Annotated in this window: 82 protein-coding genes; 34 read left to right on the top strand and 48 right to left on the bottom strand. The window is 49.6% G+C overall.

Going from position 1 to position 97,164, the window contains the following annotated elements:
• Positions 1–145: 145 nt before the first annotated feature.
• Complete coding sequence (locus CBE68_RS13670) at positions 146–2,512, bottom strand: invasin domain 3-containing protein (protein ID WP_143824567.1); 2,367 nt, start codon at positions 2,510–2,512, stop codon at positions 146–148.
• Positions 2,513–2,687: 175 nt separating this feature from the next.
• Between CBE68_RS13670 and CBE68_RS13665 the strand changes: the two genes are divergently transcribed.
• Positions 2,688–3,992: a dicarboxylate/amino acid:cation symporter gene (locus CBE68_RS13665; RefSeq protein ID WP_087506656.1), complete on the top strand. Its 1,305-nt coding sequence runs from the start codon at positions 2,688–2,690 to the stop codon at positions 3,990–3,992.
• Here the strand turns inward: CBE68_RS13665 and CBE68_RS13660 are convergent.
• The 4 genes from CBE68_RS13660 to CBE68_RS13645 form a co-directional block, all read right to left on the bottom strand.
• Positions 3,981–5,048: a GGDEF domain-containing protein gene (locus CBE68_RS13660; protein WP_087506655.1), complete on the bottom strand. Its 1,068-nt coding sequence runs from the start codon at positions 5,046–5,048 to the stop codon at positions 3,981–3,983. The two genes, CBE68_RS13665 and CBE68_RS13660, sit on opposite strands and share 12 nt — an antisense overlap.
• A gap of 64 nt (positions 5,049–5,112) precedes the next feature.
• A complete protein-coding gene (sohB, locus tag CBE68_RS13655) occupies positions 5,113–6,192 on the bottom strand; it encodes a protease SohB (protein WP_087506654.1) in 1,080 nt (359 codons plus the stop codon).
• 85 nt (positions 6,193–6,277) lie between these two features.
• Positions 6,278–8,095: a M3 family metallopeptidase gene (locus CBE68_RS13650; protein ID WP_143824566.1), complete on the bottom strand. Its 1,818-nt coding sequence runs from the start codon at positions 8,093–8,095 to the stop codon at positions 6,278–6,280.
• A gap of 119 nt (positions 8,096–8,214) precedes the next feature.
• Positions 8,215–10,758: a VolA/Pla-1 family phospholipase gene (locus CBE68_RS13645; RefSeq protein ID WP_087506652.1), complete on the bottom strand. Its 2,544-nt coding sequence runs from the start codon at positions 10,756–10,758 to the stop codon at positions 8,215–8,217.
• A 215-nt stretch (positions 10,759–10,973) separates the two neighbouring features.
• Between CBE68_RS13645 and CBE68_RS13640 the strand changes: the two genes are divergently transcribed.
• Positions 10,974–11,714 carry a YciK family oxidoreductase gene (locus CBE68_RS13640; protein ID WP_087506651.1) on the top strand — a complete coding sequence of 247 codons (741 nt, stop codon included), beginning with the start codon at positions 10,974–10,976 and terminating at the stop codon, positions 11,712–11,714.
• Between the two features lie 6 nt (positions 11,715–11,720).
• Here the strand turns inward: CBE68_RS13640 and rluB are convergent, their stop codons facing one another.
• Positions 11,721–12,614: a 23S rRNA pseudouridine(2605) synthase RluB gene (gene rluB / locus CBE68_RS13635; RefSeq protein WP_087506650.1), complete on the bottom strand. Its 894-nt coding sequence runs from the start codon at positions 12,612–12,614 to the stop codon at positions 11,721–11,723.
• Positions 12,615–12,836: 222 nt separating this feature from the next.
• Here rluB and CBE68_RS13630 point away from each other — a divergent pair, with 222 nt between their 5' ends.
• Positions 12,837–13,175, top strand: coding sequence for a hypothetical protein (locus CBE68_RS13630; RefSeq protein WP_087506649.1), 339 nt, complete (start codon positions 12,837–12,839; stop codon positions 13,173–13,175).
• A 27-nt stretch (positions 13,176–13,202) separates the two neighbouring features.
• Here the strand turns inward: CBE68_RS13630 and nhaR are convergent, their stop codons facing one another.
• A complete protein-coding gene (gene nhaR / locus CBE68_RS13625) occupies positions 13,203–14,096 on the bottom strand; it encodes a transcriptional activator NhaR (protein ID WP_087506648.1) in 894 nt (297 codons plus the stop codon).
• Between the two features lie 114 nt (positions 14,097–14,210).
• On the opposite strand from nhaR, the gene CBE68_RS13620 reads away from it, so the two are divergent.
• Together CBE68_RS13620 and CBE68_RS13615 are read left to right on the top strand one after the other, a co-directional pair.
• Positions 14,211–14,558: an HPF/RaiA family ribosome-associated protein gene (locus tag CBE68_RS13620; RefSeq protein WP_087506647.1), complete on the top strand. Its 348-nt coding sequence runs from the start codon at positions 14,211–14,213 to the stop codon at positions 14,556–14,558.
• Positions 14,559–14,650: 92 nt separating this feature from the next.
• The gene (locus tag CBE68_RS13615; protein WP_087506646.1) at positions 14,651–15,403 is read left to right on the top strand and encodes a tellurite resistance TerB family protein; all 753 of its coding nucleotides are present in this window, start codon (positions 14,651–14,653) and stop codon (positions 15,401–15,403) included.
• Positions 15,404–15,417: 14 nt separating this feature from the next.
• On the opposite strand, the gene CBE68_RS13610 is transcribed toward CBE68_RS13615, so the two are convergent.
• The 5 genes from CBE68_RS13610 to CBE68_RS13590 are packed head-to-tail and all read right to left on the bottom strand — an operon-like array spanning position 15,418 to position 19,438.
• On the bottom strand, positions 15,418–16,974 hold the full coding sequence (locus tag CBE68_RS13610; RefSeq protein WP_087506645.1) for a cryptochrome/photolyase family protein: 1,557 nt from the start codon (positions 16,972–16,974) through the stop codon (positions 15,418–15,420).
• Between the two features lie 6 nt (positions 16,975–16,980).
• Positions 16,981–17,151 (bottom strand): DUF2256 domain-containing protein, encoded by a 171-nt coding sequence (locus CBE68_RS13605; protein WP_087506644.1) that lies wholly within the window; start codon positions 17,149–17,151, stop codon positions 16,981–16,983.
• Between the two features lie 5 nt (positions 17,152–17,156).
• Positions 17,157–18,503, bottom strand: coding sequence for a DASH family cryptochrome (locus CBE68_RS13600; protein ID WP_188708269.1), 1,347 nt, complete (start codon positions 18,501–18,503; stop codon positions 17,157–17,159).
• Positions 18,504–18,553: 50 nt separating this feature from the next.
• Positions 18,554–18,739: a DUF6435 family protein gene (locus CBE68_RS13595; RefSeq protein ID WP_087506643.1), complete on the bottom strand. Its 186-nt coding sequence runs from the start codon at positions 18,737–18,739 to the stop codon at positions 18,554–18,556.
• Positions 18,740–18,775: 36 nt separating this feature from the next.
• Entirely contained in the window at positions 18,776–19,438 is a 663-nt protein-coding gene (locus tag CBE68_RS13590; RefSeq protein WP_229744750.1) for an SOUL family heme-binding protein, read from the bottom strand.
• Between the two features lie 129 nt (positions 19,439–19,567).
• Here CBE68_RS13590 and CBE68_RS13585 point away from each other — a divergent pair, with 129 nt between their 5' ends.
• Entirely contained in the window at positions 19,568–19,975 is a 408-nt protein-coding gene (locus CBE68_RS13585; RefSeq protein WP_087506642.1) for a thiol-disulfide oxidoreductase DCC family protein, read from the top strand.
• Positions 19,976–19,980: 5 nt separating this feature from the next.
• On the opposite strand, the gene CBE68_RS13580 is transcribed toward CBE68_RS13585, so the two are convergent.
• From CBE68_RS13580 to CBE68_RS13570, 3 genes are read right to left on the bottom strand one after another with little or no spacing between them, the layout of a single operon-like run.
• Positions 19,981–20,439, bottom strand: coding sequence for a Fur family transcriptional regulator (locus CBE68_RS13580; RefSeq protein WP_087506641.1), 459 nt, complete (start codon positions 20,437–20,439; stop codon positions 19,981–19,983).
• Positions 20,440–20,496: 57 nt separating this feature from the next.
• A complete protein-coding gene (locus CBE68_RS13575) occupies positions 20,497–21,741 on the bottom strand; it encodes an ABC transporter permease (RefSeq protein WP_087506665.1) in 1,245 nt (414 codons plus the stop codon).
• Between the two features lie 2 nt (positions 21,742–21,743).
• Positions 21,744–22,454, bottom strand: a complete 711-nt coding sequence (locus CBE68_RS13570) for an ABC transporter ATP-binding protein (RefSeq protein ID WP_087506640.1) — start codon at positions 22,452–22,454, stop codon at positions 21,744–21,746.
• A gap of 117 nt (positions 22,455–22,571) precedes the next feature.
• Between CBE68_RS13570 and CBE68_RS13565 the strand changes: the two genes are divergently transcribed.
• The 3 genes from CBE68_RS13565 (at position 22,572) to CBE68_RS13555 (ending at position 24,344) form a co-directional block, all read left to right on the top strand.
• Complete coding sequence (locus tag CBE68_RS13565) at positions 22,572–23,141, top strand: DUF3299 domain-containing protein (protein ID WP_087506639.1); 570 nt, start codon at positions 22,572–22,574, stop codon at positions 23,139–23,141.
• 165 nt (positions 23,142–23,306) lie between these two features.
• Positions 23,307–23,690: a hypothetical protein gene (locus CBE68_RS13560; protein ID WP_158100604.1), complete on the top strand. Its 384-nt coding sequence runs from the start codon at positions 23,307–23,309 to the stop codon at positions 23,688–23,690.
• Positions 23,691–23,723: 33 nt separating this feature from the next.
• Positions 23,724–24,344, top strand: coding sequence for a ZrgA family zinc uptake protein (locus CBE68_RS13555; RefSeq protein WP_158100603.1), 621 nt, complete (start codon positions 23,724–23,726; stop codon positions 24,342–24,344).
• Between the two features lie 22 nt (positions 24,345–24,366).
• Here the strand turns inward: CBE68_RS13555 and CBE68_RS13550 are convergent, their stop codons facing one another.
• The 4 genes from CBE68_RS13550 to CBE68_RS13535 all read right to left on the bottom strand — a co-directional run bounded on the left by CBE68_RS13550 (position 24,367) and on the right by CBE68_RS13535 (position 27,631).
• Positions 24,367–25,431, bottom strand: coding sequence for a CobW family GTP-binding protein (locus CBE68_RS13550; RefSeq protein WP_087506636.1), 1,065 nt, complete (start codon positions 25,429–25,431; stop codon positions 24,367–24,369).
• 42 nt (positions 25,432–25,473) lie between these two features.
• Positions 25,474–25,854: an SgcJ/EcaC family oxidoreductase gene (locus CBE68_RS13545; RefSeq protein WP_229744751.1), complete on the bottom strand. Its 381-nt coding sequence runs from the start codon at positions 25,852–25,854 to the stop codon at positions 25,474–25,476.
• A gap of 62 nt (positions 25,855–25,916) precedes the next feature.
• Positions 25,917–27,251, bottom strand: coding sequence for a dihydroorotase (locus tag CBE68_RS13540; RefSeq protein WP_087506635.1), 1,335 nt, complete (start codon positions 27,249–27,251; stop codon positions 25,917–25,919).
• Positions 27,239–27,631, bottom strand: a complete 393-nt coding sequence (locus tag CBE68_RS13535; RefSeq protein ID WP_087506634.1) for a MerC domain-containing protein — start codon at positions 27,629–27,631, stop codon at positions 27,239–27,241. The genes CBE68_RS13540 and CBE68_RS13535 overlap by 13 nt, the downstream gene beginning before the upstream one ends.
• A 390-nt stretch (positions 27,632–28,021) precedes the next feature.
• On the opposite strand from CBE68_RS13535, the gene CBE68_RS13525 reads away from it, so the two are divergent.
• From CBE68_RS13525 to CBE68_RS13455, 16 genes are read left to right on the top strand one after another with little or no spacing between them, the layout of a single operon-like run.
• The gene (locus tag CBE68_RS13525) at positions 28,022–28,603 is read left to right on the top strand and encodes a DUF4255 domain-containing protein (protein ID WP_087506632.1); all 582 of its coding nucleotides are present in this window, start codon (positions 28,022–28,024) and stop codon (positions 28,601–28,603) included.
• Positions 28,604–28,608: 5 nt separating this feature from the next.
• Complete coding sequence (locus CBE68_RS13520) at positions 28,609–29,610, top strand: hypothetical protein (protein ID WP_087506631.1); 1,002 nt, start codon at positions 28,609–28,611, stop codon at positions 29,608–29,610.
• Positions 29,611–29,622: 12 nt separating this feature from the next.
• Positions 29,623–31,032 (top strand): phage tail sheath family protein, encoded by a 1,410-nt coding sequence (locus CBE68_RS13515; RefSeq protein ID WP_087506630.1) that lies wholly within the window; start codon positions 29,623–29,625, stop codon positions 31,030–31,032.
• Positions 31,033–31,056: 24 nt separating this feature from the next.
• Positions 31,057–31,491: a phage tail protein gene (locus CBE68_RS13510; protein ID WP_087506629.1), complete on the top strand. Its 435-nt coding sequence runs from the start codon at positions 31,057–31,059 to the stop codon at positions 31,489–31,491.
• 17 nt (positions 31,492–31,508) lie between these two features.
• On the top strand, positions 31,509–31,952 hold the full coding sequence (locus CBE68_RS13505) for a phage tail protein (protein WP_087506628.1): 444 nt from the start codon (positions 31,509–31,511) through the stop codon (positions 31,950–31,952).
• A gap of 1 nt (position 31,953) precedes the next feature.
• Complete coding sequence (locus tag CBE68_RS18855) at positions 31,954–32,115, top strand: DUF5908 family protein (RefSeq protein ID WP_188708271.1); 162 nt, start codon at positions 31,954–31,956, stop codon at positions 32,113–32,115.
• A gap of 2 nt (positions 32,116–32,117) precedes the next feature.
• Positions 32,118–32,783: a CIS tube protein gene (locus CBE68_RS13500; RefSeq protein ID WP_087506627.1), complete on the top strand. Its 666-nt coding sequence runs from the start codon at positions 32,118–32,120 to the stop codon at positions 32,781–32,783.
• On the top strand, positions 32,780–34,492 hold the full coding sequence (vgrG, locus tag CBE68_RS13495) for a type VI secretion system tip protein VgrG (protein ID WP_087506626.1): 1,713 nt from the start codon (positions 32,780–32,782) through the stop codon (positions 34,490–34,492). Before CBE68_RS13500 ends, vgrG begins: the two co-directional genes overlap by 4 nt.
• Before the next feature lie 9 nt (positions 34,493–34,501).
• Positions 34,502–34,780 (top strand): PAAR domain-containing protein, encoded by a 279-nt coding sequence (locus CBE68_RS13490; protein ID WP_087506625.1) that lies wholly within the window; start codon positions 34,502–34,504, stop codon positions 34,778–34,780.
• Positions 34,781–34,785: 5 nt separating this feature from the next.
• The gene (locus CBE68_RS13485; RefSeq protein WP_087506624.1) at positions 34,786–35,205 is read left to right on the top strand and encodes a GPW/gp25 family protein; all 420 of its coding nucleotides are present in this window, start codon (positions 34,786–34,788) and stop codon (positions 35,203–35,205) included.
• A gap of 12 nt (positions 35,206–35,217) precedes the next feature.
• Positions 35,218–38,376, top strand: a complete 3,159-nt coding sequence (locus tag CBE68_RS13480; protein ID WP_143824565.1) for a baseplate J/gp47 family protein — start codon at positions 35,218–35,220, stop codon at positions 38,374–38,376.
• Entirely contained in the window at positions 38,369–40,930 is a 2,562-nt protein-coding gene (locus CBE68_RS13475) for a YegP family protein (protein ID WP_087506622.1), read from the top strand. The genes CBE68_RS13480 and CBE68_RS13475 overlap by 8 nt, the downstream gene beginning before the upstream one ends.
• Complete coding sequence (locus CBE68_RS13470; RefSeq protein ID WP_087506621.1) at positions 40,927–43,620, top strand: hypothetical protein; 2,694 nt, start codon at positions 40,927–40,929, stop codon at positions 43,618–43,620. Before CBE68_RS13475 ends, CBE68_RS13470 begins: the two co-directional genes overlap by 4 nt.
• Positions 43,607–45,178, top strand: coding sequence for a contractile injection system tape measure protein (locus CBE68_RS13465; protein ID WP_087506620.1), 1,572 nt, complete (start codon positions 43,607–43,609; stop codon positions 45,176–45,178). The genes CBE68_RS13470 and CBE68_RS13465 overlap by 14 nt, the downstream gene beginning before the upstream one ends.
• A complete protein-coding gene (locus tag CBE68_RS13460; protein WP_087506619.1) occupies positions 45,145–46,524 on the top strand; it encodes an ATP-binding protein in 1,380 nt (459 codons plus the stop codon). Before CBE68_RS13465 ends, CBE68_RS13460 begins: the two co-directional genes overlap by 34 nt.
• A complete protein-coding gene (locus tag CBE68_RS13455; protein ID WP_087506618.1) occupies positions 46,524–49,946 on the top strand; it encodes an eCIS core domain-containing protein in 3,423 nt (1,140 codons plus the stop codon). Before CBE68_RS13460 ends, CBE68_RS13455 begins: the two co-directional genes overlap by 1 nt.
• Positions 49,947–50,039: 93 nt before the next feature.
• Here the strand turns inward: CBE68_RS13455 and CBE68_RS13450 are convergent, their stop codons facing one another.
• From CBE68_RS13450 to CBE68_RS13380, 15 genes are all read right to left on the bottom strand, one after another.
• Positions 50,040–51,470, bottom strand: coding sequence for a sigma-54-dependent transcriptional regulator (locus tag CBE68_RS13450; RefSeq protein WP_087506663.1), 1,431 nt, complete (start codon positions 51,468–51,470; stop codon positions 50,040–50,042).
• Positions 51,471–51,475: 5 nt separating this feature from the next.
• Positions 51,476–54,265 (bottom strand): PAS domain S-box protein, encoded by a 2,790-nt coding sequence (locus tag CBE68_RS13445; protein WP_087506617.1) that lies wholly within the window; start codon positions 54,263–54,265, stop codon positions 51,476–51,478.
• A 24-nt stretch (positions 54,266–54,289) separates the two neighbouring features.
• Positions 54,290–54,976, bottom strand: a complete 687-nt coding sequence (locus tag CBE68_RS13440) for a P-loop NTPase family protein (RefSeq protein ID WP_087506616.1) — start codon at positions 54,974–54,976, stop codon at positions 54,290–54,292.
• Positions 54,976–57,105: an SLBB domain-containing protein gene (locus tag CBE68_RS13435; RefSeq protein WP_087506615.1), complete on the bottom strand. Its 2,130-nt coding sequence runs from the start codon at positions 57,103–57,105 to the stop codon at positions 54,976–54,978. Before CBE68_RS13435 ends, CBE68_RS13440 begins: the two co-directional genes overlap by 1 nt.
• Positions 57,089–57,892: an OmpA family protein gene (locus CBE68_RS13430; RefSeq protein WP_087506614.1), complete on the bottom strand. Its 804-nt coding sequence runs from the start codon at positions 57,890–57,892 to the stop codon at positions 57,089–57,091. Before CBE68_RS13430 ends, CBE68_RS13435 begins: the two co-directional genes overlap by 17 nt.
• A 25-nt stretch (positions 57,893–57,917) precedes the next feature.
• A complete protein-coding gene (locus CBE68_RS13425; protein WP_087506613.1) occupies positions 57,918–58,277 on the bottom strand; it encodes an STAS domain-containing protein in 360 nt (119 codons plus the stop codon).
• Positions 58,278–58,466: 189 nt separating this feature from the next.
• Complete coding sequence (locus tag CBE68_RS13420; protein ID WP_087506612.1) at positions 58,467–59,633, bottom strand: glycosyltransferase family 2 protein; 1,167 nt, start codon at positions 59,631–59,633, stop codon at positions 58,467–58,469.
• Between the two features lie 24 nt (positions 59,634–59,657).
• The gene (locus CBE68_RS13415; RefSeq protein ID WP_087506611.1) at positions 59,658–60,749 is read right to left on the bottom strand and encodes a glycosyltransferase; all 1,092 of its coding nucleotides are present in this window, start codon (positions 60,747–60,749) and stop codon (positions 59,658–59,660) included.
• A gap of 1 nt (position 60,750) precedes the next feature.
• Complete coding sequence (locus CBE68_RS13410) at positions 60,751–62,181, bottom strand: GNVR domain-containing protein (protein WP_087506610.1); 1,431 nt, start codon at positions 62,179–62,181, stop codon at positions 60,751–60,753.
• 16 nt (positions 62,182–62,197) lie between these two features.
• Entirely contained in the window at positions 62,198–63,373 is a 1,176-nt protein-coding gene (locus tag CBE68_RS13405) for a glycosyltransferase (protein WP_087506609.1), read from the bottom strand.
• Positions 63,370–64,092, bottom strand: a complete 723-nt coding sequence (locus CBE68_RS13400) for an acyltransferase (RefSeq protein ID WP_087506662.1) — start codon at positions 64,090–64,092, stop codon at positions 63,370–63,372. The genes CBE68_RS13405 and CBE68_RS13400 overlap by 4 nt, the downstream gene beginning before the upstream one ends.
• A 197-nt stretch (positions 64,093–64,289) precedes the next feature.
• A complete protein-coding gene (locus tag CBE68_RS13395) occupies positions 64,290–65,687 on the bottom strand; it encodes a lipopolysaccharide biosynthesis protein (protein WP_087506608.1) in 1,398 nt (465 codons plus the stop codon).
• Between the two features lie 11 nt (positions 65,688–65,698).
• Positions 65,699–66,691, bottom strand: a complete 993-nt coding sequence (locus tag CBE68_RS13390; protein WP_158100602.1) for a glycosyltransferase family 2 protein — start codon at positions 66,689–66,691, stop codon at positions 65,699–65,701.
• A gap of 8 nt (positions 66,692–66,699) precedes the next feature.
• Positions 66,700–67,740 carry a glycosyltransferase family 2 protein gene (locus CBE68_RS13385; RefSeq protein WP_087506607.1) on the bottom strand — a complete coding sequence of 347 codons (1,041 nt, stop codon included), beginning with the start codon at positions 67,738–67,740 and terminating at the stop codon, positions 66,700–66,702.
• Positions 67,741–67,880: 140 nt separating this feature from the next.
• Complete coding sequence (locus tag CBE68_RS13380; RefSeq protein WP_229744752.1) at positions 67,881–69,314, bottom strand: O-antigen ligase family protein; 1,434 nt, start codon at positions 69,312–69,314, stop codon at positions 67,881–67,883.
• A gap of 63 nt (positions 69,315–69,377) precedes the next feature.
• Here CBE68_RS13380 and CBE68_RS13375 point away from each other — a divergent pair, with 63 nt between their 5' ends.
• A complete protein-coding gene (locus tag CBE68_RS13375; RefSeq protein WP_143824564.1) occupies positions 69,378–70,298 on the top strand; it encodes a glycosyltransferase family 2 protein in 921 nt (306 codons plus the stop codon).
• A 245-nt stretch (positions 70,299–70,543) separates the two neighbouring features.
• On the opposite strand, the gene CBE68_RS13370 is transcribed toward CBE68_RS13375, so the two are convergent.
• The 9 genes from CBE68_RS13370 to CBE68_RS13335 all read right to left on the bottom strand — a co-directional run bounded on the left by CBE68_RS13370 (position 70,544) and on the right by CBE68_RS13335 (position 78,246).
• On the bottom strand, positions 70,544–71,086 hold the full coding sequence (locus tag CBE68_RS13370) for a TlpA family protein disulfide reductase (protein ID WP_087506605.1): 543 nt from the start codon (positions 71,084–71,086) through the stop codon (positions 70,544–70,546).
• A gap of 79 nt (positions 71,087–71,165) precedes the next feature.
• On the bottom strand, positions 71,166–72,068 hold the full coding sequence (locus tag CBE68_RS13365) for a pepsin/retropepsin-like aspartic protease family protein (protein ID WP_087506604.1): 903 nt from the start codon (positions 72,066–72,068) through the stop codon (positions 71,166–71,168).
• Between the two features lie 40 nt (positions 72,069–72,108).
• Entirely contained in the window at positions 72,109–73,131 is a 1,023-nt protein-coding gene (locus CBE68_RS13360) for a glycosyltransferase family 4 protein (protein WP_087506603.1), read from the bottom strand.
• Positions 73,132–73,140: 9 nt separating this feature from the next.
• Positions 73,141–73,677, bottom strand: coding sequence for a hypothetical protein (locus CBE68_RS13355; protein WP_087506602.1), 537 nt, complete (start codon positions 73,675–73,677; stop codon positions 73,141–73,143).
• Between the two features lie 17 nt (positions 73,678–73,694).
• On the bottom strand, positions 73,695–75,815 hold the full coding sequence (locus CBE68_RS13350; protein WP_087506601.1) for an LruC domain-containing protein: 2,121 nt from the start codon (positions 75,813–75,815) through the stop codon (positions 73,695–73,697).
• A gap of 138 nt (positions 75,816–75,953) precedes the next feature.
• Positions 75,954–76,262: a hypothetical protein gene (locus tag CBE68_RS13345; RefSeq protein ID WP_158100601.1), complete on the bottom strand. Its 309-nt coding sequence runs from the start codon at positions 76,260–76,262 to the stop codon at positions 75,954–75,956.
• A gap of 123 nt (positions 76,263–76,385) precedes the next feature.
• Positions 76,386–76,547, bottom strand: coding sequence for a hypothetical protein (locus tag CBE68_RS18755; RefSeq protein ID WP_158100600.1), 162 nt, complete (start codon positions 76,545–76,547; stop codon positions 76,386–76,388).
• Between the two features lie 100 nt (positions 76,548–76,647).
• Positions 76,648–77,580 (bottom strand): pyridoxamine 5'-phosphate oxidase family protein, encoded by a 933-nt coding sequence (locus tag CBE68_RS13340; protein ID WP_087506599.1) that lies wholly within the window; start codon positions 77,578–77,580, stop codon positions 76,648–76,650.
• A gap of 21 nt (positions 77,581–77,601) precedes the next feature.
• Positions 77,602–78,246, bottom strand: a complete 645-nt coding sequence (locus tag CBE68_RS13335; protein ID WP_087506598.1) for a glutathione S-transferase family protein — start codon at positions 78,244–78,246, stop codon at positions 77,602–77,604.
• A gap of 155 nt (positions 78,247–78,401) precedes the next feature.
• On the opposite strand from CBE68_RS13335, the gene CBE68_RS13330 reads away from it, so the two are divergent.
• The 4 genes from CBE68_RS13330 to CBE68_RS13315 all read left to right on the top strand — a co-directional run bounded on the left by CBE68_RS13330 (position 78,402) and on the right by CBE68_RS13315 (position 83,204).
• Positions 78,402–79,307 carry a LysR family transcriptional regulator gene (locus CBE68_RS13330; protein ID WP_087506597.1) on the top strand — a complete coding sequence of 302 codons (906 nt, stop codon included), beginning with the start codon at positions 78,402–78,404 and terminating at the stop codon, positions 79,305–79,307.
• A gap of 186 nt (positions 79,308–79,493) precedes the next feature.
• Complete coding sequence (locus CBE68_RS13325) at positions 79,494–80,513, top strand: Fe(3+) ABC transporter substrate-binding protein (protein WP_087506596.1); 1,020 nt, start codon at positions 79,494–79,496, stop codon at positions 80,511–80,513.
• A 19-nt stretch (positions 80,514–80,532) separates the two neighbouring features.
• Positions 80,533–82,155 (top strand): ABC transporter permease, encoded by a 1,623-nt coding sequence (locus tag CBE68_RS13320; protein ID WP_087506595.1) that lies wholly within the window; start codon positions 80,533–80,535, stop codon positions 82,153–82,155.
• Complete coding sequence (locus CBE68_RS13315; protein WP_087506594.1) at positions 82,152–83,204, top strand: ABC transporter ATP-binding protein; 1,053 nt, start codon at positions 82,152–82,154, stop codon at positions 83,202–83,204. The genes CBE68_RS13320 and CBE68_RS13315 overlap by 4 nt, the downstream gene beginning before the upstream one ends.
• An 81-nt stretch (positions 83,205–83,285) precedes the next feature.
• Here the strand turns inward: CBE68_RS13315 and CBE68_RS13310 are convergent, their stop codons facing one another.
• The 5 genes from CBE68_RS13310 to CBE68_RS13290 all read right to left on the bottom strand — a co-directional run bounded on the left by CBE68_RS13310 (position 83,286) and on the right by CBE68_RS13290 (position 91,730).
• Positions 83,286–86,513, bottom strand: coding sequence for a S41 family peptidase (locus CBE68_RS13310; protein ID WP_087506593.1), 3,228 nt, complete (start codon positions 86,511–86,513; stop codon positions 83,286–83,288).
• Between the two features lie 238 nt (positions 86,514–86,751).
• Positions 86,752–89,259, bottom strand: coding sequence for an ABC transporter permease (locus tag CBE68_RS13305; RefSeq protein ID WP_087506592.1), 2,508 nt, complete (start codon positions 89,257–89,259; stop codon positions 86,752–86,754).
• Positions 89,260–89,273: 14 nt separating this feature from the next.
• Complete coding sequence (locus CBE68_RS13300; protein WP_087506591.1) at positions 89,274–89,954, bottom strand: ABC transporter ATP-binding protein; 681 nt, start codon at positions 89,952–89,954, stop codon at positions 89,274–89,276.
• Between the two features lie 35 nt (positions 89,955–89,989).
• Entirely contained in the window at positions 89,990–91,297 is a 1,308-nt protein-coding gene (locus CBE68_RS13295; protein WP_229744753.1) for an efflux RND transporter periplasmic adaptor subunit, read from the bottom strand.
• 19 nt (positions 91,298–91,316) lie between these two features.
• On the bottom strand, positions 91,317–91,730 hold the full coding sequence (locus CBE68_RS13290) for a hypothetical protein (RefSeq protein WP_143824562.1): 414 nt from the start codon (positions 91,728–91,730) through the stop codon (positions 91,317–91,319).
• 170 nt (positions 91,731–91,900) lie between these two features.
• Between CBE68_RS13290 and CBE68_RS13285 the strand changes: the two genes are divergently transcribed.
• The 4 genes from CBE68_RS13285 (at position 91,901) to CBE68_RS13270 (ending at position 97,002) form a co-directional block, all read left to right on the top strand.
• Positions 91,901–93,298: a sigma-54-dependent transcriptional regulator gene (locus CBE68_RS13285; protein WP_087506589.1), complete on the top strand. Its 1,398-nt coding sequence runs from the start codon at positions 91,901–91,903 to the stop codon at positions 93,296–93,298.
• On the top strand, positions 93,288–94,640 hold the full coding sequence (locus CBE68_RS13280) for a sensor histidine kinase (protein WP_087506588.1): 1,353 nt from the start codon (positions 93,288–93,290) through the stop codon (positions 94,638–94,640). The genes CBE68_RS13285 and CBE68_RS13280 overlap by 11 nt, the downstream gene beginning before the upstream one ends.
• A 230-nt stretch (positions 94,641–94,870) precedes the next feature.
• Positions 94,871–95,923 carry a purine-nucleoside phosphorylase gene (locus CBE68_RS13275; RefSeq protein WP_087506587.1) on the top strand — a complete coding sequence of 351 codons (1,053 nt, stop codon included), beginning with the start codon at positions 94,871–94,873 and terminating at the stop codon, positions 95,921–95,923.
• The gene (locus tag CBE68_RS13270) at positions 95,920–97,002 is read left to right on the top strand and encodes a nucleoside hydrolase (RefSeq protein WP_229744754.1); all 1,083 of its coding nucleotides are present in this window, start codon (positions 95,920–95,922) and stop codon (positions 97,000–97,002) included. The genes CBE68_RS13275 and CBE68_RS13270 overlap by 4 nt, the downstream gene beginning before the upstream one ends.
• Positions 97,003–97,164 lie beyond the last annotated feature (162 nt).

Here is a 97,164-nt window from a genome sequence, read left to right as displayed (position 1 = left end):
TTCAGTTAAAGTGCTGTGGCAAGGATGGCTCAAATTACAAGCCATCCTTGAAGGGTACGAGCTAGCCAAGTCTCTTGAACTCTAAGATGTGATCAAGAGACAGCCTTAACTAGGTGGCTTTTTCGTAGGTCATTTGCTGCTAGTTTCACGGTGCCAATTCAATTGACACCGAATCAGAACTATAAACGCCTTTCGGGGTCGACATTTCAACCAACAACTCACCAGGTCCCTCCGACAAGTCCAAGATAGCCCGGTATAAACCAGCGCCACAATTGGCTCGGTTATCAATACCGAGGTAAGGATGATAAATAGCTTGATTGGTGCTGGCCTGCAAGAAGCTGGTTGTTCCTCTGAGCTTTAACGGATCAGATGGAGAAAACGAAATTTGCGTCTCGGCAGCAACGGGATTAATGGTCTCGCCATCCGACGCAGTGTCGCGAGCACAGACATAGGCGTCAGTAACCCCAACCAAGGTATCGGCGCGCTGGGTGCAATCCAAATTGGTACCGTCCCAAGCACAGAAGTAGACTTCTGGCGCATTACCCGCCATGACAATCACGCTATCGGCACTCACATCGACCAATTGTTGTGTACATGCGCCGGCATTAGCCGAATCTTCAGTACACAATTGGCCGTTGTAAATACCATCTGGGCCGTCATAGGAGCCATTCAGATCACGGTCAATGAGTTGGTCATTGTTGTTGTAAATACCATCTTCATCGTCATCGCGGTAGGCTTCACCGACATCATATTGGCCAGTGAATGAATCTTGGGTGTGCTCAAACAGGCCATTACCGTTGTTGTCGTAGAATGATTCCTCACCTTCAGCATAAGCCAAAATAGTGACCCGAGCGTTCTCCGGACGGAAGTTCTGCGAGCGCCAAAGTACAGTACAGACGCCACCTTGGGTTTCACAACTTGGCTCGATAGCGCCCCCCTCTGCGACAAAAGAGATCGAAGTGCCATCAGACACTGGATTGTTGAAGTGATCGGCAGCGCGAATCGTCACAGCCACTTCTTCACCATCATAATTCCAAGCCTCTGGGTTATGAACGTCAAAGCTCAGCGAGAAACTATCAGCATCTGGCAAGCCAACACCAATGGCCAATTCGCTAGACACCGTAGCGATGATTGGATCGCTGCCGTCAACCACAGCCTGAACACGAGCCGACCCTGGTAATGAGCCAGAGCGGACAGTCGTTGTGACCAGACCATCGTTGTCAGAAATGGCCGTCACTTGGCTGAGTTCGACTTTGTCGGCGCCACTAGCGAGATTGAAACTAACATCCTGGCCCTGTTTTGCTCGGCCGTTGGCATCAGTCACTTTGAAGCTAACCATCGACGTCGTTTGGCCACCCGTTCCTTGCAAATTGATAAAACGCGGTTCGGCAGAAACGAACTCGATGTTGCCAACCGGGGTATCGGCGATGCTGATACGCAGATTGTCGGTGTCACTGGAAGAGCCCAGCTCCACTGAAGCAGAGATAATATCTTCGGTTTCACAACCATCAGGGCGATAGGTTGCGATTGCAGTACCGCCTGTTGATTGAATACTGTCATCGAGAATCGCTTTACCTGCGGTGGTACAAGTCGAGCTAAAAGTGACTTCAACAGGCGCCAGGTAAGGTTCGCCCGAATCGGTTGTCAGTGTTGCAGTGACAGGCAGCGTCGAGCCATCCGACAACTCTTCGCCATCGCCGAGCGGACTGGAGATTTGTAAACTGATTTGCACCTCATTGATGGTGGCAAAGAGCTCATCATTGGCATCATCGAATTCAGCACCAATGGTAACGATGCCGCTATCGCTACCAGCAGCGATATCAATCATGGCGAAGCCATTGTCATCAGTCAGGACTACCCCATCGGTGCGGGACAGTTCGCCTTTGTCGCTAGCAATGGTCACTTTCTTATTTTGCGCGGGGCTGTTGTCTTCGGTTGCATTGACAACAATAACCGCAGGTGCGGCGGCGGAGAAATCAGTGATCTGCTGACAACCATCTTGCTGCGGTGGACAATCCCATAAGGTCACAGCCACAGCTTTGGTACTCACGACAGGCGTACCGAATACCTCAGCAACTAGGTCATCCGTAGCGTCGTTGAAGGTCGCATTCAAGGTTGCAACGCCGGTATCTTGACCGGCACTAATGGTCAGGAACGCTTGACCACTGGCATTAGTCAAAGCCGAGCCATCGGTTTGCGACAACTGGCCTTTATCGGTTGTAACAACAATTTTTTGACCACTAGCGGGACTATCACCGCTTGTCGCTTCAACTAATATTACGGTCGGTGGAGCTGTATTGATTTCATTGGTTTCATTACAACCTGTGATATCAGGAGCTGATAAATCAAATGAGTCGCAAGCCCATAACGAAATGGATACTGTGTCTGCTGCGGGTGTTGGGGGGGGCGTGCCACCGCCACCGTCATCATCTTCTAAAGAGCTGCCGCCTCCGCAGCCAACTAACGCGGTCAGTACCGGTAGCCATATCCAGCGAACCCATTTTGACATCATCAACATCTCCGTGCTTGAACTGGGTTTAATACATCCGCCGTCACTATAACGAACTTTTAACCCGACTAGTAATTGGCAATTTCAACTAATTGAATCAAAAAGCGAGCAAATGCGGCCTTTATCGCATTTAATACAGTTGTTAAGGTATGCCGGTCTCAAATTGATAGGACAAATAATGCTCCAAACAAACAAGTTATCGCTGACCCAACGGATCGTGTTGGGCATGATCGCTGGAATAGTTACCGGCGTATTTTTGCGCCAGCTCTTTCCTGACAACATTTTTGTCGACACCTATCTGACCCAGGGATTGTTCCTAGTGGTTGGTAAGATCTTTGTCGCCAGCTTACAAATGCTGGTTGTGCCCTTGGTCTTTGTTTCGTTAGTCGTCGGCACTTGCCAGCTTAAAGATGCCTCGACGCTTGGCCGATTGGGCGGTAAGTCGATTCTGCTTTACTTACTCACCACGGCCATTGCCATCGCTTTGGCGATGACCGCTGCGACCTTGATTGCGCCCGGTCATGGTTTGGATATGGACACCTCAGCAACATTTGATGCCGCACAAGCTCCAGCGCTTTCACAAGTCTTTATCGACATGTTCCCGCGCAACCCAATTGAGGCAATGGCAAAAGGCAATATGCTACAAATTATTGTCTTTGCATTGCTGTTTGGCTTTGCCATGGCCATTTCTGGCAAACCAGGAGAACGTCTAGCGGCGGTATTTGAAGACCTCAGCAGTGTCATCATGAGTTTGGTCAGCATTCTGATGAATTTGGCACCCTACGGTGTGTTCTGCCTGTTGGCGAAGCTATTCACCGAAATGGGACTGGGTACTATCGCCAATTTGGCGGAATACTTCTTAGTGGTGTTTGGGGTATTAGTGCTTCATGCGGTCATGGTGTACCCCACGCTGCTATCGGTGTTTACCCGCTTAAATCCAAAACCCTTCATGAAAAAAATGCGTGATGCCGTGTTGTTTGCTTTCAGCACTGCGTCGAGCAACGCCACCATTCCGGTCACTATGGAAACAGCCACACGCAAGCTTGGCGTTCACAACAGTGTGGCGTCGTTTACCGTACCCATGGGCGCCACCATTAACATGGACGGTACGGCGATCATGCAGGGTGTAGCGACGGTGTTTATCGCTCAGGTCTATGGCATTGATTTAAGTTTCGGTGATTTTATCAGCGTCATCGTTACCGCCACGCTGGCTTCAATCGGTACCGCAGGCGTTCCAGGTGTTGGCCTCATCATGCTCGCAATGGTATTACAGCAAGTTGGCCTGCCAGTTGAGGGTATTGCTTTGATTATCGGTGTCGATCGTTTACTCGATATGACGCGCACGGCCGTCAACATTACCGGTGACACCATGGTGACCTGCGTCGTTGGAAAAAGCGAAGGCAAAATGAATACCGATGTTTACTACGATGAAAACGCTGGTATTAAAGAAGAAGAGGTGCACCTCAGCAGCTCAAAATCTTGATATTATAGGTTGTGCAGCCGGGCTACCCGGCTGCCAGCTACGACAACAATCTCGGCCAGCTGACTTAGCCTCGTACAGTGCTTTATCAGCGTGTTCGAGCCAATCATCGACACTATCACCAGCAACGTACTCTGCTAAACCAGCGCTCATTGAAACTACAACTTGATGCGGCGCACTACCCAGATCGAATCGGCTCTTAATCAACTCAATGACCTGATTCGCCTCGTCGTTATTTAAATCCGGCAGCAATAGCAAAAACTCATCGCCTCCTAAACGGAATAAACGATCATTCTTGCGACTATGGGTCATCAGTTGCCCTGCGAGCCAAACCAATACGTCATCGCCGACAGCGTGACCATGCTGATCATTGATGGGTTTGAAATGATCGACATCGAGCATCACTAAAGAAGCAGCGGTTTGATGTCGTTTAGCGGTATCAACCGCGCGCTCTAACTCATCAAACAAGGCGTTGCGATTATAAGCACCAGTGAGTGGATCAATAAACGCCAGGCGTGTTAGTTGCTGCTGTTGGCGCAACATCATTAATGCCAAACCAAAAGTAAAGCCATAACAACAGCTAAGTCCGAAGGCAATACGAAACCCTTGAGCCGCGCCATAGTGGTGCCAGCATAAATAGATCGCAGCGCCGGTATACAGTGCCAGTAATACCGATGACACCTTAATCGGCAGGACAAAAAAGGCGGCAAAGAGTAATGCCGGGATCAAGTGCGTTGCATACATATCGGGCTGGATGAGTGCCCAAAGAGAAACCGGCAATGCAGCCATTATGAATAACGCATCGAGTACCAAGTGGATTTGCATCTCTGGTGCAATACGCCCCAACACCACGGTAGCCGCCAACATAATCGCCATGACTGATAATGCAGTGGCAATCAACGAATGGCCCCAAAACATGTGGAAGATGGCAAAGGCAACAACAGTGACCAGAGCCACTAAGTGCATGAGCAAGCTAACCCGAGGGCCAGCATGACCCGCTGGAATCGTCTCAATCCAGCGATTGCGATTGTCGGTAAGAGTCGGCTTGTAGCTAGTCAATTGACTTCAGGTGGGCTTTACCCCACCTGATCAATAAAGGCAAATTTGTTTTGATTATAGCCAGTTATTGCGCCCAATAACGCATTTTGTGACTCCAGTTTGCCAATACTCTGGCAAAGCTCACAGTTACATTTTCGGCCACTTTTTCAGACAATTTTTTGCGAATGACATAGCGAACCTGATGAATATCTTTTTCATCAGTGCAATGTTTCATCAATAACTCATCAGAGGTGGCAAGCTCATCGACTAAGCCAAGCTCGAGCGCTTGAATGCCAAACCAATGCTCACCAGTGGCGACCTTGTCCAGCTCCAATGAAGGCCGATATTGCTGAACAAAGCTTTTGAACAAACCATGAACTTCATCGAGTTCAGTTTGGAATTTCTCTCGTGCCTTGTCGGTATTTTCGCCAAACATAGTCAGTGTTCGTTTGTACTCACCGGCCGTTACTTGTTCAAAATCGATATCATTTTTCTTCAGTAAGCGATGAAAATTTGGCATCTGTGCAATGACACCAATAGAACCGATGATGGCAAACGGCGCGCAGTATAGCTTATCGGCCAAACATGCCATCATGTAACCGCCACTTGCTGCGACTTTGTCGACCACTATGGTCAATGTTAATCCCGCTTTTTTAAGGCGGTCCAACTGGGATGCAGCGAGCCCATAACCGTGAACAACACCACCACCGCTTTCGAGCTTAAGCAGCACTTCGTCGTGCTCGGTGTCGGCAACTGACAAAATAGCCGAGACTTCTTCACGTAATGAATCAACTTCATGGGCATCGACACTACCATTGAAGTGCAAAACAAAAATTCGGCCGCTAGTCACGTCGTCTGAGTCTTCAACAACTTCGCCCTTTTTGACCGCTTTAGCTCTGGCTTTTGCTGCTTTCTTGTCAGCCTTTGCTTGCTTTTTTTCTTCCTGGCGAAGCTGCTTTAACTCTTCTTCTGAGAGCAATTGATGACGAATTACATCTTGGTGATCTTGCAATTGCTCAGTCAAATCGGTCAATTCAAGGTGTCCCTTGCTTTGACTTCGCCCCTTGCTTGAGTTGGCAACAATAAGGCCAATAATCGCTGCTATCGCAACAACAAAAGTGATCGTTTTCGCTAAGAAAAGTCCGTATTCGTATAAAAATTCCAAAACAATAATCTCTGCTTGGCCGACTTCTTCGACTCAGTTCCTTGTCGACGCTCGGCGGTTTTTCGAAAGTACGCCAGTATAGAGGCTAATGAAGGCGCTGGACAGAGGCAACTTGTGTCACCAAATCTTTTAACGAGCCTACCTTTGGACAAACATTTTGAACGGTGGAGAGTGCCGACTGGCGTCCTGCAGGCTGAAATAGCTTGGCGAATAACGCGCCTGGTTTTGCCCCCTCACAGCTCATCAGCCAGGCAGCAAATTGGGGATACCAAAGCCGCTGGTGATATAAAGCAGCGTCGCTAACCAACGTGGTTAACGAGTACTGCGGGGTGTATTCGTCTGGCATCGGTAGCTCAAAATAGCGTTTAAAATAGTAGTGATTGATTTGCTGCAAACTAACAAAACTGCCCTTCTCTAGCTGGTGATAGGCCAAGGCCGTCGATGCGCGAAAATACTGCTGGGTCAGTTTTTTGTAGCTGGGCGTTCGTGATTGCAACCAAGGATCTTCTGCTTTCATGATTAACGGCAACAGTGTCTTGCCTAGTCGACTAAAATCCCCTTCAATACTGGCGCCGCTCAGACCATAGTAATCTGCGCGCGCAAATAAATGCTGTATCGCCAATCCCAACTGCTGATAGAACACTAACCGCTCGCGACCTTGCCAATGAGTTGACGGCAAGCTCGTTAGCACCGCACTGGTTGCCGAGTGACGGCCACTGATACCATGTTCGATAGCACGATGACGAGCTTTCGCCGACTTCCCTGGGCGACCATGTAAATCAAGTAGTAGTGTTCCGAGCATCTGTTCATCATGGTAAACATGATAAGCCTCAACGGTTTCATGCCACCGTTGGCCAACGTCGCTTAATTGCTCAAAACGCAAACCGTAATTGCGTAACGTATTAAACACCATCGCGACAACTTGCGGAGCAACCATTGCATTGTCCGCTAGTTGCGGTCTGGTTGCAGTGACCGACCAAAGCCAGTCTTGCGTTGACTGGGATTGTGGGCGGTGTTCGCGCAAGTTTTTGAACGACTGCTGCAAATAGCGATCGACACTCGTGACATCACTAAGCATTTGGGTTTGTAGCTGCATCGCTGCCCAATGCTCAGCACCTTGTAATCTAGCCAAAACATGACGCTGCCCGAGCATCATATCCAATTGCACCATGTTATCAGGCATGCCTTTCGAACCAAGCGCGACCCACACCATTCGTCGGCATTGCTCAGGTGTTGGCAAGTTAAGATATTGAGCAACTTGGCCACCACGCAACGGCAGTTCAAACTGCGAAGTTTGTTGCCACTGCGACAACAATTTGTTTGGCACCCCCTGCATGCAGCGCTCTGGCAAGCGCAATTTTTTGTCTAACCCGTGCAACGTCTGTTGGTAACCCAGCTCCGCATAAGTCAGCATCTCAGAGGCCTTTTGTGCTCTTGCTGAGGACAGTAAATCTTTTTCCAGTAGCCACAGACTCATCAGTCGACTGCCCTGCTCAGAAAAGCGTTGTTCACTCAATCGAGCCAAAGTAACACTGACGTTGTCTAAACTGCTCCACTGAGCTTGGAGCTGGCTTAATTGCTCAACACAAGCTAATGCCGCGGCCTTGATTGACGGCGATGAACCGGCATCGACTAACACCATGGCTTTAGCAATAGTGCTGTCGATGTGTGCCAGTTTTTGATCCAACATCATTAGTGTTTGTTCATCTGGTTGGGCAGCGAATTCGGTATTGAACACCATGGAAACCGCATCGCACTGTTCGGTTAACTGGCGATGATCATCAGGCCAGTGCGTGAGTGGCACTGGCAAGTCGCGAGCGAACAACTGGTTTGACATTAGCACCAAGTAGAAAAGGACGGCAACAACTGCAGATGGCAGTGGCATATATGAAGATCGGGACACCAAATATCTTCCGATAGCGAGGAGTTAAACTCTAATGATAACGCCAGCGCACAAAAAAGCTCGGCCTAAACCGAGCTTTTGTCTGTTGCAATCTTACCACTCAGCAATAGCTATTGGCCCTACGGCACAATTACCGACTTTGCCTGCTCTGAGATTGTCAGTTGCTTACCACCACTACTTAAATACTCAGCAACCTGCTGTTGCATCGATGACGTGACCAGCGCATTTTTCATTGGATCGGGCGCAACGCCAGGTACCGCCGCTGGACTTAACAGCGAACTGTGGAAGCCATAGGTAAAGCGGATGGCACCGGAAACCCCAGAATCATCTGCCACAGAGTCGCTAATACCGTCCATACCATAGGAGCCGATCAGCGCTTCGGTACCAGCGACTGGCCAGCCTTGTGCTGCGGTTGAGTTAGGCAGTACTTGGTCGGACAGATTGTCCGCACCGTTACCGACAACCTCTTGAATAAGCACAGGAGTCTGCAACTGAGTACTAATACGCGCAAAGTTGACACCATCTGCTGAATCAAGCACCTGCTGAGCGGCAAACAAGAACTGGCTAAGCAACGATGGATAAACCGTATCGACCATCATTTGATATTGCTCAGGATTGTTTGCTTTGATTGCAGCAAGTTCATCCGCAGTCAACGAGAACACATCTATTAGCAGCGCATCAAACGTCTCTGTTGAGGTTAATCCAGCTTTCAACACGGGACCAAAGGTGCCGCTGTATGCCACACTCGCTGCATAACCACCAGTTGGAACATTGAGCACTGCGGCGTTGAAGGTAAACGGATTCGGTTGTGCGGTGCCATCAGGCAGCGTGAACGGCGCGTTCGCGACAGCAACAGCTGAGGCACCAACGACGGCACCCTGCGACATACCGAGAAAACCAACGTTGTTAGCATCTAATAGTGGTGCCTGCATCATCGCTGCATCTCGCAGTGCTGAGAAGGTTACGGCGGCTCGCAGGGTCAAAATATCGAGCGATGCTTGGCGCATTGCGTCTCTTACCGACACTAAACTCAGCAAATTTAAATGGGTCAGGACATTACCATTGACATATTGCGGGCCGAAGTCAGGCGATGTCGCGGTTAACTCGTAAACACCATCACCAGTCAAGTCAGCACTACGACCACCGTGCAAAGGCAGGTCAACTGAAATAGTCGCCATACCTTGCAGTGCCATGGTACCGGCTAAACCCAGCACCGATTCTTTGACGCTAGTAATACCGTGGGAAAACACAGTAGTTGGCCAGCCACTAATACTTGGCTGCAGGGTCATTTCTGGAGGCAAAGATTCCACCGGAATGCCAGCCAGTTGGGCACGAATCGCGTTAACTACATCAGGGTCTGGAACGGTGATTAGTACTGATGCTTGCTGAATGCCTTTGACCTGTGCCAACGGATTGTATTGGGTCAAATGTTTCTCAGGATCGACAGGAGTGCCGGAAGCATCAGGGACATTAATTTGTAATCCCACCCATTTACTTGGGTCGGCCAAATCGCCCGGCGTCAGCGATGGGTTTTGCGCAAAGGCTTGGGCAGCAAATGACTCTTGGCTCAGCGCCCCGCTTTGTAGCGCGCCGGCAATTGATACTGGGCTGTCGCCTTGTGCTTGCCAACGAGTGAACAACACATCACAGACACCTGTCGTCGCTAAATCAGCCAAATCACAGGTCTCGTTACTGGCAATATCTTGCAGCATTGGCAAGTTGACCGTCGCGGTGTAGACCTTAGCCGCACTGGCGACCAAGCCCGCTTGCCCTTCTAGCACGGTGCCCGATAACGCCAACAACTGTTGTGCGTTGAGACCCGTATCAACCAAGTTATCAATGGTGGGCTGCGTCTGCGCAACAACCAAACGCGACACCGCCATTACATCCTCAACCGACTGGGTGGTAAACGGCATGCTGTAATTAACGGTTTCAACATCAATACCGGCACCAGCTAAGCCTGCTTCGTAACTATTCACTGCCGCTTGCAATTGACGCTGCTCGTCAGTACCCAAAGGTTGCGTTTCGTAGTCGAGACGCAACAGTTCATAAGACGTTGAGGGGTAAACACTGCGACCTTCGGAATCTTCAATTAACGATGTGGTCGCTAGCAAATAGGATGTTTTCGGCTTTAGTGGCTTGATTGGCACCACGACAACATTGGTGCCATCAGAACTGGTGACAAAATCAACACCATAGCTGAGTTGACCAACAACCTTACAGAGCAAGCCAGTTGGCACCTCTTGGCAATCAGGGTCGGACGACAAGGGATTACCAAGAATCACTTCTAACAGTTCGGCGGCACCGGGCTGAGTTACCGTATCGGTGTTAATCGTGAACTCGCCAAATGAAGCAACAGGGAAAGTAATGTCAATGACAATTGGCGCAGCAGTACCCCAGCCATCTAATGCGCTGAGCGCCACTGCGGGATCTGATACGTCGGTCGGGTCGTCAACCGGGATATCTAAACTGCCATCGGTGGTCGTCAGTAACAATAGATCAGAAGGCAGGGCCACCACCCCTGCGGCTGGATCGAATTGAATTCGAGTAAAGGGCACCGCAGGCTCTTGATCTTTGGCAACGTCTTTTAACGATTCGCCGCCACCGCAACCGACCAGCACGGCTGCCAACGCTGTTAAACCAGCGTATGTTGTTATTTTCATGTTTCTCCCCAACGTTTTGATTGTTATCGCGATCGCCTTCTCCTTGGCAACTGCTGTTGTTAAATTCAAACTCGCGTTTGAATATTGCCTTAAAGCTAAACTAAGCGGAGCAATTGCACTAGTGCCAGGGTGTTAACTTGATCCCAGTTCCAATAATTTGGGTCCAACAAAGGTCTCAGGTACACTGCGCACTGAATTTTTTTGTCGAGTCCGTTATGAATTTTGAAACTGTTGCAAGCGATGCATTTGCAGACAAAGTGATTTTAGTTACTGGTGCCGGTGCCGGTATTGGCAAGCAAGCGGCCCTTTCTTTGGCTGCTCACGGTGCGACCGTGATTTTGTTGGGACGCACCGTTGCTAAGTTGGAGGCCACTTACGATGACATTATTGCCGCAGGGGGCGTTGAGCCAGCTATTGTGCCACTCGACTTGAAAGGCGCGACTGACAAACATTACCTCGATATGGCTGCCACCATTGAATCGACTTTTGGCCGACTTGATGGCGTTCTTCACAATGCTGGTGAGTTAGGGGTATTGGGCACCATCGAGCAGATGGATATGACCATGTTTGATGAGGTAATGAAGATTAATGTACGCGCCCAAATCAGCATGACGCAAGCCTTGTTGCCACTGCTAAAGCAAGCCGAAAACGGTCGACTATTGTTTACATCATCATCAGTTGGCAAAAAGGGACGCGCGTTTTGGAATGCTTACTCAATATCGAAATTTGCCACCGAAGGGCTGATGGAAATCCTCGCGGATGAACTGAGTAACACCAAGGTAAAGGTCAATTGTGTCAACCCGGGAGCAACTCAAACAGGCATGCGAGCAAAGGCTTATCCAGCAGAAGATTCGTCGGCATTGAAAACTCCTGCTGATTTAATGCCGCTTTACTTGTATCTGTTAAGCGATGCAGCAGGCATCAATGGCCAAAGCATTGATGCCCAACCCAAGTAATTAGTTTTAATTTCGACCTTGGCGACGCTTGGCGTTCGCCTTGGGCTTGCTTGATTTTGCATGGCGCTGTAGCTGTCGGGCTCTGCTCTTTTGCGCGGTCCGGCGCAAGCGATGGGTGTTCACTTTAGTATCTTTGGTGACATCCAATACAGTGCGGGTTTCTTTCGGTAACGACACCGAATCCCGCAACACATTGACATCATCCAATGGCAACTCCAACCAAGCACCATGGGGCAGCTTCTGCGATAAAATGGTGTTGCCATAACGGATGCGAATCAGTCGGCTGACTGTTACGTCCTGGCTCTCCCACAAGCGACGAACTTCACGGTGTTTTCCTTCATGAAGGGTGACATGGAACCACTTGTTAGCCCCTTCACCGCCAGCAATTTTGATCGAATCAAATGACGCCAAACCATCTTCAAGCATCACACCCTGTTGCAAACGCTTGAGCATGGCATCATCGACACTACCAAAAATCCGAACAGCGTATTCACGTTCTAATTCATATGAAGGATGCATCAGGCGCGACGCTAATTCACCATCGGTGGTGAACAATAGTAATCCTGAGGTATTCAAATCGAGGCGACCAACAGCGATCCAGCGGCCGGCAGCTAACTTAGGTAAGCGTTCGAATACGGTCGGGCGCCCTTCTGGGTCTTTGCGGCTACAGACTTCCCCTTCAGGCTTGTGGTAAGCAATAACGCGACAGACAGTGTCTTTATCGGAGCGCGTTTGAATGACGTTACCATCGACACGAACAACATCAGCGTCTTCAATGCGATCACCAAGTTTCGCGGTTGAGCCATTAACACTGACACGGCCAGCACTAATCACCTGCTCCATTTCACGGCGCGAACCAAGACCGCTGCGGGCCAATACTTTTTGCAACTTTTCACTCATAGGGGAATCCAGTTTTAAATGTCATTAGGAAGTAGCCTTCTCAGGCGGCGCGCGATTGTAACACAGAACATCCGGCATACCAGCGACAAACACTTGCAGTAAAGGTTAGCTGCAATTTCGCTGATTTATCGGTGTCATCAGCATTTCTTGGCAAAATCACTTGTTCAGCGCCGATGGATGTTTTTAAATGCCTCATCCAGCAAGCTTTGTTGACTTCCAGCTATGACGGCGAATGCCAATCAAGATCATCGTATTGAATTAACTTACCGCGTTGAACCCGGCTGCCTTGGCCCAGACGGTAAGGATCATATTGAAGGGTTTTGTCAGTTTGCCATGCGCGCCATTGCCTCACTCGACGCTAAGTTTGTCATTTGGAATATTATTCCGCGCTACGACAAATCACTGCCAGAGATGGAGTTTAAGGTACGCGGCAAGAGCCTTAGCAGAGATAAAACCAAGCTGTACTTACATGCCATGAATGCCGATCTGGATGCCTTTGAAGAGCATTTAGACGACGCGTTGGTGCGTATGATTGACGCCTACCGCAAACGCACTGGCTAGCCTCATGTGCAACAGCCCACACCTCGATCAGGCTTGCAGCCACTCCCTAGCCGCTTGCGTTATAGCAACGACTGCAGGATTAGAGATACGGCGCTGAATTGAAATGGCAAAAAACTGCTCGCGAATATCATCAGTCGCGCCGATTTGCACCACGTTAAACTGCTCAGCAACTTCCTTGGCGATCGCCGACGGCACAGCAAACACTCCGGCACCAGCCTGACCAAAGGCCTTCATCAAGGCGCTATCATCAAACTCGCCGACCACATTGGGGCGAATATGATGCTGATCGAGCCATTGTTGCAACCGAGTATGCATCACACTTTGCTGGCCAGGGATCAGCAATGGTTGCTCATCTAGGCTGACTGGAAACTCGCCCGCTAGTTGCGCCGCTAAATCAGGCGTAGCCATAAAGCTCAAACCACAGTCGCCAAGTGGATGATTAAAGCCTCGAATACCGATATCGGAAGGAATAGGAGCATCTGCGATCACTAAGTCGAGCCGATGCAATGCCAACTCTGCCAGTAACTCTTTAAGACTGTTCTCCTTGCAAACAATTCGTATCGGTTCGCCAAGACCCAAGGCAGGTTGTAGCAGTCGGTGGGCAATGGTTTTTGGCACCACATCAGCAATGCCGATTTTAAGCTGTTGTGGTCTTTGCAGTGAGCTTCGACTTAATACATCTTGCAGTTCATCACCTAACGAGAAGATCTCATCGGCATAGCTAAGCACCAGTCGACCCGTTTCAGTCAGCTCTAGTTTTCTTCCTACTTTGGTAAACAGCGCGGTACCCAACTGCTCTTCGAGCAGAGTGATTTGGCCGCTGATGGTTTGCGGTGTCAGGTGTAAATGTTCGCTGGCACGGACTATACCGCCTTGTTTTGCCGCCACCCAAAAGTACTGAAGATGCTTGTAGTTGATCATAAATAACTTCGTATTTTTCGAACTGTTTATAAATTATATTCGAATATACCTAACCTTCTAGTGCAACTAAGCTGATTAGCGTCCATCTGGATAAACCATTAAACGGAGAACATTATGCTTATCGTGTTGCAATCTGCTGGTGCACCATTAACACCATCGCTCGAAGATTACATTCGTCGCCGTATCAATTTCTCCTTGGCGCGCTTTTCCAATGAGGTCCGCAAGATCAAAGTTCGGGTATCAGATACAGCAGGCGCTGGTGGCAGTTATGTCAAACGCTGCCTGATTAAAGTCAGCCTGAAGAACAACGCCGATGTCACCATCGAGGATGTGCAAGACAAAGCTGTCCTAGCGGTCGACAGAGCCGCTCATCGAGCGAAAAAGACCTTGCTGCGCAGACTCACACAAAGACGCCGTAAAAACAGATTTCAAGGTTCTCGATTTAGCCATTCGGCCGCTTAGTTTTATCAAGTTGATGGCTATTTCTAACGATCAGACAAGCTGATAGCAGTAACAGGACAGCTCAAGCATTACCCCATTTACTGGAGAAACCTATGAGTATTAGCAAGTTACTAAATCAATTTCTTGGTGCTGACAGTCAAACAACTGGCATTGGTGGCCAAGCCACTAAAGCCAATCAAGTTGTCAGTTCACTCGCCAGCAAACTTCCATCAGGGCTCGCTGGCGGCGCCGCAGCCGGCGGCGTCATGGCACTATTAGCCGGCAACAAATCGTCACGAAAATTCGCTGGCAAAGCAGCCCGCTACGGCGGCGCAGCCTTACTCGGCGGTTTAGCGTTTAGCGCCTATCGCAAATGGCAAACGCAACATCAAACTGCGCCCGTCAGCAACAATAGCGACCAACAGAGCACTGCCGCAGCCAAGCCCGACGCTTATGCTTATCAAGCGATAGAGAAAAGCTTTAAATCAGAGTCGGTGTACACGGAAAACTTTCAGTTAACGCTGGTGCAAGCCATGATCAGTGCCGCTAAAGCTGACGGTCACATTGATGACAAGGAGCAAACGCGGATATTCAATGCAGTCGAACAAATGGACCTGAGCCACGAGGCGAAAGGGGTTATTTTCGATCTAATGAGACAGCCTATCTCGGTGACGGATATTGCCAATGGGGTTCACTGCATTGAACAAAAGTCAGGCGTGTATTTAGCCTCATGTCTTGCCGTTGACGTTAATGGTCACATAGAGCAGGAGTACTTGAGCCGGTTAGCCACCGCACTCGAGTTGCCAGTGGAGTTAGCACAACAGTTGCAAGACCAGGCCGACAAAGCATTCCAAACGGCGGCCTGATTTGGCTTTGCCGGTTATAACGTATCAAGGTTTGCCAAGCAGAACTCAGCGCGAGCTGTGATCTGTTGTTGCTGCTCAGCACTTTGCCTATCCCAGTTTCGGTAAATCATACCGATTCTGGGGTTAGTACTAAGTTGCTGTCGGTGACGCACCATAAAATGCCAGTAAAGGCTATTTAACGGGCAGCTTTGTTCGCCGGTTTTACTTTTGTGGTCATAGTGGCAGCTGCTACAGTAATCGCTCATCTTATGGACATAATTGGCACTCGCCGCATACGGTTTACTGGCAAGCACGCCGCCGTCGGCAAATTGGCTCATGCCGCGGGTATTGGGCAATTCGACCCACTCAATAGCATCGATATAAATACCCAGATACCAGGCATCAACTTGGTCCGGATCGATGCCAGCCAATAGACAAAAATTACCTGTGATCATCAAACGCTGAATATGATGCGCATAAGCATAATCTAGACTCTGGCCGACAGCTTTTGCCATGCAATTCATTTTCGTCTGACCATGCCAAAAGAATTCCGGCAGCTGGTTGCTGGCGTCGAAGTAATTGAGTTGACCGTACTGCGGCATACGGCGCCAATATATACCGCGAACAAACTCGCGCCAGCCGATAATCTGACGAACGAAGCCCTCGATTTGTGGCAACGAAATGAGCTCTGGGTTCTCTTGATAGTGATGCAATGCGCTATCAACAACTTGCTTAGGACTGAGCATTTTGCTGTTTAAGGCGAAAGATAAGCGGCTGTGATACAGGGTCCATTGCTGTTCGCCGTGTTCTGTCATGGCGTCTTGAAACAAACCAAATCGAGGGAGGCAGTGTTGGCAAAAGTGCGCCAATAATTGCAATGACTGCTGGCGATTGACCGGCCATAGCAACTGACTGGTCGCCACCCCGATGGTTTCAACCTGATGGCGCTCAAGCCGTTCGATTATTTCGCTGACATCATTGCTAAAGAGCAATGGTTCCGGCACTTCTGCAATGTCGGCAGGTTTGAGTTTGGCGCGATTATCAACATCATAATTCCATTTACCGCCGACCGGTCTATCGCCTTCCATCAAGATATCAAATCGCTGCCGTATCTTACGGTAAAAGGTCTCCATCCGCTGATTCTTGTCGGTTGGGAAATATAGCGCCAAGTCGTCATAATCAACCATAAAATGCTCAGTATCCCATTGCCGCTTGGTCACACCATTGGCAAGTTGCAGCTGTTGCAACTGCTCTTTCAGTCGGTACTCATCAGGGCGCTGATAGTCGAAGTTGGCGATGTTATAATCGCGGGCATATTGAGCAATGAGGTGTGGTAACGACTCAAACCGCGCGGTGTCATCTAAGGTCAAATAGTTGACCCGGTGACCTGCTTTTTTCAGCGCCTCGGCGAAGCCTTTCATTGCCGCGAAAAATGCACACACTTTCTGATTGTGATGCCTGACATAGCCGGTTTCTTGATGTAATTCTGCAATTAAGTACAACACACCGTCATCGCGACGCTCGAACCAACTGTGGCTGGCATTGAGTTGGTCGCCGAGTATTAGCCTTAGCGAATGAACAGGTAAGTTCATGAAGTGCTAGTCCGTTTGTTTTGTAGTGTCATGCTGCCCTGCAACTCTATTTCGATTAGAGGAGCAGCGCTTAGAGCAATATCGTACGTTGGCCCAGTTGTTCTGCCAGCGTTTGCGCCATTGAAAGTAACGACCACAAGTCGCACATACCTTGCCATCTAAATGCTGCTTAAACATATTCGCTACTGCCAATTTGGCCAGTCAGCGCAATCGACGGAGTCTAGTGGCGCAGCCGACTGTTGCCCCTGCCAACGTTGAATATAGTCACCGTCAGGGTCAAAAATCTGGGTTTGCTTTTCGATATTGAAATGCCGCCCACCTTTTGGATCGGCGCCAACCCCTGCGATGTATTGCCAATTGCCCCAATTGACCGCTACGTCATAGTCAATCAGTTGGTACTCAAAATAGGCCGCACCATACCGCCAATCGAGTTGCAACTCATTGACTAAGCAGCTGGCGACAATTTGGCGTCCGCGGTTGGATAAATAACCCGTTGCGTTCAATTGGTTGATGCAGGCGTTGACCAAAGGAAATTGGGTTTTGCCGGCGCTCCACTGACGAAACCGCTGAGGATAAAAACTAGTCAGCGGGCGAGTTTCGCCAAGCCCCTTAAATTGAAACAACTTAGCGCCATGATGTTTGGCGTAACAGTGAAAGTACTCCCGCCACAATAATTCAAAATAGATCCAATAGGTCGAATCATTCGCTTCAACCTCCTGCTCATAACGCTTAAGGGCAGCAATGACGCGCCGCACCGAAAGACAACCGTTGGCAAGCCAAGAGGACAACTTGGTTGAGTGATGCCAACCATCAAGCTCGTTTCTCACTTGTTTGTAGCTACTCGGTTTGGCGCTATTAAAGTACTGTTTAAGGTGTTGTTGCGCACGACCTTCACCGCCTACCAAACGCCTCAATTCATCGCTGGGCATTGGCTGCAACGGCACCGAAGGGATGGCCGCTGACGCTTGTCTAATGGTATCGCTGTCGAGCGGCGACAATGGCAAACATGGCGGTGCCGCTAACGGTGTCGGGCATGGGATTTGTTCAATCAATTTGCGGAACTTACTAAAGCTACTTGGCAGCTGGGCATTATCGAATGGCAGCTGCTGACTTTGAAACAAATCGTAGCTGCTCAATTGCAACCACTCAATGTCGCTATACCGCTCAGTCAACTGTTGCCATTGTCGCTGCTCATGAGCGGTAGCGTGTAAGCTGCGGCAAACTCGATTGACCGAGAATCTATGGATTAATCCGGGTAGAGCCTTGGCTGGTGACTCATAAACGAGCAACAGCCGCTGCCCGAGCGCCTTGAGTTGTTGGTTCAAGTCTTCCAATGATTGATGCAGAAAGCGCCAGCGATGGCGCCCAATCCTTGGGCCGCTTTGTTGGCTCGTGGCTATCGGCTGAAACCATTCAGGCTCGACAAAAAACACACAAACCAATGCATCGCTGTTCGCTGCCATGTGCAGCACTGGGTTATCATCCAGCCGCAAGTCGTGGCTGAACCACATCAATGAGGTTCTATGCATCAATGGTGACCCCATGCTGGCATTGCCACGCTAACGCCGTTGTTGCTGGCCTAACGACTGTCATTGCTGCCCTGCTCTAACTCGTCTATCTCGCGCGTCAACTGATCGGCGTCGGCGCTGAGCATTGAATAGGTGCGAATATCACCGCGGCGCTGCGCTAACATGGCATGCTTCAACAGTAAGTCACGCTCTTTGCGCATCTTCTTACCCGGATTGGACTTAAACAAATTAAACATAGGCTCATCCTCAGCGTATTCACTCGTTATTGATGTTCAGTACTCAATCATCACTTCATTGCGACGAAAAAACGGCAGTGTCCAAGGCGGGTTGTACCGCGCAAGTTTTGGCGCACTTATGGGTGTTAGATTGTTCTCGGCCATCCAAGCGAGCAACTGTTGAGTTTTGGTCGCGACCTTGTCCTCCCCGGTTAATCCAGAAAAAGTCACTACCGCCATGGTCCGCGCAGGCACTTGGGAAACCACCACTTTGTTGCTGTTAGGCTCAGGCAACGTATCTAAAGAAAACTTACTTGGCATAACGAAGCCAATGACCCATTGTCCACTTTCATCCTCCATCGCTGGGGATGACGCAAGTTGGTTGGTCGCAGGTGAGCCGCTAGCTATGGCTTGCGGTGAAATCAACACAGGTGCAGTCATGCTTATTTCTTCACTGCCGCCGCTGGCGGAAGTGTTATTGCCGAATATGTAGTCTGCGACGGCACGAAACCCAGTACCAGAGGCATCATCCATGGTGCCAGTCACTGTACTCTGGGCGACGATCATGCTGCTGTATTGGCGAAGCTCGAAGTCGTCTTGTTGCGCTAGTACCTTGTAACTTGGTTGCTCAGTTGCCACGGCGGCCCCCATCACCAGTGCCAAAGCGGCCGCGAAGATAAATCCGATTAGCTGTCGCGGCGATGTATTGGCTGTATTCATTGGTTTGCCTTAAGGCTTTGTTGTCGTACTAGTAAAAACGTCGATAACAACAAGATGGATCGCTTATCGACTGAACGAACATGACAGTTTGCTCGTAGGGAAGAAAGACAAACGGCAATAGAGCATTAGATGATCAAATTAACTGTGTTTTACGACGGCACCTGCCCCCTCTGCGTCAAGGAAATGAACGCATTGGCGCGCTACGACAAAAAACAGCAAATTAAGACAGTCGACTTGTATAGCGACGAGTTCGCCAACTACCCACAAATCGATCAGCAGAAGGCAGACCGAGTGTTGCACGCGATTGATGATGAGCAGCAATTATTGCTCGGCTTGGACGTTACCCACAGGGCTTGGCAGTTAGTGGGCAAAGGTTGGATGTATGCGCCATTGCGCTGGAAGTGGATTAAACCATTGGCCGATCGTTGTTATTTATACTTCGCCAACAACAGATACGAGATTTCAATGTGGTTAACCGGTAGCGCTCGGTGCAATAAAGACTCATGCTCCGCGCCACCAACCGGCCGCAAACAGTAGACAGGCTACTCCTTGTTATCACCACACTCACTGCACACGCCACTGAGCTCAAATTGCGGTTCAACGAGTTTGAAGCCGGCATCCGAGGCAGACGATTTGATCTGTTCGACCAAGGTGTCGCTCATGGTGATTTCCTTGGTAGCACCGCAGGATTTGCAAACGACAAAGAACTGGTCGTCGTGATGATGAGAGCAATTAAGGTGAGCGCAAGAGACATATTTATTTGAAGAGGCTAATTTGTGCACCAACTCAACGTCGACGAACAAATCAAGTATCCGATAGACAGACATGGGTTGCATCGGTTGCTGGTGGTTTTGATTGTAAATCGCTACCACCTCATATGCCGATAAAGGCCTGTCAGCGGCAAGCAGAATCTCAAGCACCGCCGCTCGTTTTTCGGTTAGCTTAACCCCTGCGGCTTGGCACTTATTGTGGGCACTCTTCAGGCCTTTATCGATATCCATAGGCTATGTTTGATTTGTTACTCTCTACTTATCTTTACTATGCCAACACATGGCAAGTTACTGCTGTCCTAAGCCTGCATGCAGCGCTTTGCGATAGGCGCTAATAGCAGGGATTAATGCGACCAATGCAGTGACGCCCAAAGCTGCCGCAAGCTGAACGAGCTGCGCCGACGATAGAATTTGAGTTGACACGAAAATACCATAATGGCTTGCCAACAGATCACTGGCACCGTAAAACACCGCCCAAACTAAAGCCAGCGACATACCGATGGCTGCCGCAGTAACCAACAGAGCCTCAAGTTGAATAAGAACAAATAGCACAACAGGCCCGGCGCCTATCGCCCGGAGCACTGCAATTTCTTTCTGACGTTCTTGCATCGACGACAGCAACATGGTGGTTAAGCCCAGAATCGCCGAGACAAACACACACAAAGATATTACGCGCAAAATGTTCTCTACCGAGCTAATCAACGACCACAACTCAACGAGTGCAATACCCGGCAACACCGCCATCAGAGGCTCTTGCTTGTAATTGTTGATCGCACGCTGAATTTTGAAAATTGACATTTTCGACTTTAAACCCAGCATAAATGCGGTGATCGTAGCCGGCTCAACGTCAATGTCTCGTCCCTCTGCAACCGCTTGTTGTAGTGCTTTCAAGCGACTAGGCGGCATGTGCACAGCCTCAATACCAGCAAGGCTGACATGCACCGTGCGATCGACTGGCGTACCTGTCGGCTCCAACACACCAACAACTTCAAACGGCGCATTATCATGGTTAGTAAAACTGACTTGGCCAATACCGTGAGACAACACAATGCGTTTGCCCACTTGGTAGTTCAGTGCTTTGGCAACTTCTGCCCCAATCACCGCACCAAACGGGTTGTTAAATGCTTCACCATCAGCAAACGCCAATTGGCGTTTATCGCCATAGCGGTAAAACTCAAAGTAATCTTTATTGGTGCCAAGCACGCGATAACCGCGGTGAGAATCACCGAGTGACATCGGGATAGACCAAACCACGTCGCGTTGGCCACTGATGGCTTGATAGCTATCCCAATTGACATTATTGGTGGCATTGCCCATGCGAAACACTGAGTAAAGCAGCAAATTCAGCTGGCCAGTGCGTGCCCCGACAATTAAATCAACACTCGACACAGTGCGGTTGAAACTAGCTTTTGCTTGCGAGCGAATGTGCTCAACGGTTATCAACAAAGACAAACTAACGACAATCGAAAACAACGTCAGTAACACCGACGTTCTGCGGTTCATCAAACTTTTGTAGGCCAATTTCATCATCATAATCATTGGCCTCCAGCACAATTGATATCGGCCAAATTGACACCGACATCAAAGTAAGACTGCAGCGATAAGTCGTGACTGACAAACAGCAAGGTACTATTTTGCTCATCGCACACAGCCATGAGTAACTTCATAAAGTTGTCTCTAGCATAGGAATCCAACGCCGACGTAGGTTCGTCCACTATCAGCAAATCTGGTTGGTTGATTAATGCCCGAACTATCGCCACTCGTTGCTGCTGGCCCACACTTAATTCGCGGCTCGGTCGGTCTAACACCTCAGGCTTTAACTGTAACGCTGCTACTAACTCCAACATGCGCTGCTGAAAGGCATCTTGCTCAGCGCGCTCGGCTTTACCAGCAAACCAGGCTGCTAGGCGGATATTGTCAGCGACGGTCAAATAGGGGATGAGATTAAATTGCTGAAATACCACGCCAATGTGTTTGGCACGAAATCGGTCGCGCTGTCGTGCTGACATGCTGGTCAACGATTGGCCAAATACCTCAATGTCACCAGTGGTTGGTTTAAGCACGCCACACATGAGGTTCATTAGAGTACTTTTACCGGCGCCTGATGCGCCAAATACAAAACACTTTTGGCCGCTTTCCAACGCCCACTTCGGTATGTGAATGACATCGTTGGAGCCGTCGTAAGAAAAGCGAAGCTGCGTCAATGATATAGCAGCTTGGTCAGTGGTTAGTTCAACATTTTGCACTACAAAGACGCCCTATTTGACAAAACGATGACAGAGCTAAAACTCTATTCATCGAAGTTAGGCGATATGTTATAACACGTTTTTGTTACCATTCGACATTCACCGGAGTATCAATACATGTTCATTGCTCACCTGCGCTCGGCACTTTGCGCGATAGCCTTTGCCGCTTTCGCAGTTAATGCTGCAGCAGACGCGTCGACTGGCGAGTATCGTCAAATCGAGTGGATCGAATTAATGCCGGCCGATGACTTAGACGCATTACTCAACCCGCCGGATACCATTGACCAAATTGCCGACGGCAGCGCAGAAGATTCAGTCGAAGGACTGGCAGGGGCGGAGGACGAAGCAACCAAACGCTACCTAGCAGCGCTGGAATCGACCCGCGTGGTTGCAGAGTTCAACAATAGCAAAATCAGGTTACCTGGGTTTGTAGTGCCGCTAGAAATGAAAGATGAATTCACCGCCACAGAGTTTTTATTGGTGCCATTTTTCGGTGCTTGCCTGCACTTGCCGCCACCACCACCTAATCAAATTGTTTATGTCACATATGCCGATGGCGTAAAACTGAGTTCATACCAAGACGCTTTTTGGCTCGAAGGGACGTTAAAGGTAGAAACAACGGCAAGCGATATGGGGACGGCAGCTTACACTCTGGTGGTTGATTCCGTCGCGCCGTACTCCGAGTAACCAATAGTTCGAGTGACAATGAGCAAACTTAGACCACAGCGATTATTAACCCGATCGGCTCCGTCCTGGTGTTTGAAAACACTAGTGCTAGCGAGCCTGACACTGATGTCGCCTTCAGCTGTATTTGGCTGCGATAATCATGGACCGGGTTTCGGCTTTTACCCGATGAACATGCATCTCAAATCAGCATCAGATTTGAGTAGCCCGATTGCTCAAGGCATGGCATTGGCCGCAGAACCCAGATATACGGTGCCAGTGGGGCAAATTTCAGACGTGCCCTACACCATCATCGTGCCAGAGAGCGTTAGCGACGCCAAAGTGCTGTGGCAAGCCGATGATGCCGTGAGCTTAAACGGTGCCTCCGATCAACAAATTACCCCGGCCACCGATGCCGAGCTGATATTAACGGTGGCACCAACCAAAGCGGGTACCTATGTTCTCCGCGGTAAACTCAGTGGCGTCAGCGATGGTCAACCTGCTGCCAAGTCCAGTTTCATATTAATTAAGGCCGTTAGTGACGCTCCTAAAACGGCAAGCACGACTAATTAGTTTTTCAGTTTTAGTTAAATGGATACTCATAAAATGAAACAAGCTCTTGCCTATTCGGCCTTAACGTTGTCACTACTAGCGATGGGCGCTTCACCTGCACTCGCCGAATCATCAGCTCACCAACATGGCATTGCCGAACTTAACCTAGTGCAACAAGGCCAAGATCTGGAAATTGAATTTAGCTCGCCTCTTGCCAATATCATCGGGTTTGAGCATCAGCCAGAAACTGCCGATCAAATCAAAGCTTACCAAGCGGCAGTAACTGCTTATAAAGCCAGCACGCCTTTCTCATTTAGCGGCGCAAGTTGTAAGCTAACAGGCCAAGACGTGGAGTTTCCGTTCGAACTCGAATCGCACCAACATCAAGATGATCATGACAAGCACGAACATCATGATAAGCATGAGCACCATGACGAGCACGAACATCATGATAAGCATGAACACCATGACGAACATGAGCACCATGACCACAGCCAGCACAGCAACCTAATCGCTCACTATCAGTTCAGCTGTTCTGGTCCGGTATCAGCAATTGAAACTCAGTTATTTAGCGTCATGCCGCAACTTGAAACAATCAAAGTGCAGTGGTTTATTGACAGCAGCCAAGGCGGCTCAGAGTTGTCTAAACAAGCGACCGAGTTGACACTGAATTAATTACAGCAGAAGTGCCCCATCATCAGGCAGCACCGCTATCGGTGCTGCTTCTGGTTTGTAGTAGTTGTTCTAGCACCGAATCGAAAGCGCGTGCATTTTGATCAATCAACTCAATGCTGTTGCCCTGAGCTGACTGCAATGCTTGTTTGGCCAGTTCGCCATCAATCAAGCTAAACCCTAACGGACCTGTGTCTGTGGCGAACACCGCTTTCATCCGCTGACATTGCAGTTGTCGTAATACACTTTCGATACGATCCGAATCGAACAACCAGCCATCATCAAAGCGCCAACCGCAACTATAGTACTCACCCTTGTGGTTTCTGACTTCAGCATATCCGCACGTGGCAAGCTGCTGATTCATCGATGTTGCTGACTTCTCCAAAGCCGATTCATCATCGTGTTCATGATGATGGTGCTCATGGTCATGGTCATGATGATGGTGCTGGTGTTTTGAAGCGCGATCGAGTGCCGTTGAATCAAGCCAATGAAGTGCCAATTGCCCTTGTTCAATCGCAACGACGGGACAATGTTGTTTGCCTGCAACCGTCTGCACATACTGCTCTAGCTGTGCCGACTCGTGTTGATAACAATCACTTTTACTCGCTACGACCACATCGGCAACTTGCAGTTGTTGGTTGAAAATATCGTGTTCGGTGTAACGCCGATCAACAAGCACTCGGGCGTCGACTAATGTAATGGTCGAGCGAACTTCCAATACATCCTGATAGTGCTCAGAGCGGAGCAAATCTAGCACTTCCTGAGGGTGGCCTAATCCAGTGGGTTCGATGATCAATCGATCTGGCTTGGCCTGTTGAAGGAGCTTGTTCAAGGTTACTTTCGTCGGTAGCCCCATCACACAACACATGCAACCGCCGGGTACTTCAGCAATGAATATTTGTTCTTCCTCGCTGTGTTTGCCGCTCAACAAACGGCCATCAATGCCGATTTCGCCAAATTCATTGACCAACACGGCCCAGCGCTCATCTGCTGGTTTAGCTTGCAGTAAATGGGAGATCGTTGTGGTTTTTCCAACACCGAGAAAACCGGTAATGATGTTGGTTGGGATTCTACTTAATTTGTTCGACATGAGGTGCTGCTTGTGACGCCTCAAGGGCGCTCCATCTTGTTATCACTCTGGCATTTGTGATGAATGGTGCTCAATGATCATCCATCGGTTGCCTGTATTTCGGTACACAAAGGTAAAGCGAGCCTGAACGTCTGGCTCGTTATCAAACGAAAAGGTGTACACCCCTGAGTTAATAGCAATATCGCCGTGCAAGCGGACACTGCACTGATCAATTTTTCCAACCGGTTTTCTTGCCAAAAACAACTCAAAGTAGTCTTCAATTTCGGAGTGGCTCCGCCGCACATCATTAGAGATGGTCGGCAACAACACCGCATCCTGACAATACAGTGCAACTACTTCACTCGGCAGGCCTGTCTGAAGAGCGCTATTCCATTGTTCGAACAGCGCAAGGATATCCTTATCGTTTATCTCATGTTTAGTCATCGAAACTCTTTTTTTGGCGGGCTATCTCGACCTATTAGTGATCACTGTACCGACCTTTGCTGCTAACGATCAAATTTCAGGGCTTGTCCTATCGCAGCACTGGCTATCGTTTGTGAGCCATCGTAAACCTGTTGGCCATTAACTAAAGTTGCCATTACTTTCGCTGAAAAATCGACCCCATCAAATGGCGACCATTGGCACAAGTAGTTGGTATTTCGGTGAGTAACCGACGTTCCTTGATTGGGGTCAATCAACGCCAAATCAGCAAAATAGCCCTCGCGAATGAAACCACGCTCTGCAACTTGGTATCGGAGCGCAGGGTTATGCGCTGTTTTCTCGACCACTTGCGCAAGCGTCAACTGGCCACGTTTTACTTGCTCAAACAAAGTTAGCAGTGCATGTTGAACCAAAGGTAAACCGGCTGGTGCTTGAGCATAGGCTTGCTGCTTCTCGACCCAAGTATGAGGCGCATGATCGGTGGCAATGATATCAATTCGTTGATCACGAATGGCCTGTAGGATCGCCAAACGGTCGCTCTCTGCTTTTATCGCCGGATTACACTTAATCAGGTTGCCTCGTTGGGCATAATCTCGTTTTGAAAACCACAAGTGATGAACGCAGGCTTCTGCAGTAATCGATTTACCAACCACTGACCCAGGCTCAAACAATTCTAATTCGCGCGCCGTGGTGATGTGCAACACATTGAGCTGGGTACCGTGACGCTTGGCTAAATTGACCGCAAAGGACGACGATTGATAACAGGACTCAGCATCTCGAATGATCGGGTGGTGGTCAATTGTCAGTTCGTTATTGGTTTGCAGTACCCTCGCTAAATTATCAGCGATCACTGCACCATTCTCACAGTGAGTGGCAATCAGCACTGGGCATTCGCGGAAAATGTCTTCTAACACATCCGGTTGATCGACTAACAAATCGCCGGTTGAAGCGCCCATAAAGACTTTAACACCACAAACTTTGCTGGGGTCGACTTGCTTAATTTGATCTAAATTGTCGAGCGAAGCGCCTAGATAAAACGAATAGTTGGCCAATGATGATTGCGCCGCGATGGCATGTTTTTGCTCAAGCGCAGGAATGGTGGTGGTGGAAGGTTTAACGTTTGGCATTTCCATGTAACTGGTAATACCGCCAGCCACTGCCGCTCGTGATTCACTGGCAATGGTGCCCTTGTGGGTCATCCCAGGCTCGCGAAAATGCACTTGGTCATCGATCATCCCTGGCATCAATACCGCACCATTAGCATCAATGACTTGCGCTGTCGCCGGCACTGAAATTGACGATGCAATTTTGGCAATTCGCTCGCCATCAATTTTTACGTCACCTTCGGTTATCAGACCTTCATTGACGATACGAGCATTCTTAATCACTAGCTGACGCATGCTTTACTCCGACAAAGACGGTAATTTTTTATGTGACCGATTGCCACCAACGAAGACCCCAGTAAAGTCATGCCTTTTTCGCCATATTCGCCAAGCAAGTCATGGCCAATCGCCAACGCCAGAATTAGTAGCGCTAAACCTGATAGCCCCCAACTCAGCACTTGCCAGTGGCCATGCTTTCTGCAGCCCATGACCAGTGCGTAGGCACTGGTCGGTAAAATGCCAACAACCAAAATCAAATGAAATGATTCATCCGCAAGCATGGTTCCAGCCAACGCAGGTAAGAGCGCCATCGCAATTGGCAGCGCGGCGCAATGAATCGCGCACAACAATGAAATGCCGATGGCAATGCCGTCAAACGTCTGAGCCCTACTAGTCATATGTGATTCTCCGTATTACTCATCACATGAAAATGAGAGTCATTCTTAATAATCAAACAGCCAACAATTATGTTACAACATATCATTTTTGTGCAAGTGTCAATTTGAGGGTGTTTTTTAACCCAACGGTTTGAACACTAGTCCTTAAATTGGGCGCTGCGCGCGTCACAATGCTTCAATCAACAACCAACAAAAGGCAACCATTACCAATAGTACTGTTGGCTGTTTCCCCTTATCGCGACAAAAAATTCCGCTGCTTTTAATTGGCGGGGTCAACAATCCTCTGTTAGCCTCAATAGACATCACGATCAGCTGTGCCTGTTGTTCTTGTGTTGTTTTGCTGTCAAGTGGATTGATCAGAACGAAATAACAACCATCAATGGAACGAGAATGCTGGATACAGCACTGCAATTTATTGCCGATCAGTCCAATGACTTTTTGAAAGCCAAGACCGGTGTTACTGACAATATCGTCAAACTTGGCCAAGTGGTTGATGACAATGGCAAGTACGCCATCGGCAAAGAAAGCATCGCCCTCACCTTGCTCAACATGGAGCAAGAGGCAACAGCTCGCCAACAGCTTCCGAGTAACAGTTTTGTCAACGGCAAGACTGTAAAGCTCCCCCCTGAGCTGCGACTAAACCTCTATGTCATGCTGGTTGCTCGCTTTACTGAATACGACCAAGCACTAAAGTATTTGTCATTGCTGATGACCTTTTTTCAGTCGCATAGTGTCTTTAGAGCCGAACAGAATCCGGGCTTAAGCCAACAAATTTCCCGCATCAGCCTTGATCTGCAATCACTGAGTTACGACCAACTCAATCAAATATGGGCGTTTTTGGGTGGTAAACACCTACCCAGCGTCATGTACAAAATACGATTAGTGAGTCTGCATGATCAGGCCTTAGCAACGATTGGCCCTCCGGTTTTGTCAGTGCATAGCAATATTAACTCTGCTGAGCACAGGAGTTAGTGCCTATGACTCACGCCAAACTACTAGAGCTGCCGATTAGCCATGACTACTACCAAGGACCGTGTGCTGATTTATGGTGGCAACCGACACCACAGAGTCAGCGAAGCCTTGACGCTTGTTGCCATAAACTAGTTAGTCATGGCGGTCATAGCGAAATCTACTTTGAGCAACAGGCTGAACATTTACCAAGACACTCAATGGCCGATCAGGTATTGCAGTTTTGGTTGTGTATTTCACAAACACATTTTGCTGCGGTCACTGCACTGCCTGAGGCCAGCAACTACTTGCCGGTCTATCGTAACGATGACGACGCAAGTTCACTGAACCCGCCAAAGCAATATTTGCAAGTTCCCGGCCGTTACAATTTCTCCCTCACTTTTGAGCAGCGACCAATTCAGCTAAAGCTTGCATCAGATAGCGGTCAAACGATTGTCAGCAAGCATATTACCGATGGTTATCAGAGCACTGATTTCAGTTTGTTGTTAACACAGTTTGGCACTGGCTGTTACACCGTGTCAGAAACCTATAACGATCAAACCGTCAGCCACAACATCTGCTATCAGCCCGATATGCCTGCCAATGCAATCGCATTATTGGAGCTGACCATTGCCGCAGATTTTTATCAAACAGCACCATCAATGGCGCTGCATTTTAATGCCCGAGATGATGTCTTGAGCTACTACGTGCTGGCGTCCAATTATCTCGCAGAAGATTTCGCTGCGCTCACCATTGCTGACGCAGGTGCCAACGAGCAACAACGACAAGTAATCATGTTTTCCCGAGTAGACGCTGACGACTTCACAGACGCACATGTGTCAGCAGATTTACTCACAACCAATGGCACCAAGGTGGTGCTGTTCCACTCCCAATTGCCGGTCAGTCGACGTCAACAGGGACCCAAGAAGCTGCAGTTAAAGCTAGGAGATGACGTTTTAATTAGCAGTTTGCCGACTCCAGGCAGTAGCAGCATAACGTCGGATTTTTTTATTCATGTAGCCAAACCTTAGGAGAGTTGAGCCATGCCTGCTTACAAAACCCCGGGCGTATATGTTGAGGAAATATCGGTTTTTCCGCCATCGGTGGCGGAAGTCGAAACGGCCATTCCCGCTTTCGTCGGCTATACCGAGAAAGCCAGCAAAAGCACAGCGAATGATTTGATCTTAAAGCCAACCAAAATTAGCTCCATGACCGAGTTCAACCAGTATTTTGGTGACTGCGCCTACGATGATATCTCTCTCAGCATCACCGCAAGCGGCACCAGCTATGTGACCAGCAGCTTCTCTGTGCCAGATCCTAGCTACATCCTTTGGTACGCCATGAAGATGTTCTTCGATAATGGTGGAGGCAAGTGCTACATCGTCTCAGTTGGTACCCACAAGACCACTCCAGTGGTAAACAATGAGGGTGATGAGAGTGACGACGTAACCGCCAAGTATGGTTTGCTCGACGGTATCAAAGCGGTTCAAAACGAAGATGAGCCCACGTTGCTGGTGGTGCCAGAAGCGACCAAGCTAACAACAACCGACTACCAAGCCTTGGTTCAGGCGATGTTATTGCAATGCAGCGTGTTGCAAGACCGCTTTGCGATTTTCGATGTGTTTCAGGGCAACAGCAAACTCGATAGCGATGCGCAGGGTATCAACCGCGGTTACTTTGGCAGCAACCACCTAAAGTATGGCGCCAGTTATTATCCGTTTGTTAAGACCACCATGTTACATAAGGTCAAAGCGGACCTCAGCAATGTCAAAGTTACTATCGGCGCCGAATCCGAAGTTACTCTCGGCTCTCTCGAAACGAGCAACACTGCTGCCTTTAACTATGTGAAGAAAAAAATCACCGAAGCCTATGTCACCTTGCCGCCTTCCTCTTCGGTTGCCGGTGCCTATGCGTCCGTTGACCTTAATCGTGGAGTATGGAAGTCACCGGCCAACATTAGTTTGGTCGGCGTTATTGAGCCCGTTGTCAAGATTGACACCCCCTATCAAGATGAACTCAACGTCGACGCTGGATCGGGTAAATCAATCAACGCAATTCGCGCCGTTGCTGGCAAAGGTACGCTAATTTGGGGCGCTCGTACCCTCGCCGGGAACGACAATGAATGGCGTTACATTTCAGTTCGTCGCTTTTTCAACCTGGTCGAAGAGTCGGTCAAAAAATCGACCGACTGGGCCGTGTTTGAACCCAATGACGCCAATACCTGGGTCAAAGTGCGTGGCATGATTGAGTCGTACCTCACCCAAAAATGGCGCGAAGGCGCGCTGGTTGGCGCCAAACCTGAAGATGCCTTTTTCGTTCGCTGTGGCTTAGGCGTCACCATGAATGCCCAAGACATTCTCGAAGGCCGAATGAATGTCGAAATCGGCATGGCTGTAGTGCGGCCCGCTGAATTCATCATTCTCAAGTTCTCTCACAAACTACAAAACTCTTGAACCCGGTGATAAGGAGCAAAACTTATGTCTGAATTATATCCGTTGCCCGTTTTTCATTTTGTAGTTCAGTGGGGCGGTCTCCGTATTGGCTTCTCTGAAGTGGCTGGTCTGAATCAAGAAGTTCAGGCCATCGAGTATCGCGATGGTTCGTTCCCAGAGTATTCCACCATCAAGATGCCGGGTTTGAAAAAGTACAGCAACGTCACTCTCAAACGCGGCATCATTGCCGGCGACAACCAGTTTTTCAATTGGCTGAATACGGTCAAGATGCATACCGTTGAGCGTCGTGACTTAGTCATTTCGTTGCTTAATGAAGAACACGTGCCGGTGATGAACTGGAAAATCCACAATGCCTTTCCGGTCAAAGTAGAAGGGCCGGGATTAAAAGCATCGGGCAATGAGGTGGCTATCGAATCGATTGAGCTAGCCCACGAAGGGCTAGAGCTACAAAACGATTAGCTCAGCTGGTGACGACAATGAGCGTTTATTACCCACCCGTTGGTTTTCACTTTAAGGTCGAGATCGGTGGCTTTGGCGATTCGATCGACGCCCGTTTTTCTGATGTTGCCGGACTCAGTGAAGAATTGGTCACTGAGGAAGTGGCCGAGGGTGGCCAAAACCGCTTTGTGCAAAAGTATCCAGTCACGGCCAAACACCCTGAACTGACGCTCAAGCGTGGTTTGCTGAAGCATTCGGAACTGGTCGTGTGGGTACGCGATTGCATTGAGAACTTCAGCATTACCCCTCGTGACATGGATATCAAATTACTCAACGAAGAGCATGAACCATTGCTCACTTGGCATTTAACGAATGCTTACCCGGTGAAATGGGCAGTGACTGATCTATCGGCCACCAGCAATAGCATCGTTGTCGAGTCACTGCAGTTTTTCTATCAAACTTTCTCAATCACCCGGACCTGATATGCCGCTATTAATTGATGAAGTCGTCATAAGTATCCAAGTTGACAACCACCAAAGTGGCGGTGCCAGCGGGCGACCAACTGAACTACAAAACAAACAGCAGATCGTCGCTGAGTGCGTTGAGCAAGTAATGGAATTGCTGCAACAGCGGGAAGAGCCTTAACCATGGCTGGGCAATTAGAAAAATTAAAAGTCCTGGCTTACACCCAGGCCGATTATAACGGACCGGTGCTGGCTGAGTTTCATGCTTATGTGAACCCCAGTGAGTTAACTCTGGCTTACGAAATGGAATACGACTCAGCTCAGGGCAGCGGCACCACCGCTAGCCGCATGGAGTTTAAGCAAATTAAGCCTAGCGATTTGAGTGTTAACTTTTTTATTGATGGCACAGGTTCCAATGGCCAGTTAGTTGACGTTCAACAGCAAGTCGAAGCATTTCAACAAACCACTGGTTATAACGGTGATATTCACCGCCCGAACTATCTCATTATCGCTTGGGGCAACATGCAAGTCAGGCGCTGTGTACTTAAATCGGCGTCGATCACCTATAAGCTGTTTAAACCCAGTGGCGAGCCATTGCGCGCGCTGATCAGTGCGACTTTTACTGACAACTCTGATGACACTAACCGTGTCGCATTGGCGCAAGATCAATCACCCGACCTCACTCACTTGCGAATATTCAAAGCTGGTGACTCACTCCCCGCCCTGTGCCAGCAAATCTATGGCAACGCGCTGGTTTACCCGCAAGTAGCGAGATTTAACGGCCTCACCAGTTTTCGTCAGATCAAACCCGGTACCCAATTGCGCTTCCCGCCAATGGAGCAGTCATGACGAAGTCTGCTCGGACGTTACCAATCGGCGCTGAACACCGGGAGTTCAGCGTTAAAGTAAACGGCCAACAGGTGCCGCGCAGCCAGCAATTATTGAGCGCATCGGTTAGCGCGATTGCCAATAAGATCGCCTCGGCGAAATTGGTCTATCAGGATGGCGCGGCAGCGACTGGTCAATTCCAACTGATCGAGCAAAACCTGTTTAGCATCGGCAGCCGGATCGAGATTTTTGCTGGTCCCTCAGCACAGCAGCAGATGCTATTTGCCGGTTTGGTGATCGGCCACAAAATTAAGATAACAGAAGGGTCAGCGCCGCAACTCATTATCACTTGTAAGCATCAGGCCATAAAAGCCACCCTCAGCCAACAAGGCCGCTATTTTGAATCGCAACGCGACAGTGACATCATTGAACAGGTGCTCAATGAGCATGGCCTCAATGTGCAAGTTGAAGCCACTACCTTTACTCACTTGCACATGGTGCAAAGCGACAGCAGCGATTGGCAATTTTGCCTACAGCGAGCTTGCGCTAATGGTCTTTTAGTTTTGACTCGGGGCGACCGTCTGCTCTACAGCAAAGCCGACTTGTCCGCTGATCCAACGTGTCATTTGCAATTCGGAGCAACGTTATTGGCAGCCGATCTGGCCACCGATGCGCGCCAACAAGCAAGCAGTCATCAAGCCCGCTTTTGGGATCCAAGCGAACAACAAGTAGTTGTCGAGAACGGCACGTCACAGCTAGAGACAACACCAGGCAACAGCAGCCCAAGTCAGTTAGCCGCAAGCATGGGTAGTCCACAGAAGGTGCTGCGCCAAAGCACCGAGCGTAGCGAAGAAAGTCGCCAATGGGCGAATGCGAGCCAACTTGAAGCCGAACTAAATCGTGTGACTGGCAGCATCAAAACACTAGGGTTGGCGCAAGTGTTGCCCGGCGATTGTGTCCAGCTTTCGGGATTGAGTAGCGCTTTTAACGGCAAAGCCTTGGTCACTGGCGTGCGTCATGAAATGGATACCATCAATGGCTGGCGTAGCCATTTTCAGATCGGTGGCATCAGCCGCCCTGCACCTGCGGCGCCATTGCCCGAAGTCGCAGGCTTGATGATCGGCATTGTCATTAGCAATGACGATCCGGATGGCGAGTTCCGAGTCAAAATCAGGTTACCTATCCTCGATAATGACGCAGAGGGCATTTGGGCCCGTGTTGGCGCTTTAGATGCTGGCGATGACCGTGGTTTGATGCTCCGCCCCGAAGTTGGTGATGAGGTCATCGTCGGCTTTATTCAACAAGATCCCAGAAGAGCTGTCATCCTCGGCATGCTCCACAGCTCTGCCCACCCAGCACCCGCACAGCCCAGTGACGATAATCATATCAAGTTATTCAAAAGCCGCAGTGGCCTGCAAATACGCTTGGATGATGACTTGCAACAAATCGAGCTGATCACCACAAACGACAAAAAGCTACTGCTCAATGATGAAGGCGATGAACTGTTGTTGAGTGATGAACATGGCAACAGCGTCAAGCTAAGTGGTGACGGCATGACGCTGACCAGCGAAGGCGATATCAAACTGACAGCAAGCGGCGATATTGACATTCAAGCCACTAATATTTCGATGGCGGCGTCAGCCAATTTTAAAGCCGAAGGTGCTGCTGGTGCAGACTTAACCACTTCGGCAGTAGCGACAGTCAAAGGTTCCTTGGTGAAAATCAACTAGGAGAAACAAATGCCCAGCGCAGCAAGGATTGGCGATACAACAAATCACGGCGGCACAGTTATCGGCCCCGGCAACGCCACGGTATTAATCGCAGGGCGACCTGCTGCTGTACTCGGCGATAAACACGTCTGTGGCCTTCCCCCTCACATTCATCAACCAACCGTCAGCCCCTTTATTGCCGCCAGTAGTTCAGTATTAATCGGCGGCGTACCTGCAATCCGCGCCGGCGATAGCTGCGTTTGTGGTGCAACCGTTGTGGTCGGTGAACTGACAGTGCAAATAGGGTAACGCTCATGAGTAACCAAGGGTTTCTGGGGAAAGGCTGGCAATTCCCACCAAATTTTTCCCGCGCAAGTGGTCAAGTCTCATTGGTTGAAGGCGAACAAGACATTGAGCAAAGTTTGCGCATCTTGTTGGCTACCAACGCCGGTGAACGGTTTTTAGTGCCTGAGTACGGCCTCGACATGCAATCTCAATTGTTTGAATCGCCCAATAGCACGGCGAGAAATTTACTCAAAGATCGCATTGTCCGAACCCTGCTCATCCACGAACCACGGATCAAGGTGCTGCAGTTAACACTGGACGATAGCAACCTCAACGAGGGCAAATTAATTCTCAGTCTCGACTATCAAATCAGGGCTAGCAACTCGCGTTTTAATCTGGTCTACCCCTACTACTTAACCGACGGCACCGAAGTCAGCCCGAAAGTGTAACGGAACCAGCCCATGAGCAACCATAAATCAGATTTATCGATGGCTCAGTTAACCCTGCCGCAACAGGGACGTAGTCAGTCACAACGGCTGCCCGCGGCACTAAAAGATGATTACGTAGGCTTTGATGAACGAGACAAAGAAGCATTATTTAGCTTGGTGAAGCAACTGGCCGCTGATGTCAGTTTCTACCAGCATAATAGCAAGGTCGCCGACGGCAATTGGCAGGACTTTTTTCCCTATCGCGATGGCCAAAGTGAGCAATGGCTAAACCAACAACGAGGTCACGTTCCACCGCACTTGGCTTTGTTTGACGCTTTTATCAATGCGCTTCAGCAAGGGCCTCAGGCCGAGCTAAACCAGCTGAAACAAAAGTACCTGAGCCACTATTACCAGCAAGTTCTCCGTTTCAAACCTAAGCCTGCCCATGCTACTCGGGCCCATGTGGTGCTTGGGTTAAAAAAACAAGCGCCATCGCAATTGGTCACCAGCAATGATTTGCTTACTGCTGGTAAACGCCAAGATGGCTCCGAAATCAATGTCGAGCCAATTGAAGATAGCGTCATCAATCAAGCTCAAGTTGTCGACATACGCAGTCAATACCACCATGCGGATGAGCCGGGTGTCATCAGAGTGGCACCAATCGCTAACTCTGCCGACGGCTTGGGCACAGACTTCGGCAGCGCCAATCAAAAATGGCCCGGCTTTGGCCACAAACAATTGCCAATTGGCGAGTTTGGTTTGGCTTTGTCATCACCGCTGTTGTGGCTGCGGGAAGGACATCGCAGCATTACTCTGACGCTGCAATTGAGCGCAGCGATTAGCGCCGATGAAACCACTGTTGATGATTTATTCGCAGTGTCGTTAACCACAATGAACGGCTGGACGGTACCGCAATTGGTCAATGGTCAGCTCAATGGCCAGCGACTGACTGTCACTTGCACACTAACCAACGAAGACCATGCCATTAGCGCCTATCAGCAACAATCACATGGCCTGCAACTCAACACGCAACAGCCCGTCATTCAGTTACTAGTTAATCCAGATGCTTCTCGTCACTGGCGCCGGCACCTATTGCAACAGTTTATTCATTGGGTGAAGTTGGATGTTTCGGTAACAGGCGTTAAACAGCTTCAGATTAAATCAGATACCGGCGTAGTGGACCCAACCGCTAGTTTCTTTCCTTTTGGCCCACAACCAAAAAGTGGTGCAACTTGTACCATCGACAGCGATGAGGTTTTTAGCAAGCGGCTACGGAAATTAACCTTGCACCTGAATTGGAAGAGCCCACCGCAATCGCTCCATGAGCACTACGCGAACTATGACAAATACGTCACTATGCCGAAAATCAGCAACAGCTACTTTGGCGCTGATGCCGCTGCTATCGATCATGACAAGCGGCTGTTGGCAGCCAGTGAACAGCCGCTATTCCAACATCACAATGCTGCCCTACCGCAACGCATCGACTTGCTCGAGTCACAGCCAGCCAAAGCTAAGAGCAGCAGTGAAGCAAAGCTTGCCAAACAGCTCGGCAGTCACAATAGTCATTGGTCGCAGCAGCGTTTTAACTCCCTGAGTAGGATAAAACCGAGCTACCAACCGCTTGGTGAGGATCAGCGCAACAAGCAATCAAGCAAGCGGCAACAACGAACGTTCAAGATCGAAGCGAATGACACGGTCCAATCGGCCAATTTAATACTGACACTAAAGCAAGATTTCTTTCATCAAACGTTCCGTAACGCCTACGTCAAAAATGTCATCGCCGCCAATGACAACAAAAAAACCGTGATGATTAACGAGCCCTATACCCCAGAGCTCAGCAGCATCAGCATCGACTATCAGGCCTACAGCAACGAAGTAACAGTTAGCAGCATCAATGCCGATGACTTTGCCAACGATGAATTGAAACTGTTCCATATCGATTGTTTTGGCCAGCGCCCAGAACACAGTTATCAACGAGCGCAGCTTTCCTTTGTTAGCGAACGACGGGTACCACTATTTCCCGAGCATCAAGAGCAAGGTGCACTGCTTATAGGATTGTCTAATCTGGCTGCAGGACAAAGCTGCCAACTGCTTTTTCAACTTGTCGATGGCAGCGCCGACCCCAACTTGCCTGCGGCCACTCTTCAATGGTCAGTGCTGTGCGACAACTACTGGCAATTGCTCAATCAGCAGCAGTTAGTGTTTGACCGCAGCAAAGGGCTGCTGCGCAGTGGTTTAGTGAAATTGCTGATTCCCACCAATGCGACCACAACTAACAGCCTGATGCCAACGGGTTTAATCTGGTTAAAAGTAGCAACCAATGACGACGTGGCAGCGATTAACTTGTTACGAGGTATCTATGCCAACGCCATCGAAGTGGTGGTCCAAAACAGTGCCAATCGAACAGACTATGACGCCTTGCTCGCTGGCACGATCGGTCAGTTTAAGCTTGGAGGCCAACAAGTAAAAACCGTGCAGCACCCGTTTGATGGCTATGCTGGCGCCGCAGCCGAATCGGCTGCAGATTTCGCCACTCGCGTTGCCGAGCGGCTTAAACATAAGGATCGCGCATTAACCATTGATGATATTGAGCGCCTGACATTGCAAGCTTTTGCTAATGTTCACCGCGTCAAGGCGATTCCTCATGCTCGCGTTGTTGGTGACCATGGTCATTTTCATAGCCCAGGCGATATCACTGTGGTTTTGGTACCGCGGGCTTCCAACAACGCCCAAGATCCATACCGTCCGAAAGCCGACCAGTTGACGATAGCAAACGCCAAAGCATTGCTCAGCCAACGAACGTCAATGCAAACCACGATTCACGTTGTCAATCCGTTGTATCTGCAACTTCAGCTACGCTTCAAGGTTCGATTCACTGCCGGGTTGGAATTCAACTATTACCGCGATCAATTGCAGAACGCCATACAACACTTGTTATCACCATGGCTAACTAATTCATCGGCAGCTGGCGATTCACCGCAGCCACAGTTCGGCGGCCAGATCCACAAATCAACGGTGATGCACTTTATTGAACAGCAGCATTATGTTGAGTTCATCACTGACGTCGAACTCAGAGCAAGCCTTGATGGTGCCGAATGGTCCGCAGATCAAGCAAGCATATCGGTCACCTCACCGCTGCAGATCCTAACCAGTAGCGAGCAACATGTAATCACCGAGGTGGGCCGTGACTAAACCGAGGATCGATCCACAACAGCTTAGCGACACGCCACTTGATGCTAGTCATTTGTTTAACCAAAGCATTGAGCACATTATTGCCCTCAGTGGTGAGGTCTGGACCGACTACAACAAGCATGATCCGGGCGTCACGTTACTTGAAGTCTTATGTTACTTATTGACCGAGGTAAGTTACCGACTGCAAGCGGATATCAGTGATGTTTTGGTCGATGATATCCCAGACGATAACAACGAGGCCAAAAACCACAGATTGCTAAGCCACTTCCCCGCCGCCGACGAAGTACTCACCTGCGCGCCACTTACCGAACTCGATTACCGCAAATACTTAATCGATATTCCCGGGGTGGAAAATGCATGGATAGCGCCGGCGCCAAATTATTTGTATCTCAACACGGACAACAATCGGATAACGGTCAAAGCGCAGCAAGGCTCCGATGTCCGAGCGTTAACGATTAAAGGTGGCTATCAAGTTACCCTCGAATTGACAGAAGGACTCAATGCCCAAGCCAAGAAGCAAGTTATTGAGCAGGTCGAACAGGCTCTGAACCGGCAACGTAATTTATGCGAATGGTTTGCGCCGCTGAAACTTGTCGGCAAACAAAACTTCATCATTTGTGGTGACATTGAAATATCCCCGCACGCCGATGCCAATGATGTGTACGTTGCCATCATGTTGGCGGTACACAACTATGTGCAACCACCTATTGATATTCGAAGTGACCAGCAGCAGTTGCAACAACAAGATTGGGCCGACGCACTGTTTAATGGCCCTCGACTATCGCATGGCTTCGTCGACAGTCAATCTGTGGCCGAAACTCGGCTCGGCCGAACGCTGTACTTATCAGACCTTATCACCCTGATCATGCAACTGGACGATGTTGTCGCAGTTCATGATTTGGTGATCAATCCCGACGGCCAAAAGCAACCATTGGCAGACCGATGGCAAGTTGCAGTAACGGACAACAAAAAAGCGCAGTTCAAGGCGCAAGCGAGTCACTTAACTTTGCTCCGTCGCGGCCTACCAGCACATTATGATAAAGAACGCGCGCTTGCTGACTACAAGTCACAACTCAAGTCAGGTCGGCAACGACGCGAGCAGGTGATGGCTTTGCAACTACAGTCGCCCGTTGGCAACAGCACTGGACTTCGCAGTTATCACAGCGTGTCGAGAGATCTTCCTGCAGTTTATGGACTCAGTGACGCCGGTTTGAGTAACCAAGCATCTGAGCTGCGCAAGGCCCAAGCATTGCAACTTAGCGGTTACCTAACGCTGTTTGATCAACTTGCTATTAGCATCCTAGCGCAAGCTTCGCATCTGAATGATTTGCTGTCGCCTGAGACAGCCCAAGAACGAAGTTATTTTAGCTTTGTTGCGAAGTCGGTGGCGAACTGGCAACTATTGTTGGGTGATGACCCAACGGCCACCGCAAAGCTAGATTCAGTACTGACCAATGAAACAGTCGATTTGGATCGACGCAACCGCTTGATGGATTTCATGGTCGCTCGGTTTGGTGAAGATCTAACCGACCTCACCACAGCAATGCTCAATGCTTTTGGCTTGGCGCCACGGGCAACGCTGCGGTACAAAAGTCAGCTTTACCAAACCATCACTTGGTCGTCTCGTGATCGCGGTCTGGGCCATGACATCAGCCAGCGTAACCAGTACTGGAACACCAACAACGTGTCAGGGTTGGAACTAAGGTTGTGTCGTTTATTAGGCATCGCTAACAGCAACAGACGAAACCTGGGCGATGTCGCCTATGATATATACGCCGAACTCGACACCACGCCTGATGATGAATATCGCTTTCGGATCCGCAATCGCGATAGCGGCGCCATATTGTTATCAAGCAGCACTCGATACGACAGCAAGGCTGCAGCTAAAGCCGAAATGCGCCAGACCATTCTGTTCGGATCGTTGCCATCTCACTACCAGATTGCAACCAGCAAAGATGGGCGTTTTTACTTCAATATCATTGATGACCAGGGCGAGGTCATTGCGCGCCGTATTGAGTATTTCACCAGCGAACAGCTTGCCCGTGCCGCGATTGAAGAAGTGGTCGACTACCTAACCGTAAATTACAGCGATGAAGGCATGTACCTGATTGAGCACAGTTGGTTAATACCCAAGCGCGATGACGAGCCACAATTAGCAATAGCTACAGATGACCATGCGATTGAATCGAACGAACCATACAGCTATCAAATACATATCATCCTACCAGCCTACGGTGCTCGCTTCGCCAGTATGGAATTTCGCCGCTATTGCGAAACGGTGATTCGCAGTGAAGTACCAGCTCACATCATGCCCCGGGTTTGCTGGGTCGACAAAGACGATATGGCGCAAATAGAGAAGGCATATCACGACTGGTTGGCCATTTTACATGGCGCCACAACCACAGATGCAGATGACAGAAAACAAGCATTGATCGATGCCATCTGCGCGCTCAATAACGTTTACCCTCAGCAACCACTCCACACCTGCGAATCCGAGGACACGGGCTTTGTCCTTGGTCGAACCGCACTGGGTACCTTCAAGGAGTCACTATGACCAGCATACATCGCAGCCTTGAGAAAGTAGCTCAGCAGTACACCGTTTTCGTCGATGATCAGGTGCTGACTGACCAGCAATTGAATAGCTTGTCGACATACCTAGACGATCACAATCGCTTGACCCGCACTACGCTGACAGGTGTCGGCATAGTCGAAGGCATGAATTTGAGTCTGCAAGACGACCGATTGCTGTTGACTAGAGGGTTGGCGATTACCGGTGACGGCGATCTGCTAGTCAACGTCAATAGCAGTCGCTTCAACCGCATTAAAAAGTACCCTGAGCAAGCGCCAAATTATGAGCCGTTTCGCCACGATGGCGAGCGCATTCAACTTTGGCAGTTGGTGAGTGAAGACAGCAAGGACGATGACGCAGCGCCATTAATGGACAAAATCGACGATTTAGCTGAGTGGTTGTTTGTGCTATTTGCTGAAACCTATATCGACCAACCAAGCCTTTGCACTGGCACCAATTGCGATAACAGCAGCAGTACCTATACCAGTGAAACTCGGCTGTTAGCGACCCCTGCTAAATATGCCAACCAGTTGCTGGCCGATTTTCCGGTGAATCACCTTGAGTTGGATGCCCTAACCCGCAGCTACCTGCCAACAATAACCATCAGCCCTAGCCTGAGCACTCAAAGCGAATGGTTTGATGCCATCCGCAATGCAGCAAATGTTGTGGTTACTGAGTTGAAGCAGAACTTTTCGATATGTTGGAAAGTAATGCAGCCTTTGTTGCAACGCCACATTGACGGCAATCCAACAACCGGCTGGGTTAACAGACTCACAGCCATCGAAAGCAAAGCCGCCAGTGAAACTCTCCGGTTACAGTACTATTACGAATTTCTGCAAGACTTGTCGCTTACTTGGAATAACCTCTTAGATGCCCTTGCCTTGGCTGCTCCGGGCGAACTAATGAGCCCCGGAGCTGGCGCCAAACATTTGCTGTTGGGCTATTTGTCATTCGACAACAACGATGGCCCGGTGCCAACTGACGCAACAAGCAACAGTGATAACCCCAGAAGTGGTTTTTGTCCATCGCCCGCGTTACGGCCAGACGGATTAGAGCAGGTTAAATTTTTGCTGAACAAACTATCAGCATTGCTAAACCAGTTTGGCTGGGGCCATATCAGCTCGCTGAGAATTACCCCATCAAGCGCCAGCCAACCAAGTGTGCCAGGTTATTATCACCCACGTGTTTTCCAGCACTGGGATCTGACCGCCAACAAGTGCCAGCGTAACCGCTATTTATTGGGTTACCATGCTGGCCAAAATCGTCCCCTCGGCGGAGCCGATAAGCCATTACTTAGAAACCAGCAAGGAGTCGATTTTTATCGTATTGAAGGCGTTCTAGGGAAAAACTACACCAGCACCACATCGGCGCTACGAAAACTAATCAGGCAGCATCAGTTACCTTTTAATGTCACTGGCGTTTTGATCGAAGGTAGTTATCGCCAAGTGCTTGGGCCGATAGTTCGACCGGCCAACGGCTTACGCGACTTTGAGTATTTGTTGCGTCGCGATTTGTCCGACCAACTCGCAGATGTTTCAATATTTAGTAAGAACTTCCGTGATGAAGTGATCCGCCAAGCCGACAATGACACCATCCGTGATGGCGATGTCAGCGATGTCAAAGGGCTAGCCAATCAGCGCCATGAGCTCATTCATCGAGTCGCAAAAAACAGTGTTAGTCTGTTAAAGAAGCCGACCCTTAATACTCAAGAACGCGCCAGTTTAAACAGTGATATCGCTGATTTAGTGCAAACCAGCGGTTTGTTCAAGAACGATTTAGCGAAAGTATCAACCACCCATTTCCCCACCCAGTTTGATCAATTGATTGGCAATCGCACGCCGTTTTGGCTTGATTGGCTCGATCGCATCAATAACGAGCAGGACAAACAGCAAGCAGAGCAGCATTTGCTAAGCAAGTTTGTTGACAGACACCCTGGATTGCAGCATTCCGGCGGTGTGCCGGCCGGAGGAACCTTTGTGATGGTTTACAACAACAGCGGCAACGTCGTTGGTTCCGGCCATTTATGCCATTACATTGAACCGGTTGAAGAGCAAGTGGTGACACCCGAATTACCCAAGTTCGACCCGCCATTTCAAGCCATTCCTATTCCCGGTATCCAAGTACAACCATCATTGGAGCTGTCGTTTGAGCGCAAGTTTAATGATTTCAACCAAACTGTTGAAACTCAGATTGCCGATAAATTCCAGTTTCAAACGGTTTACGCCGATGCCTTACAAAACTCGCTGGGCATTGTTCGCGATCTATACGTTGCCGATAGTAGCAGTCCGGTTATCGACAACCCCATTGGTGATGTATTTGCCGAAGCGCTGGCGAACAACATGGTGGCATTGGAAACCCAAATCGCCACTTATGACGATCGCATGAAAGTCGCCAGTAGCGACCAAGAAAAGGCGAAATGGCAAGACAAAAAGGCCAAAGCGCAAGAATCCATGGCAGAAAGTATCGTCGAGTTGGCCGATTACAGCGCCACTGAAACATCGATGGCAGGTACCAATAGTAATGTTGCTGTTGCTCGGATCATTGCACGATCTGCGGCGTTAGAAGGAAACACAGCGGCCATCGCGAAATTGACATCGGGTATCGCAGAGCTCAACGACTCACCGGTAAAAACTAACCTAGCGGCTAATTTTGGAGGACGCTTTGGCGGCCTTTAATCATCATATTCGTCGCGTCAAAATGCATGCTGCTGCGGCTGATGAGCGGGCAGCATTACATCTGCGTGCCGAGCTGCAGTCTCGAATTGGTGGCATTCAAAATGCCTTGGAGGCGGTCATCAATGATGTGTTAGGCACCACCAGTAGCAAGCATCAATTTGACCCAAACCAATGGCATTACTTAGCTAAGCTGGATGTTGCCCTCAACTTATCGGCAAACCAATTGCGTGACAAACAGGCGTTTACTAGGGAACTGACCAATAGTCTTACTGAAGCGCTTTTATCAGTGTCATCGCAGCAGCCAACAGCATCACTTCACTCCACAGTTTGGGCTCCGGTTAATCAGGCGGCAAGGAATAACACTGCGGCAGCGAACTCAAACCGACTAGTCACTGAGGACCAAGCCAGTCTGCAACATGCTAACGCCACAAGGCCAACTGAGCTAAGTCCAGAAAATCGTGCCCAGGCGATTATCAGCCACGATTTACAATATGGTTGTTTGCCTTGGTTCGCCGATTGCGAACAAGACAAACCAGAGCAATTGTTACCTGCACTGCCATCATCGGAACTCAAACAAACCCTTGTCCATCTGCTCGACTATCATCCTGATTGGCCCAGCCGCATTCGTCTTAGCGAGTTGCTCATTTCAGCTCGAAGCGATGAAGCGATTGACGCTCTCCTCGACTTAATTGCCAGTGGCACCGAACGCCGCGATTCTTCTCAAGATGTAACACCAAAAAAAGTTTGGCAGCGCATTAACAGCGCCGAATCACTCACCAACAGCCAACGTGTTTTGTTACTCGCCGCTATGACCAAACCCATAGGCCAATGTTCTCAATTTGCGATTGATTGGTTCAATGTCTCCGTCGAGCAAACCGAGCAACTGTTGCGAGAAATATGTCACTCCCAAGGCGAGCAAGATTATCTAACCGATCTTGTGGCTGTGATGAATAGAACCGGCAAAACTAAGGGCGCCGAACAGCATACAGGGCAAACCAAATCTCCTGCATTGGCCGAACCCAAGGCTGAAGACCGTACGGCACCCACCCTACGAGTGCCGTACGCTGGTGTCATCTTGTTGTATTCCTATCTGCCCCATTTATTCGCTCGTTGCGATTGGCTTGCTCACAACCAGCGATTGCGATCCAAGGCCATCCCCTTGGCTGCGCAAGCCTTAGGCTATTTAGCTTGCGGTCAACATCAATTCCAAGAACAACAACTAACATTCATTAAAGTGCTAGTTGGTTTGAAACCCGATGACTGGCTTATGGCCCCGGAGCAAGCAATAGATGCCGCGTTGATGAATGAACTCGACACCTTGCTGCTTAGCCTACTAAGCCACTGGTCAGCATTGAAAAGCTCATCGATACAAGGTGTGCAACAAACCTTTCTGGCGCGTCAGGGCTTATTGCGATGGTGTGGGGAGTCCGACGATCACGGATTTTGGCAACTGGTTATTGAACGTCAGGGCGCCGATATGTTGCTCGATTACTTGCCCTTCGCTCTGTCACATGTGAGGTTGAAATGGATGCCGCAGCCAATCCAGATAACCTGGTAACCATAGCGACCGTCAACGCTGATGCCCTAGAGCGCGAGTTACATTGGCTCGCGCAGGTGTTGGAGGCACGCCTGCACGCCTATTTTTACAGCGATGATGAACCATTACATTTTCGCTTTGATAAAGCTAAACCACCAGATTTGCCTGCCCGTTCAAACTTGCAACAGTTGATCGATAAGCATCAGCTACAAGCCGCTGAACGGCTGATTTTAGCGCTCGTACTGACGCCCTACATCCGCCCGCAAATGCTCGATGTGTTGTTTTCCCGTAACAAACATACCGACCGCGGTCATACCGAATTTGGCGGCTTGCAATCACAAAGTCACGGCGGTTTTCTACCGACCATTGAAACCGCATTATTCGTCCTCGCTGGTGACGCGCTTGATGAGCGCTTTACCGTGCAGCCCAAGCTGCAACCGGACGCCTTGCTATTTCGGCAGGACATCATCCAAGCCAACTCGCTAGGGCCGTTAGAACCATGGACCAGCCAGGCATTAACGATCAGCAAAGAAATGCTCGATTGGCTAACGAGCGGCAGTGCATTTAAACCTGCCTTTAGCCGTGACTTTCCGGCCAAACGCATCAGTACCCAACGCTCTTGGCAACAACTGGTGTTGCCCAATGCCATCAGAGTGCAACTACAAGAAATCGCCGATTGGGTGAAGTACCACCAAGTGCTGATGACTGATTGGCAAATGGAAGATCGGTTATCGCCGGGCTACACCGCGTTATTTTATGGCCCACCGGGCACCGGCAAAACCCTATCGGCTTGTTTGCTGGGGCAATACTGTGAGCGCGAGGTCTACAAGATCGATCTCAGCTTATTGATCAGCAAATACATTGGCGAAACGGAAAAAAACCTCGCCCGTATTTTTGACACCGCCGCCAACAAAAACTGGATATTGTTCTTTGATGAAGCAGACGCCCTGTTTGGTAAACGCACTCAAGTCGAAGACAGCCGTGATCGCTACGCCAATCAGGAAGTCAGTTACCTTCTGCAACGGATTGAAGAATTTGATGGCGTGGTGATCTTGGCTTCAAACCTTAAAAACAATATCGATGAAGCATTCATTCGCCGCTTTCAAAATATCATCGCTTTTTCCATGCCCGCGGCACCAGAACGGCAATTACTGTGGCAACAAGGTTTCTCCAGCAAAGTGGATTTTAGCGATGATGTCGACTTTAGCCGCCTTGCTGATCGCTATGAAATTTCCGGCGGCACCATCATGAACGTCGTGCGCCACTGCAGCCTACATGCAATCAGCAAGCAAACAACGCGCATCTGTCAGGCCGATATTGAACAAGGCATCAAGCGCGAGTTTATCAAACAAGGCAGGCGTATCTAATGGATAGCGCCAAAGTAGCCCGCTCCGCGACTCGAGCACCGCTGCAGCAAAATCCAAGGCTACTGCGCGCTGCCGCTGATCAAGCAGGATTGAAAAGTAAGCCCGTTGCTGTTGCGCTGAAATCAATTCAGCTCTCAAAGCCACAAGATGCCGATGAACAAGAAGCCGATCAGACCGCAGACAAAGTCATGCGCATGGCGCAATCGAGCCAGCAGGTGCCAGCCAGACCAGCAACCATCGACAGCTCCCCTGCTCGCGGGACAATATCCCAAAGCTCATTGCTACAGCGCCAAGCTAGTCCACTGAATGGCCAATCCTCCAATTCGTTGGCCCCAGAACAACAGCAACACATTAGTGCCGAGTTAGCATCAGCCAATCATGGCGGGCAGCCGTTACCCAACAAAGTGCGCCAGTTCATGGAGCCGCGGTTCGGCGTTGATTTTTCTGCCATACGGATCCACACCGATGGCGCCGCAAACCGCCTGAACAAACAGCTGAGCGCCCGTGCATTTGCCTGGCGCAATCATGTATTTTTTGCCGAAAACCAGTTCCAACCCGAGTCTGAACAGGGCAAACGACTCATTGCTCACGAGCTCACCCATAGCATTCAACAGGGCGCTACCAGCAAGTTGCCAAATAGCAACAAGCCACCAATGGCCGTAGTCCAGCAGCGATCCGACAGCATCCAACGTCTCGGTGTAAGTGATGCAATAAACTACTTCGCCAGCAAGGCCTACCATATCCCCGGTTTTCGAATGCTGACCCTGTTAGTGGGTTTCAATCCGATCACCATGACACGCACCAGTAGCAACGCACCAACCAGACTCAAAGCGGTACTTGAAATGGCGCCCGGGGGCCACTTGCTCACTCAAGTGCTAGAAAGTCATGGCCTGATCAACAAAGTCGCTATCTGGTTGAGCGCGCGTCTCACGGCATTAGGACTTAGCGCTCAGCGAATGCGCTCGCAATTGTTGGCATTTCTCGACCGACTGAGTTGGCGCGACATCTTTAATCTCTCTGGCGTATGGCTGCAAGCCAAGCGCATGTTCGCCGAACCGGTATTTCGGGTGGTCAATTATGTTGGCAGCCTAATCACAACCATTCAGCAAACGATCAAGCAAACGCTGCTGGCGCCGCTAGCAAAGTTTGCCGCTAAAACTCGCGGTTGGGATTTGCTCTGTGCAGTACTGGGCAAAAATCCAATTACCAGTGCCAAAGTAACGCGCAATGCAGAAACCGTGTTGGGTGGTTTTATGACCTTAATTGGTCAGCAACAGGTGTGGCAAAACATCAAAAAAGCCAACGCCATTGGGCGCGCTTGGCAATGGTTCCAGACTACCTTAGTCGGGCTGAAGCGTTTTGTCAGCGCAATACCACGGATAATCCAAGCTGCTATCGGTGCTCTGAAGTTGGCCGATTTACTCACTGTGTTCGGCGCTTTTAAACGCATTGGCCAAGCATTTGTCGGTTTTGTGGGGCATTTTGTCGGTTGGGCAAGAAATCAGGTCTATCAACTACTGCTGATTATTTTTTCGGTGGTCGCCCCTAAATTAATGCCCTACTTAAAACGAGCCGGCAAAGCACTTCGCTTTATTATCCGCCACCCGCTTCATTTCTTTAAAAACCTAGCGCGTGCCGCTAAACGAGGGTTACAACGATTCGCTGGTAACATTGTCCGTCATTTACGAGGAGCGCTATTAGGCTGGTTGACCGGTACGCTCAGTGGTGCTGGCATTGCGCTACCGAAATCCTTTTCATTGAAAGAAATCACTAAGTTTGTTCTGAGTGTATTGGGCGTTACCTGGCAAGCGATACGGCGCAAATTAGTGGCGGCTATCGGAGAGCCCAAGGTGGCGTTATTAGAACGTGGCGTGGCGTGGGCTCGGGCAATCGTCACTCAAGGACCAATCGCCCTATGGCAAAAACTAAAACAAGGCGTGGTGAACTTAAAACAGCGGGTGTTAGGGCAGATCATTCATTTCATCAAAGTGCGAATCGTACAGGCAGCCATTGTTCGGTTGCTATCGATGATTAATCCGGCTGGCGCTTTTGTCCAAGCAATCCTCGCCATTTACAACACCATCATGTTCTTTGTGCAGCGCTTGCGGGGCATTATCCAAGTCGCAAAATCACTGCTCAGTTCGATGTTTGCCATCGCATCTGGCCACATCAAACCCGCCGCTCGTAAAGTAGAACAATCGCTCGCCAAAAGTCTGACATTGGTGATTAGTTTTCTCGCACGCTTGCTCGGCTTGGGTAATATTTCAAAATCGATTGGCGCCATCATCACAAAGTTGCGGGCTCCCGTTGACCGGATGATGGATAAGGCAGTGCGTTGGCTAGTCAATAAAGCAAAAAGTCTAGGCGCCACATTATCGCAAACCAAAGTATTGCAAACCAAGCTACCCAAAGATCCTGCGGCAAAACTACGGATGGGGTTAGCCGCTGCCAAGCGACTGATTACTCGCCTGCCTCGCGGCCGGCTCGGCGAAGCAGTGATTAACAAAGCCTTAATGGCGATAAAACTACGTTTCGGATTCAAACAATTAGAGCCCAGAGTACGCAACAACCGTTGGTGGGTGTATGGCCGAATTAACCCTGAAGGCGAGCAAGATACCCAAGTACCAACGGCTAACGCGCCAGCAAGTCAGGCTGTTAATGCCCTGCCCGATCAAATTGATATTCTCGATAGCAGCAATACGGTGCAGATCGCTAACTACTCACGTAGCCGCAAATCCGGCGACATGCGTCAGAGCATCTACAGTGGCAACAGCATTACCTTGAGCAAAGCGCGATTTAAGCAAAATGGCAAACAACAGATCCAAAACCTCGGCCGCCAGCAACAGATTCGCTACACCATTTCGGAAGTCAATGAAGACTATAAGCCACCGCTACGGATAAAAGGCATTGTCGATAGCGCCAACCCAGAAGAAGCAGCAACCTATAACGGTCATCGTCGCGCATTTGGCCGTCATAAACGAGATTGGTGGCGCGGCGTCAATAGTGAAGATGGCAAGATCCAAGGCTTGATTATCAAAGGCTGGTTGCTGCCCGGGACAAAGAAAGGCCTGCAAGGCGGCACTCGCAAGTGGCGCTTTATTTACAGCTTGTTTAATGATGATGAGAAACGTCACTACGGCAGGCAAGCGAAACGCAAAGCCAATATGCTGCGAGCATTTGAAAACCACCCAGACAAGTACCGAGTTAACGATTTATATGAGGCGTGGGATAGTCGCATCGGTGAGCAAACCGAAATCCACCATATGCTGCCATTGGACTTTGGCGCCAACAACGACCAAACCTTTATCCCGCTATCGCGAGAAATGCACACCAAAAGCGGCAATAGCATTCACTTGGCATTTTGGAACCCACTCAAACGTTGGCTAGTTGGTTTGCGAGGCAGCGCGCAAAGAGCCGCGTAGTCGCCGCAAAATCAACCCAAACAAGCCGTTCATTTGCATTGCTTAACACACCGCGTTGATTGCCAAATAGGTGCTTAATAGCTTGGCAACTTATCACTCCATCTGTTCCCAGCTTTGCTTTTTACGATAAATCGTTGATGGACTCACTTCCAGCAATTCGGCAGCTTTGGGAATATTGCCATCGCAATGATCAATGGCTTGTTCAATAGCCTGTCTTTCAGTCAACCACAGTGCTTGTATTGGTCTGACGAAACCTTGCGGCTGTTCTTCGATAACAAATTCTGGTGTTTGTTCGATTTCAAATTCAAGCTCGCCACTTAGCTCACGCTCGGGTAATAGCTCGTCAAGCTGAGCGCAAAGATTTTGCGGTAGGTGCTCCACGGTCACTTGTTCGCCATCGTTGAGCACACAAATATTGCGCACCACATTTTGCAGTTCCCTAACGTTGCCAGGCCATTGGTACCGACTTAGCACCAATTTCACATCATGACCGAAGCGGCGGAATTTTTTCCCTTCGTCTTTGGCATATTGGTTCAATAGCATCTGGCCAACGGCCAATACGTCCTGTCCTCTGTCGCGCAACGGCGGCAGATGAATTGGTACCACATACAGGCGGTAGTAAAGATCTTCACGGAACCGGCCTGCTTGCACTTCTTGCCATGGATCGCGGTTAGTGGCGCAAAGAAAGCGCACATCGACGGTTTCTTCGGCACTTCCGCCGACGCGTTGGAAGCGGCCAGTTTGAACAAATCGCAGCAACTTAGTCTGCAAGTCCATATCCATCTCGCCAATTTCGTCTAAAAACAAGGTACCGCCATCAGCCAGCGAAGCTGCGCCTTTGCGCTCTCTTTGGGCGCCAGTAAACGCACCTTTGACATGGCCGAAGATTTCACTTTCCATCAACTCTTTGGGAATTGCGCCACAGTTCAATGCAATAAAGGGTTTGTTCGCTCTTGGCCCCTGCTTATGAATCGCCTCTGCACATACCTCTTTACCGGTGCCACTCTCGCCGGTGATGAATACAGTGGCTTTACTTGGTGCCACCGCTTCAATCATCTTGTACACCTGCTGCATGACCAAGCTACCGCCAATAAAGCCCTGAAAGCTCGATCGGGCACTATCGGCCTCATAGCCCTCAACCAAATTTTGCAAGCGGCTGAGTTTCATGGCATTACGAACAGTGACATGCAAGCGGGCGCCGTCAAATGGCTTTTCAAGGAAGTCGATGGCGCCTAAGCGCATGGCATCCACCGCAACATCAATGGAGCCATGCGCAGTAATCATGATCACCACAGGTTCAAAGCGCTGACCGTTGAGCCACTGCAGGACATCCAAGCCACTCATATCGGGCAGCTTCAAATCGAGTAACAGCACGCTTGGCGGGTTGTCGGTCATCGCCCGAATAGCGGCTTCGCCACTTGCCACACGGGTCAGCTGCGCTGGTTCATCAGCCAAATATGCTTGATACACCGCTGCGAGTGAATCACTATCCTCAACCAGCAATATCGAATCATTCCTGCCCATATCCACTACTCCTGTTGGTCCGCTGCATCCTCGGCCAAAAAGCTATCCAGTGCCGCCATGGTATTGTCTAACATCAACTGTAGGCGATGTTCCAAATTGTTCACGCGCTGCTGATGTTGTGCCTTAGCCGCATGCTCAATGTCTTTCGCTAGTTGTTGAAAACGGCTGGCGCCAAATGTGCCCATGCTGCTTTTCAGGGTGTGTGCTTCGATCTCTACCTGTTGCCAGTTGCCACTGCCTGCCAGCACCTTAACGGCAAATACACGGGCCTGAGCTTCTTCTTTTAAGGTGGCGAGAATATTCTTCACCGTGGCGCAACTCGTTTCTCTGATCAAAGTATTGAGAACATCTTCATCAAGCAGCGCTATGGCCTCATACTTTGATTGTTCCTGCTCAGTTGGATTTGGTTCATCGACAATATCTGAGGTGGTAGATGTTTGCTGGCTATCTTGTTGCGGAGTTGACTCTTCTAGCCAACGCTCAGAGCGTTGTGCCGACCATAATGCAACTTTCGCGCGCATCGCTGTGATATCAACTGGCTTGCTGAGAAAGTCGTCCATGCCGGCATCCAAACAGGCTTGTTTGTCCTCTTTAAAGGCATTGGCAGTCATCGCCACAATCGGCGTATTGCGGTTCGGTCCATCCGACTTGCGCAACATTTCAGTCGCTCGTAAGCCGTTAAGCACCGGCATTGCAACATCCATCAAAATTAAGTCAAAGCGTTGCTTCGCGGCTAGTTCGATGGCGATTTTGCCGTTTTCTGCCTCCACCACGTCGTTAGCCAGATTAGCCAGCACTTGATGTGCTACCGCTCGATTTGAGGCACTATCTTCAACTAACAAAATGCTGATGTTACGAGTGGTTGTTTTATTGCCAGCTGGCAAACGATTGTCTTTCGGCTCGGCTTCTGCGGCACGACTTTCTAAGGGCAACCAAATAGTAAATGTACTGCCTTCACCGAGTGCACTAGTGAGGTCGATCTTACCTTGCATCATGTCGATCAATTGTTTGGTGATCGCTAAACCAAGGCCGGTGCCGGAACGCTCCATGCTGTTGATGTCTTTTAGCTGATAAAACTCATCAAACAAATAAGGCTGTTTAGCAGACTCAATGCCTGGGCCAGTATCGGCAACACTCACTTTGAGTCCCGTGGAATCAATAACCAGCGTCACTTGGACATCACCTTTCTGGGTAAACTTAACCGCATTACCAATCAAATTGAGCAAAATTTGGCGATAACGTAGGGCATCACCGTAAACCTCAATAGGTTGGTCAAGCTGATGCTTCATGCTTAAACCAATACACTTTTGCCCGGCACTAGCCTGAAACAGCTCGACCAGTGACTGGGTCACATGTAGCGGGTTAAACCAGTCAGGATTAAGAGCAAACTGACCCGCTTCAATTCGAGAAAAATCCAACACATTGTTGACGATGGCCAGCAACACATTGCCAGCATCATCGGCGGAAGTAACCAAATGGCGTTGTTGCTCGGTTAGTGCAGTTTCTAACAACAACCGATTCATGTTGATAATGGCATTTAACGGCGTACGAATCTCATGGCTCATGGTCGCTAAGAACCGGCTCTTTGCCTGACTGGCCAGTTCAGCTTCGGTGCGCGCTTGGCGCAATGACTGTTCAACCGCTTTTTGCTCGCGTAAATCGGCAAAGTGAGCCACGAAATTGCTGATGCTACCGTCTTCCTGCGTGACCGAAGAAATACTCAACAGCTCTGGCAGCAAATCACCATTCTTGTGGCGATTCATAATTTCACCAGACCACTTACCTGTGGTTGTCAGGGTTTGCCACATATCCTGATAAAACTCGTCGGTGTGCTGATGCGACGATAAGATCCTTGGATTTTGGCCAATAACCTCATCTTCTTGATAGCCAGTAATACGAGTAAAGGCCTGGTTAACCCGAACGATGTTTGCGTCAGCATCGGTAATAAAGATGGCTTCGTTGGCGTCAAATGCATGGCCAGCTAAGCGCAATTCCTGCTCTAAGTTAATGCGGTCACTGATGTCGCGCATAAAGGCGGTAAAATGAGTTTCTTTTCCTACCTTGACGCCGTGAATCGCCAATTCACATGGGAACTCATGACCATCTTTATGCAGTGCCACCAGTTCCAACCGTTGACCAAGCACCTTGGCTTCGCCTGATTGGCGAAAACGTTTCATCCCTGCGCGGTGAGCATTGCGAAATTTCTCTGGGATAATCATGTTAGCGAGCTCATTGCCGATCATTTCATAGCGGCTAAAGCCAAAGATTCGCTCGGCAGATTTGTTGTACTCGACCACGTCACCGTTGTGATCGATAACGATCACCGCATCATTAGCAGAAGAAATAGTGGCAGTGAGAATGCTGCGATGGGTATCAAGTAGCTCTGATAATTTTTGCTGTTCTTCAATGGAGTCATGCAACTCCTTTTGTGTCGCCTGCAGCGATAACGACATCTTATTAAAGGCATTAGCTAAACGCCCCAATTCGTCATCTTCGGCGATTTCAACCTGAGCACCGGGCCCTTTGTGGCGAATCTCACGGGCGGTATCCGTCAAGCGTATCAACTGTCTGGCAAAGCGAGTGCTCAAGGTGTACACCACAAATGCGGTAGAACCAATAGCGAGCAACACCAGTACGGTAAGTACACCGATGAGTTGCCAAGTCTGCTCGGCACTCACAGTTTGCTGGGTACTTTGGGTTAGCCAGTGAAATGCAAAACCAATAATCGCTGCAAACAATAAGGCTTCGACTGCAGCAATAGCGCCAATAATCTTCCAACGTATACCTAACTTCATCTTAAGGTTCCAGCCGCTTTAGCGTTAGTAACGCAATGAAAGTAGTTGAGAATCGTAAACTTTTTTAGTGAACCATGCGGTTAGTTTAGGCCAGCGATGAGAAAACTTTTGCAAATTGCGAATTAATTCAAGCTTTAGCGACGGATTAAAGCGATCGTTCATCACCACGCCAACGATGTTGACGCCATCCTGAGTCAATTGCTGACAACAGCTTTGCAGTTGGCAACTCGCCGTCACCCCCGCCAAATAGCAAATCACCACACCATCAGCAGCCGCCATTACCCGCGATGGAGGCAAGTTCGATTGGTTATTCAGTTGTTGCGCGGCACAATCAAACAGCACCAAGTCGAATTCGTTTGTCCATTGCGCAACCAGCGCTTCGAGCTGGCCGGGCTCTTTTAACCGCAGTCGACTGGCAGCATCCAACGGTGCTGGCAAGTACCATATTGAATCATCATCCATGGTGCGCGGTTGCGGCGCTTGACCGTCATTCCAATGCCAGTCATCAGCCCCTATGCGTGGGTGAAACAAGTTGAAGTCCACCACCAACACTTTTTTGCCGACACTGGCGGAGCGCTTGGCAAGAGCATCTACCATTAAGCTAACCCCTTCGCCAGATTTCGCTGCCGACACTGCTAAGCATCGAACACTAGTGATTAATAGTCGTTGGTAGACACACTCTAATTCTTGGTAGTTCACTGGTAATGCCATTAGATGAACCCCAACAAAGCACTGATACTCACCACTCGGAAGATGTCTTCGAGGCCTTGTCTGGCTTTAAACCAATCGCTGTCCTTCTCTGACGGTACATAAACGGTGTCCCCAGCACGCAGCACCGGTAGCATTGAGAAATCACCACTTTGGCTGAAGGCCAACAGATCAAAAGACCGAGCTTGGTCTCGACAGCACGACAAGTTCACCACAGTAATTTTTTCTGGATAGCTGTTGTCATTGACGCCACCGGCCTCGGCTAACAAATCAAGTAATGTCATGTCATCATTGAAACGATAGCGCCCCGGTTTACCCACTGCGCCCAGCACTCGAACGGTCGATTCTTTCGACTCAGCTAGCCACAAACGATCTTTCTCAGGAATGTAAATCGAATCGCCCGGAACCACCTTAGGCAATAAGTGTTCATCGCCGGTTTCAAAGTACAGTGATAAGTCCAGTTTGCTGATTTTGGCGGTATTGCCATTGCGGTGACTAATGCGGACATTGCTAATATCGGCATTGCCCGTTGGGCCATCGGCAGCGGCCAGAATATCGAGAAAGTGCATCGCCGGATCAAAGCGATAACGCCCCGGAGCACCGACTTGGCCAAACACATAAATAGAATCATCTGAGGCCTGGCGGACCCATTGTGATTTGTTGTCACTGGGATCATCCGGTAGCTCTGGCACCATCACCAAAGTACCTGCGGAGATCTGCGGCAATTGTTGTTTGGTTAAATCACCTGCTAAAAAGTCATTGAGGTTAAATTCCTCAGTTCTAGTCCGGCCTTGTCCTTGGGGCACAACAATTTGGATTTTGGCCGTATCGGCATTGCGCTTAGGGCCGCCAGCGTGAGCCAATAAATCCATCAACGACATTTCATCAGACCATTCAAACCGCCCTGGTCGATTGACTTCCCCCATCACCTGCACGGCACGACTAGGCGCCACTTTAGTCCACGATTTCTCATTCAAATCGGTTTTTTCTGGGACGAAAATAGCGTCACCTGGAGAGAGCGACGGCAAGGATGATGTCATACCTTCGGTGTAAGCAAGCAGATCAAACGCTTCGATTTGGCCATGTGGACGGATCACCCGGATCTGGCGAGTCTCAGCGAACCGAGTTGGGCCACCAGCATTGGCCAGCACATCCAAGAATCCAGCATCGGCATTGCCTTCATAGGCGCCAGGTTTAAATACCTCACCCATGACATAAACAGTGTTAGCTCCTGCTTTGATTTCTTCTTGCTGCTTGGGCACGAAGATAGTGGTACCCGGCTCCAACGTTGGCATTAGATTGACATCGCCACTGTCGAGATACTGAGTGAGGTTAAACAGCATTGGTTGGCCTGAAATAATCACCCTGATTTGCTCTACACCGGCGTATCGAGTCACCCCACCGGCTCGCATCAACATATCAACCAATGAGGCGGTTGGACGATAAGAAAAACTGCCCGGTTTAAACACCTCGCCAAACACTTTGATGGCGGTGCGAGTCTCTGCTGCATCACCTTTATCATTCAGCGCTGTCGGATCAAATATCGTTGCGATATTGCCAATGTTCTTCGATGCTGGGACGAAAATAGTGTCTAACGACTGCAGCTTAGGCAATGCGGTTAAATCGCCACTATCTAGATAGCGCTTATAATCGAACACATACTGCTCACCAGGACGGCGTAATTGCATCCGATCGAGCTGGGCTCCTGCGCGCATGCCACCGGCCAACTTTAAAGCGATTTGTACCCCAGCATCGGCAGACATAGTGATTTCGCCTGGGTTCTCAACATAGCCCATGACTTGAATGCGGATACGCTTGTCTGCGACATAAACCTTCAAACCAGACAAATCTCGGTAAGCGAGGCTCAACGCTTGCGTCACCGCTTGCGCCATTTCCGGTTCAGCCATGCCCGCAACCGGCACAGCACCGACCTCGGGCAGTTGCAAGCGCCCAGAACGGTCGACTTCAAACGGTTGCTCAAAGCTTTCCTCACCCGGCATCACGATTTTAATTTGGTAACCGCTTTGAATAGACTCTACATTGGCCTTGGCTTGTTCGTCAGCTAGCACCGCAGTCATATTGGCAAACACAGCTAACAGCGTGATGGCTAATTGTTTAATGAAGCTGTTCATGAGGCGCTCCGTTGGTGTGTTGTTCGATCAGATCAATGGTAACCCGGCGATTGGAATGAAAATGCTCGATTGAATCACCTGCCCGATACGGCCGACTCGACGCGGCGCCCTGCACTCTAATTCGCAGCGCTGCGACACCTTGCTGTTGCAGGAAATCAGCCACCGCTTGAGCTCTGAGCATCGACAGTTTGAGATTATGCTCAGCGCCGCCAGCAGCGTCGGTATGGCCGGTGATCAGTAAATCCAATGGCAAGGCAGACACCATAGGTACGGCCCGTTGTAATTGGTCTTGATAAGCCGGAGTTAACCGCGCCGAATCGCTTTCGAATTGATTATTGCGGTTCAACAGCGGTAACAAGTTTTGTTGTAAATCAGTGAGCTTGAGTGGATTGGCAATAGTTCGTTGGCATTGGCCGCCAGCATTGACCGCATCAAGACGATTCTCCAATTCAGCAAGAAAGTACTGCTGCACCTCTAGGCTATTAGCCGCATCTTGCTCCAGACCACCTTTGAGTTCTCGCATGATCCGCTGTTGCCTTGTTTTGGCTTGTGCAACCGAGGCAGGAAAGCACAGCTCAGCACCTTCGAGAACCAACAGATCCAATTGATGTTTACTGATGATGAGTTCAAAGCGCAGGCCGTGCTCTGGGCCCATGGCCTCTTCATTGGCTAAATCCAACAGGCTCAATAACAAACTATTGTGCTCGGCAAAGCCGCCGGTGCCTTGTTGGGGCCAAGAAGCACACCCTTGCGCTAACAGTGCCATTAAAACCAAGATGATGCGCATAACAGCCACTCCTTAACAACTTGGATTAAGCGGCAACCGGCAACGGCTGCGGCATACTTGTCGATTGTTGCTGGTCAGCAATTACTGGGATCAGCAAATCAATCCTCAGCAATGTCATCATTCGCTGGCATTTGCTCTGCACGTCGGCAACAAACAACTGACCGCCGTTTGTGCTCAAGTACTTGGCAAGTTGCAACATCTTCGCTAGTACAGACACTGATAGCTCATCAACGTCAGCCATATGAAGAACGACTTGTTTGCTAACTCGGGCCAAATCAAGCTGGGTCAACAAACGCTCAACTTGCGCCTCAATTCCATTGTTAGAAGAAACCAATGCGATATGAATTTCATGGTTCATTTGATTGTGAAGTTCGATTGTTTGCATGATTCTCTGCTCCCACTAACGATTGCTAAGTTGCTTTTCACAATGACAATAGCGAAGCTCATGCCAACCCTTAAAAAACGCATTTAATCAGTCAGTTAATCCACAACAAGAGCATCACACACAAAACAAAAACGACCCGTTTGCAAATTGCAAAACGAGTCGTTTGATCGATCGCTGGGGGCTATTTGGCTATGCGCGGGAAAGGTGGCGTTGCAAGGCTCGTTGGATGTAGCTCAAACAACCTAGCAGGCAGTTCCAATGGCCTTCCAATAAGTAGTTCAAGGCATTAAGTGCGCGCGGCCAGTCAACTTGAGGTGCCAAACGAGGCAATAAAGCTAATAATCCACCGAGCAGTTGCAGCACCAACAACATAGCAAATGCAGCCGAGCCACTCGCTAGTACCACCGAGCCAACAAAGCCTACTAGCATCAAGAACGGACACAGCACCCGCAGCGCTTTGCCGCTAATGAAAGTGAATGCCACACCTTTGAATTTTGGCAGCAGCAACTCACGTAAACGGATGAGTTGCTGCAAGTTGCCAGCACCAATACGGCGACGACGAGATCGGTCTAATTGATCGCTAGCATGCTCCAATTCCAAAGCACAAATGCGTGGTTCATAAATACCGCGATAGCCTCGCGCTAATATCTGCATTGGCAATATGAAATCATCGTTAATGGTGTCACTGTGCAGTTTGCGAAACGCCTCACGACGAATCAGATAGAAGGCGCCGTGAGCGCCTTGCAGCGCACCCAAGTTAGCTTCACTCTCACGCACCATACGTTGATACTGCCAGTACTTATCTTCGCCTGATGAACCTGGATTGAGGATTTGGTAGCAGCCACACACCACTCCAACATGGTTAAATTGAAAATAGCGAGCAGCCAGCTTCATGGCATCGACAGATATGATTGCCGACACATCAGATAAGGCCACGATGGTTGCTTGAGATTCAGTAATGGCCTGATTGATCACCGCGACCTTGCCGCGATTTTGCTGATATTCAACGACCTCGATATTGAATTCGCAAAATGGCATTGCTGCCAGCTGGGTCCGAGCCACATTAGCGGTGTTGTCACTACAACCATCGCACAATAAACGCACCGTTAGGCGCTCGGCGGGATAATCAAGAAACGCCAACATGCTCAACTTGTCTGCGACAAAGTCTTGCTCATTATAGGCTGGGATCAGCAATTCAATGGTTGGCCACTCTGACGGCTCGGCTGGAATTCGCTGTTGCCAGTGCTCGCCATTCTTCGGCGCTCGCCAGTGCGACAACCATTTCAACAACAGCGGATAAAACACATGGTGATAGGCCACCAAAGCGAATGATAATAAAGTGATGCACTCAATCATGACGATGCCTCCTACTCCAGCGTTTTAAGCAACTGCAGCGTAAGAATTACGCAGGGTCGCGTAGCGCGTTGCCATTACCTTGCCGTCACCGGCAACTCGAACAAACTGGCGCGGACACGATTGCTCAGTGCTGGCCAACGTGGCTGTCAGACTGTCAGCCAATTGCTTGGGGGCACCGGCAGCGACCAAACGTCCTGTTGCCGGACACAGGGCTTCATGGCTAGCGCCAACGTCAGTGACCACAGCAGGCACACCACAAGCCTGAGCTTCAAGCAGCACCAATGACAAGCCCTCATTAAACGATGGCAAGCAAAACACATCTAAAGCCTGATAAAAGGCTGGCATCTGATCGATACTGCCAAGAAAGTGCACACGTTTCTCAACGCCGAGCGCTCGGCACTGCGCCTTTAACGCTTTTGCTTGTGAACCGTCGCCAGCAATTGCTAGGTGCACCGCTGGGTTCATTGACGCCAACGCCTCAATCAACACTGCGTGACCTTTCTCCAGTTCTAAACGCCCTGCTGAACCGACCAATAAGGTGTTGGCTGGTAGCTGCAATTGCGCTCTGGCTTGCGATTTTGAGCCTGGGCGAAAACGGTCAGTATTAATGCCATTTTGAATGACGTGGACGCGGCCATCGGCCAACCCTAATCGTGCGCTCATGTCCCGGGCAACAAGCTTGGCATCGGCAACTAAAGCCGGTTTGACTAGACGCAGCACCCAACGCTGCAAGCGGCAGCGTTTATCATCCTGTAAATGCCAAGCATCGTGTTCGGTATGAATGACATTGCGGATCCCTGCGAGACGAGCGGCGATACCGGCATATAGTAACGGGCCGATATGGTGGGTATGGACGCTACTAATGGCGAAAAAATTCATTAGGTCGACCAAGCGTTTGATAATCGACGGTTGCCAGCCTGGCTTTTTATCGAGAAAGATGATTCGTTCGGCATAGGGCTGGAGCTTCGGCCAATTGACCAATGCTTCATCTCGGCGCCCCTCCAGCGACACCACATAGCCCGTTTCGCCCTGCTTGTGCATGCGACACAGATCCAGCGCCATGGTCTCGATACCACCGGGCTTTAAGTGTTGGACTACCTGAATATAGGTGCTCATATTAATGCTCCTTCAGAGGTGGAATTCGGGTGATCACTGCAACACCAGTAATCGCTTCAACATCGGCAATGGTGCGCAAACTGGGATCTGCCAATTCACTCAGCACGACTAGGCCAGCGCCAACACCAAAGCCACCGATCAACCCAGCAATGACAAACAGCAATGCTGGTAAGTTGCTGGGCTGCGTTGGGGTAAAGGGGCGGTCAATAATTTTGATCCGCTCAGATTGCTCGAACTTACCCAGCGCGCCTGTCACCTTGGCCATTTCATAGCGCTGTAATAAGTCCTCATAGAGGCCGCGTTTGACTCTTAAATCGCGCTGCAACGCCAACAATTGACGTTCTTGATCGCCAACCGAGTTCACCTGTTGGTTGAGCGAATCAGCTAGGCTTTGCAGTTGCTTCACTTCTTCGCGCAGAGCGTTGACTCGCTGTTGAGCATTTTGCAACGCTTCGAGCTGCACCATCATCAAACCGTCTTGGCTTTCTTCTAACGCCAACGCTAATTGGAAGCCGCCTGTTTGTTGGTGTCCCGCGCTGTGCTGCGCCACAGGGTTTGCCAGTGCACTGGCACGCTCAGATTCGAGCTGCCGAATGGTCCGTTGCAACGCTTGTATTTGTGAATGACCATCGGTGTAACGAGCCCTTAGGGAAACCAATTCCGCCTTGCGACTAATGATTTGCTCTTCCAACCGCGCCAATACAGGGTCGGTGCGCGATAGCTGTTGATCGAGGCTACCCAAGCTTTGCTCAGCGCCAGACAACTCAGCCTTGCGTTCTAGCAGTTTTTGCCGAATGCGGGCCAGCCGCTCAGTATTTGCAGAATGCAACTCCGGTAATCCATCGGCGTTATCGGAACGAAAATCGGCCAACGCCATTTCTGCAAACTCCAATTGCTCTCTGCTTGATTGCAAGTGGGTCGCTAAAAAACGCTCTGATTCACGAATAGAAGAACGCTCTGGCGCCAGCAAATTATCAACAAAGCGGTTGGTAACCAACTGCAACACCTGCTCTATATCAGCAGGATTGGCGGACTGATAATCAATGCGGATCACATCGGGGCCAATCTGACTAACCGATAACGCTGCTGACAGTTGCTGAATGACCTGCTCTCGGCGGTATGGTTCGCTCTGGGATGTGATTAAATCAAGCTGCTCTGCCACTTGCGTCAACATGTGACGACTGTGCAATAAGGTCGTCAGCGCATTCATCCGCATATCGAGATTGGCCGACACAGCTAAGTCCTCCAAGAATGGGTTCAACTTGGCTGTTTCTTGAATCAGCAAGGTGGTGTGAGCACTGTATTTTTTGGCTGCAGTTAAGCCGATGACTAAACCAACCACGGGGAGTACCAACACTGGCATCACCAGCAAATAGCGGCGTCGCCAGATGGCATGAAGCCAGAGGTGAAAACGAGGTAGTAATTCGTTCATAACTAGTTACTCCGACTCACCACGACTGCAGCAGGCGATTCACCTGACGGGCGCGGATATCCCAACTTTCAGCGGCGACAGCCAATTGCTGATGACGACGCCAGCTAGCGGTCACTGGGCGCTGGCAACTGCTCAAGGCAGCTTGCCACTGCACCAACGACGTCACCTGTTGGACATAGTCACGGTAGGGTTGCAACGCCGGAAATGGCGCACTAATCACAGGCGTGCCAGAGGCCAAATATTCGCGCAGCTTGAGCGGATTACATGCTTTGATCTGAGCGCAATCGCGAAATGGCAGAATCGCCGCTTGCCAGTGCTGAACGTAGGATGGCAGTTGCTGATGTGGCACCGCGCCAATCAGCTCAATATTGTCGATGGCTGTTAGCGCAGAGACATCAGTTTCGATGGCGCCAATTAAGACAAAATGCCAGTGCGGCATGGCTTGCGCTAAATTAGCCAGCAAATCAATATCTAGCCAACTGGCAATGCTGCCGTAAAAACCGGCCACCGGTTTATTCGTTGAGAGTGCCGTTGGCCGTTCAGTCGGGGCCGAAAACAAACGAATATCGACACCGTGGGGCAGTAACTCAACACGCTTACGAGCGCCGACCAAGCGTTGCAATTTGGCCTGTATGGTTTTACTGGCAGCGCAAACGCTATCGACCCGCTGGACTAACTGAGCTTCACATTCGCTAACGTGTTGATGATCAACACCAGCCAACGCGGCAAAATCGTCACCACAGTAATACAAGCTATGGCTTTCATTGTGGTGTCCGAGCCAGTCCACTGCGGTTGGCAGCGAGATCCACAAATCCAATGAGCCGATGGCATAACGCTGGCGAACCTTATTGATTTGGCGATTAACCAACCAAACATTGAGCTTTCTAATTAAGCTGGAGCGCGCAGCGGGAAACACCAAAGGCGCGATAACGGTTAGCTGTTTTGGCGTTGCAATTGCTGTTGACTGACTACTTTCACTGCCACCCCGCCACCATTGTTTTAGCTTATCGGTGACTCTTAGCAAATCGCGCCAACTAAGCTTTGGCCGACGCAAGCAAATGGAGTTTACCCAGATCACTCGACGCTCAGCAGCCAACGAGCGAACGATGTGCTGAGTGCTACTTGGGTGACGGCCCCAATCTTCGCCAAAGACGAGTAAGGCGCGCGGGCTTACTTGTTTGCAGTTTTTCATGACGTTGCCTCCGCTAACTGACGGATCACTTGGGCTGGCACGCCAGCGGCCAGAACACCAGCAGGCAAGTCACTACAAACAACACTGCCCGCCGCCACCACTGTTCCTGCCCCTATGGTGACACCAGCCATGACCTTGACGCCGGTTGCCAACCAAACATCGCGTTGTAACACGATGTCGCCCACTTGCGATTGCTGACATGGCAACCCCGCGGCTCGTTGTTTGGCATCGAGTGGATGTCCTGGGTAACCTGCGAGAAAGCACTGGCCGGCAATGCGAACATTGTCTTGCAATACCACTCGACGCCCGACAGCAACGGTGGTTTGCCAGCCAATATCAACGTTGTTGCCAACATAGAGAATTGGTTCAATGGCTGGGTCAGCGCGACCAGAGAAGGTGGTTTGACCGGAGATTCGGCAATCATCACCGACATGAATTTGCAGCTTGCCGGCGACAAATGGAATGCCGCAGTAGAGGTATAGCCGATTGCAACTGCCAATCACCTGAGAGCGAAATAGCGGCGTAGACCACAACACCCGAGCAAGTGTTCCTGCGCTCGACAAACACAAATTGCGCACGGCATAGCAACTACCAAACAACCAGTCGCATCGAGGCAAGCTGATCAACCGCAGGCTTTTTAGCGCAGCGACCAATGATTGCACTGATGAAGAATCAGAATGCTTTAACCAGCAACGTGTTTTTTCTAACCATAGGATCATGCTGTTTTCCTCAATTAACACGACAACCGTGCTCATAGGTATTGCTACAGCAGAAACCTTGCCAAAATTTTTATTATTTATTGTTCAGTCAGTTACACTATTCCATTGGCTAATTTAGACAATCTCCAATCGCTGCTTTGCAATATGCAAAAACAGCGATTGGGATAGCAGAAAAATGTTGGGAGACTCGCTCGGCGCTAGCGAAGGTTGGTCAGGGTATCGAATGACAAGGCTGCACGGTGGCGCAGCAACACAGCGGCTGCTGTTAACAACCAAGTGATGACGAGTAGCCCAGTGAACAAAGGGAAAATGAGCGGCTGCAATAACAGAATCGCGGCACTGGTCACTGCCAGCGCAATTAATCGGTTGAACTGGTAATCCAACGGCAATAGACGTTGGCTCAAGTAGCCAAAAACGACGAGCCGAGAGCCATACAAAATTGCGCTAACCACCAACAATCCTGGCACGCCCCACTGTGGAATAGCCCATAACAAAGCGGGTATGGCGACGATGGCATAGCCGCCATTAATCCGGGTTAACCAAACCGGCTTGGCTTGGGTATAACAACCAAAATCTAAAATTGAGGTACTTAAACGGCTGCCCAGCACGACCAACATTGCCGGTAACCAAGTCATGCCGCCAAGGTAGTCTGGTGGCAGTAACCAACGCAATACCGGCGCAGCAATGGCACTGACCAACAACAAACCGGCCATTAGCAATACCAGCACCAGCTGATGCACCGCCACTAGCGAGTCGCGTCCGGCGGTGGTGCCAGCCAGTTGAAAACGCTTTGGCCCCCACCACATTTCAAACACGGCAAAACACACCGCGATGACTTCAGTTAGCTTCAGCATGATTCCGTACTGCGCCAACACTTGCGGCCCAAGCCAATGACTGATCATCATGCGATCGAGGCCATAGAGCACAAATAACGCCAGCGATGCGCCAATTAAGCGCGATTGGTAACTAACGATGTCTTTCACTAACTTGCTATCAACTGCGACTTGCCAGTCGCGATGAAGCAGTGCCAACGCCAAACACGCCGCGGCCAAATTAGCTACGACACCAGCAATCAGAATCGCATTGATCCCCCACCCCGCTGACAAGCCATAGAGCGTGACGCTGGATTGCACCAGCGTTTGGCTGCCAACAAGGAGGCAATAATGCTCTGGCTTGTTTTTGATTCGTAGCCAAACTTGCAGCGGATAGAGCACCATCATCAACCACACGCTCAGAGCCAACAAAGCGGCTTGCTGCCAACTGATCAACCGGTAAAGATCAAATGGGTTGCTGATTACGAGCAGCCAGCAAACAGCAGCCACCAATACGCCATAGCTGGCACTGAGCTTGACCGCTGATGACAGTAGCTTATGACCATTGGATTGCTGCTCGGCTGCCATTTTCGGCAAGGCGCCACTACTGATCTCAAATAGCGACGCTAAGGTGAGCGTCAACACCAACAGCTCTAAGGTGCCGTACTCTGCGAGCGATAAATAGCGGGTCGTAATGGGCAGCAGAATAAAACCCATGCCCTTTTGCAGCAGTGTTAAACCACCATACAAAGCAAGCTGCCAGAATACCGAGTGTTTCATCATCAGCCCGCCATTTATGCTGCTGCTTGCAACCAGCGGCGTAGCTGTTGACTATGGAACCACAGCCATAAGCGTCCGAGCTGATCACTACCGGATTTAAAGTGGCGGACAAAATAGTCATCTGCCATCGCGTCAAATTGGCGGTTCAGTTGGTAGCGCTCAATCAAATGACGGCTAAACAACCAGTAGTTTCGTAAGTCGTACCAATCGACGCTACTTTGCAGTTGCAGCATGGCATGGCGGCATAGCGCTAACAGCAGCATTTGTTGATGCGCTACAGCAAGGTATTGCGGTTTGGTGGTTGCCAGTAAATCGGTGATGGTGGCCATGCGGGCGTGCAAGCGATGTTGATCCTGGCCCTTGCGGCGGCAAATGCCTTGCTCATTGGCACGGTAGATGTAGCCAGCATGATCAACATAAGCAATCCGCTTGGCGTGCATAAAGGCTTGCAGAACAAATACTTCATCTTCGAACAACTGGCCGTGGGCAAATCGCAATTGCGCGCGTTTAATCAATTGCCGAGCAAACAGCTTATTGCACGCGGAGGTGTTCTCAACTTTACTTTTAAAGGCCAGTACTTGGCTGTGCTCAGTTGATTGCAGCGTCATGCCGGCAACAGCCAGCTCTGCACCTTGTTGAAGGCTTGCACTGAGCAACTGCTCATACATATCAGCGACAATAAAATCATCACTATCGACAAAGCCAATGAACTGGCCTTTGGCATGGTCTAAGCCTGTGTTTCTAGCTGCTGCCAGCCCCCGATTGGTCGCATGAGTCACTACCTTAATTCGGTTGCCATACTGTTGCTGATAGCGCTTTAACAGCATAGACGATTGATCAGGGCTGGCGTCGTTAACGACGATAATCTCAATATCCGTTAGCGTTTGTTCGAGAATACTATCTAGGCACTGACCAAGGTATTGAACAGTGTTGTACACCGGCACAATGACGCTGATCAGCGGCTGGTTGCTGGCGCGGTTGAATACTCGGTTAGTTATCTGATTCATCTCCCACCTCAGGATTGATTGGCCAGTTGATTCAGTCGCAGCCGCAACTGACACCACCATGCGAGCGGCGCCAAACAAAGTGGCTGGCGAATGAAGCGAAAAAAGCGACTGATGACATAGTTGTGTTGATGATGTTGCAGGAGCCGGTTGGCTGGCAGTAGCTGGTAGCGCTTAATCAAAAACTGAATAAAGCGAAAGAATGCTACCCGTTCGGCATGGCCAATGGGGTAGTACAAGGCACTCAAGGCATGATTAGTTAAACACTCCAGCAGCAAATCTCGATGCGCCGGTAGTAATTGGCGTGAGTCTACTTCAGCCAACAAGCGACTGAGCATTGCCTGCTTATCCATCAAGTTAAAGCGGTGCTTCGATTCATCACGACACTGGCCATTGGGGTTCAAACGGTACCAATAGTATTGGCCGTCGCAGCGAGCAGCCGGTCCTTCGAGCATTCGCAATAAGTAGATAAAGGCTTCATCTTCGAATATCACATCAGGATAAAACCGCAGACCATGTTGCTTGATGACATCTGCAGCAAACAGTTTGTTGGTCAAAAAGGTATCGGCAAACTGAGCTTGTAAATCCATCAATTTCGAATCGCTGCGGTCATCATCAAATGAGCACATATCACAACGGGCCCAAACGGCCTTTTGCTGGGCTGTTTGCTCGGAAAGGGTAGCGAGCAAACTGGCAAACATCTGCGGGTGTGCCCAGTCATCGGCATCAACAAAGCCAATGTACTGGCCTGATGCCGCATCGAGCCCGTGATTACGAGCAACCGACACGCCCTGATTGGTCGCCAAACTGACCAAGGTAAACAGACCTGGATTTTTAGCGATGTAGTTTTGACAAATGGCAAGGCTGTTATCGGTTGGTGCATCGAGTACCAAAACAATTTCGAGCGAGTCTAAGGTTTGATTGAGTAACGAATCGAGACATTCGCTTAACCACTGCTCTGCATTGTAAATCGGTACGATGATGGAGACCGCAGGCGGGTTAATCTGCTTTACCTGCTTAGCCTGCTCTTTGCGTAATGCCGGTGCTGTCATCGACTGGCTCCCCGTTGAACTTGTGAGTTATTCCTTAGCAACCCACAGCAAGCACTAAGCCAGAAGTAATTAGTTGATAATTATTAGTTAGTTACAAACAAGTTCAATGCTCATTAATGAGTACACCAATCGCGCAATTATCATTTTGCAAAATCGCTATTTTGCTGATTGATGGATTGGCGTAGCGCTAGGATCAGGGCGAAGAAAATGTAAAAAGGCCAGGTGAAGCCCTGCGTGAGAAAGGTGCCGGAGACCACGGTGCCGAGCAAACCGGCTAGCACCGACTCTGCCACCATCAGCGTTGCCGGATGTTGCGCCCTGATATTCGCGACGCTGATGATGCGAGTCACCATGCGCCACAACACCGCGATGAACAATGCCAAGCCAACAAAGCCAGTTTCAGCCAGAATGCCAAACCAAGTACTGTGAACCGCATGATTTTTGCCATCCCAATGACTTGAATAAAAGTAGTAATTGGCATAAAAGTTATCGAGCCCAACGCCGCTTACCGGCGAATGCAAGGCCATCGAAAAAGCCGCTTGCCAAGCGTAGATCCGGCCCATTGCCGACTCATCAATGCCCTGCTCTGCCGCTCCACCCGATGAGCGCTGATCAATTCCCGCCAAGGCAAATAACACCATCAACGCCACGCCAGCAACAAGCAGCAGCATGGTTTTGTTCTGCACTCGGCGCCAAGCAAACACACCAACGACTGTCATCACGCCTAATAAGCCACCGCGACTTTGGGTCGCCAATATCGCCATAACGAGCAATACCAAGGCAACCAGCGTCATCAACCGAGACCAACCTTGAGCATGGAGCAACCAACCTAGGGTAAAGCCCAGCGGAAACAACAGCACCAAAGCTAAATCATTGGGATCGCCCAGGGTCGAACCAAACGAGCGGCCGATGGTGACACGATTGCCCTCAACCACTTCAATACCGGCAGCGGCATTACTCAGCGCCACCATAGCAACCAAGCTACCAGCAATAATAAAAGCCATAGCGGCCTGTTTAAAATCGCTCGGTGCTCGCAGCAACCAAGCAATGATGATGGTCATCAGTGCTATCTTGCTAAACACGCCATTGAAATAAGCCATGGCAACCGAACGGTTACTGGCGAGCAACACACCAATGGCGCAAAACACAAAAAAGCCAATCAACCAGTTAAAGTCGCGATTCCAATAGATTTGCATTTTGCGAATCACCAACAACTGCCAAGCCATCGATACCAATGCCGCCAAGGCAAATAGCTGTGGCAGACGCAACGCCATCAAAGGCGGATACAGTTCATGTAAGCGAAAGAATGACAGCAAGACAAAACCCAGCACCATGCCAAATGGCCAATTCAGCATCGGCCAAATAACAATCGGTAATAGCGCCAGAGTCACTGCCACTAAAGGCGTAGGCAATGCATACCAGGCAACAGCAATCAGCACCATCAGCGCCCATAGACCAACCGAAAACCGAGCACTACGACGCGTGACGAGTTGATTAGCAAGTTGCGTTTGGTGTTGTTCATTGATGCTATTTGGCACAGCTTCTGCACTCCTCATTGGTAATGATTGCATCATGCAAATGAACACTCATTACCGGGTTGATAGCCACAACAAAGCAATTACAGTGCCGAGGTGCTTATGAACAACAACCAACCACTTGTCAGCGTGATCATGCCCAATCACAACTGCCTGACCTATTTAAAAGCCGCCGTTGCCAGTGTCCAAGCACAAAACATGACGGACTGGGAGCTGATTATTGCTGACGACGACTCAAGTGATGGCAGTCGTCAATGGATCGAAACTCAAGCTAAGCAAGATCCGAGAATTCGATTACTGCCGGTTTGTGTTCATCATCCCGCCGCAGCGCGTAATGCCGCCATTCAAGTTGCCAATGGTAAGTGGTTGGCAATGTTAGATGCCGATGATGTTTGGGCCTATGACAAACTAAGCCGCCAGTTGCGCCACCACCAACAACACCCCGAGCAACTGCTGAGTTTCACTGACTACCGCCATGTCAACGAGCAAGGGCAAGATTTAGGCAGCTGCTTTGATTACTGGCAACTGACTGAGTTACAAAGCGCCAACGGCGAATTCCGCTCCCTGAATAAGCCGCTGTCATTTCTATTTGCCTGCAACTGTATTGGCACCTCAACTGTGATGGTTTCAACCGAGGCGATCTGGCAGGTTGGCGGTTTTGATGTGTCCTTGCCATCGGCAGAAGACTGGGATTTGTGGCTCAAGCTAGCAGCAATTGGTGGCGTGAGCTTCTGCGCAAGTTGCGATATGACTTACCTAATGAGAGCCGGCTCAGAGAGCAGCAAATTAGGTGCAAGAATCCAAGCATTGGAGCTTATCTACAAACGCCATCAAGCCAAACTCGATGACAGTGACAAGCGCGCCAAGCGGCGTGCCCAAGCGCGTATCGCCAGTGCCAAGGCCGATCTGGCACAAGCATCTCATCGGCTTGGTGAAGCCGTGCAAGCCAAAATGCGCTCGTTGCTACTACAGCCCAACAAGCGTCAGGCCAAGGAACTGGTAGCGTTACTTAAACCCCAATGAAAAATTATGAGCACTACCTGATTGTCTTACCTTTGTGCAAACTAGAGAACGGCATATGAACGCTCAAGAATAAGAAGTTTCGATTGGGATTACTTTGAATCAGGGGTATAGCACTAGGGTCGTATCGCTACATTGCTCCCAGGATGTGGAGTAACACTTTAGCAATGAGTCAGACAAGGCACCGTTGGTGATTAATAATCCTAATATCATCAAGCGATTGTCTTTATTAATTGCAGTTGAGAGAGTTAGTAAAGTTCACTCGCCTCACGTAGCGTCGCCTTTTGGCTGATAACAGCCGCCCATTGCGCAGTGGTTTTTACTCGCGAGCCACCTTCAACCAATATTCCTTGGCTATCTATTCTGATGATGTGAGGAAGAGAGCCACTGAAGTTGGCAAACAATCGCCGGCGGAGCGCAGATTCCGCATCAGCCGATTTCCATACCTGCCCAGAGAAACCTGTTTTTATCAGCATTCGTTGAAGTTTGTCCCAATCTTCGTCGAGTGATACGGCAATAACCTCCACCTCCGATTGGGTTAGTTCAGTTGCTTTGTGCAAGTTTTCCAACCCCTCGTAACAAGGAGCACACCATGACGCAAAGAAATAGGCGACAATTGGTTTGCCCTTAACGCTGGCAAAGGTAATTGGCTGTTTGTCGAGTGTGTAAAACGCATGCGATTGAACTGGCTTGCCGATGAGAGCTTTAGACATGGCAACTTTCTCTTCATATGATTGTCCCCAAACACAGCCAACGAAGAGCAGGGATAACAGTAATACTAGTTTTTTCATCGAGACGTCCTATCTGTCAGAGAATTAAAAGTCAGTTAGCTAGGCACTACTACAGGGGGTCAACAAAGCAGTCCTGCCATCATCGTGCCCCATGTTGAATATGTAGTTTCGCACTGTCGAAGTCGAGATACGCCTTCAGACGCTTTAAGTCATAAAGCCCTATCACTCCCACCACGTTTGTTGAGAATGATTGATTTTGGATGGCGGATGACAGCGGCACAGCCAATAGTTTAGAAAATCGAATGGGATTGCCATTCATGGCGATATTGGTTGGGTTTACCTGCCGAACGGCTAGCCGGTTGCCGTTGATATCAGAGGTGTAGGCGCCTTTTAACACCTTTGATTCAAGCTTCAAAGCACCGAGCGAATCGCTGTTGATTAGCGTGTAATCAGCACCTGAATCAATGATTAAGCCAACTTGTTGGCCTTCAATCTCTACCTCTACATACATCATCCCTAGGGATGAATGCTTTAGTGCCATTGCGGTGCTTTGTCGGCGGTCATTTTTGGCTTGGTAATGATTGGTCAGGATGATGCTTTCGGCTGAAAACTGCATACCTGAGCGAAGCGCCTGAATGGCATCAATACCAATAATGCCAATTAATTCGGGATCGGGAATCACATTCTCATGGACGCTGATATGGGTTTTGGCGGTACTTTCGCCGGCCACTTGAAAACTGCCAACTTCAATGGTCAAGTTGGCAATGTGACTTTCCTTAGCACCAATACCCCAGCCTTTGTCGACCGATATGGCTTTGTACTTGCCAATCCGTGGCAGATATTTCTGATCCAACACACTGCCTGACGAACCGGTATCGACCAGCATTTTGCCAGTAAAATCATTGATGCGTGTGGCCAGCCAAAGTCGCCCTGTCTCGGTTTGATTGATTGCGATATCAGCTGGATCATGGCCTTGAGCCTGAGTCAGCGCGCCTGCCATGGCCAACAATATCAGCAGCAAATGTCTGGGGTTTAACACCATGTAGCTCCCGTTTGTATCGCTCAACCATAGCGCTATCGACCTACCCCTTCAATGCCTCGGCATAAATGTGTTCGAATTGCGGCAAAATAGCGGTGGTGGAGTATTCTCGCGCAATTTTCGCCTTTGCTTTCTGCGCCAATGGCTGCTTGTTCATGTCGCTAAGCTGCTGATACTGCTCAATAGCGGCCGCCCAGCCGGCAATATCATCACCATCAAGCAAGGAGCAACCATCGACATCACTTAGCAGACTTGGCAATCCACCCACCGGCGATGCAATCACACTGGCGCCATGGGCCATGGCTTCCAATGCGACCATCGGCAGCCCCTCGGCTCGACTTGGGATCAGCAACAAGCCAATTGCCGGCCAGCGTTGATTCATGTCTGCCACTTCGCCATGGAACACAACATTGTCTGGCACCCTGCTTTGCAATTGGCTCAGCAACGGTCCTCCGCCATAAATGTGGAACTGCTGATGCGGTAACTGCGCAGCGATTTTAAGCACTCTATCTGGTGCCTTTTCATCGCTAAGACGGCCAACAAAAGCAATTTGCCGTTCACTACTGGTGTCATCGGATGATTGCGTAGATGGCTGGACAAAATTATTGATGACCGACGCCGAACAAGGAAGTCTTTCGGCGATCGCTTCGCTCACTGCAATTCGTGCGCGACACAAATAGGCAGACTGACGATCAAGCCAGTCATATAACCAAACTCGCCCTGTTGGTGTTTCGCCAGCATGGTAGCTCGACACTACTGACGCGCCCCCACTCCATGAGAGCAAGCGGCCAACCAATCCAGCTTTGTAGCCGTGAGTGTGAACAATACGCGGTTTGCAGCGGCGTAAGGCGCGAACAAAACGCCATGGCGAGCCGCCAAGCAATAGCGTTTTGATACCGCTCTGCTGCAGCTCAGAGCGCAGCGGATGCGCCACTCCATAAAGCCGCCAAAACACTACCCAAACATCATACCCTCGGCAGTGCAACGCTTTCGCCAGTTGCCCTACGTGGCTTTCAATACCACCAACATTGCGGCTATCAAGCATTAACCAAATGACCTTATCCATCGCCTACTCCTAAAACATTACCGTGGCTGCGCCATCGTAAAACTGCAACGGCTGGCGCTGCACCTGATACTGGCCCTGATGGATTTGCCACAACTCAGTGACAAGCTGCTGAATATGCGCCGGCAACACGACGGTCGTCAGGGTAGATTCGTTGACCAAGGTCGCTTGCCACAAACATTGGCTATAGTCGGCGGCTATCTGATCGTCGGCCGCAGTCAGGTCTCTGGCACAAATAGTGGCAAAATAGCGACTACCACTAACCATTGAAGTTTCAATGGTCACCGCCAGTTGTTGTTGATGATCAAAATCGAAGTTGGCATCGATTTGGAGCTGGTCGCTGGCAACTTCGGTTGGCTGTTCGGTTTCACTGTTTGTTTCTGGTTGTGTGCTTGATGCAATTTCAGTTTTAGTGCTAGATGGCTGTTCATTGCTTGTTGCTCCAGTTGAAGTTGATGTCGAGGCTGCCGGAGAGCTGCTTCCACCTCCCCCTCCGCCACATCCGAGCAGAGCGAATACACTGAAATAAATAACAATTGACGATTTCATAAGTTGGCATCCTTTAATTAATACAAGAGTTCAGGTTTGGCATTGACTGGTAAATACCAATTGCTATTGATCGCGCCGCTACTCTGGGCAAAGCCCGCAAACAGCGGATATGCAGCGCTAATATCAACGCGTTCCATCGGGTGCTGCCATGGGTAAGGAATGACGATGGCCCAGGGCATGCCGTTGCTGCTTTGGTAATACAGGCCACTGCTGGGCTGAGAAAAATCATCCAACAGATTCCACAAACTGACATCGGCCATCGTCGTTGGTTGTTGGTTCTTAAGGTGGATCTCTAAACCACGGCCAGGACTGACCTCGAACACAGGTGAGCGGCTTTGCTGAGAGGCAAAAATAAACGGATCGTAAGGTGCCGCAGGGAAATCATTTGCACTCAAACCATCCTTGAAAGGCACCCGCAGCGAAAAACTAAAACTACCACTACCATGGCAGCCTTGTTCGGTGCGGAAAAAATCACAGCTACCTTGCTTAGGAAAATGCGCTTTCAAATCCGATGACAGCACCAACACTGCTTCGCCAGCAACGGGCTCCAATGGCGATTGCGACTGCAACTCGCCATTGACCTCAAAACGAATCAGCGATTGGTCAATGTTGGCTGGGTCTACCCCGGACAACCGAAATGCCAGGCCGTTATGAAAGCTCGCTCCCATGGCGACCACTTCACCTTCAAGCTCCCAGCGCACCATGTTATTTTCGCCATCACTGACTTGGCGACTCTGAAATCGCACCACCAAATCATTGAGGTCATAATCACCGGCCATTGGCCAGTTGTCTTCAAACGCCAACGTTGCTTTCTGCTGTAGCCCAGGATAAAAGCTTACTCTGGTATCTTGATCGGATATGTAAATGGGGTGATCTTCGACTTCACCATCTGGCGCACCGCCGGTAGCAGCGAGCCCCGTGACGCTGCTGAAGCGAATGCGCGACCATGTTTCGCCTTCAACCGCATCGGCTGGCACCGGCAGCAAAAAGACATTGTCACCACTGGTCACAGGCGCATCCGCCAACAATTGCTCATTGGCATCAAACTGGCCGTTGCCATTGGTATCAAACCAACCGCTAACGAATCCCGATGCAGACGCTTGCACCACCATCAAAAAATCAGCACCGGCTTGCAACGGCGAAATAAACACGACGCCATCTTCGTCGTCAAACCAAAAGCCTGCATCATCAGACTGAGGGTAAGCCTTGGCATCCACTTCGCCATCGACTTGCTGACCAAGGCGTAACTGAGCCGACGCCAGTTGATGGCGAGCGCCATTGTCACTCAACAAGGTGCCGTAACTTGCTGGCGCATCGCCAAAGTCGATATCGGCCGAGCCCGGCTCTACGATTGGCGCTATCGCACAGCGGGCACCGTCATTATTGGAAGACGATGGCCCTTGGGCAAACAGCTCCGCAACGGGCTGATCAGCATCGACATCAATCCGGAAGATCAAACCATCTTTGTTGCGACTAATATAGAGCGTGCCTTCAACATCAAAGTATACCGCGCCAAATGTGCCAGTTTGGCCGACGTTACCTAATTGACTAGCATTGCCAGATTGCGGATCAATCATCCACAGGCGGCCATTACTATCAACGCTGTAGAGTTCATGACGGTTAGGATGGAAAGCAAAGTCAAAAATGTTGATATTGAGGCTGTCGCCATCGACCAGTTTTTGCCATTGCAAATAATCAGTGGCACTGGCGTCCAACGACACCCGATACAAGCCTTTGCCGCTGCCACGCTGGTACAAGTACTGCGCGTTTTCAGCCAATGACACATCACCGACGAAAAACGTCAGCTTGGGATCGTTGCCCGATAAGGCTAATGGCTCAATTTGATAGTCAGCGCCGATACGAACCAAGGTGGCAAACTCACGACTCCAGCCGTACATGTAATTGTCATGTAAATTGAAGCCCATGGCGTTTACCTTACCCGAGGTGCCCATGTTAGATGCCAAGGTTTGGTAATAGCCGGTAGCTAGGTTGACGCCGAACATCTCGGCGGTATTTTTTTGTACTAAGAATGCGGGGGTTGGGCATTCGGTAAATGGTGTCGCCTGCGACTGCCAACTCATAGCCGACGCTAAGCCGATGCCGTAAAGAATGTGTTTTGAATATGCTCTGTTCATCATTGAGTCCCGTTCACTGCTTGTGAACTGACTAGAGCACAGACTATTCCGGATGTTGTAAGCAGATGATTAAGCGGGCTTTATCAAACAAGGAAGGACTAAATGAAATGGTCCATTCGCAAAATGCAAAGCCACCATTCGCTACAGCCAACCGATGAATTTGCAAAGGTAGAATCCGGTGTAGGCGACAATAGCAATAAGCAATACCGAAACAGACCCAATCGCCAAGCGGTATTTAGTTATAGCAAGTCGCCACAATAAGCCGAGCATGGCGCTGTAGAGCACTATCTCGCTGACCAGCTTAAAGGCAATTAAGGTAGTGGCAGAGCCATCGACCCAGACTTGCTTGGATAAATATCGAAACAACAACTCCCAACCGAGCTGGTACGCCAACGCAACTGGTAGAAATCCCAGTAAACACAGTTTCGATAATGGAATTTGACAAGACAACGACCCGGTCTTAGGAGGATTGGCGGTGTATTGAGTGGATGAAGGGCTCAAACGCTACCTATTGATTAGTGCAACAAGAGCCCAGCAGTAAACCAGCGTTTGAGCGCACTGGCAATGGCTTAGTTAACTGTTTTCTGAACCGTGAACTTGAATATAACGCTCCGCCAGCTCGAATGAACCAAAGCACTCAATAATACGCTCGATTGCATCAACGCGAGCTTGCGGGTTAGTGTGATCGACAGCGTTGTTAAGCCAGTCTTGAACAAGAATTTTAGAAATATTCATAATACGCATCCTTTGCGGTGAGAAACTCAATTCCTATGAGCTAGCCATCCCAATGTAGTCAAAGATTTTTAAAAGGTAAATAGCCATACCAAAAACAGTGTTATTTATCATGATTGCAACTTGCAGTTGGCATTAGTCGGCGCAGATAGGTCAGTTTGCTAATCGTCACATCGATTAACCGCTCGGCCTTCGGGCCGCTGTTATCGGCGTTGAAAGCATCAATGTCGTCCTGTTGCCAATTGATGCTCGCTTTGCCGACAACCAAGCAAGCATCACCACTGTTGAAATCGATAAAGATCAGGCCGACTCGACCATCATCTTCAATATTACCTAACGTATTGAAGAACCGGTTGCCACTGTAATCAGGAAACACCAAACGGTTGCCAGCTACTGACACAAATCCTGCTTCACCGCCTCTATGTGACGCATCAACGCCGGTATGCCAATTGTCATTAAAGCACGCGGTCCGAGAACCAATAAAGAAAGTATCGGCACGCTCAATCAAAGCTTTCGACACATTATCAATAGCAGATTTCAGATGCAGCTGGCCTTGAGGCTGCTCAATGCGGCGATCGTCGCTTACATTTCGCTGCTGAATGTACTTGGGGCAATTGCCAAAGCTTTGATCCACATGCACGCTGATGCCGGTGTCATCCGATGCCAGCACGTAACCATTGATACGATTACGCCGACGAGTCACAAAATCTATGCCGATAAGCCCTACTTTACTGCCCGGCTCAAGCTTCGGGCCTAGCAATTGAGGCAACGCAAAGTTGCCAGCAATCATCAGCTCCAGAGGCTCTGGCGAGGACACAAACCCTCGGCGGCCGAACATTGGAATTGGCCACGGAAACCCATGCGCATCGACCGCAGCAAGGATAATGAACCGCAGCTGAGCGTAAAACTCACGGTGTTGATCAGGCAGGTAGGGGCGGATAAACCCCTTAGTTGAGCGGGCAACTCGCTCGGCCACTCCCAAGCGCTGCTGGATCGCTACTTCACTTGGATGAAACTGAAACGCTTGTTGACTCATCACTGGCTCCTTGTCGTTTGGTTATGCAACAAGTTCGGCTGAGCGCGTCATACCGACAAATCGCGGCTGCGATTCGATACGTTGTAACCATGCTCGGATAGCCGGATAGGGTTGCAAACTCACCCCGCCCTCGGCGACATGGGCAATGTAGCTGTAGCCAGCAATATCAGCCAGATTAAGCTTCTCTCCCGTTAGGTATTGGCGTTCCGCCAACCAAGGTTCAACAACGGCAAACAGCGCCAAGGTCTTTTGCTTGGCCACTTGGTAATCCAATGGCACGCCAAATAACTTCTCGAGGCGAACAGAGCAAGGGCCTGCAAATATCTCTCCCGCTGCGACCGATAGCCAGCGCTGCACTTGAGCGAGTTCAACAGGGTCACTCGGTAGCCATTGATCATTACTTTGATAACGTTGGGCAAGGTAAACAATGATGGCATTGGAATCAGCGAGGGTAATGCCATTGTCCTCCAGCACAGGTACTTGGCCAAACGGATTGCGAGCCAAATACTCGGGCGATTTATGAGCACCATTGGCCATATCGACATCACTCGTTTGATACGGTAAGTCCAACAATGACAGCATCAACTCGACTCGGTGGCTATGTCCCGACAACGGATTACGGTAGAGCTGAATGGGGCTATTTTGTGGTGGAAAAAGTGGGTTCATGTGCGGTTCTCCAGTGTCATTTTCAGGTTGGCAATGAAGCCAACATCAGGTTATGGAGTCACTATAGCTAGCAAGACACAAATAATAATTGGTCATTAATGCAATTAATTATTACGCTATTTGCAATAATTAGTCGTCTGCGGAGCAATCGTTAAATGGACCGATTGGAAACCATGCAGGTGTTTGTTGAAGTGGCAAAGCACAAGAGTTTTGTCGCCGCCAGCGAGCAACTCAATTTATCGGCGCCAGCAGTTACTCGGGCTATCGCAGCGTTGGAAAACAGACTGGAAGTAAAGCTGTTTCATCGCACCACTCGCCATGTCAGGTTGACTGAAGCGGGCGAACGTTACTTAACTGATGCCAAGCGCATTCTGGATGACATCGAAGAATCTGAAGCTGCGGCAGCCGGTTTGTATGCCACCCCATCTGGCGTGCTGACCATTACCGCACCGGTTCTGTTTGGTGAAATGCATGTCATGCCGATAGTCGCTGAATATATGAGGCGATACCCGGATGTATCGGTACGAGCAATCTTTTCCGATCGCGTCACCAGCTTGCAAGAAGACGAGCTCGACATTGCCATTCGCATAGGCCACTTAAAAGACTCCAGCTTGTTTGCCACCCAAGTCGGCAGTGTGCGACGAATCATTGTCGGTTCACCAGACTATTTTCAACAACATGGCATCCCCTGCTCGCCATCAGAACTCAGCAAGCATCAAATTATCTTCCCCACCATGTACAGCCCATCGGCCAACTGGGGATTTGTGGTCGATGGCAAAAAGCAGATATTGAAGCTCTCTCCCAGGCTTCACTGTTTTCAAGGTGGTGCGGCGATTAAAGCGGTAATGCTCGGCGCTGGCATCACTCGAGTGATGTCTTATCAAGTAGGCGATAAACTCGCAGATGGTAGCCTACAGCGAATCCTCACTGAGTTTGAAGAACCACCGTTGCCAGTCAACATATTGCGGCTAGAGGGGCGCCGAATGAACGCCAAGATCCGTTCGTTTTTGGACTTAGCATCTGAGCGATTAAAGGTGAATCCGTACATTCGCGAGCAATAAGTCACAGTGTATTGATTCTCATTTGCGTATAGCTCATTATCTGCCAGATGACTAGCGAAATCATTTCTGCAACCGCCCCACCGTTTTGCAGAAGCTATCGAACAAACGCGCCATGATGCGGTCTACTGCTGACATCGCGGTCTGTCGGTTTGTCATTACAGAACGAACTGTTGTTAGGGAACATTTATGAAAACCAAATTTGCCTCAATGCTATCACTTTGTCTCGCTAGCTTGATTGCCAGTTCGGCGTTTGCCGAGCAAGTCAATGTCTACTCGTCGCGCAAAGAAGCATTGATTAAACCCTTATTGGATCGTTTTAGCGAACAAACAGGTATCCAAGTCAATCTGATCACAGGCAAAGACGATGCATTGATTTCAAGGCTGCGAAAGGAAGGCAAAAAATCACCTGCCGACGTGTTGGTCACTGCCGATGTCGGGCGCCTTTACCGGGCCAAAGCGCAACAACTGTTGCAGCCTCACGGCTCGGATATTGTGACTCAGTCGGTGCCAGCTAAGTACCGCGATGAAGATGGTCAATGGCTGGGGTTAACCATGCGTGCGCGACCGATTTTCTACGTCAAAGGCAAAGTTGATCCGGCGCAGCTATCAAGCTACGAAAACCTTGCCGATCCAAAATGGCAGGGCCAAATCTGTATTCGCTCATCGAGCAATATCTACAACCAGTCGCTCATTGCATCCATGTTGGAAGCTGAGGGCGACCAAGCAACGATGGCTTTTGCCAAAGGCTTAGTGGCCAACATGGCCCGTTCTCCTGTCGGTGGCGATACCGACCAGCTACGAGCAGCGACCGCTGGCGTTTGTAACATTGCCATTGCTAACACCTACTACTTTGGCCGCTTGGCGAATAGTGACAAGCCAGCCGATCAACAAGTGGTGAATGCGCTAGCTGTATTCTGGCCCAATCAAGATGATCGCGGCACCCACGTCAATATCAGCGGCATTGGTATCACTCAGTCAGCTCGCAACAAAACCGAAGCGGTCAAACTGATTGAGTTCATGCTTACTGCTGAATCACAAGCCTGGTACTCGCAAGTGAATAATGAGTATCCTGTTGTTAACGATGCAGCGCCATCGGCGACACTGCAATCTTGGGGGCAGTTTAAGGCAGACGCAGTTAACCTGAGTAAGCTTGGAGAGCGCAATCAGCAAGCCGTTCGATTGATGGACAAGGCTGGCTGGAAATAGCAACTTAGCAATCAGTATCATGAGGCGATTTTCCGCTCTATCGCTCGGTTCGTTTGGCATTGCCGCAATCTTGGCAATGCCAACACTGTTCATCATTTACTTGGCTCTGAGTTCGTCGAGTGAGGTTTGGGGCCACCTATACCAAACCGTGTTGGGTGACTACCTCGGTAATTCAATTGGCTTAATGGTTGGGGTGACCATAGGTACCCTACTGTTGGGCGTTCCCAGTGCTTGGCTATGTGCCTGCTGTGATTTCCCTTTTCGCAAGACAATAAGTTGGCTAATTATTCTGCCAATGGCAATGCCTGCTTACATTGTTGCCTACGTCTACAGCGGGCTATTAAACGACTCTGGTCCAATCCAACGATGGATACGGCAGCAGTTTGAACTGTCTTATGGTGATTACTGGTTCGTTGACATTCACTCCCTCGGCGGCGCCGTTTGTGTGTTATCGCTGGTACTGTACCCTTATGTTTATTTGCTTGCTCGCTCAGCGTTCTTGCAGCAGCGCCATCAGCTCAATGCCGTCGCTCGAACACTGGGTTCGCCTTTTTCGAGAAACATCTTCAAAGTCGCATTGCCGCTCGCTCGGCCTGCAATCGCTGCTGGCGTGTTGTTGGCGCTGATGGAGACCATGTCGGACTATGGCACCGTTCAGTACTTTGGCATTGCCACCTTTACCACCGGGATCTTTCGAACCTATTACGGCTTTGGTGATGAGTCAGCCACCGCGCAATTAGCCATGGTGCTGCTGGTGGTGGTACTGGTGCTATATGGCTTGGAAAAACAATCTCGTAAGGGCATGGCATTTCATGCGCTAGAGGATAGCAAACAGCAATCAACGCCTCTGTTGATAAGTGGTTGGCGTCAGCCGCTGGCCCAAATATGCTGTTTAGTACCGCCGTTATTGGGCTTTTTCATTCCTGTACTGACGCTAATTTTGTGGGGCGTTGAAAGTGACGAATGGCAACAAGCGAGTTTTGTTGAACTGGCAATCAACTCCACGGTACTGGCTTCTTTGGCTGCAATTTTGACCGTCTGTATCGCCTTGATATTGTGTTATGCGGTAAGGTTGCAACCTAGCTGGTGGGTCAAGCTAACCGTGCAAATCGCATCTATTGGTTACGCATTGCCTGGCACCATTGTCGCCATTGGCGTGATATCACTTCTGACCGCTGTTGATCACAGTTTGGTCGAGGGGCTCAGTCAGTTGCTTGGGGTCGATAGTGGCCTTTGGGTTTCTGGTACATTGGTGGCGTTACTGTTTGCTTTCGCTGTTCGATTTATGACGGTTGCGGTCGGTTCAATTAGTAGTGGCATGGCCACCATCAAACCTCACATTGATGATTCTGCCCGCTTATTGGGGCGCACACCTTGGCAGGTAATCAGACAAATTCACATACCACTGCTGCGGCCAAGTGTCTTGACCGCAGCACTGATTGTATTCGTTGATGTCATTAAAGAATTACCAGCGACCTTGATTTTGCGGCCATTTAACTTCAATACCTTGTCGGTCAGAGCTTACGAAATGGCTTCCGACGAACGGCTTTATGATGCGGGTCCATCAGCGATTGTCATGGTGCTTGCCGGTATAATTCCGGTGCTAGTTTTAAATCGTAGTATTGGTGGAGGACGGTCATGAATCAAGCAAACGCAATGCTTGAATTAAATCAGGTACGACTGCGATTTAAGCAACAACAGGTATTAGATTGCATCAGCCTGAATCAGCTGACGGGGGAAATAAATTGTCTCCTAGGGCCAAGTGGTTGTGGTAAATCGACACTGTTAAAACTAATCGCAGGTCTTATCAAACCTGATAGCGGCACCATATCGATGGCAGGCAAAGAGTTGTCATCCAAGCGCAACGTAATTGCCCCAGAGCAACGTCAAATCGGTATGGTATTCCAAGACTTAGCCTTGTTTCCCCACCTTACAGTGGCTGAAAACATCTGCTTTGGCCTCTATCAACAACCAAAACAACAGCAACAACAACGACTGCAACAGTTGCTCGAACTAATCGGCTTGACTGCCAAGGCCGAACAATACCCCTCCGCTCTGTCCGGTGGTCAGCAACAGCGAGTAGCCCTTGCCAGAGCACTGGCACCCAAACCTAAACTATTGTTACTTGATGAGCCGTTTTCCGGATTTGATAGCCATTTGAAATCAACCTTGGTGCCTGAGTTGCGGCAAATCCTCAAACACGAAGGGATCACCAGCTTAATCGTGACCCATGATCAACACGAGGCGTTTGCGCTTGCAGACCGTGTTGCGGTGATGAATGACGGCCAAGTTCATCAATATGATACGCCACAGCAAATATACCGATGCCCCGCCAGCGCTTTTGTTGCCCGATTTATTGGTAGTGGTCAACTCATCGCGGGCAAAGTAACAGCAACAGCAATCGAAACCGCTTTGGGTACGCTGCCTTTGCCTAGCAAACAGTTAGCAGGCAATAGCGAGGTTAGTGTCCTGATCCGCGCCGAAGACATTCAATATGATCCGAGCAGCCACATCAGTCTGCCGGTTGTCAGCCAGACCTATTGTGGAAACTACCAGCGCTATCAAGTTCGGCTTGAGGACGACCATCATTTGTTCATTCATCTTGCGACGGACTTAGCGGCGGAGATTGAGCAGTCGATCCCCATCGTCATTAAGCAACAGCAAACTACCCTATTCGACCGCGGGCTTTGAACTGAATAATCGATGTAAATGATGGACCGATGTTGATTAAAAGCCCCCAACTCAGGGGGCTTTTTACATAGGAACATTGATTTATTTCAGTTTTAGCAGCTCTTTCACTGAACGCTCAAGTTGCGGGTCATCACCGCGAAGCGTTGCTTCTTTGCTGTTATTGACCAATACATCAGGTTCAATTTGGACGTTTTCCATGAATTCGCCGTCCATTCGAGCCACGCCGAGCTGCGGAATGCCAAACACTAAGTCCCCTGATTGCAGCCACTCCCACCACACCGCAGTACAAGTGCCTGGCACCGGCATACCAACGATGGGGCCAATGTTGTTATCACGATAACCATTAGGGAAGCAATTGCCATCAGAGTAATTACCTTCATTGACCAACAGCACTGACGGCTTGGTCCAACGCCTCATAGAATTACCTTTTGATGTAATACCGCGCGCAACCATTTGGCTGTATTCATTACCGCTAAACAGAGTCACTAGATCATCAGTTAGCCAGCCGCCAGCATTGAAACGGGTGTCAATCACCACGCCTTGCTTATCAAAGCCACGGCCAAACAGCTCCTTGTGGACTTGACGATAAGCACTGTCGTTCATTTGCGGGATGTGTACATAAGCTAGTTTGCCACCAGATTCCTTCTCCACCAGCGCTCGGCGGCTATCGACCCAACGCTTGTACATGGCGGCAGATTCATCGGCTAGCGACTTTGGCCGAATCACTAGGTCAAACGAGTCTTTGCCATTGTTAAATGTCATGCGTGTCCGTTGACCGGTTTTACCATTAAGCGCTTTGGCGAGATTGTTTTGACGATTCACCGGCTGACCATCCACGGCCGTCAATAACACCCCAGCTGTTAGCTGATCAGCATATTTACCGAGTGGACTGTGTGGCAGAATTTCCTCAACGGTCAGGCCGTCTTTGCCCGGCACCATGGCTAACAAAGCGCCAATTGAAGGTGTTGTCGCTGCAGCTGCTACATTCGAACGGAAGTAAGTGCCAGTATGTGATGCATTTAGCTCACCAAGCATTTCGCTGGTTAGATCAGCAAAGTCCTTGTTGTTGTTGAGCCCCGCGATTTTCGGCTGGTATTGACGGTACATCTCATCCCAGTCAATGCCATGCATCGTCGGGCGATAGAACTTATCGTCGGTCTGACGCCATAGATGCTCAAACATATAACGACGTTCCGCATCAGCTTTTAACGCCACTGAGCCAGAAGCCGCAATAGCCGATTGTTCAACTGAATTGCCAAGAGTCAACTTACTCAGAGCGCCATCAGCTAACAATACTGCCACCTCACCGTCATCGCTTAACTCCAGCGATGCACTTGAGGCACCGAGTTTAAGTGCTAGTTTGGTGCTATTCTCTTTGTAGTCTTGTACCCAAAGGTCATAACCTTTTTCGAACTCGGCAAGGTAGTAGAGCTTCTCCATATTGGGCGTCATAACAAAGCTACCCAACTCTGATGAATGCTTGGTCAGCCGAACGACCCGCTCATCCATATCCTGCCAGTCGATTTTGATTGGCTCAGCCTGGTCGCTATCTTGCTCTTTAGACTCTTCCTCTTGCTGGTCTTTGTTGTCTTTCTCCGCCTGTTCTTGAGCTTCGGCCAATAGCTCCCGCTCCTCTTTCGACATATGGTGACGCTCAAAGCCATCCTGAGTAAGGAACAGCCCCATAACATCAGCTTCCCCACCCCAACTGCCGTGAGCTCTTTCGCCATACTGATCAGAAACGAATAGCAGTAAATCTGCGCTGATCCAATCGGGCAAGTACTCGCCATAACCAGATAAAGAGACATCAACCGGCGGCTTGCTGCCATCTGCTGGCGCTATGCCAATATCAGTGTAGAAATACAAACCGCGCGATACGTAACTGGCAGCAAGCCATTGGCTATCTGGCGACCAATCAAAGCCAATATCGCCATCGGAGTAACTGTAATTGTATTTGCCAGCAAACACGGTATTGCTCTTTCCTGATGCCAGATCTAGCACTCGAATTTCATCTCGCTTGTGCAAATACGCGAGCTTTTCACCATCGGGCGATACCAATGGTTGGAAGATGTCGACTTCCCCTTTGAGTACCGTACTGGTATCAAACTTGGTGGCAGCAAAAAAATAAGGTTCGTCGTCATCAGCGATGGCAATTTTGTATATGCCCCAGGCGCCGTCAGTTTCAGCTGAATAAGCAATGCCTCGGCCGTCTGGGAACCAACTGATGGTGCGCTCTTGTTCTGGGGTGTCGGTCAAACGGACCGTAGTACCATATTCAACCGAGGCAACAAACAACTCACCACGGGCAACAAACGCAACTTCCTTACCACTTGGTGAGACCGCAAAAGTGCTCGCCTTACCAGCGATATCGATTGTTTGTTCGGCGAGGCTGGACTTAGCGGCAAGCAACGAAACATCAAGTCGTTGCGGCTCTTGATCTGGCAGTTGGGTATACAAATTGCCATGCCAACTGTAAGCCAGCATACCGTTATCGGACACACTCAACGAGCGCACTGGATTGGTATTGAAATTTGATAGCTGTTTTTGTGAACCGCCGTTGGCATCCATCTGCCAGACATTGAAATTACTATCGCCCTGCTCACTCAAAAAATACAAGGTAGTGCCATCTTTCGACCAAACCGGCGAGCTATCACCACCGGCGAATGTCGTCAATTGGGTATGCTTGCCAGACTTAACATCGTAGCGCCAGATATCTCGCGCAAAAGCTGACACATCGTGTTTTCGCTGACCATTTTCATAGCCTTTGTTATCCATGTAAGCAATGGTTCTCCCGTCCGGCGCCACTTGCGCTTCCAACGCGGGCGTCGTCAATACCATGGTCGGCGTACCGCCGCTGATATCAATCGAATACAGTTGCTGCATGCTCGTCGTCGGAAAACCAGATGAACTGGCGGCTGGCATACGGCCGGAGCTAAACAACACTTGACTATTGTCCGCAGTAAAATCGGTCGGCACATCATTGGCACTATGATAAGTCAGGCGTTTGGTCTGCTTGTCAGCCAGATCTAACAGGTAAACATCCAAGCTACCATTACGGTTGCTGGCAAACGCCACAGACTTGCCATCGTGAGACCAAACTGGATGACCATCCCAACCAGCATCTGAGATTAAGGGCGTTGCTTTACCGCCAGCAACAGGCACCTGATAGATGTCGCCTTTAGCAGAAAACAGAATGCTTTGGCCATCAGGCGAAATAGCGGCGTTTCGGTACCAATTGGCGTCAGGTGCATCAGCAGTGGAACATGCAGATACTGTCGCCAGAACAGCGACGAGCGATAGTTTATTCATTAATTGATCAAGTCCCTGATAATTATATTTCGTTTTTAATTTAGTCGGTTATTAGCAGCTTGGCGTCACCACCAGGATTATTCTTTAGTGAGCCAAACCGTATGTTAGGCTCAGGCAGTTATCTGCAGCAGATCTATTTGGTAACAAGAGTTGTCTGTGAGCGCAATTATTTACCGTGAAATGCAGTCAGCTCGCAGGTGTTGCGAGCTGACAATCACGGCACTAGCAATTGGTGCAGCTATTCGTAACGTAATGCCCGAATCGGATTGCGTCTGGCAACGCGCGCGGCATTGCCAGCAACCGTTATCCAAGCGATAGACAACGACAACAGGCCAACGGCGGCACAGATTGGTAGCAAGTACCATTGTTCAATACGGTATGGAAAATGGCTCAACCAATCGAGCATCAAGTAAATAGCAATGGGCCAAGCAATCAAGTTTGCTTGCATCACCGGTTTTGAAAACTGCCAAATGAGTAAGCGAATCACATCTGTGACACTCGCTCCCATGACTTTGCGAACACCGATTTCTTTAGTCCGTCGCTCTACGGTATAAGCCGATAAACCATAGAGCCCCAAACAGGCGATGATGATTGCCAATACCGAGAATGCCAAGAACAACTCGGCGGTGGTGGCTTCGTCTTGATATTGCGCGGCCATCATTTCTGACAAGAATTCCAAAGTCATCGGCTGCATGGTGACATTGGCATCCCAGATAGTTTGTATTTTTGTCAGCAACGCCGGCACATCAGCGGTATCAAAACCAATATTTGCAACCGCGTACCGAGCCGGATCGACCATGTACACGGACGCCCGGATACCAAATTTCACTGAGCGGAAGTGAATATCTGGGATCACACCGATGACCTTGAGGTGACGTTGGTCAGAGTGCAACGTTTTCCCCACCGCTTGAGCCGGAGCGGAGAAACCGAATTTTTTGGCAGCGGTGACATTAAGAATGACGCTGCCGTGCCCCAAGTCATGAGAGCCTTCAGCCAACTGCGACAAAGCATCAGCGCCAAATTCTTCACTAAACACGCGGCCGGCTAAGGGCTGAATGCCATAACTGTCGAAGAACTGATAATCCATGTGGTAGTAGTTGAGGATTTGACCATCCACTTTTTCACCACTGGGATTTGCCTCAACTAGGGTAAACATGGTGTTGTTTTCATTGTCCTGTGTCGGTGACTCCGATGAAAACGACACCGAGCTGACTTCTGGCAACGCTTGCAGTTGATGCTTCAAACTATCCAAATTGCCATTTGCTGCTCGGATGTTCAGAACAAGCTTGTCGTGATACTGATAGCCGACATCAACATGATTGGAATACAAGGTTTGGCCGTAGACCACCAATGTTGCCACCACCAGCACAATCGAGGTAGCAAATTGACCAATCACTAGGCTATTACGCAGTTTACTCGACCCAGCACTCTCAGAACTCTTGCTCGCCTTTAAGATATGGCCCGGAAGGAAGCGCGACAGATAAACTGCCGGATACAATCCTGCGAGTAACCCCACCATCACAGCAATAGCAACCAAACTGAGCAATAAATTGAGATCGCGGAACAACGCCAGTTCCAGCTGTTTACCGATAATGTCGTTGTAAAACGGTAACGCCAGCTCCGCCGCAGCAATTGCCACCAACATGGCAATCAGCACCAGAGCAATAGCTTCACTTAAAAATTGCACTGCCACTTGTGTTCGTGACGCTCCCAGTACCTTGCGCATCGCCACTTCTTTGGCCCGTTTCGATGCCTTAGCTGTTGCTAGATTCATAAAGTTGATACAGGCAATCACCAATACCAGTATGGCAACCAGACTAAAGGTATTAATCATTTGCTGATCGCCCATTGGCGTCAGGTCACCCATGGTGCCTGAGTCCAATTTTGCCTTGAGATGAAGATCCGCCACCGGCATGACCTTGAGGTTTAGCACATCGGTCACCGCCAATCCGTTGCCCGCTTCACCAAGAAATCGCTTGGCCATGTCGATCAGTGGACTTTCATTATTGAGCCAGAAGTCGATTCGTTGCTGAAATTGTTCCGGGCTGACTCCGGCGTTCAACTTGAAGTAGGTATAAACATTGACGCTAGTCCAAGTGTGCAGAACGTTGGTGTCATTCTGGAATAATGCCGGATTGAGATAAAAGACAAAATTAGGATTCAAGTGCGATGGCTTACCACTATCTTTTAGCACCCCAGTAATAGTCGCCACATAGGGTTGCGATTGATGGCAGCAAAACGTAATGGTTTCACCAATGACATCGGTTCGACCAAAAAACTTCAACGCCATTTGTTGTGAGATCACCAGATCCATCGGCTTGCTGAATGATGTTGCCGGGTCGCCATGCTCGAAGGGCAAATCAAAGACATCAAAAAACGTCGGATCAACCATATATAGTTCTTCAGCGTAACCCGTGCCTTGATGTTGAACCGTGGTCCCCCATTGAATAAGACGAACACCTGTGCTCACTTCATTGGCAGCAAAGTCTCTCAGCGCTTCCATCATCCGCCCGGCAGAACGGACGGTATAAAAAGGGGGTTGCCCAGGCATGGTATAAGCCGTGTGGATACGCACCAATCGGTCACTATCAGTTAGCCATTGGTCATAACCTGACTCTTCACGAACAAATAACATGATCAAGATGCAACTCATCAGAGCAACTGCCAAGCCGATAATATTGATCGCCGAGAAAACGCCGTTTTTAACGATGTTTCGCCACGCTGTCACTAGGTAGTTTGAAAACATAATCGGTACCCTATTTATGCTGCACGAACGTTCTCAGTCACCACACGACCATCAAACAAACGAATGGTACGCTTGGCGAAGTCGGCATGAGCTGGGCTGTGGGTCACCATCACAATGGTGGTGCCCTCGGCATTGAGGCTTTGCAAGATTTCCATCACTTCCTGGCCATGCGCACTGTCGAGGTTACCGGTTGGCTCGTCAGCCAGGATCATCTTTTGGTCACCAACCACGGCACGAGCAACGGCGACTCGCTGTTGCTGACCACCAGACAATTGACTCGGCATGTGCTTCGCCCGGTGACCAATGCCAATCTTATCCATGACGTTGGCCACACGCTGCTTACGCTCTGCGGCAGGCACGTTGTGGTACAACAACGCCAATTCGATGTTTTCTTCGACGGTGAGCTCGTCAATCAAATTGAAGTTTTGGAAAATAAAGCCAATATTGATTTTTCGAATGGCAGCCAATTTAGCCTCAGTGTATGTGGCAATGTCTTCACCGTTGAACCAATAGTGACCTGAGCTCGGTGAATCCAACATACCAATGGTATTGAGCAAGGTTGATTTACCACAGCCAGAGGGCCCCATGATGGCGACAAATTCGCCCTCGGCAATTTCGATATTGACATCATTCAATGCCAAGGTTTCAACGTCTTCGGTTTGATAAATACGGCTAAGATTGTGCAGTTTCAACATGGTTAGGTTCCTTGCGGTTAAAGGTGTTGTTGGCGTTAGTTCAGCGTTAACCGCTGTTTGTTTTGATAGCTGGTGTAGGGACTGGTAACGACGCGCTCCCCCACTTCCAAGCCCTCGATAACTTCGATGTACTGGCTATTGCGGCGCCCAAGTCGAATCGGCCGTTTGATCGCTTCAGAGCCATCATCGGTGACGACAAAAATCCAATTACCACCGGTGTCTTGATAGAAAGCACCATTTGGCAGCAATACCGCTTTACTGGCATCACCGAGTGTTAACTTGGTTTGAATGGTTTGGCCGCGACGAATACCCGATGGTTGTTGGTCAACAAATTTGAAATCGACTTCGAATTGGCCATTCTGGACCTGAGGATAGATTTTGCTGATCACCAATGGGTATTGCTGATAACTTGCCTGTTGGCCAATATCGACTCGTCCTAAGTAGTATTCATCGATGTATGCGGTAAGTTTAAAGTCATTGGGGGTGTCAATCTGGCCGATGCGCTCACCACGACCAATACTTTGCCCAACTTCAATGTTAAAGCCTGATAACTTGCCATCTACCGGGGCTCTAACATTCATGTTTTCAAGATTCTGGCGCGAAATAGCCAAATTGTTTTCTAACCGCGCACTGGTCGCCTTGAGAAACTGCAATTGCTCTTCTTGCATTCTCGCATCAGATGCTTGGCTTTCTAACGTGACCGCTAATTGGCTCTTGTACCAATCCAAGGTGTCTTTGGTATCGTCGAACTTAGACTTGTTGACTGCGCCAGTTTTAATCAGATCTTGCTCTCGTTTGAACTGCCGACTAAGCATTTTAATTTGGTACTCAATATCAATAATGTTGCTTTTGTGGCGCAGTCTATTTTGCTCCAGGCTGAGCTCAATCGAACGCATGTTGTTGAGTTGTTCAGCCACGCGTGCTTCATTTCCCAACACATTCAACTGCAATGACGCATTCGATAGCTCAACGATTAAATCTCCAGCGTTTAGCGCCATCCCATCTTCGACCAGAATGCGCTCTACTCGGCCACCTTCAATGGCATCGAGAAAGACTGTTTGTGCTGGAGCAACTCGGCCTCGGACCGGAATAAAATCTTCAAATGTGCCTTCAATGATGGTTGAAATCACCACCCGGTCTGACTGAACTGCGAGTGCCGAACCATCAGACTTTTGATAAATGCCAATGGCAAGCCAGAGACCAACAGCCGATACAACGGCAGCGATTGCAAACTTGGGCCAGCGTTTACTCACTTTGCTAACCTTGCGATCCATGGCGGAGCCACTGACCGCTCCTGAGCCTGCTGGCGATACAGGTTTTAATGACTTATTCATGTGTTTCATGTCGATGAGCCTGAGATATTCAAATTGAAACAAGTTCTGTACCAACAGAGTAAGCTGCTGAATTAATTGGTTTAATGATAATTTCTCGGAGATTAAACTGAACGATAATGAACACTAGGTGTACGTTTACGAACACCTGAGATATACCGCCCTTCTCAATCATCACAATCTTGATCTCGCCAAATTGCTGACTGTCTGAGGGAGCTTTTGACCCAGCAACCTGAAAATCACGAGCCGGAATAAAGCCTTCAGTTAATCGTTGTGGCGGTTGCAACGGCACAGTTGGACTGAGCTTTAATGATGGCGATTGCAGCTCTAGGTGCTGAACCAAACCAACTAGTGACCACAGGCATACGCCAACAACGGTGGCAATCAACCACTTCGTCCAGCATGCTCGCTGGCGGGTTGAGTTCGCGTTCGGGTAGTCGAGCATTGGATTCAATTCCTTATGCTTTGGGTTACTTTCCCTGACTAATACAAACTTCATTCCACACGACTAACATGCTGTAATATATAAATTATTTATATTCAGGCAGAAAATTAACTGTACGCTGGCGAACACTAGGTGTACGTTAATGAACAGTTAAGTGACGAGAAATCGATGTGAAACACGAAGCAAACATTCTGATCATTGATGATGACCAAGATATCTTGGTGGCAGGTAAACTGCTGCTAAAGCGTCAATTCAGCCAAGTTGACGTCTGCAATCGCCCTGAGCAAATCCCCAAATTGCTCAGCGATACCGACTATGACGTGGTGCTGTTGGATATGAACTTTGGTCCGGGAGAAAGCTCCGGCGAACAAGGTTTTTATTGGCTTGAACAGATCATTGCGCTGAAGCCGGACGCAATTGTTATTATGATCACCGCCCATGGCGGCATTGATGTTGCTGTGGAAGCAATGAAACTAGGTGCCACCGACTTCATTTCGAAGCCTTGGCACAACGAAAAAGTCATTGCCACTGTCACTACCGCTCTGGAGTTAAAGCGCTCTCGTCAACAAACCCAAGTACTCAAAGCAACCAATCAAGCATTGATCCAAGCATCTGTCGAGCCCGGCGCAGCCATGGTTGGGCAATCACCGAGGATGCAGCAGATCTACAATCTGATTTCTAAAGCCGCACCAACCGATGCCAATGTACTGATTTTGGGAGAAAACGGCACAGGTAAAGAACTAGTGGCGCGTGCCATTCACCAACAGAGCCAACGCTCAGAGCAAGTATTCTTGTCGGTTGATTTAGGATCGATTGCCGAAACACTGTTTGAAAGCGAGTTATTTGGTCACAAAAAAGGTTCATTCACCGGCGCCCAGCAGGATCGGGTTGGCAAGATAAAGGCTGCTGATGGCGGCACCTTGTTTTTAGACGAAATTGGTAACCTACCGATGCACCTACAAGCAAAGCTGTTAACCGTGTTGGAGCAACGGAAGGTGACACCGGTTGGTAGCAATAAAGCCGAAGCATTTGATGTTCGTATCGTCGCTGCGACTAACTATGACAAATCCGTACTAACTGATGAACAACACTTTCGCCAGGACTTGTTGTACCGCCTAAATACCGTCGAAATACAGCTTCCTGCTCTCAGGGATCGGTCCGAAGATATTGTCGCCATCGCTGACCACTACTTGCAACAATATGCGCGTAAATACCACAAGTCCGACATGGTGTTATCGGATTCAGCTCAATCTGCACTTGTTGCATATAAATGGCCCGGTAATGTCAGAGCATTGCGGCATGCGATCGAGCGCGCAGTGATCATGGCAGAATCTGAGCAACTAGTAGCCTCTGACTTCCAATTGGAGTCCGAGCAAGTCAATCAGCAACCAATTTCACCACCAACTCAAGCGACTGATCTGGTCGGTGAACTCAATTTAGAAGCACTTGAAAAGCGTGCCGTCGAGCAAGCATTACGCAAACACAAGTACAACATCAGCCATGCCGCAAAAGAACTGGGTCTAACCCGCGCAGCCTTGTATAGAAGGATGGAAAAGCATGGGCTTTAAGAGGTTCTCGTTATTTATTGTGACTCGAACCGTGCTTGCGATGGCGTCGCTGACCATGCTAGTCAAAGCGATGACAGCGCCAGGCTATCATGCTGTGTCAGTGCTGTTAGCCGCGTTGTTAATGGTACAGCTGTTTGAGCTTATTCGGTTTGTGTCAAAAACTAATGCCGAGCTTGTTCGGTTTTTTGATGCCGCCAGAAACGCTGACTATTCGCAACGTTTTGATCTATCGAAATTAGGTTCAGGTTTTGATGAACTGGGCCAAGCCTTTGATGAAGTATTGGCCCGCTTGCAACACGCTCGAACTCATAAGGAAGAGGCTCTTCGCCATGTAAAAGCCGTCGTTGAGCATGTGCCGGTACCACTGATTAGTATTCAAAGTGATCAGCACATTACCCTTTGGAACAACAGCGCACGTCGGCTATTTGGCACCCACCCAGTGGTCAAGCTCGACGATTTAACGGCATTTAACAGTAACGCACCGGCACTGCTCGCAGCGCTAAAGCCTGGAACTCGTTCACTGATCACCATGGATATTGATGGCGTCAAACGGCAATTAAGTGTGTCTGTAACTGAAGTCGTTGTTGGCCAGCAAAGCGAACGACTGGTCAGCCTCCAAGATATTCAGTCGGAGCTCGACGCCGCTCAGCTTGAAGCATGGCAAGATTTAGTCCGCGTGTTGACGCATGAAATCATGAATTCAATTACCCCGGTGGCATCGCTCGCCAATACCGCCGCTGCCCTCGTCGAGGATGCCAAGCTCAGTGCTGCCCAGCAAAGCGCACAAATCGAAGAACTCGATGATGCCCATGACGCGGTCACCACGGTTGCTCGCCGCAGTGATAGCTTAATGGCATTTGTTAACAGCTATCGGCAATTGACGCGTTTGGGGCCTCCCAACAAAACAGTGGTGTCAGTGAAACAGTTACTAGAGCAAGTGCAGCGTTTAGCCTGTCAAAGTTGGATCGAGAAACACATTCAAGTTGTTGTCGACGTTGAGCCAACGTCTTTGGCCATTGAAGCCGATGCTGGAATGATTGAGCAAGTGTTACTAAACCTGCTAATTAACGCTGAGCATGCTACTGCAGATGTCAAAGCACCACAAATCACTATTCGGGCATCATTAAATACCCGAGGACACGTGGTCATCGAAGTGGCAGATAATGGTGTCGGCATGAATGACCAAGTGGCAAGCAAAGTCTTCGTGCCTTTTTACACCACCAAGCCAGAAGGTTCGGGAGTGGGTTTGGCGTTAACTCGACAGATAATGCTCGCCCATGGTGGCAGTATTTCGTTAATTACCAACGAAGGCAAAGGGAGCAAATTTAGCTTGTTGTTCTGACGTCAACGCTCAGACATCTATCCCCTTTTGTGGCAACACTCCGTTTAGGAAATTGATGTCGCTTAACTAAGTCTGTCAAGCAAATCTCCAACAATTCACACCGCATATGCGTGCACTTTGTCCTCGCCAAACACCACTAGATTAAAGTCTGAAACAAAAACATGTCTAACTGGCCAGTATTTTGCTTTTGTCTACACCGGAGAGATGTATATCGATAACCGGAGAGCAATATGCAGTTCAATAAAAAAATCATTACCGCCGCACTAGCAACTTGTTGTATCAGCCAGACCTACGCAGCAGCAGACAAAATCGAAGTCAAAGCGGTGGTTGTATCCATGTTCGAGAGTGGTGAGCTAACCGGTGATCGGGCCGGGGAATATCAACTGTGGATTGAGCGCGGTAAAATTGACCAACCAATCGACTTCCCCATGGGACAACATCCACTGCACATCAATGATGCAGGTGTGCTGGCAATGTGCACTGGCGGCGGTGTTACCAATGCCACCGCGTCGATCATGGCATTGGGCATGGATCCCCGTTTTGATTTATCAAAAGCATACTGGCTGATTGCAGGCATTGGTGGTGGTGATCCAAATGACGTTTCACTTGGCACCGGAGTGTGGGCCAAACATGTTGTTGATGGCGACTTGCTGTACGAAATCGATGGTCGTGAAATTCCTAAGGAGTGGGAATATGGCCTTATTCCGTTAGGCGCCTACGAGCCGAATCAAGAAGCAACCGGCTGGACCGTTGATACCATTCATTTTGGTTTGAATGAAGGCTTGGTCGACTGGGCTTATCAGCTGACCAAAGATTATTCGGTCACCGATACCAAAGCGATGGCTGAATTCCGAGCCATGTATAACGATTACCCCAATGCCCAGAAAAAACCCTTTGTCACTATTGGTGACACCATTGGTTCTAGCACCTACTGGCATGGTGAGCTGCTCAACAACTGGGCCAACGACTGGATGCACCTTCACGCCGGTAAAGACTCGGCATTTATGACCACCAATATGGAAGACAATGGCACCCTAACCGCCCTGCACCGTCTTGATCGCACAGGGCTGGTCGATGCCGATCGTATTCTGGTATTGCGCACCGTCAGTAACTACTCAATGCCACCAAAAGGAAAAACCGCCGCTTGGTCGACGACCGCGGATTATCCAGATGATGGCTTCCCTGCAATTGAAGCGGCTTATGAAATGGGATCTGTCGTGCTCGATGCCCTGCTTGATGATTGGTCGACGTACCAACAAACGTTACCCGGAGCGGAAAAGTGAAGCGGCTTACCCTCGCCTTGACGCTACTTTGCAGTAGCGTCAGCGTTGCCAAGCCGATGATCTTTGACAACGACATGGCAATCGACGACTGGGCAGCCTTGTTGTATTTGCTGCAGCACCCGCAAGCCGATGTCAAAGCCATCACCATTTCGACCAGTGGCGAATCTCGTTGCGAGCCAGCGTTGGCCAACACCGCTTCGTTAATCGATTTGGTTGCCGATGCGCCAGCGCAATTGCCTTTCGCTTGCGGCGATGCCTATCCGCTTGACGGTTACGCGGTATTCCCAGAGCCGTGGCGGGTCGATTCCGATACTCTTTCAGGAGTCGCGCTTGAACCTAGCAACCGTAAGGCCAGTTCTATCCATGCAGTTGAACTGATCCATCAAACGCTGCATCAACAAACCGAGCCCACTGTACTGATTGCCACAGGGCCTTTGACCAACATCGCCCAATGGTTAATGAAATATCCGCAAGATAAGCCGTTAGTGGAAAAGCTGGTGATCATGGGGGGTAACCTCGATGTACCGGGCAATATCATCGTGCCCAACTTTACCGACGGTCATCCAAATCAACATGCCGAGTGGAATATCTTTGTCGATCCGCTAGCTGCCGATATGGTGCTTAGCTCTGGTTTAGTGATTGAGTTAGTTGGCTTGGATGTCACTAATTCAGTGCGCGTAACGGAGTCAGTCGCCAAGCAGTTCAAGCAACATGTGAATAGTCCAGCGGGTGAGTTCTGGGACCAAGTGTTGGACAACAATGATTGGTTCATCGCCTCCGGCGAGTATTATTTTTGGGATACCTTGGCGGTATTAATCGCGGTGATGCCGGAGCTCTGCATCGGTGATGAGTTGTCCGTTCGAGTCGACCACCAGACCACTTCATCGCCCTATCTCGCAACATCAGATCTGACTATGCCTGCGACTCGATGGGATGGTAAGCCGCGCAATCACTTAAATGCAGCTACGGCAGGCGTCATTACGGCAAAGACTGATGGCCCTACCATTAAAGTGTGTCGCCAATCGCAGCCCAAACTGGTATTTGATAATTTCCAACAGACCATTAATCGAGCGCTTTAGCTCGTTGTAACAACAAATTGCTGAATACCGCAGTCACTAAAAAGCCCGCTAATAGCGCAATGCTGTTCACTTAAGAGGAGCGGCATTGCGGTTTACCGGATAACGGGTCTTGGATATTTTCACCGCCCTAGGCCTTGACGGCCTAGGGCGTTTCTCTATGAA

Source organism: Neiella marina, assembly GCF_002165625.1.
In the GTDB taxonomy this organism is placed as follows: Bacteria; Pseudomonadota; Gammaproteobacteria; order Enterobacterales; family Neiellaceae; genus Neiella; species Neiella marina.
This window is presented reverse-complemented; position numbering and strand designations above follow the sequence as displayed.

Excerpts from the sequence above, each read along its gene's own strand:
- CBE68_RS13450 (WP_087506663.1), bottom strand. The coding sequence starts at position 51,470 with ATGGGCAGGAATGATTCGATATTGCTGGTTGAGGATAGTGATTCACTC.
- CBE68_RS13420 (WP_087506612.1), bottom strand. The coding sequence starts at position 59,633 with ATGATTGAGTGCATCACTTTATTATCATTCGCTTTGGTGGCCTATCAC.
- CBE68_RS13365 (WP_087506604.1), bottom strand. The coding sequence starts at position 72,068 with ATGGTGTTAAACCCCAGACATTTGCTGCTGATATTGTTGGCCATGGCA.
- CBE68_RS13330 (WP_087506597.1), top strand. The coding sequence starts at position 78,402 with ATGGACCGATTGGAAACCATGCAGGTGTTTGTTGAAGTGGCAAAGCAC.
- CBE68_RS13335 (WP_087506598.1), bottom strand. The coding sequence starts at position 78,246 with ATGAACCCACTTTTTCCACCACAAAATAGCCCCATTCAGCTCTACCGT.
- CBE68_RS13515 (WP_087506630.1), top strand. The coding sequence starts at position 29,623 with ATGCCTGCTTACAAAACCCCGGGCGTATATGTTGAGGAAATATCGGTT.
- CBE68_RS13480 (WP_143824565.1), top strand. The coding sequence starts at position 35,218 with ATGAGCAACCATAAATCAGATTTATCGATGGCTCAGTTAACCCTGCCG.
- CBE68_RS13540 (WP_087506635.1), bottom strand. The coding sequence starts at position 27,251 with ATGCGTCAGCTAGTGATTAAGAATGCTCGTATCGTCAATGAAGGTCTG.
- CBE68_RS13390 (WP_158100602.1), bottom strand. The coding sequence starts at position 66,691 with ATGAATCAGATAACTAACCGAGTATTCAACCGCGCCAGCAACCAGCCG.
- CBE68_RS13370 (WP_087506605.1), bottom strand. The coding sequence starts at position 71,086 with ATGAAAAAACTAGTATTACTGTTATCCCTGCTCTTCGTTGGCTGTGTT.
- CBE68_RS13435 (WP_087506615.1), bottom strand. The coding sequence starts at position 57,105 with ATGAACAGCTTCATTAAACAATTAGCCATCACGCTGTTAGCTGTGTTT.
- CBE68_RS13590 (WP_229744750.1), bottom strand. The coding sequence starts at position 19,438 with ATGAATACAGCCAATACATCGCCGCGACAGCTAATCGGATTTATCTTC.
- CBE68_RS13375 (WP_143824564.1), top strand. The coding sequence starts at position 69,378 with ATGAACAACAACCAACCACTTGTCAGCGTGATCATGCCCAATCACAAC.
- CBE68_RS13615 (WP_087506646.1), top strand. The coding sequence starts at position 14,651 with ATGAGTATTAGCAAGTTACTAAATCAATTTCTTGGTGCTGACAGTCAA.
- CBE68_RS13630 (WP_087506649.1), top strand. The coding sequence starts at position 12,837 with ATGACGGCGAATGCCAATCAAGATCATCGTATTGAATTAACTTACCGC.
- CBE68_RS13520 (WP_087506631.1), top strand. The coding sequence starts at position 28,609 with ATGACTCACGCCAAACTACTAGAGCTGCCGATTAGCCATGACTACTAC.
- CBE68_RS13585 (WP_087506642.1), top strand. The coding sequence starts at position 19,568 with ATGATCAAATTAACTGTGTTTTACGACGGCACCTGCCCCCTCTGCGTC.
- CBE68_RS13295 (WP_229744753.1), bottom strand. The coding sequence starts at position 91,297 with ATGAAACACATGAATAAGTCATTAAAACCTGTATCGCCAGCAGGCTCA.
- CBE68_RS13440 (WP_087506616.1), bottom strand. The coding sequence starts at position 54,976 with ATGGCATTACCAGTGAACTACCAAGAATTAGAGTGTGTCTACCAACGA.
- CBE68_RS13640 (WP_087506651.1), top strand. The coding sequence starts at position 10,974 with ATGAATTTTGAAACTGTTGCAAGCGATGCATTTGCAGACAAAGTGATT.
- CBE68_RS18755 (WP_158100600.1), bottom strand. The coding sequence starts at position 76,547 with ATGAATATTTCTAAAATTCTTGTTCAAGACTGGCTTAACAACGCTGTC.
- CBE68_RS13415 (WP_087506611.1), bottom strand. The coding sequence starts at position 60,749 with ATGAGCACCTATATTCAGGTAGTCCAACACTTAAAGCCCGGTGGTATC.
- CBE68_RS13555 (WP_158100603.1), top strand. The coding sequence starts at position 23,724 with ATGAAACAAGCTCTTGCCTATTCGGCCTTAACGTTGTCACTACTAGCG.
- CBE68_RS13305 (WP_087506592.1), bottom strand. The coding sequence starts at position 89,259 with ATGTTTTCAAACTACCTAGTGACAGCGTGGCGAAACATCGTTAAAAAC.
- CBE68_RS13645 (WP_087506652.1), bottom strand. The coding sequence starts at position 10,758 with ATGAAAATAACAACATACGCTGGTTTAACAGCGTTGGCAGCCGTGCTG.
- CBE68_RS13565 (WP_087506639.1), top strand. The coding sequence starts at position 22,572 with ATGTTCATTGCTCACCTGCGCTCGGCACTTTGCGCGATAGCCTTTGCC.
- CBE68_RS13300 (WP_087506591.1), bottom strand. The coding sequence starts at position 89,954 with ATGTTGAAACTGCACAATCTTAGCCGTATTTATCAAACCGAAGACGTT.
- CBE68_RS13535 (WP_087506634.1), bottom strand. The coding sequence starts at position 27,631 with ATGACTAGTAGGGCTCAGACGTTTGACGGCATTGCCATCGGCATTTCA.
- CBE68_RS13340 (WP_087506599.1), bottom strand. The coding sequence starts at position 77,580 with ATGAGTCAACAAGCGTTTCAGTTTCATCCAAGTGAAGTAGCGATCCAG.
- CBE68_RS13575 (WP_087506665.1), bottom strand. The coding sequence starts at position 21,741 with ATGATGATGAAATTGGCCTACAAAAGTTTGATGAACCGCAGAACGTCG.
- CBE68_RS13605 (WP_087506644.1), bottom strand. The coding sequence starts at position 17,151 with ATGTTTAAGCAGCATTTAGATGGCAAGGTATGTGCGACTTGTGGTCGT.
- CBE68_RS13510 (WP_087506629.1), top strand. The coding sequence starts at position 31,057 with ATGTCTGAATTATATCCGTTGCCCGTTTTTCATTTTGTAGTTCAGTGG.
- CBE68_RS13600 (WP_188708269.1), bottom strand. The coding sequence starts at position 18,503 with ATGCATAGAACCTCATTGATGTGGTTCAGCCACGACTTGCGGCTGGAT.
- CBE68_RS13485 (WP_087506624.1), top strand. The coding sequence starts at position 34,786 with ATGAGTAACCAAGGGTTTCTGGGGAAAGGCTGGCAATTCCCACCAAAT.
- CBE68_RS13455 (WP_087506618.1), top strand. The coding sequence starts at position 46,524 with ATGGATAGCGCCAAAGTAGCCCGCTCCGCGACTCGAGCACCGCTGCAG.
- nhaR (WP_087506648.1), bottom strand. The coding sequence starts at position 14,096 with ATGATCAACTACAAGCATCTTCAGTACTTTTGGGTGGCGGCAAAACAA.
- CBE68_RS13320 (WP_087506595.1), top strand. The coding sequence starts at position 80,533 with ATGAGGCGATTTTCCGCTCTATCGCTCGGTTCGTTTGGCATTGCCGCA.
- CBE68_RS13460 (WP_087506619.1), top strand. The coding sequence starts at position 45,145 with ATGGATGCCGCAGCCAATCCAGATAACCTGGTAACCATAGCGACCGTC.
- CBE68_RS18855 (WP_188708271.1), top strand. The coding sequence starts at position 31,954 with ATGCCGCTATTAATTGATGAAGTCGTCATAAGTATCCAAGTTGACAAC.
- CBE68_RS13405 (WP_087506609.1), bottom strand. The coding sequence starts at position 63,373 with ATGAAAAACTGCAAACAAGTAAGCCCGCGCGCCTTACTCGTCTTTGGC.
- CBE68_RS13525 (WP_087506632.1), top strand. The coding sequence starts at position 28,022 with ATGCTGGATACAGCACTGCAATTTATTGCCGATCAGTCCAATGACTTT.
- CBE68_RS13350 (WP_087506601.1), bottom strand. The coding sequence starts at position 75,815 with ATGATGAACAGAGCATATTCAAAACACATTCTTTACGGCATCGGCTTA.
- CBE68_RS13445 (WP_087506617.1), bottom strand. The coding sequence starts at position 54,265 with ATGAAGTTAGGTATACGTTGGAAGATTATTGGCGCTATTGCTGCAGTC.
- CBE68_RS13430 (WP_087506614.1), bottom strand. The coding sequence starts at position 57,892 with ATGCGCATCATCTTGGTTTTAATGGCACTGTTAGCGCAAGGGTGTGCT.
- CBE68_RS13400 (WP_087506662.1), bottom strand. The coding sequence starts at position 64,092 with ATGATCCTATGGTTAGAAAAAACACGTTGCTGGTTAAAGCATTCTGAT.
- CBE68_RS13670 (WP_143824567.1), bottom strand. The coding sequence starts at position 2,512 with ATGATGTCAAAATGGGTTCGCTGGATATGGCTACCGGTACTGACCGCG.
- CBE68_RS13490 (WP_087506625.1), top strand. The coding sequence starts at position 34,502 with ATGCCCAGCGCAGCAAGGATTGGCGATACAACAAATCACGGCGGCACA.
- CBE68_RS13500 (WP_087506627.1), top strand. The coding sequence starts at position 32,118 with ATGGCTGGGCAATTAGAAAAATTAAAAGTCCTGGCTTACACCCAGGCC.
- CBE68_RS13380 (WP_229744752.1), bottom strand. The coding sequence starts at position 69,314 with ATGATGCAATCATTACCAATGAGGAGTGCAGAAGCTGTGCCAAATAGC.
- rluB (WP_087506650.1), bottom strand. The coding sequence starts at position 12,614 with ATGAGTGAAAAGTTGCAAAAAGTATTGGCCCGCAGCGGTCTTGGTTCG.
- CBE68_RS13385 (WP_087506607.1), bottom strand. The coding sequence starts at position 67,740 with ATGACAGCACCGGCATTACGCAAAGAGCAGGCTAAGCAGGTAAAGCAG.
- CBE68_RS13550 (WP_087506636.1), bottom strand. The coding sequence starts at position 25,431 with ATGTCGAACAAATTAAGTAGAATCCCAACCAACATCATTACCGGTTTT.
- CBE68_RS13275 (WP_087506587.1), top strand. The coding sequence starts at position 94,871 with ATGCAGTTCAATAAAAAAATCATTACCGCCGCACTAGCAACTTGTTGT.
- CBE68_RS13595 (WP_087506643.1), bottom strand. The coding sequence starts at position 18,739 with ATGTTTAATTTGTTTAAGTCCAATCCGGGTAAGAAGATGCGCAAAGAG.
- CBE68_RS13355 (WP_087506602.1), bottom strand. The coding sequence starts at position 73,677 with ATGAAATCGTCAATTGTTATTTATTTCAGTGTATTCGCTCTGCTCGGA.
- CBE68_RS13290 (WP_143824562.1), bottom strand. The coding sequence starts at position 91,730 with ATGCTCGACTACCCGAACGCGAACTCAACCCGCCAGCGAGCATGCTGG.
- CBE68_RS13325 (WP_087506596.1), top strand. The coding sequence starts at position 79,494 with ATGAAAACCAAATTTGCCTCAATGCTATCACTTTGTCTCGCTAGCTTG.
- CBE68_RS13360 (WP_087506603.1), bottom strand. The coding sequence starts at position 73,131 with ATGGATAAGGTCATTTGGTTAATGCTTGATAGCCGCAATGTTGGTGGT.
- CBE68_RS13310 (WP_087506593.1), bottom strand. The coding sequence starts at position 86,513 with ATGAATAAACTATCGCTCGTCGCTGTTCTGGCGACAGTATCTGCATGT.
- vgrG (WP_087506626.1), top strand. The coding sequence starts at position 32,780 with ATGACGAAGTCTGCTCGGACGTTACCAATCGGCGCTGAACACCGGGAG.
- CBE68_RS13545 (WP_229744751.1), bottom strand. The coding sequence starts at position 25,854 with ATGACTAAACATGAGATAAACGATAAGGATATCCTTGCGCTGTTCGAA.
- CBE68_RS13280 (WP_087506588.1), top strand. The coding sequence starts at position 93,288 with ATGGGCTTTAAGAGGTTCTCGTTATTTATTGTGACTCGAACCGTGCTT.
- CBE68_RS13560 (WP_158100604.1), top strand. The coding sequence starts at position 23,307 with ATGAACATGCATCTCAAATCAGCATCAGATTTGAGTAGCCCGATTGCT.
- CBE68_RS13395 (WP_087506608.1), bottom strand. The coding sequence starts at position 65,687 with ATGATGAAACACTCGGTATTCTGGCAGCTTGCTTTGTATGGTGGTTTA.
- CBE68_RS13425 (WP_087506613.1), bottom strand. The coding sequence starts at position 58,277 with ATGCAAACAATCGAACTTCACAATCAAATGAACCATGAAATTCATATC.
- CBE68_RS13505 (WP_087506628.1), top strand. The coding sequence starts at position 31,509 with ATGAGCGTTTATTACCCACCCGTTGGTTTTCACTTTAAGGTCGAGATC.
- CBE68_RS13610 (WP_087506645.1), bottom strand. The coding sequence starts at position 16,974 with ATGAACTTACCTGTTCATTCGCTAAGGCTAATACTCGGCGACCAACTC.
- CBE68_RS13315 (WP_087506594.1), top strand. The coding sequence starts at position 82,152 with ATGAATCAAGCAAACGCAATGCTTGAATTAAATCAGGTACGACTGCGA.
- CBE68_RS13620 (WP_087506647.1), top strand. The coding sequence starts at position 14,211 with ATGCTTATCGTGTTGCAATCTGCTGGTGCACCATTAACACCATCGCTC.
- CBE68_RS13580 (WP_087506641.1), bottom strand. The coding sequence starts at position 20,439 with ATGGATATCGATAAAGGCCTGAAGAGTGCCCACAATAAGTGCCAAGCC.
- CBE68_RS13665 (WP_087506656.1), top strand. The coding sequence starts at position 2,688 with ATGCTCCAAACAAACAAGTTATCGCTGACCCAACGGATCGTGTTGGGC.
- CBE68_RS13410 (WP_087506610.1), bottom strand. The coding sequence starts at position 62,181 with ATGAACGAATTACTACCTCGTTTTCACCTCTGGCTTCATGCCATCTGG.
- CBE68_RS13470 (WP_087506621.1), top strand. The coding sequence starts at position 40,927 with ATGACCAGCATACATCGCAGCCTTGAGAAAGTAGCTCAGCAGTACACC.